Origin of the sequence: Pedobacter sp. Leaf194, from assembly GCF_001423945.1 — a bacterium.
Taxonomy (GTDB): Bacteria; Bacteroidota; Bacteroidia; order Sphingobacteriales; family Sphingobacteriaceae; genus Pedobacter.
Window position 1 is genome coordinate 114,984 of record NZ_LMPU01000010.1, and the last position, 115,343, is coordinate 230,326.

General features: G+C 38.3%; 108 protein-coding genes and 3 tRNA genes (1 of these 111 only partly in view). 51 read left to right on the forward strand and 60 right to left on the reverse strand.

Annotation, left to right across the window (positions count from 1 at the left end):
- The first annotated feature begins 224 nt into the window (after positions 1-224).
- The 3 genes from ASG14_RS15025 (at position 225) to ASG14_RS15035 (ending at position 2,610) form a co-directional block, all read left to right on the forward strand.
- The gene (locus tag ASG14_RS15025) at positions 225-584 is read left to right on the forward strand and encodes a PleD family two-component system response regulator (RefSeq protein WP_056871896.1); all 360 of its coding nucleotides are present in this window, start codon (positions 225-227) and stop codon (positions 582-584) included.
- A gap of 198 nt (positions 585-782) precedes the next feature.
- Entirely contained in the window at positions 783-1,883 is a 1,101-nt protein-coding gene (gene dinB / locus ASG14_RS15030) for a DNA polymerase IV (protein WP_056871897.1), read from the forward strand.
- A gap of 151 nt (positions 1,884-2,034) precedes the next feature.
- On the forward strand, positions 2,035-2,610 hold the full coding sequence (locus ASG14_RS15035) for a hypothetical protein (protein ID WP_056871898.1): 576 nt from the start codon (positions 2,035-2,037) through the stop codon (positions 2,608-2,610).
- Between the two features lie 16 nt (positions 2,611-2,626).
- Here the strand turns inward: ASG14_RS15035 and ASG14_RS15040 are convergent, their stop codons facing one another.
- From ASG14_RS15040 to ASG14_RS15050, 3 genes are all read right to left on the reverse strand, one after another.
- Positions 2,627-3,544: a winged helix-turn-helix domain-containing protein gene (locus ASG14_RS15040; protein WP_235528599.1), complete on the reverse strand. Its 918-nt coding sequence runs from the start codon at positions 3,542-3,544 to the stop codon at positions 2,627-2,629.
- 347 nt (positions 3,545-3,891) lie between these two features.
- A tRNA-Asn gene (locus tag ASG14_RS15045) sits at positions 3,892-3,965 on the reverse strand.
- A gap of 557 nt (positions 3,966-4,522) precedes the next feature.
- A complete protein-coding gene (locus tag ASG14_RS15050; protein WP_056871899.1) occupies positions 4,523-5,050 on the reverse strand; it encodes a hypothetical protein in 528 nt (175 codons plus the stop codon).
- Positions 5,051-5,982: 932 nt separating this feature from the next.
- Between ASG14_RS15050 and ASG14_RS15060 the strand changes: the two genes are divergently transcribed.
- Positions 5,983-6,519: a hypothetical protein gene (locus tag ASG14_RS15060; protein ID WP_056871901.1), complete on the forward strand. Its 537-nt coding sequence runs from the start codon at positions 5,983-5,985 to the stop codon at positions 6,517-6,519.
- Positions 6,520-6,787: 268 nt separating this feature from the next.
- Here ASG14_RS15060 and ASG14_RS15065 read toward each other — a convergent pair whose 3' ends face one another.
- From ASG14_RS15065 to ASG14_RS15075, 3 genes are all read right to left on the reverse strand, one after another.
- Entirely contained in the window at positions 6,788-7,108 is a 321-nt protein-coding gene (locus tag ASG14_RS15065; protein ID WP_082491630.1) for a VOC family protein, read from the reverse strand.
- Between the two features lie 59 nt (positions 7,109-7,167).
- Positions 7,168-7,241: transfer RNA gene (locus ASG14_RS15070), tRNA-Asn, on the reverse strand.
- 86 nt (positions 7,242-7,327) lie between these two features.
- Positions 7,328-7,401: transfer RNA gene (locus ASG14_RS15075), tRNA-Asn, on the reverse strand.
- Between the two features lie 147 nt (positions 7,402-7,548).
- Here ASG14_RS15075 and ASG14_RS15080 point away from each other — a divergent pair.
- Entirely contained in the window at positions 7,549-8,469 is a 921-nt protein-coding gene (locus ASG14_RS15080; protein ID WP_056872081.1) for a PfkB family carbohydrate kinase, read from the forward strand.
- A gap of 85 nt (positions 8,470-8,554) precedes the next feature.
- Here ASG14_RS15080 and ASG14_RS15085 read toward each other — a convergent pair whose 3' ends face one another.
- The 3 genes from ASG14_RS15085 to ASG14_RS15095 all read right to left on the reverse strand — a co-directional run bounded on the left by ASG14_RS15085 (position 8,555) and on the right by ASG14_RS15095 (position 10,190).
- On the reverse strand, positions 8,555-8,788 hold the full coding sequence (locus ASG14_RS15085; protein ID WP_056871902.1) for a cytochrome b5 domain-containing protein: 234 nt from the start codon (positions 8,786-8,788) through the stop codon (positions 8,555-8,557).
- 153 nt (positions 8,789-8,941) lie between these two features.
- Positions 8,942-9,658 carry a lycopene cyclase domain-containing protein gene (locus ASG14_RS15090; protein ID WP_056871903.1) on the reverse strand — a complete coding sequence of 239 codons (717 nt, stop codon included), beginning with the start codon at positions 9,656-9,658 and terminating at the stop codon, positions 8,942-8,944.
- 1 nt (position 9,659) lies between these two features.
- Complete coding sequence (locus ASG14_RS15095) at positions 9,660-10,190, reverse strand: hypothetical protein (protein WP_157274948.1); 531 nt, start codon at positions 10,188-10,190, stop codon at positions 9,660-9,662.
- Positions 10,191-10,426: 236 nt separating this feature from the next.
- Between ASG14_RS15095 and ASG14_RS15100 the strand changes: the two genes are divergently transcribed.
- A complete protein-coding gene (locus tag ASG14_RS15100) occupies positions 10,427-11,908 on the forward strand; it encodes an NAD(P)/FAD-dependent oxidoreductase (protein WP_056871905.1) in 1,482 nt (493 codons plus the stop codon).
- A gap of 426 nt (positions 11,909-12,334) precedes the next feature.
- On the opposite strand, the gene ASG14_RS15105 is transcribed toward ASG14_RS15100, so the two are convergent.
- The 7 genes from ASG14_RS15105 to ASG14_RS15135 form a co-directional block, all read right to left on the reverse strand.
- On the reverse strand, positions 12,335-12,865 hold the full coding sequence (locus ASG14_RS15105; protein ID WP_056871906.1) for an RNA polymerase sigma factor: 531 nt from the start codon (positions 12,863-12,865) through the stop codon (positions 12,335-12,337).
- Between the two features lie 133 nt (positions 12,866-12,998).
- Positions 12,999-14,015, reverse strand: a complete 1,017-nt coding sequence (murB, locus tag ASG14_RS15110; RefSeq protein WP_056871907.1) for a UDP-N-acetylmuramate dehydrogenase — start codon at positions 14,013-14,015, stop codon at positions 12,999-13,001.
- Between the two features lie 168 nt (positions 14,016-14,183).
- Positions 14,184-14,630, reverse strand: coding sequence for a protein-disulfide reductase DsbD domain-containing protein (locus ASG14_RS15115; protein WP_056871908.1), 447 nt, complete (start codon positions 14,628-14,630; stop codon positions 14,184-14,186).
- 22 nt (positions 14,631-14,652) lie between these two features.
- On the reverse strand, positions 14,653-15,819 hold the full coding sequence (locus tag ASG14_RS15120; RefSeq protein ID WP_056871909.1) for a TlpA disulfide reductase family protein: 1,167 nt from the start codon (positions 15,817-15,819) through the stop codon (positions 14,653-14,655).
- Complete coding sequence (locus tag ASG14_RS15125) at positions 15,800-16,489, reverse strand: hypothetical protein (protein ID WP_056871910.1); 690 nt, start codon at positions 16,487-16,489, stop codon at positions 15,800-15,802. Before ASG14_RS15125 ends, ASG14_RS15120 begins: the two co-directional genes overlap by 20 nt.
- A gap of 73 nt (positions 16,490-16,562) precedes the next feature.
- A complete protein-coding gene (locus ASG14_RS15130) occupies positions 16,563-18,092 on the reverse strand; it encodes a TlpA disulfide reductase family protein (RefSeq protein ID WP_162238747.1) in 1,530 nt (509 codons plus the stop codon).
- 116 nt (positions 18,093-18,208) lie between these two features.
- Complete coding sequence (locus tag ASG14_RS15135) at positions 18,209-18,646, reverse strand: sterol desaturase family protein (protein WP_235528600.1); 438 nt, start codon at positions 18,644-18,646, stop codon at positions 18,209-18,211.
- Positions 18,647-18,811: 165 nt separating this feature from the next.
- Here ASG14_RS15135 and ASG14_RS15140 point away from each other — a divergent pair, with 165 nt between their 5' ends.
- From ASG14_RS15140 to ASG14_RS15160, 5 genes are all read left to right on the forward strand, one after another.
- Positions 18,812-19,417, forward strand: a complete 606-nt coding sequence (locus ASG14_RS15140; protein WP_056871913.1) for a TetR/AcrR family transcriptional regulator — start codon at positions 18,812-18,814, stop codon at positions 19,415-19,417.
- Positions 19,418-19,573: 156 nt separating this feature from the next.
- Positions 19,574-20,914, forward strand: coding sequence for a TolC family protein (locus ASG14_RS15145; RefSeq protein WP_056871914.1), 1,341 nt, complete (start codon positions 19,574-19,576; stop codon positions 20,912-20,914).
- A gap of 2 nt (positions 20,915-20,916) precedes the next feature.
- On the forward strand, positions 20,917-21,984 hold the full coding sequence (locus ASG14_RS15150) for an efflux RND transporter periplasmic adaptor subunit (protein WP_056871915.1): 1,068 nt from the start codon (positions 20,917-20,919) through the stop codon (positions 21,982-21,984).
- A gap of 84 nt (positions 21,985-22,068) precedes the next feature.
- Positions 22,069-25,263, forward strand: a complete 3,195-nt coding sequence (locus ASG14_RS15155) for an efflux RND transporter permease subunit (protein WP_056871916.1) — start codon at positions 22,069-22,071, stop codon at positions 25,261-25,263.
- Between the two features lie 142 nt (positions 25,264-25,405).
- Positions 25,406-26,212: a hypothetical protein gene (locus tag ASG14_RS15160; RefSeq protein ID WP_056871917.1), complete on the forward strand. Its 807-nt coding sequence runs from the start codon at positions 25,406-25,408 to the stop codon at positions 26,210-26,212.
- A 6-nt stretch (positions 26,213-26,218) separates the two neighbouring features.
- Here the strand turns inward: ASG14_RS15160 and ASG14_RS15165 are convergent, their stop codons facing one another.
- The 6 genes from ASG14_RS15165 to ASG14_RS15195 form a co-directional block, all read right to left on the reverse strand.
- Positions 26,219-27,418 carry an MFS transporter gene (locus tag ASG14_RS15165; protein WP_056871918.1) on the reverse strand — a complete coding sequence of 400 codons (1,200 nt, stop codon included), beginning with the start codon at positions 27,416-27,418 and terminating at the stop codon, positions 26,219-26,221.
- Positions 27,419-27,540: 122 nt separating this feature from the next.
- On the reverse strand, positions 27,541-29,061 hold the full coding sequence (locus ASG14_RS15170; RefSeq protein WP_056871919.1) for a choice-of-anchor I family protein: 1,521 nt from the start codon (positions 29,059-29,061) through the stop codon (positions 27,541-27,543).
- A 126-nt stretch (positions 29,062-29,187) separates the two neighbouring features.
- Positions 29,188-29,376, reverse strand: coding sequence for a hypothetical protein (locus ASG14_RS15175; protein WP_056871920.1), 189 nt, complete (start codon positions 29,374-29,376; stop codon positions 29,188-29,190).
- A gap of 299 nt (positions 29,377-29,675) precedes the next feature.
- Complete coding sequence (lpdA, locus tag ASG14_RS15185) at positions 29,676-31,082, reverse strand: dihydrolipoyl dehydrogenase (protein ID WP_056871922.1); 1,407 nt, start codon at positions 31,080-31,082, stop codon at positions 29,676-29,678.
- A gap of 124 nt (positions 31,083-31,206) precedes the next feature.
- On the reverse strand, positions 31,207-32,367 hold the full coding sequence (locus tag ASG14_RS15190) for an esterase-like activity of phytase family protein (RefSeq protein WP_056871923.1): 1,161 nt from the start codon (positions 32,365-32,367) through the stop codon (positions 31,207-31,209).
- Between the two features lie 96 nt (positions 32,368-32,463).
- Positions 32,464-33,351, reverse strand: coding sequence for a DUF6515 family protein (locus tag ASG14_RS15195; RefSeq protein ID WP_056871924.1), 888 nt, complete (start codon positions 33,349-33,351; stop codon positions 32,464-32,466).
- 199 nt (positions 33,352-33,550) lie between these two features.
- Here ASG14_RS15195 and ASG14_RS15200 point away from each other — a divergent pair, with 199 nt between their 5' ends.
- The 5 genes from ASG14_RS15200 (at position 33,551) to ASG14_RS15220 (ending at position 40,556) form a co-directional block, all read left to right on the forward strand.
- The gene (locus tag ASG14_RS15200) at positions 33,551-35,419 is read left to right on the forward strand and encodes a CocE/NonD family hydrolase (RefSeq protein ID WP_056871925.1); all 1,869 of its coding nucleotides are present in this window, start codon (positions 33,551-33,553) and stop codon (positions 35,417-35,419) included.
- 6 nt (positions 35,420-35,425) lie between these two features.
- A complete protein-coding gene (locus ASG14_RS15205; protein WP_056871926.1) occupies positions 35,426-37,294 on the forward strand; it encodes a CocE/NonD family hydrolase in 1,869 nt (622 codons plus the stop codon).
- Positions 37,295-37,483: 189 nt separating this feature from the next.
- Positions 37,484-39,142 (forward strand): M1 family metallopeptidase, encoded by a 1,659-nt coding sequence (locus tag ASG14_RS15210; RefSeq protein WP_056871927.1) that lies wholly within the window; start codon positions 37,484-37,486, stop codon positions 39,140-39,142.
- Between the two features lie 116 nt (positions 39,143-39,258).
- Complete coding sequence (locus ASG14_RS15215) at positions 39,259-39,993, forward strand: head GIN domain-containing protein (protein ID WP_235528601.1); 735 nt, start codon at positions 39,259-39,261, stop codon at positions 39,991-39,993.
- A gap of 116 nt (positions 39,994-40,109) precedes the next feature.
- Positions 40,110-40,556: a DUF1572 family protein gene (locus tag ASG14_RS15220; protein WP_056871928.1), complete on the forward strand. Its 447-nt coding sequence runs from the start codon at positions 40,110-40,112 to the stop codon at positions 40,554-40,556.
- Between the two features lie 8 nt (positions 40,557-40,564).
- Here ASG14_RS15220 and ASG14_RS15225 read toward each other — a convergent pair whose 3' ends face one another.
- Positions 40,565-41,455 (reverse strand): hypothetical protein, encoded by an 891-nt coding sequence (locus tag ASG14_RS15225; protein ID WP_235528602.1) that lies wholly within the window; start codon positions 41,453-41,455, stop codon positions 40,565-40,567.
- Between the two features lie 96 nt (positions 41,456-41,551).
- Positions 41,552-42,256, reverse strand: coding sequence for a DUF2490 domain-containing protein (locus tag ASG14_RS15230; RefSeq protein WP_056871930.1), 705 nt, complete (start codon positions 42,254-42,256; stop codon positions 41,552-41,554).
- Positions 42,257-42,513: 257 nt separating this feature from the next.
- Here ASG14_RS15230 and fabV point away from each other — a divergent pair, with 257 nt between their 5' ends.
- The 5 genes from fabV to ASG14_RS15260 all read left to right on the forward strand — a co-directional run bounded on the left by fabV (position 42,514) and on the right by ASG14_RS15260 (position 46,977).
- Entirely contained in the window at positions 42,514-43,707 is a 1,194-nt protein-coding gene (fabV, locus tag ASG14_RS15235) for an enoyl-ACP reductase FabV (protein WP_056871931.1), read from the forward strand.
- Positions 43,708-43,772: 65 nt separating this feature from the next.
- Positions 43,773-44,327 (forward strand): GNAT family N-acetyltransferase, encoded by a 555-nt coding sequence (locus tag ASG14_RS15240; RefSeq protein WP_056871932.1) that lies wholly within the window; start codon positions 43,773-43,775, stop codon positions 44,325-44,327.
- A 569-nt stretch (positions 44,328-44,896) separates the two neighbouring features.
- Complete coding sequence (locus ASG14_RS15250) at positions 44,897-45,349, forward strand: cold-shock protein (protein WP_010601333.1); 453 nt, start codon at positions 44,897-44,899, stop codon at positions 45,347-45,349.
- Positions 45,350-45,877: 528 nt separating this feature from the next.
- Positions 45,878-46,567 (forward strand): SIMPL domain-containing protein, encoded by a 690-nt coding sequence (locus ASG14_RS15255; protein ID WP_056871934.1) that lies wholly within the window; start codon positions 45,878-45,880, stop codon positions 46,565-46,567.
- Between the two features lie 98 nt (positions 46,568-46,665).
- Complete coding sequence (locus ASG14_RS15260; protein ID WP_056871935.1) at positions 46,666-46,977, forward strand: hypothetical protein; 312 nt, start codon at positions 46,666-46,668, stop codon at positions 46,975-46,977.
- Positions 46,978-47,092: 115 nt separating this feature from the next.
- Here the strand turns inward: ASG14_RS15260 and serS are convergent, their stop codons facing one another.
- Positions 47,093-48,364: a serine--tRNA ligase gene (serS, locus tag ASG14_RS15265; protein WP_056871936.1), complete on the reverse strand. Its 1,272-nt coding sequence runs from the start codon at positions 48,362-48,364 to the stop codon at positions 47,093-47,095.
- Positions 48,365-48,468: 104 nt separating this feature from the next.
- Here serS and rsmI point away from each other — a divergent pair, with 104 nt between their 5' ends.
- The 5 genes from rsmI (at position 48,469) to ASG14_RS15290 (ending at position 52,717) form a co-directional block, all read left to right on the forward strand.
- Positions 48,469-49,179, forward strand: coding sequence for a 16S rRNA (cytidine(1402)-2'-O)-methyltransferase (gene rsmI / locus ASG14_RS15270; protein ID WP_056871937.1), 711 nt, complete (start codon positions 48,469-48,471; stop codon positions 49,177-49,179).
- Between the two features lie 94 nt (positions 49,180-49,273).
- Complete coding sequence (locus ASG14_RS15275) at positions 49,274-49,924, forward strand: PH domain-containing protein (RefSeq protein ID WP_056871938.1); 651 nt, start codon at positions 49,274-49,276, stop codon at positions 49,922-49,924.
- A 95-nt stretch (positions 49,925-50,019) separates the two neighbouring features.
- Positions 50,020-51,636 carry an apolipoprotein N-acyltransferase gene (lnt, locus tag ASG14_RS15280; RefSeq protein ID WP_056871939.1) on the forward strand — a complete coding sequence of 539 codons (1,617 nt, stop codon included), beginning with the start codon at positions 50,020-50,022 and terminating at the stop codon, positions 51,634-51,636.
- Between the two features lie 40 nt (positions 51,637-51,676).
- On the forward strand, positions 51,677-52,198 hold the full coding sequence (gene lspA, locus ASG14_RS15285) for a signal peptidase II (RefSeq protein ID WP_056871940.1): 522 nt from the start codon (positions 51,677-51,679) through the stop codon (positions 52,196-52,198).
- Between the two features lie 102 nt (positions 52,199-52,300).
- Positions 52,301-52,717, forward strand: a complete 417-nt coding sequence (locus ASG14_RS15290; RefSeq protein WP_056871941.1) for an OsmC family protein — start codon at positions 52,301-52,303, stop codon at positions 52,715-52,717.
- A 59-nt stretch (positions 52,718-52,776) separates the two neighbouring features.
- On the opposite strand, the gene ASG14_RS15295 is transcribed toward ASG14_RS15290, so the two are convergent.
- The 3 genes from ASG14_RS15295 to ASG14_RS15305 all read right to left on the reverse strand — a co-directional run bounded on the left by ASG14_RS15295 (position 52,777) and on the right by ASG14_RS15305 (position 55,886).
- Positions 52,777-53,454 (reverse strand): response regulator transcription factor, encoded by a 678-nt coding sequence (locus ASG14_RS15295; RefSeq protein ID WP_056871942.1) that lies wholly within the window; start codon positions 53,452-53,454, stop codon positions 52,777-52,779.
- A 78-nt stretch (positions 53,455-53,532) separates the two neighbouring features.
- Positions 53,533-55,173, reverse strand: coding sequence for an NAD+ synthase (locus ASG14_RS15300; protein WP_056871943.1), 1,641 nt, complete (start codon positions 55,171-55,173; stop codon positions 53,533-53,535).
- Positions 55,174-55,211: 38 nt separating this feature from the next.
- On the reverse strand, positions 55,212-55,886 hold the full coding sequence (locus ASG14_RS15305) for a porin family protein (protein ID WP_056871944.1): 675 nt from the start codon (positions 55,884-55,886) through the stop codon (positions 55,212-55,214).
- 27 nt (positions 55,887-55,913) lie between these two features.
- Between ASG14_RS15305 and gldB the strand changes: the two genes are divergently transcribed.
- Both gldB and ASG14_RS15315 read left to right on the forward strand, forming a co-directional pair.
- On the forward strand, positions 55,914-56,948 hold the full coding sequence (gldB, locus tag ASG14_RS15310) for a gliding motility lipoprotein GldB (protein WP_056871945.1): 1,035 nt from the start codon (positions 55,914-55,916) through the stop codon (positions 56,946-56,948).
- 87 nt (positions 56,949-57,035) lie between these two features.
- Complete coding sequence (locus ASG14_RS15315) at positions 57,036-57,806, forward strand: patatin-like phospholipase family protein (RefSeq protein ID WP_056871946.1); 771 nt, start codon at positions 57,036-57,038, stop codon at positions 57,804-57,806.
- A 14-nt stretch (positions 57,807-57,820) separates the two neighbouring features.
- Here ASG14_RS15315 and ASG14_RS15320 read toward each other — a convergent pair whose 3' ends face one another.
- The 4 genes from ASG14_RS15320 to ASG14_RS15335 all read right to left on the reverse strand — a co-directional run bounded on the left by ASG14_RS15320 (position 57,821) and on the right by ASG14_RS15335 (position 61,654).
- On the reverse strand, positions 57,821-58,549 hold the full coding sequence (locus ASG14_RS15320) for a 2-phosphosulfolactate phosphatase (protein ID WP_056871947.1): 729 nt from the start codon (positions 58,547-58,549) through the stop codon (positions 57,821-57,823).
- 82 nt (positions 58,550-58,631) lie between these two features.
- Positions 58,632-59,711 carry a glycine cleavage system aminomethyltransferase GcvT gene (gene gcvT / locus ASG14_RS15325; protein ID WP_056871948.1) on the reverse strand — a complete coding sequence of 360 codons (1,080 nt, stop codon included), beginning with the start codon at positions 59,709-59,711 and terminating at the stop codon, positions 58,632-58,634.
- 110 nt (positions 59,712-59,821) lie between these two features.
- The gene (locus tag ASG14_RS15330; protein WP_056871949.1) at positions 59,822-61,024 is read right to left on the reverse strand and encodes a glycosyltransferase; all 1,203 of its coding nucleotides are present in this window, start codon (positions 61,022-61,024) and stop codon (positions 59,822-59,824) included.
- Positions 61,025-61,045: 21 nt separating this feature from the next.
- Positions 61,046-61,654, reverse strand: a complete 609-nt coding sequence (locus tag ASG14_RS15335) for a ribonuclease HII (protein WP_056871950.1) — start codon at positions 61,652-61,654, stop codon at positions 61,046-61,048.
- Positions 61,655-61,732: 78 nt separating this feature from the next.
- Between ASG14_RS15335 and ASG14_RS15340 the strand changes: the two genes are divergently transcribed.
- Together ASG14_RS15340 and ASG14_RS15345 are read left to right on the forward strand one after the other, a co-directional pair.
- The gene (locus tag ASG14_RS15340; protein ID WP_056871951.1) at positions 61,733-62,080 is read left to right on the forward strand and encodes a TfoX/Sxy family protein; all 348 of its coding nucleotides are present in this window, start codon (positions 61,733-61,735) and stop codon (positions 62,078-62,080) included.
- A gap of 3 nt (positions 62,081-62,083) precedes the next feature.
- Positions 62,084-62,662 carry an isoprenylcysteine carboxylmethyltransferase family protein gene (locus ASG14_RS15345; RefSeq protein WP_056871952.1) on the forward strand — a complete coding sequence of 193 codons (579 nt, stop codon included), beginning with the start codon at positions 62,084-62,086 and terminating at the stop codon, positions 62,660-62,662.
- Here ASG14_RS15345 and ASG14_RS15350 read toward each other — a convergent pair whose 3' ends face one another.
- From ASG14_RS15350 to ASG14_RS15360, 3 genes are read right to left on the reverse strand one after another with little or no spacing between them, the layout of a single operon-like run.
- The gene (locus ASG14_RS15350; RefSeq protein ID WP_056871953.1) at positions 62,663-63,802 is read right to left on the reverse strand and encodes an ABC transporter permease; all 1,140 of its coding nucleotides are present in this window, start codon (positions 63,800-63,802) and stop codon (positions 62,663-62,665) included.
- Complete coding sequence (locus tag ASG14_RS15355) at positions 63,802-64,938, reverse strand: glycosyltransferase (RefSeq protein ID WP_082491632.1); 1,137 nt, start codon at positions 64,936-64,938, stop codon at positions 63,802-63,804. The genes ASG14_RS15350 and ASG14_RS15355 overlap by 1 nt, the downstream gene beginning before the upstream one ends.
- On the reverse strand, positions 64,916-65,893 hold the full coding sequence (locus ASG14_RS15360) for a lysylphosphatidylglycerol synthase domain-containing protein (RefSeq protein ID WP_056871954.1): 978 nt from the start codon (positions 65,891-65,893) through the stop codon (positions 64,916-64,918). Before ASG14_RS15360 ends, ASG14_RS15355 begins: the two co-directional genes overlap by 23 nt.
- 43 nt (positions 65,894-65,936) lie before the next feature.
- Between ASG14_RS15360 and ruvC the strand changes: the two genes are divergently transcribed.
- Positions 65,937-66,524: a crossover junction endodeoxyribonuclease RuvC gene (gene ruvC, locus ASG14_RS15365; protein WP_056872084.1), complete on the forward strand. Its 588-nt coding sequence runs from the start codon at positions 65,937-65,939 to the stop codon at positions 66,522-66,524.
- A gap of 59 nt (positions 66,525-66,583) precedes the next feature.
- On the opposite strand, the gene ASG14_RS15370 is transcribed toward ruvC, so the two are convergent.
- The 3 genes from ASG14_RS15370 to ASG14_RS15380 all read right to left on the reverse strand — a co-directional run bounded on the left by ASG14_RS15370 (position 66,584) and on the right by ASG14_RS15380 (position 68,770).
- Positions 66,584-67,477, reverse strand: a complete 894-nt coding sequence (locus ASG14_RS15370) for a DUF4349 domain-containing protein (RefSeq protein WP_082491634.1) — start codon at positions 67,475-67,477, stop codon at positions 66,584-66,586.
- Positions 67,478-67,729: 252 nt separating this feature from the next.
- On the reverse strand, positions 67,730-67,948 hold the full coding sequence (locus ASG14_RS15375) for a hypothetical protein (protein ID WP_056871955.1): 219 nt from the start codon (positions 67,946-67,948) through the stop codon (positions 67,730-67,732).
- A gap of 57 nt (positions 67,949-68,005) precedes the next feature.
- Positions 68,006-68,770, reverse strand: coding sequence for a 5'-nucleotidase, lipoprotein e(P4) family (locus ASG14_RS15380; RefSeq protein WP_056871956.1), 765 nt, complete (start codon positions 68,768-68,770; stop codon positions 68,006-68,008).
- Between the two features lie 170 nt (positions 68,771-68,940).
- On the opposite strand from ASG14_RS15380, the gene ASG14_RS15385 reads away from it, so the two are divergent.
- Entirely contained in the window at positions 68,941-69,675 is a 735-nt protein-coding gene (locus ASG14_RS15385) for a hypothetical protein (protein WP_056871957.1), read from the forward strand.
- Between the two features lie 42 nt (positions 69,676-69,717).
- On the opposite strand, the gene ASG14_RS15390 is transcribed toward ASG14_RS15385, so the two are convergent.
- The 9 genes from ASG14_RS15390 to ASG14_RS15430 form a co-directional block, all read right to left on the reverse strand.
- Positions 69,718-70,860, reverse strand: a complete 1,143-nt coding sequence (locus tag ASG14_RS15390) for an ATP-binding protein (RefSeq protein WP_056871958.1) — start codon at positions 70,858-70,860, stop codon at positions 69,718-69,720.
- A 188-nt stretch (positions 70,861-71,048) separates the two neighbouring features.
- Positions 71,049-71,939, reverse strand: coding sequence for an ATP synthase F1 subunit gamma (gene atpG, locus ASG14_RS15395; RefSeq protein ID WP_056871959.1), 891 nt, complete (start codon positions 71,937-71,939; stop codon positions 71,049-71,051).
- Between the two features lie 72 nt (positions 71,940-72,011).
- Positions 72,012-73,586 carry a F0F1 ATP synthase subunit alpha gene (gene atpA / locus ASG14_RS15400; RefSeq protein ID WP_056871960.1) on the reverse strand — a complete coding sequence of 525 codons (1,575 nt, stop codon included), beginning with the start codon at positions 73,584-73,586 and terminating at the stop codon, positions 72,012-72,014.
- Positions 73,587-73,799: 213 nt separating this feature from the next.
- Positions 73,800-74,339 carry an ATP synthase F1 subunit delta gene (gene atpH, locus ASG14_RS15405; RefSeq protein WP_056871961.1) on the reverse strand — a complete coding sequence of 180 codons (540 nt, stop codon included), beginning with the start codon at positions 74,337-74,339 and terminating at the stop codon, positions 73,800-73,802.
- Positions 74,340-74,432: 93 nt separating this feature from the next.
- Complete coding sequence (locus tag ASG14_RS15410) at positions 74,433-74,927, reverse strand: F0F1 ATP synthase subunit B (protein WP_056087866.1); 495 nt, start codon at positions 74,925-74,927, stop codon at positions 74,433-74,435.
- A 91-nt stretch (positions 74,928-75,018) separates the two neighbouring features.
- The gene (atpE, locus tag ASG14_RS15415) at positions 75,019-75,234 is read right to left on the reverse strand and encodes an ATP synthase F0 subunit C (protein WP_056087863.1); all 216 of its coding nucleotides are present in this window, start codon (positions 75,232-75,234) and stop codon (positions 75,019-75,021) included.
- A gap of 40 nt (positions 75,235-75,274) precedes the next feature.
- Positions 75,275-76,399 carry a F0F1 ATP synthase subunit A gene (gene atpB, locus ASG14_RS15420; protein ID WP_056871962.1) on the reverse strand — a complete coding sequence of 375 codons (1,125 nt, stop codon included), beginning with the start codon at positions 76,397-76,399 and terminating at the stop codon, positions 75,275-75,277.
- A gap of 14 nt (positions 76,400-76,413) precedes the next feature.
- Positions 76,414-76,857: a hypothetical protein gene (locus ASG14_RS15425; protein WP_235528603.1), complete on the reverse strand. Its 444-nt coding sequence runs from the start codon at positions 76,855-76,857 to the stop codon at positions 76,414-76,416.
- Positions 76,858-77,006: 149 nt separating this feature from the next.
- Positions 77,007-77,228, reverse strand: coding sequence for an AtpZ/AtpI family protein (locus ASG14_RS15430; protein WP_056871963.1), 222 nt, complete (start codon positions 77,226-77,228; stop codon positions 77,007-77,009).
- A 107-nt stretch (positions 77,229-77,335) separates the two neighbouring features.
- Between ASG14_RS15430 and ASG14_RS15435 the strand changes: the two genes are divergently transcribed.
- The 3 genes from ASG14_RS15435 (at position 77,336) to uvrC (ending at position 84,222) form a co-directional block, all read left to right on the forward strand.
- Positions 77,336-80,113 (forward strand): tol-pal system YbgF family protein, encoded by a 2,778-nt coding sequence (locus ASG14_RS15435; RefSeq protein WP_056871964.1) that lies wholly within the window; start codon positions 77,336-77,338, stop codon positions 80,111-80,113.
- A gap of 1 nt (position 80,114) precedes the next feature.
- On the forward strand, positions 80,115-82,337 hold the full coding sequence (locus ASG14_RS15440; RefSeq protein WP_056871965.1) for a transglycosylase domain-containing protein: 2,223 nt from the start codon (positions 80,115-80,117) through the stop codon (positions 82,335-82,337).
- An 82-nt stretch (positions 82,338-82,419) separates the two neighbouring features.
- Entirely contained in the window at positions 82,420-84,222 is a 1,803-nt protein-coding gene (gene uvrC / locus ASG14_RS15445) for an excinuclease ABC subunit UvrC (RefSeq protein WP_056871966.1), read from the forward strand.
- A gap of 84 nt (positions 84,223-84,306) precedes the next feature.
- Here uvrC and gldN read toward each other — a convergent pair whose 3' ends face one another.
- The 6 genes from gldN to ASG14_RS15475 all read right to left on the reverse strand — a co-directional run bounded on the left by gldN (position 84,307) and on the right by ASG14_RS15475 (position 90,961).
- Positions 84,307-85,221 (reverse strand): gliding motility protein GldN, encoded by a 915-nt coding sequence (gldN, locus tag ASG14_RS15450; protein ID WP_056871967.1) that lies wholly within the window; start codon positions 85,219-85,221, stop codon positions 84,307-84,309.
- 6 nt (positions 85,222-85,227) lie between these two features.
- A complete protein-coding gene (gene gldM, locus ASG14_RS15455) occupies positions 85,228-86,763 on the reverse strand; it encodes a gliding motility protein GldM (protein WP_056871968.1) in 1,536 nt (511 codons plus the stop codon).
- Positions 86,764-86,804: 41 nt separating this feature from the next.
- Positions 86,805-87,611, reverse strand: a complete 807-nt coding sequence (gene gldL / locus ASG14_RS15460; protein WP_056871969.1) for a gliding motility protein GldL — start codon at positions 87,609-87,611, stop codon at positions 86,805-86,807.
- Positions 87,612-87,655: 44 nt separating this feature from the next.
- Entirely contained in the window at positions 87,656-88,978 is a 1,323-nt protein-coding gene (locus ASG14_RS15465) for an SUMF1/EgtB/PvdO family nonheme iron enzyme (protein ID WP_056871970.1), read from the reverse strand.
- Positions 88,979-89,199: 221 nt separating this feature from the next.
- Positions 89,200-89,970: a uroporphyrinogen-III synthase gene (locus ASG14_RS15470; RefSeq protein WP_056871971.1), complete on the reverse strand. Its 771-nt coding sequence runs from the start codon at positions 89,968-89,970 to the stop codon at positions 89,200-89,202.
- Positions 89,971-89,983: 13 nt separating this feature from the next.
- Positions 89,984-90,961, reverse strand: coding sequence for a DUF4271 domain-containing protein (locus tag ASG14_RS15475; protein ID WP_056872087.1), 978 nt, complete (start codon positions 90,959-90,961; stop codon positions 89,984-89,986).
- A gap of 93 nt (positions 90,962-91,054) precedes the next feature.
- Here ASG14_RS15475 and hemW point away from each other — a divergent pair, with 93 nt between their 5' ends.
- From hemW to ASG14_RS15505, 7 genes are all read left to right on the forward strand, one after another.
- Positions 91,055-92,185: a radical SAM family heme chaperone HemW gene (hemW, locus tag ASG14_RS15480; RefSeq protein ID WP_082491636.1), complete on the forward strand. Its 1,131-nt coding sequence runs from the start codon at positions 91,055-91,057 to the stop codon at positions 92,183-92,185.
- An 85-nt stretch (positions 92,186-92,270) separates the two neighbouring features.
- Positions 92,271-93,053 carry an SDR family oxidoreductase gene (locus ASG14_RS15485; RefSeq protein WP_056871973.1) on the forward strand — a complete coding sequence of 261 codons (783 nt, stop codon included), beginning with the start codon at positions 92,271-92,273 and terminating at the stop codon, positions 93,051-93,053.
- Between the two features lie 286 nt (positions 93,054-93,339).
- Positions 93,340-93,891, forward strand: a complete 552-nt coding sequence (locus tag ASG14_RS15490; protein WP_082491637.1) for a fasciclin domain-containing protein — start codon at positions 93,340-93,342, stop codon at positions 93,889-93,891.
- A gap of 213 nt (positions 93,892-94,104) precedes the next feature.
- Positions 94,105-94,341 carry a DUF3050 domain-containing protein gene (locus ASG14_RS20620; protein ID WP_255352806.1) on the forward strand — a complete coding sequence of 79 codons (237 nt, stop codon included), beginning with the start codon at positions 94,105-94,107 and terminating at the stop codon, positions 94,339-94,341.
- Positions 94,342-94,387: 46 nt separating this feature from the next.
- Positions 94,388-94,891, forward strand: coding sequence for a DUF3050 domain-containing protein (locus tag ASG14_RS15495; RefSeq protein WP_255352809.1), 504 nt, complete (start codon positions 94,388-94,390; stop codon positions 94,889-94,891).
- Positions 94,892-95,010: 119 nt separating this feature from the next.
- Complete coding sequence (locus ASG14_RS15500) at positions 95,011-95,889, forward strand: cupin-like domain-containing protein (RefSeq protein ID WP_056871974.1); 879 nt, start codon at positions 95,011-95,013, stop codon at positions 95,887-95,889.
- A 163-nt stretch (positions 95,890-96,052) separates the two neighbouring features.
- Positions 96,053-96,667: a sugar O-acetyltransferase gene (locus ASG14_RS15505; RefSeq protein WP_200940357.1), complete on the forward strand. Its 615-nt coding sequence runs from the start codon at positions 96,053-96,055 to the stop codon at positions 96,665-96,667.
- A gap of 99 nt (positions 96,668-96,766) precedes the next feature.
- On the opposite strand, the gene ASG14_RS15510 is transcribed toward ASG14_RS15505, so the two are convergent.
- Positions 96,767-97,192, reverse strand: coding sequence for a DUF4440 domain-containing protein (locus ASG14_RS15510; RefSeq protein ID WP_056871975.1), 426 nt, complete (start codon positions 97,190-97,192; stop codon positions 96,767-96,769).
- Positions 97,193-97,279: 87 nt separating this feature from the next.
- On the opposite strand from ASG14_RS15510, the gene ASG14_RS15515 reads away from it, so the two are divergent.
- The 4 genes from ASG14_RS15515 to ASG14_RS15535 all read left to right on the forward strand — a co-directional run bounded on the left by ASG14_RS15515 (position 97,280) and on the right by ASG14_RS15535 (position 102,585).
- Complete coding sequence (locus ASG14_RS15515) at positions 97,280-98,161, forward strand: carbohydrate kinase (protein ID WP_056871976.1); 882 nt, start codon at positions 97,280-97,282, stop codon at positions 98,159-98,161.
- A gap of 369 nt (positions 98,162-98,530) precedes the next feature.
- Positions 98,531-99,628, forward strand: a complete 1,098-nt coding sequence (locus ASG14_RS15525; RefSeq protein WP_056871978.1) for a VWA domain-containing protein — start codon at positions 98,531-98,533, stop codon at positions 99,626-99,628.
- 146 nt (positions 99,629-99,774) lie between these two features.
- Positions 99,775-101,262: a sigma 54-interacting transcriptional regulator gene (locus ASG14_RS15530; protein ID WP_056871979.1), complete on the forward strand. Its 1,488-nt coding sequence runs from the start codon at positions 99,775-99,777 to the stop codon at positions 101,260-101,262.
- Positions 101,263-101,343: 81 nt separating this feature from the next.
- Positions 101,344-102,585, forward strand: a complete 1,242-nt coding sequence (locus tag ASG14_RS15535; RefSeq protein ID WP_056871980.1) for a metallophosphoesterase — start codon at positions 101,344-101,346, stop codon at positions 102,583-102,585.
- Between the two features lie 153 nt (positions 102,586-102,738).
- Here ASG14_RS15535 and ASG14_RS15540 read toward each other — a convergent pair whose 3' ends face one another.
- From ASG14_RS15540 to ASG14_RS15550, 3 genes are all read right to left on the reverse strand, one after another.
- Positions 102,739-103,428, reverse strand: coding sequence for a response regulator transcription factor (locus ASG14_RS15540; protein ID WP_056871981.1), 690 nt, complete (start codon positions 103,426-103,428; stop codon positions 102,739-102,741).
- Positions 103,429-103,499: 71 nt separating this feature from the next.
- On the reverse strand, positions 103,500-105,167 hold the full coding sequence (locus ASG14_RS15545) for a sensor histidine kinase KdpD (protein WP_056871982.1): 1,668 nt from the start codon (positions 105,165-105,167) through the stop codon (positions 103,500-103,502).
- A gap of 3 nt (positions 105,168-105,170) precedes the next feature.
- Entirely contained in the window at positions 105,171-107,057 is a 1,887-nt protein-coding gene (locus ASG14_RS15550; RefSeq protein ID WP_056871983.1) for a prolyl oligopeptidase family serine peptidase, read from the reverse strand.
- Between the two features lie 228 nt (positions 107,058-107,285).
- On the opposite strand from ASG14_RS15550, the gene ASG14_RS15555 reads away from it, so the two are divergent.
- The 3 genes from ASG14_RS15555 (at position 107,286) to ASG14_RS15565 (ending at position 109,899) form a co-directional block, all read left to right on the forward strand.
- Positions 107,286-109,109 (forward strand): tetratricopeptide repeat protein, encoded by a 1,824-nt coding sequence (locus ASG14_RS15555; protein WP_056871984.1) that lies wholly within the window; start codon positions 107,286-107,288, stop codon positions 109,107-109,109.
- Between the two features lie 66 nt (positions 109,110-109,175).
- On the forward strand, positions 109,176-109,508 hold the full coding sequence (locus tag ASG14_RS20300; RefSeq protein WP_157274952.1) for a hypothetical protein: 333 nt from the start codon (positions 109,176-109,178) through the stop codon (positions 109,506-109,508).
- Between the two features lie 88 nt (positions 109,509-109,596).
- On the forward strand, positions 109,597-109,899 hold the full coding sequence (locus ASG14_RS15565; RefSeq protein WP_056871986.1) for a DUF4286 family protein: 303 nt from the start codon (positions 109,597-109,599) through the stop codon (positions 109,897-109,899).
- 16 nt (positions 109,900-109,915) lie between these two features.
- On the opposite strand, the gene ASG14_RS15570 is transcribed toward ASG14_RS15565, so the two are convergent.
- From ASG14_RS15570 to dtd, 3 genes are read right to left on the reverse strand one after another with little or no spacing between them, the layout of a single operon-like run.
- The gene (locus ASG14_RS15570; protein ID WP_056871987.1) at positions 109,916-110,242 is read right to left on the reverse strand and encodes a nucleotide pyrophosphohydrolase; all 327 of its coding nucleotides are present in this window, start codon (positions 110,240-110,242) and stop codon (positions 109,916-109,918) included.
- On the reverse strand, positions 110,232-111,770 hold the full coding sequence (locus ASG14_RS15575; RefSeq protein ID WP_056871988.1) for a glycosyltransferase family 39 protein: 1,539 nt from the start codon (positions 111,768-111,770) through the stop codon (positions 110,232-110,234). The genes ASG14_RS15570 and ASG14_RS15575 overlap by 11 nt, the downstream gene beginning before the upstream one ends.
- Complete coding sequence (dtd, locus tag ASG14_RS15580; protein WP_056871989.1) at positions 111,770-112,222, reverse strand: D-aminoacyl-tRNA deacylase; 453 nt, start codon at positions 112,220-112,222, stop codon at positions 111,770-111,772. Before dtd ends, ASG14_RS15575 begins: the two co-directional genes overlap by 1 nt.
- Positions 112,223-112,250: 28 nt before the next feature.
- Here dtd and ASG14_RS15585 point away from each other — a divergent pair, with 28 nt between their 5' ends.
- Positions 112,251-113,276: a hypothetical protein gene (locus ASG14_RS15585; RefSeq protein WP_056871990.1), complete on the forward strand. Its 1,026-nt coding sequence runs from the start codon at positions 112,251-112,253 to the stop codon at positions 113,274-113,276.
- A protein-coding gene (locus ASG14_RS15590) for a hypothetical protein (protein ID WP_056871991.1) crosses the window boundary here: on the forward strand, positions 113,242-115,343 show its 5' portion. 358 nt of this gene lie beyond the right edge of the window; 2,102 of the gene's 2,460 nt are visible here — the first part of the coding sequence; the start codon lies at positions 113,242-113,244; its stop codon lies off the right edge, out of view. Before ASG14_RS15585 ends, ASG14_RS15590 begins: the two co-directional genes overlap by 35 nt.

The following is a 115,343-nucleotide window of genomic DNA, read 5'->3' on the forward strand; positions in this document are numbered from 1 at the left end:
AATATAAAATATTAAAGTACTAAATACACTTATGCACAATAAATAACCTATACCAAAAACATAAATGCATTTAGCGAAAAAACATTGTTCGCTGTTTATGCTCGCAAGGATAAAAATAATCTATATTTATAAAAACAAAATACCTGCATAAAGCATTAATACAGTACCGAATTGTTAGCGTAATAATTGTAATTACCCGCAACAACGTTATGAAGAATAAATGAATGGAAAATAAAAGAATACTAATTGCAGATGATGATGAGGGCATAGTTGATGCGGTTACGATGATACTACAGGTTATGGGATATGAGGTAGATTTTACTTATGATGGCGGAGCAGTTATTGATGCAGTGAAGAAAAGACCAGACCTTATTTTATTAGACATTTGGATGAGCGGACATGATGGACGGGACATTTGTAAGCAACTTAAAAATGACCCTGAATTTAAAGAAATTCCAATATTAATGATTTCGGCAAGCCGTGATATAAGACAATCGGCCTTGGATGCCGGTGCAAACGACTTTATGGAAAAACCATTTGAAATGGATTCGTTGTTAAATAAAGTAACCCATTTGCTTAATTAAATTTAACCGCTCTTTATAATAATCGTTAGTTTCCTCTACCAGAGATGAAAAGTGTTACTTTTTCCGCTTAATTAAGCCATCAACTCGAAACCAGGGTAGCTAAGTCCTGATATAACTATCGGGCAAGCCTCTTTATTTTCTATAAGTAAAAATGCAGTTCCAAATTCAGAAGAATAATTCCGAACTTCGACGTGTACAATGTCTGAAGAAAATCCGACGATAGTTAGAAAAATTATTCATGTTGATATGGATGCCTTTTATGCATCTGTTGAGCAGCGTGATTTTCCCGAATACCGTGGTAAACCGTTAGTTGTTGGCGGCAAACCGGATAGTCGTGGCGTTGTTGCGACGGCAAGCTACGAAGCCCGGCAATACGGCATCCGTTCCGCAATGTCTTGCAGTAAAGCTTATCAACTCTGCCCTACAGCGATATTTGTATATCCAAGATTTGATGCCTACAGCTCTGTTTCAAAATCAATCAGAGAAATTTTCAGCAGATATACTGATATAATAGAGCCACTTTCTTTAGATGAAGCCTATCTGGATGTTACCGAAGATAAGCTGGGCATTGGCTCGGCCATTGATATTGCGCAGTCTATTAAAGACGCCATAAAAAGCGAACTGAACTTAACCGCATCGGCGGGCGTTTCTGTAAATAAATTCATCGCAAAAATTGCTTCTGACATGAACAAGCCCGATGGCTTGACTTTCATCGGTCCGTCGAAAATAGAAAGCTTTATGGAAAAATTGCCCGTTGAGAAATTTTTCGGCGTAGGCAAGGTTACCGCCGCCAGAATGAAGGCCATGCAAATTAATACCGGCGCTGATTTGAAAAAACTTACGGAGCAACAACTTATTGCCCAATTCGGAAAAATAGGCAAATTTTACTATCGGGTTGTAAGAGGAATTGATGAACGAGCGGTCCAATCCAATCGTGAAACGAAGTCAGTTGGCGCAGAAGACACCATGAAAGAAGATACCAATGAGGATGCTGTAATGCATGCCTTGTTGCAACAAATTAGTGTAACTGTTGCCAACCGGCTGGAAAAATATCAGTTAAAAGGTAAAACGGTAACCCTTAAAATAAAATTCGAAAATTTTAAGCAAATTACCCGCAGCCGATCATTTTCGAACCCAATTAGCAAAGCAGAAACAATTTATACCGAAGCGATAAAGCTATTGGCTGAAGCAGATATCGGCTTTACAAAAGTAAGGCTTCTTGGCATAACCTTATCTCGCTTTTATGATGATGTTGCACATGAAAAACCAGACGATACGCAGCTGGAATTTGACTTTTAGACAGTTTCACAAAACGTTGAAAATGACCGCAACAAAGAGCTTTGCACAATTTAACTTTCCGTGCAAATAATTAGTTCAATATCAGACAAATAAAAAAATTTAATTCCGAAAAATTAGCTAACTTAACTTGTAAGAACTAAAACAATCTTCGATGAAGGGGATCATAAAAAAAAATGCGCAGGCGATAACCCAGGAGTTAGACTGGCTTGCTGAAGTGATAGACACAAGTCTGAAACTTCATTTTGGCCAGCAAACTAAATACAAAAGTATTTATGATATCCAGGCGCCTGATATGACTTTAGATGAATCCTTTTATGCAGAAGTAATTAAAAGGGACCAAACTTCTATCCCTGAAAGAATTGTTTTACTATTGGCTTTGGCACCACATGTCAGGCCAGAAATGTTAGACGTTTTCCTCATCAAAAATGAAAATTTCGATAAAAATTTTACCGAGTTTGGAGGGGTAAAAGACAGTAAGTGCAATGGTTTTATTCCAACAGGCGAAACCGCGGCATTTATTTTAGCCATGAACGACCTCGAAAAAAGATTTGACCTTTTCAATCTATTTTGCGAAGACCATTACTTTTATAAAAGAAATATTCTAAGCATTTTAAAACCCAAAAGCTTTGAGCCTTATCTTTCAGGGGCGTTAATTATATCTCTGGAATATTTGAGTTACCTCACCGTCGGGCTTTCCAAATTTACAGCGGTACATTCGGATTATTAATCAATCTAGCAAAAACCTAAACAGCCGTTTGCAGCCTATAGCCCTTACCATGGACATTAGTTAGCTGTGTTGTGGGGTCTAGTTCCAGTTTTCTGCGCAACTTAGAGATAAACACATCCAGACTCCGCCCAACAATTACGCCCTCATCTTCCCAAATTTCTTTTTGCAACCTGCTCCGCTCAACAATTAAGTTTGGCGATTTAGCGAAAATTAAAAATAACTTGGTCTCCTTGGCGGTAAGTTCGGTTACTTTCTCACCAGCACTAAGCTGGCGCTTTTTAGCATCGAAAGTTAAGTTCCCAATCGTAAAAATAGTGTCTTCATGCGCATTAACTTGCTTCACTCTTTTTCGGGTATTGAAAGACTTGGAAATCATTAACCCAATAAATGCCAAAAGTGGTAAGCCCCCTATCAGGTATCCTTTCTGAACATTTGTTATACCATTACTTTTCAAAATCAAATTAATGCGGTAGCAATTTACCTCTTGTTTTCTGCCCGAACAGGGCACTAAATTATTTTTGCCGCTTTCAGATATAGAATAGCCAAATATGACCTCCTTGCCCTGGCAATCTAAAACATTCACGACATAATCACCTGCAGATTTATTTTCGGCCAACGCCTGGCTAACAATTTTGACAACAGAATCTGGATGGAAAGTAAATGCTCTTTCAAATCTTATCTGATAACTATTTTCGGCTATTTTTGTTACCGGGAGCACCCGGGAAGTGCTGTCGCCAGATTGTAAAAGGATTTTGTGACCGATTGCCCGAAGCACTATTCCTTCCCTGGCCGAATCAAAATCATCGTGCTCTGTAAAGCTAAAGGCAGAACATAATCCAAGCAAAATAAAAAGCGCTACCGCTAATAAAGATTTCGGGTTCGCATTTAACAGATGTTTTAGCCTTTCCATTTTCTTTTGCTTTTGATTTTCCAAAGTTTACAATTTTATTTACAATAATCACTATAAGTAAGTGCCTGTTGGTGAATAAGTTCGTACGCAATCCGCAAATCATCAATAATCCAGTTTTAGCCGCGGTTAAAACCCATCGTTGGCGCACGCTTGTCGCGTGTGAAAGTTCTAAACCATCATCGTATTTAATTTCTAAAACTCATTTTATTACTCTACGCCATTTTAAACGCCACAGGCGTGCGCTAGCAAGGGCTTAATGAGGAGAAACTAATTTGCAGTAATTGAGGAACTATTCAAATGGGTAGGAGAATTCCTATATGCAAATAAAAAGCCCCACTCGGACGGAGTGGGGCTAACTCAGCAATTGTGAGCTCCCTCTGCTGGGCTCGAACCAGCGACCCTCTGATTAACAGTCAGATGCTCTAACCAGCTGAGCTAAGAAGGAATATTGTTACTACTTTCGATAAAACTTGCCAAAATCATCTGGCAATTATATCATAAAAAATCCCCACATTGCTGTGAGGATTTTTGCTCCCCAGACTGGACATAATTCGAACCACTTGGTGGAACAATTGAAGATCTTAAACACGCTAGAAGTAGCTTAAGGGGTCTGACTCCCTCGGGATTATTAGCCCGTAAAGGAAATTTCGAACCTCTTTTGGCCGACTTAGGATGATTGGCCGCATTATAAAGTTTTGTTAGTTCAATAAGGTAGTTGGTTAACTGCCAGTTCACATGGTGAATACTTCCCGGAGAATCGCTAAATTAAAGGGTGCATCTTATTTCAGCAGTGACAAATATAACTTCATCATTTAATACATTTCGCTCATAATGAAATAAGCACTCGTCAACACACTGAAAGTTTGTGCAATCAACTATTTTAATACCCTAAAAAGAACTACCATTTGGCCATATCATAGCGGAAGGAAGCTTTATCTGGACAGGTGAATATCAGAACTAGGTAGTAAGATAAATCGTATTTAGCTAGTTTATATATGGATCTCAAAAAGATATTAATGGCATGTTGTAATGGATTACGTTATACTGCAAATAGTCTGTTCCAGTAAAGCTTGCTCTCACCTGCTTTTTCATTTTTTCATCAATTTTACTGATATCCTCCAGGCTAATGGATGTCGGCTGGGCGATACTATAACTGATATTTTTAGGCTCTCCCCTCTGATCGAGACTAAACAAAAGACGTAGCGTTTCTGAGCGTTCTTTGAGAACTTGCATTTTATAACGCAAAACACCGATAACAATTGACTTAACTTTATCGTTTTCCATATGAATATCTTTCATTTGCATCGGAAACGGGTGCGGTCCCTTTGGTAGAGGTGGAGCTTTGTAATTATATTCATAATCAGCGTTGAAGACAATTACCCCTGGCTTGCCTTTTCCAATCTGGATCTCAGTGGCTTTAACTTCAAATTTCTTACCATTAACACGTCGAACTCCCAGAGATATGCTTTTCTGGGCATAGCAAGACGAAAGCGAAAACGCAAGTGTACTTAATAGGATGATTTTTTTCATTATTGACAGTCTAACGGAATGTTGTTAATTAAGTTAATTAGTGCAAGTGGTGTTAGACCTGCAAGCTCACTATGATATGGATTACCCTGTAAATTAATAAATTTGATTAGAAAAGTATTATACGTGGTTAAAAAGTTCGTATAAGCTAATTGTTCGGCCGGGGTCCCTGAAGGCTTGAACCTTGGAAAAGCAGTGTGATTGTCCGTAAGCCCACCAATCCACAGGAGGTATGCTTGAACTTCCTGATCCGTTCCATAAGTATCGAAAGCAGTACTATTACAATGCACCATATCTGCCATCACCGCTTGTTCGAATTCAATGTTAGCAAAACCCCGATTGGGTGTTCCACCAACCACTTCAGCTGAAAGTTTGCTGTCACCAATTACAGCAAAGAGAAAAATGTCTCACAAAACGAAGAAATAACAAATATGCAGAATAATAAAAATATGAAATATCTTAAGATGCTTTATATAATCAACGTTTCTTTGTGCTCATTTCAATTATTGTTATTTCTTGTCATGCCATTTGGCGGTCCATTGAGTATTTTTCATCTTATGAAGGATGGTATGTTTTCAGCACAAAGCGGTTTTCGGGTAATACCAACAAACGAAATGTATTACCCAAATAACATTTATGTACAATATCTTGGGTTGTTCAACCGGATTTGTACAACTGGCTATTTCATTTCATAGGTCGGTGCATGTTTATCGCCAGCTTTGATCAAATTTAGACCAAGAAACAAGTACGAAATGGAAATAATATTTTTTATACTAGCTGTCATTTTTGTGTATGTCGGGAAAGCTATCTGGCGTTATTACGTTGGTGTGTATATCGAGAATCGATATAGCGATTTATTTGAGGATATACTAATATTTAGATTATGAATTAAATCTATATTATGCATCATATAAATAAACCTAAATGTTCTGTAAATGAAAATACTTTTTTATGAGCAACTAATTCTTAAGGTGATCCTTTCTATATTATTTGTTTTATTTATTACAAGTCACAATTTTGCTCAAGCAAACAAAAATCATCCAACTGAACATGAGCTGGCAATTAGAGTATTCAAATTTTTAGGCCGGACTAGCGATATCAAATTGTTAAAGGATAAAGAGCCATACTATGCCTTTAATTTGCGAATTAAGGTGACAAACAAGAATAACATACTTACAGTTGATGGAGTGGCGTTTTCAAAATCCATCGGTAATCAAATTTTTTCAAATATAGATGAATTAAAAAAAATTGATTACTACAGCTTAATAAATAAAAACTCTTCTGTCACTATACTTATTCCCATTTTAATTTTGAATAATTCATTTGACGCAAAAAACCAAGATGACAATATATCAGGTTTCACAAAAAAATCACTTCTTAACTTTACTTCGTCGCTCTTTTATTCTGACATCTTGCAAAAAAACATTATTCTTTTTCCAGTTTTTACAATTAATCGTCTAGAAATTCCTTGAAACAATTTTTAATACGCTACAAAATTCGGTAATGTGTACGATTACTTTTGCCTTGAAAGGCGGCACATGAAATCCCTTAGCCTCTTATTAGCTTGTCTCAAAAAACGAAGGCATCGATCCCCTACTGTGTATTTTTCTTTCAGCTGTAAGTTTATATACACCATACGGCAAATAAAAAAATGACTCACGAAGTGAATATTTTGTTGGTTCCAGACCATAATAGTGTTTCGACCCTATTGCATTTTGATAAGGTAGTGGTATATGGGCATTAATTCTTGAATTTTTTAATTGCCTCCGGAGAAACGGGACTGAAAAAATTTACAAGGTTACCATCCGGGTCACGAAATAATAGGGATTTATTTCCCCAGGGCATTATTGTCGGCACTTGCACAATGTAAGGTTGAAGAGAGTCGGCTAGCCTTTGATACTCACTATCTACATCCTCAACCATAAATTCTATGATTGCGGTTCTATTTTGTGCAGCTTTTGCAACTTCGAACTTAATGTCAAGTTGGAAAAAAAATACTTCTACATTATCTTTCAACGAGCCGTCTAAGGTTAAAAATTTAATAAGATTTTTTTTGTGCAAACTTTGCGCAAATAAAAAGCCCCACTCGGACGGAGTGGGGCTAACTGATTGATAATCAGCTCCCTCTGCTGGGCTCGAACCAGCGACCCTCTGATTAACAGTCAGATGCTCTAACCAGCTGAGCTAAGAAGGAATATTATTACTACTTTCTATAAAACATGCCAAAATCATCTGGCAATTATATCATAAAAAATCCCCACATTGCTGTGAGGATTTTTGCTCCCTCTGCTGGGCTCGAACCAGCGACCCTCTGATTAACAGTCAGATGCTCTAACCAGCTGAGCTAAGAAGGAGTGCTGGTTGTTTCCCTTAAAACGAGGCTTTCTGCGCTTTGCAGCACATATACCCTTGTTCGTTTTGGGAATGCAATATTAGGGCTTTTAAATTATTTATGCAATATTTGCAGTGAAAAATTTTTAAAAAAATTCAATTTAAAATATATGAGCCTGATAATCATAGGTACTGTAGCTTTTGATGCTATTGAAACGCCATTCGGAAAAACTGATAAAATTGTTGGTGGTGCCGCAACTTACGCCAGTTTAGCTGCATCTTACTTCTATAACGAAGCAAAAATCGTTGCTGTTGTGGGCGATGATTTTCATAAATCAGATATTGATACGTTTACCGAACATGGAATCGATACAGAAGGCTTACAAATTAAAGCAGGCGAAAAATCTTTCTTTTGGTCGGGCAAATACCACAACGATATGAACAGTCGCGATACTTTGGTTACTGAGCTAAACGTTCTGGAAAATTTCGATCCGATTATTCCTGAAAGCTATCAGGATTGTGAATACTTAATGCTCGGAAATTTAACACCTCAAGTTCAGCAAACAGTAATAAAACGACTTAAAAACCGGCCGAAATTAATTGTAATGGACACCATGAATTTTTGGATGGACATTATGATGGATGATTTGCTGGAAACCATTAAAATGGTTGATGTATTGACCATTAATGATGCAGAAGCCCGCCAACTTTCCGGTGAGTATTCGTTGGTAAAAGCGGCAAAAAAAATCCTTACCATGGGCCCAAAATATTTAATTATTAAAAAAGGCGAACATGGCGCATTGCTTTTCCACGAAGATCAGATTTTCTCTGCCCCAGCGTTACCACTTGCCGAGGTTTTCGATCCAACCGGCGCAGGCGACACATTCGCGGGCGGCTTTATTGGCTATCTGGCAAAGGTGGGTACCATCAATTTTAACAATATGAAAAATGCAATAATTTACGGCTCGGCACTGGCGTCGTTTTGTGTTGAGAAATTTGGAACAGAAAAACTGTTAAACCTAACGGACGAGGAAGTTGCAGCAAGGATTCAGGAGTTTGTTAACTTAAGTGCTTTTACAATTGACGCCTAATCAATAGTTTAGTAACGGATAGGCCAAATCGCAATAATAAGCTGCAGGTGTACACTGATATGAAGTGAATCTGCAGCTTTTTACATTAAATAACCTTCCCTATCGCCACAAATTTCTCAAATACGGCTTCTGTATGTGGCGCATCTGGCAACTCATCAGTTAAATCTTGCCCTGCCCAGTGCTCGTAGTGCTTTCCATTTCTCCACAGGCGACTATTAGTCATATCGTAAATCAAACCTTTATATGCCACCCAAATTTGCGGCTTATCTTGTCCGTTTCTTAGAGCGAGCTGTTGTTTGGTAAAAGCTGGTAAATCCATTTATATTTTTTTCCGGCAGCGCAATTTATCTGCGATTTCGAACCTTTGTTCCCGCTTTTCGCTGTACTTCTCCCGACGAAAAATCGGGATTCGTGCCGCTGCAATCGGGGCTAATTGGCCAGTTAGCTTTACATTTTTGCGGATTTTAAGGGCCTAAAGAATAGTTCCGTTTTCAATCTGTTTATTTGAAATGGCCTGGCTTCTGCCTTTAAAGAACTCGTAAAGGTAAATGTTCATCAGCAAAAGCCCCATTAAATAAAAATGGTCTTCTACCGGAATAGTGCCCACCCGGAAGCCCAAATTTTCGTTGTTGTTGTACATTACAACCGGAATGGCCGTTAAAAAACCATTTACAATATAAAATGGAATTAAGGCCACCAGATAAGCTCTGTAAAACTTATACATAAACCGAAACTCCACATTAGCATACTCTACATACGCCAGTACAACAAAAAGAAAACCAAAATTGATAAGCGTATACCACCTGCTGTAACCAAAAAATAAGATTGCAATACAAAGCCCGAGGAGGAGGTTGCTAAGGGAAAAGCTGTACTTCTGCAAATCATTTTTCGGAAAGTAGGCATTAAGGCATTCGTATATAAATATGCAGGCATAAGGCACTGTCAAAAAGAATAGAATCTCTTCAAGTGGAAGCCCGAGAAGCTTGATGCCGACTATATAATTCGAATTAAACGACCAAACGTTAAGCTTTACAAAAAGTAAATCCCATATTAAGAAAAACCCACCCGTTATCGCTATTGCAGGCAAAACGTATTTCCATTTGCTGAAAAAATATACCTTCTTATCAAAAGATAAAATTAAAGGAAATAATATTACCCCAATGTTTATGAGTAAGTACGTGTAATTCATCTTAACTAAACTTCTTTAAAATTTTAAGCTCCTGATCGGTGCAGCGCTTGCTATCAATCATAAACTTAGCTACGTTTTTAATTAATTCTTTATCAGCAATGCCAAAATTGTTGTTTTGATAGTGCTTTACGATTTCTTTTCTATCAACAACCAAATCTTTACTAAAACCTAAAAAGGATGGCGTAAAATGCTGGATGGAAAACCGCATAAAACGAATTTCCATGTTCTCTTTATCTAAATCGATGGCTTTTTGCATTGTTCTCATCGACACTTTTACATACTTAATTTTATTGTAGGGATTCCAGGTATGTTTGGCTCTTAAAGCCTCCAATGTACCTGTGTAAGCCGTTACGAGCGCCGTCTTATTTTGCAGCTTTTCCAGCTTGCTGGCTAATGAATCTGTAAGCTTAGCATTGTCTACCGCCTTAACTAAATCGGTTTTTAGCCTTGCAATTTCTTTTGGCGAAAGCTGCGCCCTGCAAACATTCGTAAATGCAAAAAGCAAAAAGAGTAAAATAGGTAGTTTATTCATGTGTTTAAGCAAAGGTAATAAAACGAAATTGGTTTTGTCGGCAAAGCATTTTTGCTTCTCGAAGCGATGCAATTTGCTAAAAGCACAACACCGAAGTTAAAATCAAGGCTGAAACCCAGAATTTGTGCAGATGTAAAATACTTGGCACAACTAAACGAAAAAGGCCTGCTTTACAAAAGTTGCAGGGTAAAAAATTTCTTTAAAACAAATAGCTGAAAAATCGCTTTCTTTATGCAATGGATAAAAAACCTATAGTAACCATTATTGGAGCTGGTTTTGCAGGCTTATCTGCGGCAGCATTGCTGGCAAAAGATGGTTTCGATGTTACTGTTTTAGAAAAGAATGAAATGGCCGGTGGCCGGGCAAGGATATGGGAAAAAGATGGTTTTACTTTCGATATGGGACCCAGTTGGTACTGGATGCCCGACGTTTTCGAAAACTATTACAATCTTTTCGGAAAAACCACTGCAGATTTCTATCAGCTTAAAAGGCTAAGTCCTTCATACAGAATTTATTTTGCCGGGAATGAAACCTTAGATGTTCCTTCCACACTCGAAGATTTATATAAACTTTTCGAAGAACTGGAACCGGGCAGCAGCACAAACCTGGAGTCTTTTCTAGCCCAGGCTAAATATAAATATGATGTTGGTATGAACGAGTATGTGTTCAAACCATCGCATAGCGTAATGGAATACTTCGACCCGCGTTTAGCCGCAAGCGGTATAAAGCTTCAGCTTCTTGGAAATATGCGAAAACACGTCCATAATCTTTTTAAAAATGAAAAACTTAGAAAGTTGTTGGAATTTCCTGTATTGTTTTTAGGTGCCACCCCACAAAATACACCAGCACTGTATAGTTTAATGAACTATGCCGACTTGGTTTTAGGAACATGGTATCCAATTGGTGGCATGCACAAAATTGTTGCGGCGATGCAAAATATTGCCGAAACGCAAGGTGTTAGGTTTCACTTTGATACTGAGGTAACAAAAATCGAAGTGAAAGGTAATGTTGCTGAAGAAATTGTTACGAATAAAGGCAACTTTAAAACTGATTTTATTGTTGGCAATGCAGATTACCACCACATTGAACAGGAGCTTTTAAGTAAGCCGCACCGGAAATATGATGAAAAATACTGGAACAGCCGAACCATGGCCCCGTCTTGTTTACTTTTCTACATCGGCTTAAATAAAAAATTAACGAATATTCTGCACCATAACCTTTTCTTCGACGAAAACTTTGATGAGCATGCCGAAGAAATTTACACTAACGCAAAATGGCCGAGCAAACCACTTTTTTATGCTTGTTGTCCTTCCGTAACGGATGATAGTGTTGCCCCGGATGGCTGTGAGAATCTGTTCTTTCTTATACCAATTGCACCGGGTTTACAGGATAGCGAAATAAAAAGAGAAGAATATTTCAGCTTGCTAGTAAAGCGATTTAAAGATTTAACTGGTAACGACATAAGCGAAAGCATTTTATTTAAACGAAGCTATGCAATGGCAGACTTTGTTGAAGATTACCATGCCTTTAAGGGAAACGCATATGGGTTAGCAAACACTTTGAAACAGACCGCTTTCCTTAAACCAAGTATAAAGAGTAACGTAACAAATTTTTTATATACCGGTCAATTAACCGTTCCCGGCCCTGGAGTGCCTCCTGCAATCATATCAGGACAAGTGGTAGCAAAAGAAATAAAAAAAAAGTTAAAAAAAGCTTGACAAACTTAAAATTTCCCTTATCTTTATAACCACAAAACAAAAACACTGTGAAATATCCTCAAAACGCATAATTGTTCGGGGTTTGCATTTGTTTCGAAATTAGAGAGAAGGAATATTGTTGAAATAAAACATAAGAATCAACTAACCAAATATATGATAAGCAAAAAGGCCCGGATTTATTCCAGGCCTTTTGCTTTTACAACATTTTGGGTTGCTAAGCTTTTAAACTTACTGCCGCGATATCTTCCACAATATTTTCCGAACTGATAAATAAGATTTGGTTCGGGTACACAAATTTCAAGAATTAATCTCCGAGCTGCATCCATTCACATTCTCAAACCTATTAATGACGGCATTATCTAACATACGTAAAAACAAAAAGGCCTGGATATGCTCCAGACCTTGAATTTTTGAAAGAAAAATTGCTTAAGCCATTTCAGCTATTGCAATATCTTTTGAATAAGTTTTTAAATATTTTTTTAGTATTCCTCTCGCTACGTGGATGCGGGTTTTAACGGTTCCAATAGGAATGTTTAACATGTCGGCTATTTCATGGTATTTGTAACCTTCGAAGTAACGGATGAAAGGCACATAATATTCTTCAGGTAACTGAGCCAATGCTTTATCGATATCTCCTAAAACAAATTTGCTTTCAGCTTGATTTTTAGTTGCGCTGTAAGAAAGATTTGCAGAAGAAATGTCTTCACTTTGTGTTATTAATGTATTTGTTTTTACTAAGCGACGGTAGTTATTAATGAAAGTGTTTTTCATGATTGTGAATAACCAACCTTTTAAGTTTGTACCTTCTTTAAACTTGTTGTAATAAGTTATTGCTTTCAACATTGTATCCTGAACAAGATCATTTGCATCTTCAGCATCTTTTGTAAAATTTAGAGCATATGATCTTAGTGATACAGAGTGGTGGTTAACTAGATGGTTGAATTCAAATTTTGTCATGATGTGTAGCTTTAGGTAAGATTTAAAAAACAAATGAATTGTATTCTGTTCTGTCTTAACCTAAACAAACTTAGTACCAAAAATTTCTGGCACGCTATCGAAACTCAAAACTTTGATTCAGTGAGCTTTTTGGTCACATGATATTTACTTCACGTTCTAAAGTGACTCCAAAAGTAGACTTTACACTGTCTATGATTTGGGCAGAAAAGTCAAACACCTCTTTGCCAGAAGCGTCTCCATGATTTACGAGCACCAAAGCCTGATTTTTCCATGTACCTGTATTGCCTTGAATTTTTCCTTTCCAGCCACATTGTTCTATCAGCCAGCCAGCCGCCAATTTTATTTTACCATCGGCTGTTGGGTAATGTACCACATCGGGGTGTTTTGCAACAACATCTGCAAACTCAAATTTTTCGATTACCGGGTTTTTGAAAAAGCTACCGGCGTTACCTATCGTAGTTGGGTCGGGCAATTTGCTTACGCGAATGTGTGCAACCGCAGCAGATACGTCGGCAATTCCCGGACTTTCAATACCTCGTTTTTGCAGTTCAGCTTCAATTGCGCCATAGGAAGTGTTTAATCTGGCTTCGGTTTTTAAAGCGAAGGTAACGGAGGTAATAATAAATTGCCCTTTCAATTCGCCCTTAAAAATGCTCTCCCGGTAACCGAAGTGGCAATCAGCGTAGCTAAAAGTTTTAATTTCGCCGGTGTTAATTTCAAAAGCCGTGCAGCTTTCAAACACATCTTTTAATTCTACACCGTAAGCACCAATATTTTGTATAGGTGATGCACCAACCGTACCCGGAATTAATGTGAGGTTTTCGACACCGGCAAAATTGTGGCTTACACAATAGTTCACAAAATCATTCCACACAACACCGGCACCAGCTGTAACTTTTATATCATCGCCATCAACCTTTGAAGTGATGCCCACGATGCTGATTTTAATTACCAAGCCATCATAATCTTGCGTAAACAGTACATTGCTTCCACCGCCAATTATGAGCAGCTTATTTGCTTTTGATAATTCGTTTTTGAATAACGTTCTTAAATCTTCCTCATCAAATATTTCTGCAAAAAAAGCAGCTTTTACATCGATTCCAAAAGTGTTAAAGGTTTTAAGCGAAACGTTTTCCTGAATTTGCAGCATGGTAATTTTGTGTTGTGCACAAAAGTAAAATAAAATTTAGTATGTTTTATTTGAATGGATTTCATTTTATTAGACAGCATATTTTGAAAAGGCCAGCAAAAGCGGCGTAATTCAGGTTAATGCCGAGAGATGTAGCCGATTTAAAGGTTCTTGGAATAATCCTTTTGATTAAGTTATTGGAATACTGAATTCCACTTCTTCAGCGGGCCTGCATTCGGTAGCGTTGCAAACGGTAAATTCCAGTTTTCCTTTAACTTTCACCTGAGCTGCGTTTATTTTTATCTTCTGTTGAAAAATAACCGACTTTTCGTAATAACTAACGTTCGCTTTTAACACCTTTTCATATTTCGTAAGCGATTTCGGTGCAGTTGTTCTTCCTATTAACGCATAGTTTTTTGCGTTTGAAAAAGCGAAACTGGTTTGAAGCGATTTAATTCCGCCATCTTGTGCGTAAATATGCCATCCATCTTCAATCGTCCCTTTCAAAAACAAAACGGCTTCATTATTAGCTGATTTCACGGCCTTATAACTCCATTTTACCGGAGTGGTTATTTTAAATTGGGCCTTCGAGACTGAAGCAATTAAAAGACAAATAAATATTAAACTGATTCTCATGCGATGCTCTAATTTTCGTAATTTACTTTTTAAAATTCTTTTTAAGCTCTTTTTCTAAAGCTTCTCCCCGCAAATTTCTTCCGATTATTATTCCAGCAGGGTTAACAAGATAATTTACCGGTATCGCTTCCACGTTATAAACTTTTTGGGCTGTATTATTAAAATCACTTAGCTGAAGCCAGATGTCAATTTTGTCTTTTTTGATTGCATCAAGCCAGTCCACTTTCCGTAGCGGTTGGTCTCGCGTAATGCCTATTATTTGAAAACCTGAGTTGCTATACTTGTTGAAAATTTTAATTAAATTGGGATGCTCGGCTCTACAAGGCGTGCACCAACTCGCCCAAAAGTCAACCAATAAGTACTTACCTCTAAAGTCGCTTATTTTATAAATCTTTCCAACCGCATTCGGCAGAGCTATATCTTTCATTGCATTACCAACTTTTAGTTCTGCTTCCAAGTTGATGGTACTGAATAGTTTTCTCGCCGACGGTAGCGCTTTAATAGTAGGGTCAAGTGTGTTGAGGAGCGAATCAATCTTCTTCGGTTCGTTAATCGTACGAGCCTTACCATAAGGCCTTTCTGCAAATTTTAACAGCGCATACAAGCCAATTACAGAATTAGGATTTTTATTTACAGCTGAAAGATAAATATTGGAGTCAATTAAATTCTCAAAAGAATCTCTGATTTTCCATATTTTTGTTTCAACATCAGCTATTTTTTGATTTTCGTAGTTGACATCGCCAACAACTCGTTCAGCTTCTTTAGCATATTTTATGTGCTGAGCAATAAGATGCTCAATTCCGACAGTTACCTGTGATATGACGGAATCTGTTATCATGGGCATTAAATTATTTGTAAAGCCTATTTCATAAGTCGCTGGCATCGCCCAAAAGCTGTAAGTGGTAAACTTTCTATCCTTCCAATAAAAATCAACAGATAAATAGCAGGGCTCTTTAAGTTCGGTTTTATATTTAAGTGCAATTCCCTTAACAAGTATTGTATCAGAATTGCCAGAATAGCCACCCAAATCACTTCGCTTAACCACTAACTTCCAAGGCTTTTGACTTGCCAAATTCAAGTCTGATTTTAAAGTCAAACTACCTTTTAATAGCTCTTGAGCAGAGGCGAAACCAAAACAATTGAAGCAGATTAGAAATAATAGGATTTCTTTAAAGTTTTGTCTTTTCATCAATACGTTTCTTTAATGCTACGCCCCTTTTACTATTCTTTAGTTGAATCGAAAGCGCATTGAACAATTCAGATGGAGAGCCCCATAAACTTTCTAGCTTGTCTTTTTTTTCCGCACTGTACATTGACAAAACTTCTGTCACTGCATAAAATGATATTTCAGAATTTGGGTGGCGTTTAACAAATTGTATTAGCGCTCTGTTTCCGGCTCTTACAGCCGCAGTTCTTTCATCGGCTTGTCGGGTAAGCATACCACCCGCGCTGATTACAGCTTCTTTAGTGTCGCCGTATTTGTTAATTGACAAGGTTAAATCCTCCAAAATGACAATTTTCGCGTTCCTTCTTCTTCCACTTATCCAAATCAGTCGTCTGAATTTAGAAAGTGCTTCCTCTTTTGTAATGTTTCCCCGCTCTTCCAGAAAAACGTTAGCAAATTGATATTTCTCACCCTTAAGGTCAAAAACTCCATTAAATTTGAATTCTCCATTAACTACCGGAACAACCATAAAAATTTTATCGCTTGAAATGGGAATTTGCTGAGATAAAGTGGTTAAATAAGCATATTTAACACTATCTGTATTCATGATTACGCCTTTTATATTGAACGTAATCGACTGAGCTCGGATGGTGCATGTAAAAAACATGAATGTATAGAACAGGTACTTTTTCATATTAGGTAATTGAAAAATAAATATATAACTAATTAATTAGTTATCCAAACCAGCCTGATTATTTATGCATTAACTACTTACTGATAGTTGTTAGTATGTCAAGCATTAATTTTAAATCAGCTTCATTAGAGCCGTCAACCCTGAAATCAGAAAAAATTAATTTTCCGCTTTTATCAACCAGAAAGTTGGCGGGAGCGAAACCCATGTTATCGAGATTACCTTTTTCCCTAAAACGTTTCTCCTTAAGAGGGATAAAAGAATATTTTTCAGCCTTCATCATTGGTAACACCAAATCGGCTTCTTTCGGTTCAATGTTTATTGCAACATATTTTACCGACGAAAGATATTTTGATAATACGTTTTCAAAGTGTGGAAACTCTGCCCGGCACGGGCTGCATTTTGGAAACCAGTATGTTAACAGCACCACAGAGCCTTTCATACTGGCCAGCACCAGCGAATCTCTGCTCTGGTAATTGTACAACTTAAATGGCGTAGCCTGTTTGGCATTTTTACTTAAAAATTTGTAAATGTCTTCATTAACATCCGAACTATCTTTCTCCTGCTTAAAACTATACTTTAACAATTCGCTATAAACAGACACAGTAGGATTTTTACAATATAAATCTATCAAATCGTCATAAACATCGTCGGTAGTGGCAGCTGAAGCCTGTGCTTTCAATAGAGGCAAAAAATGCCTTGGATGATTAACAAAATAAGGAAAGTGTAGAGTATTTAGAATAGTTAGTGCCTCTTTACCCTTTTGCTGCTTGATATAATTTTGTGCACATAGAATTTTTTTCGATTCGTCAAGCAGCAAATTCCAATCATAGGGCCTGAACTTCAGTTTTAGCAAATCATTTAAAAGTGGAAGTGTCCTTTCTACATCATACTCAAGCAAAAAAGAATAATAACTGAGCATCGCATCGGTTGCCTGATTAAATTTCTGCGGGAAATAAATCTGCTTTATGCGTTCATAATACATAATCTTATCTTCAGATTTCTTCGAATAATTAGCCAATATATTTAGGGTTTTGACAGCAAATTCAGAATTAGGAAATTTTTCAATTAGCTGCAACAACCCCTGTTCATAATCTTTATCTTGCTCAGAAAAAGACGTTACGTATCTATAAAAAATCTCAGCATTTTCGGGATTTGCATCTACCCCTTTTTTAAGATAGTACTTTTCTGCTTCGCTATCATTATTGAAATAGGCATTTAAACTAAGACTTGCCCAACCCTTAATTAATTTCGGATTAATCTTCACTGCTTGTTTCAAATACAAATCTTGTTTGCCTGACCCTTCAAACAAATAAGAAAAGTTCAAAGGAATTTCTCCTACTTTGGGAAATTTCCTCATCCAGGCTTTGTATTGATTATTCAGCATAATAGTGTCTCCACCGTTCAAAAGATTAAATCGATAAAAAGCCCAGTTATCAGTTGGATTACGATTAATTATTTTTTTTAAGGCAGAGTTTTGCAATTCTTTTGGCAACGTATCTAAATCTTGATGAGTGTTAGCAACATTGGTAATAACCGCATTTGTTTTACACTTTGAGAAAACTAACATCATCAGGATCAAGGCAATCCCCTGTAATAATTTCAAAAATTTAATGCTGGGCTTTTGCCGAAATAATTTAAGCATAGTTTGATATTCTAACGAAATATAAAACTAAAATTTTAGTTTAAAAAATTTTCGAAGGTTTATCATTACTTACCTATTCACTGTATTACCTTCTTCCTCACAAATAACAATCCAAATGCTTTTCCATTTCGCTTGCCCATATTTTTATGATGGATTTTATGTGCCTTACGAACTGCCTGAAGGTAGCTGTTGTTACTTTTAAAAGTTTTAAACCTGCGGTGAACAAACCAATCGTGAACTACAAAATAAATTATCCCGTAAGTAGTGATGCCAACACCAATGAAAAACTTAATACCAAAATTTTTGCCATCGATAAACATCAGGAACAAAGATATTCCGGCAAATAAAATTGCAAACAAGTCATTCCATTCAAAGAACGATTTCGATTGTTCATGGTGGCTTTTGTGCATAAACCAGAGCGGACCATGGAATAAATATTTGTGGATAAACCACGAAAGGCATTCCATAAAAAATATGGTAAGCAACACGGTTAACACGGACAACAATACTGACAAAATATGTGAATTTTAGTTTGTAAATATATATAAACCAATCCGGAAGGAATTGAATGTCATTAAAATGTAACGATGTAATTATTTTTTAATCGATTGATTAACATTTGAAATTTAAGATCTATTTTTGACTAAAATATTAAAAAAGTCAGAAAGTAGAAAAGTAAAATGATTGTAGCCGATAAAAAGCGAGAACAGATTATTGAAGGTGCTATAAAACGCTTTATTCATTTCGGGATTGGTAAAACAACAATGAATGATATTGCTGAAGATTTATCCGTTTCAAAACCCTCTCTTTATTATTATTTCCCTGATAAGAGAAGCCTAATAGTAGGTGTAATAGAGAAAGTTTTTACTGATTATTTCGATTCGTTAAAGAAAAAGTATAATCCCGACGCGACTTTAGAAAATACTTTATTTCAAACTATCGACATTCGCAACTCGTTTTTTATGAAATATTTCATGTTGAGAATATCAGAAGGTTTGCCCGATATTTTTAACGATGCAGCCATGAAAACGAAACTTACAACCTTGAAAGACGCTGAAAAGCGCTTTTACGCACAGATTTTTGAAAGGGCACAGGAAAAAGGAGAAATTAAACATGAAAGCATGGCCCACGTAGCAGAGCTATATCTGGAGAGCCTTATGGGATTGACAAATATGTGCATTATGGAATTAGGAAAAGACTTGCTACCGGATAAAAAGGCGGTTAATAAGATGACACAAAAGCAAAAAGACCTTTCAACAATTTTTACAAAAGGCCTTAAGTGCTGAGAAAAGTAAGGAATATAATTAAGCACATTATCAGCATTTGAATTTTAAAATCGCAAAATAATAAGCACTGATACCTTCCATCGTACAAAAACCTGACACTTAATTAAAGGCTTAACACTACAAAAACAAAGAACCCAAAAACAAAAACAACATATTATGCTTAGAGTAAAACTGGTAAAATTAATGCTCATCCTGATAACCGGCATGGCTTTACCTCAACTGGTAACGGCACAGCAGCAGGTTACCTTAAAGGATGCGCTTACTTATGCGCTCCAAAACAACACTAATGTTCGCAAATCTAAATTGGACATTGAACGGGGAAGATACAAAGTACAGGAAGTTCGTGCGCAGGCATTACCACAGCTTACTGGTAACGCGGGCTTAACCTACAACCCCATCATCGGCCAATTGGTCGCTAACTTCGGTGGACAAACACAGGCCATTAAACTCGGTCAGAACTGGAATTCATCTGCCGGCGTTCAGCTTTCACAGCAACTGTTTAATCAGCAGGTTTTTACCGGCTTACAAGCGGCAAAATCCAGTGAGGAATATTACAACTTAACTTCTCAATTAACTGAAGAACAGATAATTGAACTTGTTGCAAATAATTACTACCAGGTTTTGGTTAACAGACAACAACTAAACGTAATTGATACGAACATCAAAAATGTTAAAGTAGTTGAGAAAATTGTTGGCAATCAATATAAAAACGGCTTAGCCCGTAAAATTGACGTTGACAGGATTAATGTTAACCTGACTAATTTAAATACACAACGGGACCAAACCATCAACGCAATCACCCAGCTTGAAAACCAATTGAAGTTTTCTATGGGTATGCCGGTTTCAAATCAAATTACTTTACCGGCAACAGAGTTGACAGAAGTGACTGTTTTACCTCAGTTTGCAGATTCCGTTGATTTAGCAAACAGAACAGAGGTTAAGCTTTTAAATAATCAGGATAAACTTTTATCGCTCCAGCGAAAAGCTTATGTTGCCGAATATTACCCAACATTGGCCTTAACAGGAAATTACACCTACTCCAGCCAGAGTGATGGTTTCGATTTCTTAAGCTCAAATGCCGCAGCGATTGGTTATGGTGCATCAGCAATTGGTGTAACATTAAGGGTTCCAATTTTCAATGGCTTTTTAACCCGGTCGAAGGTTCGCCAGGCAAACGTGGATATACTTAAAGCTAAAGAGGACAGGAAAGAATCTACAAACTCGCTAAACCTGGCTTATGAAAATGCTAAAATACAGTTGCGCAACAACCTGAACACCATCAATTCGCAACGTAAAAATGCCGAACTGGCACAGGAAATTTACAAGAGCACACAAAATAATTACAATAACGGCTTAGCCTCCTTAACGGATTTACTTGAAACAGAAAACTCGTTAACCAGTGCGCAGAACAGTTATACGCAAGCTTTACTTAACTACAAGGTTGCTGAAATACAATTAATAAAATCAAACGGAAATATTAAATCGCTAGTACAATAGAAATGAAAAGAGTAATTACCATAATTATCGTAGTTGTTGTTGCCCTTGGTGCAATAGCTTATGTTTTAAGCAACAATAAAAAGAAGAACGAAGAAAAAACTGCTTTCATTGCTAAAGGTGGCGGGGCTGTTGCCGTTCGTGTTGCTTCAGTTGAAAAAAAGGTAGTAGATTTAGATTTTGTTGCGAACGGAAATTTTGTTCCAAAACAAGAATTAAACTTCTTATCAGAAAACGCTGGTCGTGTAACGGCAATTTATGTTGATGAAGGTTCCCGCGTGAGCAAAGGCCAGGTTTTGGCCCGCATTGATGCGGAGATTATCAATACAGATAGAGAAACTGCCCAGGCAACTTTCGAAAACGCAAAAAGAGACGAAGCCAGATACCAAAGTTCTTACGAAACAGGTGGCGTAACTCAACAACAGTTAGACCAGGCTAAACTAGCAACCAGAAATGCCAAACTGCGCTTGCAGGCATCTCAGCGTAAATTGAGTGATGCAAACATCAAATCGCCAATTAATGGCATTGTGAACAAAAGATATATTGAAGTTGGTGCTTTTGTTACCGCACAGGGAACTCAATTATTTGAATTGGTTGATGTTTCGAAATTGAAACTAAAAGTAAACGTTAACGAATCGCAGGTGGCAAGTTTAAAAATCGGCGATAACATTGATATCAAATCGACAGTTTTTCCTAACGAAAAGTTCTCTGGCAAAGTGACATTCATTGCCGCTAAGGCCGATGCAACCTTAAACTTCCCTATTGAAATTGAGGTTAGCAACAACACTAAAAACAGTTTGAGAGCAGGTATGTACGGAACGGCAGTATTTAACTTCCCGAAACAGGCGCCGAGCATTTTGATTCCACGTACATCATTTGTGGGTAGTGTGAGCAGCAACCAGGTTTTCGTGCTTGATAAATCGAACAACACCTCGAAAGTGCGTAATGTTGTTACCGGTCGTATTCTGGGCGATAATGTAGAGATCCTTGATGGGTTGAAAGAAGGCGAAACAGTAATTACCAGCGGACAGATTAACCTTGCTGAAGGAACTGCGGTTAGCATCGTTAAATAATTCAGTTTACAAAACTCAGTTTGCAGATTGTAAGCCTGAGCCTGTTGAAAGGACAATATTTTCCAGTCGCAATAAAAAATTAAAATGAAGATAACAGATATATCTATAAAAAGGCCCTCGCTGGTAATCGTGGTTTTTACCGCACTTACACTACTTGGGCTATTAAGTTACTTTTCGTTGGGTTATGAATTACTTCCAAAATTCTCAAACAACGTAGTATCTATTTCTACTATTTACCCCGGCGCATCGCCTGCGGAGGTAGAAAATACGGTTACCAAAAAAATCGAAGATGCGGTATCATCGATGGAAAACATTAAGAAAATAAACTCCGTTTCGTTTGAGAGTTTATCAACTGTAACCATCACCTTAACCGATAAAGCAAACATCGATATTTCATTAAATGATGCGCAACGTAAGGTAAATGCAATACTTGCCGATTTGCCTGAAGATGTGAAAACGCCATCATTAAGTAAATTCTCGCTAGATGATTTACCAGTTATTACCATGACTGCTTCGGCAAACATGGACGACGTTACCTTTTACGATTTAATCGATAAACGTATCGCTCCCGTGGTTTCAAGGGTTAGCGGTATTGCACAAGTTAACTTAGTTGGTGGTTCTGAACGGGAAATTCAGGTTTCTTTAGATGCTGATAAATTGCAGGGTTATAATCTTGCTGTGCCTCAGGTTCAGCAAATGATTTTGAGCTCGAATTTAGATTTCCCTACGGGAAGTGTTAAAACGCTGAATCAGGATGTCCTTATCCGTTTGTCGGGTAAATATAAAAGCATCGAGGAGTTAAGAAATCTTGTGCTAACAACTTCTAAAGATGGTGCTCAAATTCGTTTGGGCGATGTTGCCGATGTTCAGGATGCGCAAAAAGAAACAGAAAAATTAGCCCGCGTAAATCGCCAGGCTTCGATTGCAATCCAAATTATTAAACAAAGTGATGCGAATGCGGTAGAGGTGAGTAAAGGCGTACATGCCATCATCGACAAATTAAATTCGGAATACAAAGCGAATAAACTTGATATTAAGATTGTGAACGATAGTTCGATTTTTACTTTAGAATCGGCTGATGCGGTAATACACGATTTAATTCTTGCGGTTGTTTTAGTAGCGTTTGTAATGCTTTTCTTCCTGCACAGTTTGCGTAATGCGCTAATTGTAATGGTTTCCATTCCTGCATCGTTAATTGCAACATTTATTGGCATTAGCTTATTTGGTTTTACCTTAAACTTAATGTCGCTGCTTGGTCTGTCACTTGTGGTCGGTATCCTTGTGGATGATGCTATCGTGGTATTGGAAAACATCCAGCGGCACATGGAAATGGGCAAAAATAAAGTCAGGGCAGCATCTGATGCGACCCGTGAGATTGGCTTTACGGTTGTATCCATAACGTTTGTAATTGTGGTTGTGTTCTTCCCGATTGCGGTGAGTACAGGTTTAGTTTCGAATATTTTGCGCCAGTTTTGTGTGGTTGTAATTATTGCAACATTACTTTCATTGCTTGCATCGTTTACAATTGTTCCGCTTTTATTCTCGAGGTTTGGTAAACTAGAGCACATAACAGGTAAAAATGTATTTGGCCGTTTTATCCTTTGGTTTGAGAAACAGTTAAAGAAATTCACCATGTGGATTACAGGCATTTTGAACTGGTCGCTTAACCACAAAGCCTTAACGCTAATCATTGTATTTGTAATGTTTTTAGGTTCTTGCGGTTTGTTAGGTGCAGGTTTCATCGGTTCGGAGTTCTTCCCGAAATCGGATAAAGGAGAATTCCTTGTGCAGTTAGAGCTTCCAAAAGATGCATCACTTGAGCAAACCAACTTCTTAACACAAAGAGCGGAAGCGTTTTTGAGTAAGCAACCAGAAATTACGCAGTTAATCACGACCGTTGGTCAATCTACCGGCGATTTTGGTGGTACCCAGGCAACAGCATACAAGTCAGAAATAAATGTAAGGTTAGTTGAGCGTGAAAAACGTGAAGGTGTTTCATCGGATGTTTTTGCGACGAAAATGAGTCGTGCTTTAGCAAAAGAGCTAGTTGGAGCCAAAGTTAAAACAGTGCCAATTAGTATTTTGGGTATTGCAGAAAATGCGCCTATCCAACTTGTGGTAATGGGTTCAGATTTAGATAGCGCTTTGAAATATGCAGAGGGTGCACAAAAATTACTGGCTACAATTCCGGGTGCTACAGAGATTAAATTATCAGTAGAAAAAGGAACGCCGGAAATTAATGTTCAGGTAGACAGGGATAAAATGGCTGCAGTTGGTTTAACGTTATCAACCGTAGGTTCTACCATGCAAACTGCATTTGCCGGAAACACCGATGGCAAGTACAGAAAAGGCGAGTACGAGTATGATATCAATATTCAATACCAGACTTTTAACAGAAAGAATATCGACGACGTTCGAAACCTGATTTTCATTAACACAGCCGGTGCGCCAATTAAGTTATCGCAATTTGCAACCATCACCGAAGGTTCAGGCCCAAGTCAGCTGGAACGTTTAAATAAATCTACTTCGGTTTCGGTAAAAGCGCAATCTATCGGCAGACCAACAGGAACTGTTGTTACAGATTTCCAGGCGAAGTTAGAGGAATATCAAAAAAATGGTAAATTGAAGGCTCCGGTTGGCGTTAGTTATGTTTGGGCCGGCGATCAGGAGAATCAATCGGAAGGTTTTGGAACCTTAGGTATTGCATTGCTTGCAGCGATTATATTGGTTTATTTAATCATGGTAGCACTGTACGATAGCTTTATCTATCCACTGGTTGTAATGTTTTCACTACCGCTAGCTTTAATCGGGGCGCTCCTTGCCTTGGCTTTAACCAATAATTCAATCGGTATTTTTACCATATTAGGTTTAATTATGTTAATGGGATTAGTAGCGAAAAATGCAATTATCCTTGTCGATTTTACCAACCATTTAAAGGCTGAAGGTAAAGAAACCAAAGAAGCGCTCGTTTTGGCTAACCATGCCCGTTTGAGGCCGATTTTAATGACCACCATTGCCATGGTATTCGGTATGCTTCCAATTGCTTTGGCGAGTGGTGCAGGTGCCGAATGGAAGAATGGTTTGGCCTGGGTTATTGTTGGTGGTTTAACCAGTTCATTATTTTTAACCCTTATTGTAGTGCCTGTTGTTTACTTAATTTTCGATAGAATGTTGGATAAACTTGGCCTTAACAAAAAAGGTAAAACCATTGATGAACTGCTTGAAGAGCCGTACGATCACAAAGACGTTTTGGAATACGACGTGGACGCAACGCATTAATATACATCCAGATTAACAATCAACCAAGAGCTGCCTTCCCAAAAAGGCAGCTCTTTTTATTTGACTCGATTTTTAAGTCGAAAAATAGAATAAAATATAGTAGCCGAAACAAATAACACCGATTCCTTGTATATTAGATTGTATGTTTAAAATTATCCCTCAAATAATTCTGGCACTCATCGTTTTCGTTACACATGCCCAGCATCCTCCCGTTTTCGATGCAATGACATCAGATTCTTCTTTTATTACAATTTACGATTTAAATATTAGCCTTGTTAAATACAGTTATAAACCTAACGGAATAAGGTTTCTGGTGGTACACGATAACGAAGATACAGGCGTTAAAGCAGGCTTCGATTATATTCGCTGGAGCGGAGGTGAACTTGTTGACAGCCAATACGGAGGTGTTCGCGACTATAATTTTAGCTACATGGATGATGTTTACCGCATAGACCCAAACGCCATTTACACGGAAAGAGGTATTAACACCAGGCTTAAAAAAGATGAATTTAGCTCTAACGAAGTCGAAAAAACTTTAAATGCCGCGGGTAAACAAATCATCGATTTTTATAACCCAAAATCTCTAGGTTACATTTTGACCCTGCACAACAACGCAGACGGTGGTTTTGGAATCGCCTCTTATTTGCCGGGTTACGACCTTGCAAGTGCTGCAGATTCCGTGTACATAAATTTTGAAATGGATGCAGACGATATGCTGTACGTTACTGATTTGAAACTCTTCAATAGTTTAAAGAAAGCGAATGTTAATGTAATGCTTCAATCGAAATTTGTTGAAAATGATGGATCCTTGTCCGTTTATGCAATGCAGAATAACATCCCCTACATTAATGTTGAGGTGCAACATGGTCATCAGGAAGAGAATTTACGATTGATAGAAATTGCAATAGCTGCTTTGCAGGAACACAACCTGATAAAGAAACCCGGATAAAAGCCCTTACTCGATGACCCTGATTTTCGTGACAAGGAAACTTACGAACAGACCAAAACAACCGATAACAGCATATGAATACCGAAGGCTTGATAGCGCAGAAATATAGCCAATAAGCGGCGGCCCCATTAAAAACCCGAGGTAACTTACACTGGAAACCATTGCAATTGCCATGCCTGGCGCCACCTTTCCGTTTTTACCGGCAACACTATAAACTGTTGGTACGATGCTAGAAACACCTACTCCAACAAGCATAAAACCGAAAGTGGCTGTTAAAATGTAGGGAAAGAAAACGGATAAAAACATACCGCTGGAAATAATTAACCCACTAATTTGTATCGTTTTTTTGCGCCCGAGCCTTGCAATAATTTTATCGCCCACAAAACGCCCGGTTGCCATCATTACCATGAACGATGCGTAACCCAGTATGACTAAAGATGATGGGGCTTTTACGATATCCTTAAAATATACGCCGCTCCAATCGAACATTGCGCCTTCTGTGGCCATACTACAAAAACCAATCATACCCAACTGCAATAGCGCACCTTCGGGCATTCTAAAAAGTTTAGGCTTCCTTTCTGCTTTTGCGCCCTTGCCGGGCACGAGGTGCTTGTAGTTCAAAAAGATATTTATAAAAATTATCCCAACAATTATCCAAAAATGGTGATAGGGAACAATGTGGAGATTTATCATGAGCAGGCCTATTAAAGCCCCGGTGAAACCAGCGATGCTCCAGGCCCCGTGAAAAGAGGTCATAATTGGACGCCCGAACAATTTTTCAGCTTCAGAGCCTTGGGTATTTACGGCAATATTACACATGTTGCCTACAATGCCGAAAATAAGTAAAAAGACAGCTAGATGCCATGGTGCTGTTGCCAAACCCAAGTTGCTAAGCGCTAGCACATAAAGTGGTGCTGTAATGGTTAATATTTTCTTACTTCCATATCTGGTAACAAGCCGCCCGGAAACTGGCATGGTGATTAATTGCCCAAGTGGCAGCGCCAGCAGAATGCTACCCAATTCACCATCTGACAGATTTAAACTATGTTTTATCTCTGGAATCCGGCTTGCCCAGGAGGCAAAAGCAATGCCCTGACCAAAATAAAACAAAGAAACCGCCAGCCGGATGCGGTTTGGAGAGCTTCGCAAAACAGGTTTAATCTCTGCTTGATTTGATGATTCCTGGTTTGTTGTAGACTCTTCCAAAACTTTGTAATTATGATAATAAGCGGTGTTGCAAAGGTCTTTAATTCCTTTGTAAATCCGAAGCGATTTTTATCATTTACATACAATAAAAAAGCCCCGTTTTATTGGCGGGGCTTTAAAATTTATATTTTGTTTGGCTGAAAGAATTTTACCGTTCCATCGCCTTCACTGGCAACTATCAGTAAACTTCGCCCATTCGGACTATCTTTTGGTTTCACAAATAACACGCCTTCCGGAGCATCTCCGGTAGAGAATAGCTGAACAAATTTTGGGGTAGCGGGTGTGGTAACATCGTAAACCGCAACCATATCTACGCGTTCAAGGCCGATAAATGCCAACATCTTACCATTAACCTGTGCAACAGTTACACCTTCAACTTCTACACCCTTATTGTCTGAGCGCTCATCGTCATATTTGCCAGCATCGATAACATGTTGTTCTAAATCTTTACCAATATTTGCAATTAACGCCCCAGTGCCTGCATTTAAAATGCTTAAACTTCTACCACCGGTAGCATATATTTCGTCGTAATCGCCGTCACCGTCTGTATCGCCATAAGCTTTGGTTGCAGTTAACCTGCCAAGATTTCCATCGAGCTGTAACGTTGCCGCTGTTGGAAACTTTGTTGGGTCTAACTTTAAACTTTTAACACGTACTTCTTCATCGTAACCTTTCCAGGCCCTGGTATCACCCTCGTTTGCAAGTGCGAGATAAGACGTACCGCCAGTTGAAAAGAATGAAATTGCGTCGGGAAGGTAAAATGCCTTTATTGGCCAGTTAGATAAAAGAATTTTGTTGTCTTTATCACTAACATCGAAAGGATTTTCAGCAAGGCTGATGTCTCTTGTACCTAAAGGATTGATTTTAGTAATTGAACCTGAAACGATGTCTACTTCAGCTACACCGTTATTTTCCTGCAAGGTTACATAAGCCTTTTTAGAATCAGCACTGATTGCAATATATTCCGGCTCAATGTCTTGTGCAAAACTCGCATTTGGGCCGTAAATCCGGAAACCACCAGCCACCAGGTTAGCCTTTTGCGATTCGAGCGAGGCAAAGTCAAGCGTTTTAACCGAATAATTATCCTTAATATTTATTATCGAAATTGTCCCTTTTGGGTCTACCGTGTAATCATCACTTGGTTCGCCCTCATTGGCAGAAAGGATGTAATTTCCATCAGGACTAAATGTTACCATATCCGGCATTGCCCCGACGGTAATTTTTTTAACCTCAGATAAATCTGAAGTTTTTAAAACAACTACGTCGCCATTTCCCTGCTTACTAGCACCATCCAAAGCAATTGCTAATAAACCGTTTGAAACTGCAACGCTGTTTATGCCTGCATTGGCTGGATAACTTAACGTTTTAAATTTAGTTACCGTTGGATAGTTGGTTAAATCGACAACTTCAACCTTTGCGCCACCTTCGTTACTCACTACAAAGAGTTTTTTCGTGGATGGGTCGTAGGCAGATATTTCCGCAGATGTTTCTCCACCCAGGTCGATTGTGGCAATTTCTTTAAAACTTGCTATGTCTTCGGCAACGATATTTTCGGTTGCTTCAACAGGCTCTGAGATTTTTTTACAGGCAGTTGAAGCCATCATTGCCATTAAAAGGGCAACGAAAAGTTTTTTACAGTTCATGGTTTTATAATATCTGAACCGCAAAAATAAATTTCGCGAACGCCTATTTTTTAACCTTGTTTATTATCATTTTGTTAAGGAATGATGAAGCTGAAACCGCAGCGAAGGAAAGATTAAAGCCGATAATTAAGAACGAAGCGCAATAGCCAGCAGCAAAACCAGAGTTAATTTAGAAAAAGGCAGTAATGATGATTTGGGTTTTGCATGAGGGATAGTAGTGGAAATCCTTTTTTGATTTTTCTTCAAAAAAGATTGTAACGGATAGCCCGACCCTTGCGCAGCTTGGGGCATGCCCAAAAATTTATAAACCAACATCGTCGAAATATTTACGAATGTAAGGAAAGAATTTGCGGAGTGCCATCGAAAACTGGCTGCAGGTGCATTTTGTCATTATCCCGGCTACCGGAAAAAAGTCGCAAATTTTCGTTAAAGACACTTTTCTTAAAATGCCTTTATAAACAGCATGAAAATACTCGTAAGAACTGGTAAAAATGAAGAAAAGTTCAGAATGCAAAAAAGCCGATAAAAATTTACCGGCTTTTTTAAAAGAACTTCAAGTTTTTATGCTAAACCAAAGACTTGATTTTGGAAAACGTTTAGCTTGATGTTGCTTGTTAAATGTGTATCGCCCTGTTATCAGTTGCAGCTAAAGCAGCTTCTTTTAAGGCTTCTGTGTACGTTGGGTGCGCATGACAGGTACGTGCAATATCTTCTGCAGATGCCCGGAATTCCATTGCAATTACAGCTTCAGCAATCATATCTGCAGCCCGCGGACCAATCATGTGCACACCTAAAACTTCATCAGTTGAAGCATCGGCCAACACTTTAATAAACCCGTCGGTATCCATACTTGCTTTCGCACGTCCGCTCGCTTTGAAAGGGAATGAACCGGCCTTGTATTTTGTGCCTTTTTCTTCTAATTGCTCTTCTGTTAAACCAACAGAGGCTACTTCCGGCCATGTATAAACTACACCAGGGATTAAATTATAGTTGATGTGTGGTTTTTGTCCGGCGATAGTTTCAGCAACATAGGTGCCTTCATCTTCGGCTTTGTGTGCCAACATTGCGCCGGTAATTACATCGCCAATAGCGTATACACCAGGAACTGAAGTTTCTAAATGCTCGTTTACAGGGATTTTTTTGCCCCGCTCTTCGATTGTGATTCCAATTTTATCCAGGCCTAATCCTTCTGTGTACGCCGTACGGCCCACCGCAACAATGCAATAATCAGCATCAAGAGTAATAGTTTCGCCTTTTGGAGTTTCAGCAGTTACCGTAACATTTTTACCTTTTGTTGTAGCGTCGGTAACCTTATGACCCATGTAAAATTCCATGCCCAGATTTTTCTTCAACACACGCTGAAGTTCTTTCCCTAAACTGGCATCCATAGTTGCGATAATAGATGGAAGAAATTCTACAACGGAAACTTTAGTGCCTAAACGGGCATAAACAGAACCTAATTCTAAACCAATAACGCCACCACCAATTACGACCATGCTTTTTGGAACTTCGGTAATATTTAAAGCTTCAGTAGAGGTAATAATTCGTTTTTTATCTACTGGCAAAAACGGGAGCACTGTAGGCTTTGAGCCTGTAGCAATAATTACATTTTTAGCCGTTAAAGTTTCGGTAGAACCATCTGCCTTGGTAATTAGCACTGTATTTTTATCAACGAAGGAACCTACGCCTTCATAAGAATCGATTTTATTTTTTTTAAACAGATAAGTGATACCTGCAGTATTTTGAGCCACAACATCGTCTTTGCGGGCGATCATTTGCGGCATATTAACCTTAAGGTTTTTTAAATCGATACCGTGAGTGGTAAAGGTGTGTGCGGCATTATGGAAATGCTCTGAAGAATCCAATAAAGCTTTGGAAGGAATACAACCCACATTTAAGCAAGTGCCTCCAAAAGTTTTGTATTTTTCTATAACCGCAGTTTTTAAACCTAACTGAGCACAACGGATTGCGCCTACATAACCGCCCGGCCCTGAACCGATAACAACGACATCGTATTGCATAATTTCTTGATAATTTTGATTATACAAAGGTAGGGAAAAAAGGCCGAAAGCTGAAAATCAAAAGCTTAAAGCAAAGACACGATGCGGTAAAATTCTGGCTTAAAACCAATAAAACGAACCGTGCTCAGGGCATAACTTCGAAAAGAAAAAATTGCTGCACCTGGGTTTTGCCGAAATTATTATCAACACAAAAAATTAAAGATTTATGGCCATTCGGAAGCTTTGGTCCGAACGTTACGCCTTCAAAATTATCGATATGAATGTTCAGGCTATCAAAATCGAAAAGCAACTTTTTCTTTAGTGGTTTTGGCGGGGTTTTTACAAAAGATTCATTATCAATTTCGTTTTCAGCGCCTTTTAAATCAACAAGGTAAAGTTTTATAAAGGTGTGGTCATCGTGCCCTTTGGCCCAGGCACGCTCCATAACTAAAAGTGTGTGGTGGTTTATGGCCAGAATTTCGGAAATACCATTTAAATTCCAGTCGCTTTCTACGGTTGGGTTTACAGGTAAATCGCCCAGGTTGTAAGCATACTGCGCTGTATTTTTTTTACGCTTTACATCGAATTTCAAGATTCTGGTTAGCGCTCTGTCGTAGCCAAAAGCGGCTTGCCTTCCATCCTGATAAAGTGGTTCTTCCAGACTTGCATAAAGGGTTGTATAATTATCTGCGTAAGTAATGCCTTCGAAAAGGGCATTTTTTCTTGGCCCGTTTTCGCTTTTCGTAAAATGAAAACCCTTCGGCAATGGAATCGTATCAACAAAATTCCCAGTAGAGGTTAAAAATGTAAGTGCAGGCTGAACGAGAATTGAATCACCATTTTTAAATAGTCGCTCGCCTTCGTTGCTCCAAACTAAACTTTGATTTTTCGGGTTAAATCTAACCGATTCACCATCTGCCTTTAAACTTTTAACTGACCCGTATTTTGGGTATTGTTGTCCGTTGCTTTGCAAAATTGGAATAAAGCCTGTAAAATTAATGGTATCAATTTTATTTTCGTTGATGTCAATTTTGGCAGTGTAAATCCTCGCCGGGCTAACCTGCGACGGATCATCACTAATCAAATAATAGTTACCTGTTTTCTCATCATAATCAATACCGGATAAGCCCCCGACTATTGTATTTTGAAAAGTTTGATTTAATGGCACAATGTATTCATCCAAAAATTTTATTGATGAAACTGTGGTTTCTTGCTGCAGCGCTAATTGTTTGGTTGCCGAACATGAGGTAAGCAACAAAACAAATGCAAGGTAACCCAGTATGGTTTTGTGTGATATTTGTTTCAAACCAATTCTTTTTATCTGGCAAAAATATAGAATTTAGGCCAAAAAAAAACCGCTTCAATATTAAATCAAAGCGGTTCGAAATTATATTAATACTTATTAAAATAGCTTTCCGATAACGCGGTAAGTTGTTGTATTGCCGCTAGTTACTTCTTCGTAATAAACATCATCGGGAGAAACAAAATATTTCTCGTTTTTAATGGTTACTTCTCTGCAGCCGTCAGGCAAAACATTAATGATATCACCAATTTGGTGTGTATCAACTGGTCCGTCTGTTGTATTTAAAACACCATCTTTACCGGCAACAATATAAACTTCCTTGCCATCTTTATTGGTGCCCTGGGTGTAGTAAACGCCTTTATACTCGTAATAATCTACACCATCTATCGTAACCAGATTTGCATCAGATGGTAAGGTTGGAACTTCTGCACCCACTGGCGGCACAACCACCTGGTAATTATTTTCGTACTGACGGTAAAATAATCCGCCAGAATAATAATATTGGTTGGGGCCGTAATAAAACGGATAGTAGCCGTAAGGCAACACATTTAACCTGAAACCGATAAATGGCCTGTAGTAATTGTAATAACCAAAATAAGCTCTTCCGCGGTAACCAGAATGATAACCATAGCCCGGACGGTAACCATAACCGGGTCTTACACCAATTCCTGGTCTATAGCCAGAATTTGTGCGATAACCCAGGCGCTCAGGTCGGCCTCCGCTAAGGCGGTTTAGCCCGCCAGAGTTATAGCTTCCACGGTTTGGTGCCTGCGAAATTCGGTTACCCGATGGCGCCTGCATTGAAGGCTGCCTTGAAAAACCACCACGCGAGGGCGCCATAGAGCCAGAACGGCCACCGCCACCCATGCTGCTTCCGCCACCGCCACCTCTGCTTGGTCTCTGAGCAGAAGCAGTATCAATGCTTAATGTTGTTACCATCGCCGCAACAGCGAAAACAACCAACCCTTTATTTAATAACCTTTTCATTTGTTTTTATTTAAATCAATTATCTATATGACGGTGAAAAACCCTAAAAGATTACCCCTTAACTTAATTTAACTAAATTCTGATACTGGAATGACTAACCACTCCGATTAGCTTTCTAACAAACCTTTTACGGGCTGTTTTTTCGATTCGATTCCCAGAAAGACTATATTTAAATTTTATTCTCTAAACCAATCATAAAATGAACCTCAGTAAAATTTTAGGTATCGTAATTTGTTTGTTCGTCTCGCACGAAATGTTTGCTCAGCAACCGGATTCGGCATATGTAAGGGAAAACTACACAAAAATAGAGCGACAAATACCAATGCGTGACGGCGTAAAACTCTTTACATCAATTTATATACCCAAAAATCAATCCAAAAAATACCCTTTTCTCATTAACAGAACACCTTATACGGTTGCACCTTATGGGGAAGATAAGTATAAGCTTAGCCTTGGGAATTTTCCGGCCATGATGCGTGAAGGTTTTATCTTCGTTTATCAGGACGTTCGCGGAAGATGGATGAGTGAGGGGACTTTTGAGGATATTCGTCCACAAACTTTAAAAAAGGGAAAGAAAGATATCGATGAAAGTACAGATACGTACGATACCATTGACTGGCTGGTAAAAAACATAAAGAACAACAATGGTAATGCAGGTATTTATGGAATCTCCTATCCGGGTTTTTATTCGACAACTTCGCTACCCAACGCACACCCCGCTTTGAAAGCCGTTTCGCCACAGGCACCAGTTACCGATTGGTTTATCGGCGACGACTTCCACCACGGCGGCGCCTTATTTTTAATGGATGCATTTAGTTTCATGAGTGGTTTCGGTGTTCCGCGACCAAAACCTATTACACCAGACAAAGGGCCGAAAGGTTTCAATTTTCCAATACAAGATAACTACCGCTTTTACCTCGAATCGGGTTCGGTTAAAAATTTAAAGGATAAATATTTTGCGGATAGCATTAAGTTTTGGAACAATTTGGTTAAACACCCCAATCTTGATACCTTCTGGAAGGCACGATACATCATTCCACATCTTAAAAATGTTAAACCTGCCGTTATGGTTGTAGGTGGCTTTTTTGATGCTGAGGATGCTTACGGAACTTTCGCAACTTATAAAGCCATCGAAAAACAAAATCCTGAAGCCAATAATATTTTGGTAGCCGGACCATGGTTTCACGGAGGCTGGGTTAGAAGCGATGGCGCTTCTTTTGGGGATATTAAATTTGGGAAAACCACCAGTATCGATTACCAGCAACAATTTGAGTTGCCATTTTTTAAACACTATTTAAAAGGCGAAGGCGACTTTAAAGCCGCTGAAGCTAATATTTTCGTAACCGGAAGCAATGAATGGAAAAAATTTGGCAGCTGGCCACCAAAAGAGGTTGAAACTAAAAATCTTTATTTGCAGCCTAACGGAAAACTTGCCTTTGAGAAGGTTGGCAGAACCGATAGCTGGGACGAATACGTAAGCGACCCCAACCATCCGGTTCCATACCAGGATGGTGTGCAAGCTAAACGCACACGAGAATATATGATAGACGACCAGCGCTTTGCTGCCCGAAGGCCTGACGTGAAAACTTACCAAACAGATGCTTTAAAGGACGATATTACTTTAACAGGACCTGTATTGGCAAACCTTGTGGTTTCTACAACAGGCACTGATGCCGATTATGTTGTAAAATTGATTGATGTGTACCCGGAAGATGAACCAAATCCCAGCCCGAATCCAAACAACATAATGATGGGCGGTTACGAAATGCTGGTACGAGGTGAAATTTTACGCGGAAAGTATCGCAACACTTTCGAAAAACCTGAAGCCTTTGTTCCTGGTGCCATTACTAAAGTTAATTATGCCTTGCCAGATGTTGCACATACTTTTAAAAAGGGACACAAAATAATGATTCAGATTCAAAATTCATGGTTTCCATTAGCCGATAGAAACCCTCAGAAATTTATGGACATTTATCAGGCAGAACCCGGTGATTTTCAAAAAGCTACCCATAAGATATACCACGACACTTCAAACAGTTCATACATCAGCGTATCCGTTTTAAAATAAATAAACATGAAATACATCAAACTTATTGTTTTCGCTCTAATCCTGTCGGCTTCTGCAAGTTTTGCTCAAACAGGAAGTTACCCAAAAGAAAATTTTACCAAAAAGGAAATCTACATCACGATGCGTGATGGTGTTAAACTTTTTACAGCCATTTATACACCCAAAGATGCTTCGAAAGATAAAAGATACCCAATGATTATGCAGCGAACCTGCTACAGCATAGCGCCTTATGGCGAAGATAAATTTCCTGCAAAACTTGGCCCATCCGATTTGATGATGAAGGAAGGTTATATTGTGGTAATGCAGGATGTGCGGGGCCGTTATAAAAGCGAAGGTACTTTTACAAATATGACACCGGTTATCGACAATAAAAAAGCGAAAACTGATGTTGATGAAGGTTCTGATACTTATGATACAATCGATTGGCTGGTAAAAAATATTCCAAATAATAATGGCAGAGTTGGCCAGTGGGGCATTTCATATCCAGGTTTTTACACCGCAGCAGGCATATTGAGCAATCATCCAGCGTTGAAAGCATCTTCCCCGCAAGCACCAATTTCAGACTTTTTCTTTGATGATTTTCATCACAACGGTTCATTTTTACAAAGTTATTTTTTCACTTTTCCCGTGTTCGGGGTTCAAAAAGCCGGACCGGAGACCAGCGCATGGTATGGCAAACAAACCATCAAACCAAATACAAAAGATGGTTACCAGTTTGCTTTGGATTTAGGTCCGCTAAGCAATGCCGACAAATATTATAAGGATAACTTTTTCTGGCAGGAAACCGTAAATCATCCTAACTATGATGATTTCTGGCAAAAACGTGGCTTGTTGAAACATTATAGTACAATTAAGCCGGCTGTGATGGTTGTAGGTGGCTGGTATGATGCAGAAGATTTATCCGGACCACTAAACATTTATAAGTCTATTGAAAAGAAAAACCCAAATGCCTATAATACTATCGTGATGGGCCCGTTTGGGCATGGGCGCTGGAGCCGGGAAACTGGCCATACAATGCACAGCAACGTGTATTTTGGCGATAGCATTGCTACATTTTATCAAAAAAATATCGAGGCGAAATTCTTTAATCATTTTTTAAAGGGCAAAGGTGATAAAAACACCGGTTTACCCGAAGCGTATATGTACGATACCGGCAAAAAGAACTGGGAAACTTTTGATAAATGGCCAACGGAAAAAGCTAGCAGGCAAAAGCTATTTTTAGGCGCTGACGGCAAATTGAGCATGAATGCGCCAACAACTGCAGGCGAATCAGCTTACCTGAGCGACCCGCTGAAACCCGTTCCTTACACAGAAGATTTAACCACTACACTGGGCTTTACACCTCACAATTATATGAGTGAAGACCAGCGTTTTGCGGGCCGCAGACCCGACGTATTGGTTTTCCAAACAGAGGTTTTGGAGAATGACATTACGCTTGGCGGCGAGATTGTGTCGCATCTTAAAGTTGCAACAACGGGTACAGATGCAGATTTTATTGTGAAACTGATAGATGTTTACCCTGCAGATGAACCGAATAATCCTTATATGCCAAATAAAAACATTACGCTAAGTAATTACTGGCAAATGGTTCGGTCGGAGATTATGCCGGCCCGTTTCCGCAATAGTTTTGAAAAACCTGAGCCTCTGGTTGCAAACAAAAAAACCGATGTAAATTTCAGATTGCAGGATGTTTTACACACTTTTAAAAAGGGCCACAGAATTATGATTCAGGTTCAAAGCACTGCTTTTCCGCTCTTTGCCCGAAACCCGCAGAAATTTGTCGATAATCCATATAAAGCAACAGAAGCCGATTATATAAAAGCTACGCAGACCATATTTAATGATAGTTTTATCGAGGTTGACCTGATTAAATAGTGCTGCGAGCTACTGCTGTTAAAAAACCAATCGTTATTCGTGAACGAGAGAACTGATTATCTTAATCAAATAAAAATAACTCGTTTTGAAAATTACGAAATGTTCCAGTCACAGAGAGTCTTTTCGCCATTTTTGAACGCGCAACAATAATAAAAAAGATGCATCGCAGCATGGCATAAATTTAAAAAAATGAAAAAAATATTTTTGATTCTCGGTTTAGCCCTTTCTATTTCAGCTTCGAAAGCTCAAATGCTGGGTAAAAACCAAGTTAATTCCAGAGCCGATAGCCTTAGAGGTACATTAACGCCGTTGCGCACCTGTTACGATATCAATTATTACCATTTAGATGTTAAAATAGATTTGGAACAAAGGGCAGTTAACGGAAGCAATGAATTTGCTTTTACAGCAACTCAGGATTTCAAAAAACTTCAATTTGATTTATTCTCGAAATTAAAAATTGAAAAAGTAGTTTACAAGGGAAACGAATTGACCGTTAGCAGAGAATATAATGCTGTTTTCATCACTTTTCCGAAGACAATAAAAAAAGGGACTAAAGATAGATTCACGGTTTTTTATTCAGGGAATCCAACTGTGGCTCGAAATGCACCATGGGATGGCGGCTTAATCTTTAAAAAAGATTCTGCCGGAAATCCGTTCGTATCGGTAGCGTGCCAGGGTTTGGGCGCCAGTGTTTGGTGGCCAAATAAAGATCATCAAAGTGATGAAGTAGACAGCATGCTTATTAGCATCAGCGTACCGAAAGAATTACAGGAGATATCGAATGGTAGATTAAGAAGCATTGTTGATAAACCAGGCGGATATAAACAACACAATTGGTTTGTAAGTAACCCGATTAATAACTACGACGTAACCTTTTACATTGGAAAATATGCACATTGGACAGATAGCTACGGCGGAGAAAATGGAAAGTTAAGCTTAGATTTTTGGGCACTACAGGTGGATAGTGCGAAAGCCCGACCACATTGGGATGCTGACGTAAAACCGATGATTAAGTGTTTCGAGTACTGGTTCGGGCCTTATCCATGGTATAAAGATGGGTATAAGCTTGTGCAGGCACCACATTTGGGCATGGAGCATCAAAGCGCTGTAGCATACGGAAATCAGTTTAAAAAAGGTTACTTAGGAAGGGACTTAAGCGGGACAGGATATGGCTTGAAATGGGATTTTATTACGGTACACGAAAGCGGACATGAGTGGTTTGGAAACAGTATTACGGCAAAAGATATTGCCGATATGTGGATACACGAAGGCTTTACAAATTATTCTGAAGTGTTGTTTACAGAATGTACAGAAAGCAAGGCGGCAGCAAATGAGTATGCAATCGGGCTTCAAAAAACTATTAGAAATGATGTTCCGATAATTGGACCATATGGCGTAAACAAAGAAGGCTCCGGAGATATGTACCCAAAAGGGGCTAATTTAATCCACACCATCCGCCAGTTAATTAATAATGACGAGAGATTTAGAGCAATTCTACGAGGCTTAAGCAAAACTTTTTACCATAAAACGGTAACAACAGATGAGATAGAGCGGTACATTTCGACGAAAAGCGGAATAAAGCTAAATAAGGTTTTTGACCAATATCTGCGTTACACCAAAATTCCGGTTTTGGAATATAAAATCAACAATGGATTGCTAAGTTATCGTTGGGTATGCGATGTAAAAGAATTCGATATGCCTGTTAGGGTTACTTTAAAAGAAGGCGCATATAGTTTAATTAAGCCCACAAACAATTGGAAAACAATTAAACTTGGTTCAACCATTAATGCTGACAATTTTAAAAACGACCCACTATTCTACATCTCCATCAAAAAAAGTTCCGATTAGTCCGTTTCAACAAAAAGTTAACCTACATGCAACTTATTGAGAAAATCGTCGTCTTATATTAAAAATCCCTAATTAACCATGCCTTGGCTGGCAACAGCAAAGGTTTAATTTCTAGAATGATGAAAAAAATATTTTCAATTTTACTTGCGGCCGTTTTATTCAGCTCAAGTTTCAGCGCAATAGCTACTGAACCAATAAAAGTTAGTGCTTCAAAACTTTCAGGTGATGACAGAGATGTTAAAAATTTTTCCGGCGTGGCCGCTGGAGGACCAATTAATGTTGTTATTACGCTTGGAAATACTGAAAGTTGCCGGTTCGAGGGTGATGCGGATGCGATTTCTACCTTGATAACAGAAGTTAAAGGCAATGTGCTGATTATTCGTCCGCAAAACAGCTGGACGAGCTGGGAACACAAATATGAAAACAAAAAAATTACAGCTTACGTTACTGCAAAAACACTAAACAGCTTAACCATGAGTGGTTCTGGTAACATGAGTGTAAAAGGTAGAGTTACTGCAAAAACATTATCATCTGCACTAAGTGGCTCAGGAACTATAACTGTTTCTGCCAATGTAGATGACTTTAATGGCGTAATTAGCGGCTCTGGAAAATTGAATATCGATGGCTCTGCAGACGATGCCAAAGTTGTAATTAGCGGCTCTGGAAATTTTGGAGGAAAAAACTTTACAGTTGAAGATCTTTCGACAACTTTAAGCGGTTCTGGAACGATTGAAATCAAGGCAGATAAAAGCATTAAAGCGGTAATAAGCGGTTCGGGCAATGTAAATTATTCGGGCAACGCGACCGTAGAAAAAACAGTAATTGGTTCTGGAAGAATTAGAAAAATCTAATTGAAGGACAATTTTAGCTTAAAAAAGCCCTGAAAATTTCAGGGCTTTTTTTTAACCTGAATTTTCGAATTGCATTCGAATCGTTATCTTTATTTTAGAACAAAAAAATTTGTTTAATGCTAATACCAATTTTAACATCTCTTTTTACACGAGACCTTAAAAAACTGAAAGGCGAGCTTGAACTATATCACCAGGAATCTAACATCTGGAAGATTGAGCATACCATTGCTAATTCGGCCGGTAATCTGTGCCTTCATTTAATTGGGAATTTAAACCTGTACATTGGCGCTACTATCGGTGGCACAGATTATGTTAGAAACAGGCCCTTAGAATTTTCTTTAAAGGATATTAAACGCGACGAACTCCTTCAACGTATTGACCAAACGATCGTTGTTATTGGCCAATCACTCGGTAATCTAAGCGAAGCAGAACTTATAAACGAATATCCGCTGTTAGTACTTGAAGAAAAAACCTCGACTGAGTTTTTCCTTGTTCACCTAAGCACCCACCTCGCCTATCACCTCGGGCAGATTAACTACCACCGCAGGTTGCTGGATGCTTAACTGAGAAGCTAAAAGTGAACGCCTACAGTCCACATATTTTCGAGGTAGTTTATTTTCTGACTGGCTTTATCATACTCATCCCAACCGGTTGTGTGCACATTTGTTAAGTTAGTTGCGCCAACTTTAGTGGTATTCTGAAGATAAATATTTTTCCAAACATAGAATTTCAACCCGATTTTAGCAGAAACCCCATATCCAGAAATATTCCAATGGTTGTTTCTACCTAAGCCGAAAAGGCGAACATCAGAACGGGGCACCATTAAACCACCACCTAAGCCGGTTTCTAGTGTTAACGAAGTATTTCCCCCCGGGGCAACCCAGATGTCATCATAACGTTCAACCTCAATATTTGCATAATTGAAGCCATCAGTATGTTCATAAGTTAACATACTCTCTTTTACATTTATGGTTTGGCCATTGTAATCTCCTGCCAAGGAACCTGTTGGTACATTTTCTGGTGTAATTTTGGCGCCGATATGGCCGGTAACAGAAACCGATTGTGGTATATCCATTACGTACTTCATATGGTCCCAACCGATTGAAATGCTATAATTATCTTTGATGAAATAGCCGAAACGGATGTTATACTGAGGAACTGTTATTAAGCCCGGGTTTAAGTAATTCCAGCTCAATTTCGATTGCCTGTCGTGTGCTACAACGTCTTTTAAAGTGAAATCGTAATTTGGTCCCTGAAATCTGATATCGCTTTTACCATACCATGAATTGTTGTAACCCCAGTGAAAATAGAAATCACCTTTTCGCGAATCTTTTCTTTTATGTTCGGGATTAAATAAACTTTTTGAAGTTGGTGCAACATTTTTTGATGATGTTTCAACTTCCTGAGCTTGCATCCGCTTGCCGAACAGGAGCGCCAAAAATAATATAGAAAATCTTTTCACGCGGCAAATTGAGCGAAAAGCAACAACTATTACAAGCCCTTTAACACTTTGTAATTAATCTGCTACAAAAAATGACTTTGAGTCATTAAAACCAGATTAAAACCTTGTATAAACAGCTAGTTGAATGATGTTATTATTTGTATGATTGGAGGTGTTTTTTACCGCCTGATTCATATATCCGGCCTCGACATCAAACTTTTTAGAAAAACGATAGCCCGCGGCCAGGTATAACCGATTTTGATCGAATACACTATTGTTGATTTTTTCCTTATTCTGAATATTCAGGAAAACCTCATTCTGGAGTGCCACAAACGGCCCCTTTGTAAAACCTGTTTCAGCTTTGACCAAAGGTTGAATAAACCGGAAAAAATATCGGAAACGCTGGGCGAAAACATCTTCGTTAGGCCGCTCGATGAACCGCTGCTCTACTCGAAATCTGTGGGTTGCAAGTATCGAGCTTAGTTTATGGGTATAAATGTACTGCTCAAAAATACGATGTTCGTGCATAACGTTATTGGAGCTGCCTATTAACTGGTTCTGCGTTGTCTGCCACAAATAGCCCAACGCAACATTGTTTTTATCGTTAATAAAATACTGAACTGCAGGGCGTACCAAAGTGTTTCGAACAGATTTCCAGTCATCAGAAGAACGAACTTGTAGGTCGAATTGCAAGCCCCACTTTTTATTAAACTTCGTGTTGTTTAAAAACATAAACCAACCAGAATTTTGGTATTGGGTTTGTGCAGAAAGTTTCCCTAATGCCATGAAACTAATCATCGCCAAAAATAGTAGTCTTCTCATAATAAAGATAATCCGGTTTACCTTAGCCAGTAGCAGGCGGGCATTTTGCTGCTAAATTAATAGAAATTGGTTAATGCTGAAACACAAAATTAAATTATTGTTAAATATAAAAGAACAGTTTTATCTATCTACGAAATGATAAATTGATTTTCTTTTAGTGGTAAAGAATTAAAAATTTATCTTCGTTGAGGATTTAGCTCAGAAAATGCTTTTTACAACGAGTTGATTTCAAATTGTAAACGTAAAATAAGAACAAAATGATTATTGAACCGAGAATGAGGGGCTTTATTTGTTTAACTGCTCACCCTGATGGCTGCGCTCAGAACGTAAAGAACCAAATTGAATATGTAAAATCTAAAGGCGCTATCAACGGGCCAAAAAAGGTATTGGTTATCGGAGCGTCAACCGGTTTCGGCTTGGCATCTCGTATTGCCGCTGCTTTTGGTTCTGATGCCGCTACAATCGGTGTATTTTTTGAAAAAGCGCCATCGGCTGGTAAAACGGCTTCTCCTGGCTGGTACAATAGTGCAGCTTTCGAAAAAGAGGCTCATGCAGCGGGCCTGTATGCGAAAAGTATTAACGGCGATGCTTTTTCGAAAGAGATTAAGGCAAAAACAATAGAACTTATTAAAGCGGATTTGGGTCAGGTAGATTTGGTGATTTACAGCTTGGCTTCGCCAGTTAGAAAACACCCTGACACTGAAGTTTTGCACCGTTCTACGTTAAAGCCAATTGGCGGAACCTATACAAACAAAACGGTAGACTTCCACACCGGAAATGTTACCGAAATTTCAATTGAACCAGCTACTGAAGATGATATTGCAAACACTGTAGCTGTGATGGGCGGCGAAGATTGGGCAATGTGGATTGATGCTTTACAGGCTGAAAATTTGTTGGCCAAAGGCGCTAAAACCGTTGCTTATTCGTACATCGGCCCTGCACTAACCGAGCCTGTATACCGAAAAGGAACAATTGGTCGTGCAAAAGATGATTTAGAAGCTACCGCCTTTACCATTGCCGATAGCCTTAAAGATATCAAGGGAAGCGCTTATGTTTCCGTAAATAAAGCTTTGGTTACACAAGCCAGTTCTGCAATTCCGGTTATTCCGTTGTACATTTCGTTATTGTACAAAATAATGAAAGAGGAAGGAATCCACGAGGGTACAATTGAGCAAATTCAGCGTTTGTACGCAGAAAGATTGTACACCGGAAACGACGTTCCTGTTGATGAAAAAGGAAGAATAAGAATCGATGATTTAGAGATGCGTGATGATGTGCAGGCAAAAGTTGCAAAGCTTTGGGAGGAGGCAACTACTGAAACTTTACCGGCGATAGGTGATTTACCTGGCTACAGATCTGATTTTCTAAGTCTTTTCGGTTTTGAAGTTGAGAAAGTCGACTATCAGAAAGAGGCGAATGAGGTTGTAGAAATTGAAGGACTAGTAGAATAATATTTTTATTGAATTTGTCGGAATGCTTAAAAACGGTGTTCCGACAATTTCATTATATAACATTTATGAATTTCGATTTACAACCAACTTTATCGAATGATTTGATTAAAGTGGTTCCGTTAAAGGCCGGGGATTTTGAAAAACTTTATGCCGTAGCTTCCGATCCACTAATTTGGGAACAACACCCAAATAAAGATCGTTACAAACGCGAAGTTTTCGAAAATTTCTTCAAAGGCGCCATAGAATCGAAAGGTGCTTTTATTGTTTATGACATTGCAACCGGGAATGTAGTTGGCAGTTCGAGGTATTACGAGGTAGATGAAGAGCATGGTTCGGTAGCAGTGGGCTACACTTTTATTGGCCGTAATTATTGGGGCAAAGGACATAATGCCTCGTTAAAAAAATTAATGTTGGATTATGCTTTCCAGTTTGTAGAGCGTATAATTTTCCACATTGGCGCCACCAATTTTCGTTCGCAAAAAGCAACAGAAAAACTTGGCGCAAAAAAAATTGGCGAGCAAGAAATCGCCTATTATGGTGAATCAGTCAAATGGAATTTTGTCTATCAAATTGATAAATCAGACTGGATGCAACACCTGCAATTATCCACTAACAAATAATCAAAGATTATTATTTGCTTTATAAAAACACACCAAACACGAAACCCAGTTCTGTGTAAATCTGTGCTTCCGCGGCAAAATTAAAAAACCTGCATCAGTTTCAATATCAGCCACAGAAACACAAAAGACACAGAAAACTAAACCCAATTCTGTGTAAATCTGTGGCAAAATTAAAAAACCTGCCAGTTTCAATATCAGCCACAGAAACACAAAAGACACAGAAAAAACGAAACCCAGTTCTGTGTAAATCTGTGCTTCCGTCGCAAAATTAAAAAACCTGCATCAGTTTCAATACCAGCCACAGAAACACAGAAGACACAGAAAAACGAAACCCAATTCTGTGTAAATCGTACTTCCGTGGCAAAATTAAAAAACCTACACCATTTTAATATCAGCCACAGAAACACAAAAACGAATTGAAATCCGTGGGAATGCTTTCTCTGCGGCTAAAAAAACATCAGCCTACAACGCTTGTCGGAATAAAATCGTGTTTTCGTTTTAGTATTGTTATCTTTGGATAATTCTCCATTTCCTCTCATCTTTCTAAAAACAAAAACAATTAAATAAATATGGCTAAATCTCAGGCAACATACAGTAAAAAAGAGAACGAAAAAAAACGATTAAAAAAACAAAAAGACAAACAAGAGAAAAAAGAAGAACGTCAGGCGAATGCTAAAAAAGGCTTAGCGCTTGAAGACATGATGGCTTACGTTGATGAAAACGGGAACATCTCTTCTACTCCACCAGATCCGAAAAAGAAGAAAGTTATCAATACCGAAGACATTCAAATTGGTATCTCCAGACAAGAGGATATTATTGATGAAAATCCTGTTAAAAAAGGAACAGTTACCTTCTTCAACGATAGTAAAGGTTACGGTTTCATAAAAAACACTGAAACTCAGGATAGCATTTTTGTTCACGCTAATGGTTGCGTAACTCAAATTAAAGAAGGCGATAAAGTTACTTTCGAGGTAGAAATGGGTCAAAAAGGACCAACTGCTGTTAAGGTTTCTAAAGTTTAATTCTAATTCTCGGAACCCAGAACTGGGTAAAAAATTCTGCAGAAATTTCTGCTGCGCAAGGTTTTATAATCATTTATATTTCCTTCTATTTAAGCATAAAACCTAGCGCATATTTTTCTTTTCTCGATCAAAAATAGGCTGAAAATCAGGTTTCAGCAATCTTCGGTTATTTTAGTCCCGCCATACGCTTTACTTCGTGCTCGCTTCTGTCGGATTTAAATGGCCAGGATAAAATCTCCTTTAAGCGACTAAATGCGTAATAACCCCCAAAACTGAAATAAAATTATTTTATCTAAATTTATTTCGGTAACAAGCATGCTCTAAAATTCACAGCCATCTCAAAACGCTGTTAATAAACCTCATAGCAATCGTAACCGCTATTTTCTATTTCGTGGATGATTAAATAACCAGGCTTATTTTTCCGGTTACGACTAACCCAAACTTATAAAAAACAATAGATTTCAAAATCCCGGTGTGGAATTTGTATCATTCTTACATCATTAAAGCACACACAAAGAAAATTTGAATATGAAAAAGTTAATCGCAATTGCACTCGTTGCATTTTTAGGCCTCTCATCTGCAATGGCTCAGCAGGCAGATTTACGTAGAAAAATTAACGTTAGCGGCTCTGCCGAAACCGAGGTTACGCCAGATATTATTTACATCAGCATTTCGTTGAAGGAATATTTAAACGGGAAAAAGAAAGTTGAAATCACCGACCTGGAAAAACAACTGTATGCTGCTGTACAAAAAGCAGGAATCTCGAAAGAAAATTTGACAATAAGCAATTTAAGCAGCTGGAATTACGCAACTGAGAAAAAGAAAAATCCCGATTTCTTAGCGAGTAAACAATATCGTTTAAAAGTAAGCGATTTAAATAAATTTAACTCGATAATAGACGAGATTGATGCCAAGGGGATTGCAGGCACAAATATCGAAAGCTACGACTATTCAAAAATTGAAACGTTAAAGAAAGACTTAAAGATTAAAGCGCTATTAAATGCAAAAGAGAAGGCAACGTACATGCTTACCGCTCTAGGCGACAAATTGGGTAACGTAATCGAAATAATGGATGGTGGTGATAACATAATACAACCTGTTTACAGAAACTACATGATGAAAGCAAGCATGGCTGAATCTGCAGATGCAGCGCCTGAAATTGACTTCAAAAAAATAAAGTTAAACTTTACAATTAATGCTGTTTTCGAAATCAAATAAATTATTTAACATTTAATTACCCGCACTTTGAAACCTACCAGAACATTTTGGTAGGTTTTTTGTTACGTACACATCGAAACACTAAAAAAATAAATATTATGAAAAAATTCATTTACACTTTAGCCCTTATTTTCTCTTTAGGAATTAGTTTTAATTCAGTTCAGGCTGCTGAAAAGGCAAAAAACCCAACGGAATTAACTGCTGAACAATCTTTGAAGTTAGAAAAAATTAAAACCCGTGTTGAAGAAATCAGAGACATGGACAAATCTAACCTAACTAAAACTGAACGTAAAGCTTTACGTAATGAATTAAGAGAGTTAAAGGGTCAGGCTCGTGCAGTTTCTGGTGGCGTTTACTTATCAGTTGGTGCAATTATCATCATCATTTTATTATTGATTTTGATCTTATAATCAGACACAATTACATCTATCATATAAAATAAAAAAAGCTTTGCATAACTGCAAAGCTTTTTTTATTTGAATCAATTTATTATCTCAGTGCGGAATTGTAGACCAGCTGCCTATCTTAATCAATAATGTCAAAACCGGTGTATTTTACCAAAGCTTCAGGAATTTTTATTCCGTTTTCAGTTTGATAATTTTCCAGAATTGACGCCACAATTCGAGGTAATGCCAAAGCACTTCCATTTAACGAATGCGCCAATTGTGCTTTACCCTCTTTTCCTTTAAAGCGCAATTTTAACCGGTTCGCCTGATACGTTTCAAAGTTTGAAACTGAAGAAACCTCCAGCCAACGTTCCTGTGCTGCGCTCCAAACTTCCATATCGTATGTCATCGCCGATGTGAAACCCATATCGCCACCGCAAAGTCTCAAAACACGATAATGCAAGCCTAATTCCTGTAGCAAAGATTGAACATAAGTGCTCATTTCTTCCAGCGTTTCGTAAGATTTATCGGGATGCGTAATCTGCACAACCTCTACCTTATCAAACTGATGTAAACGATTTAAACCACGTACATGTGCGCCGTATGAGCCCGCCTCTCTGCGAAAACAAGGTGTGTAAGCCGTGTTTTTAATCGGCAAATCTTCTTCCTTAATAATAACATCGCGGTATAAATTAGTTACCGGAACTTCCGCAGTAGGTATCAGGTACAAATCATCAACAGTAGAATGATACATTTGGCCTTCCTTATCGGGTAGCTGCCCGGTGCCGAAGCCAGAGGCGGCGTTAACCAGGTGCGGAACCTGCATTTCTTTATAGCCTGCGGCAGTAGCATGATCTAAAAAGAAATTTATCAAAGCACGTTGTAATCTGGCACCTTTTCCTTTATAAACAGGAAAACCTGCGCCAGTTATCTTAACACCCAACTCAAAATCGATAATGTCATATTTCGCCGCCAGTTCCCAATGTGGCAAGGCTTTATCTGGCAATTCTGCAGGAGCACCGTGGAGGTAAACCACCTCGTTCTCTTCAGCAGTTGAGCCTTTTGCCACTAAATTATTCGGAAGGTTTGGCAACTGAACAACAGCATTAAACTGCGCCGTTTCAAGTTCATTTAATTTTTCAGTAAGCATTTTAATACTTTCTTTATGTGTTGCCGTTTTAACTTTAATTGCCTCAGCTTCATCCTTTTTACCGGTGCGCATCAAATCGCCAATCTGTTTGGCTGCTGCATTTGCCTCTGCGGAAACGTTGTCTAAAGAAGTTTGGGTAGAACGACGCTCTTCATCTATCTTGATGATTTCATCTACCAACTCTGGTTGTTTAAAGTTGCGTACACTTAAACGTTCTAAAACTTTCTCTCTATTTTCGCGGATATAATTAACTTGCAGCATTATTTAATTTTTTTCAAAGATAAGATTGAATTACGAATTACGGGTTACGATTTTAGATTTTATTGAAATGCTCAAATCGTAGTTGCTAAATCTAAAAAAAACAAATGAGCAAACTATTTCTCGTACCTACGCCTATAGGCAATTTAGAAGACATGACTTTTCGGGCTATCCGGATTTTGAAGGAATGCGATTTAATTCTTGCTGAAGATACCCGTACGAGTGCTCCGATGCTAAAACATTTTGGTATCGATAAACGCGTTTTCTCACATCACCAGCACAACGAACACAAAGCCACATCAGAAATTATTAGATTTTTACAGGAAGGGCAAAAAATTGCTTTGATTTCTGATGCCGGAACACCCGCAATTTCCGACCCCGGCTTTTTTCTGGTTCGCGAAGCGATAAAAAATAATATACCTGTAGAGTGTTTGCCCGGCGCAACAGCATTTGTTCCGGCGCTGGTTAATTCGGGTTTACCTGCAGAATCCTTTTGTTTCGAAGGTTTTCTACCAGTTAAAAAAGGGCGGCAAACTAAATTTAAAAAACTTGCCGAAGAAGAGCGTACCATTATACTTTACGAAAGTCCGCACCGTTTATTGAAGACATTGGAGGAATTTGCGCAATATTTAGGCGCAGACAGGCAAGCTTCGGTGAGCCGCGAACTCACAAAAATGTTCGAAGAAACCGTCCGGGGAACGCTGGTAGAAATAAAATCACATTTCGAAAACAATACTTTAAAAGGAGAATTTGTAATTTGCATTGCAGGGAAACCAGCAATTAAAAGTAAAAGCAAGTATAATGATGTTGATGAGTAGCCATTCTTAATAACATCGTTATACAGAAATAATAAACGATATACCAGTTTACCAAAGGAGGTAGCAAGCTATCTCAAAGAAAAAATTAAACATTATGATTAGTATAGATAGATTTTTAAGTGATGAGCAAGACCCAAAGGCTGTTGAAAAGGTTATTGGAAAATTAAACGACCTTTTAACCAGCGGCGAGGAAATTTTGTACCTCGGTGTACAGAAAAAACCCGCCGTAAACTTATTGCCGGATAGCATTGCCATTACCAACAAACGCATTTTTTACTGCGAGCCTGGCAACCTTGGCCTAACCATGAATTTCAAAGATATTTCATGGAAAAGTGTAAAAGAAGTTTCTTTTAAAGAAGAATTTTTTGGCTCTAAATTTATCTGCGTGCCGCAGCATGGAGAAAACATTGTAACAGAATTTATTCCAAAAATTCAGGCAAGGAAGTTACATCAGGCCGCAAACCAGCAGCTGGAAGCTTACAAGGAGTTACTACACCAACAAAAGCTTGAAGAAAACAGGGCAATGGCATCAACTCTAAATCCTTCACCACAGCCCGTTGCCGATTTCCCTATTGTAGAAAAAGAAATTGCTGAACCTGAGCCAATTCAAATTGCAGAGGTTGTGGAAGAGCCTGAAGATGAGACGACATTGAAATTGCGCAAACTAAAAACTTTGTACGATAAGCATTTGATTACCCAGGAAGAATATGAGGCAAAAAAAGCTGCAATTTTAGATAGTTTTTAATATCGACTTGCTGTGTTGAGCCAGCCGAAGCGACAAAATTATTTACAATTCGCTGCTAAATCAATACTACAGTATTTGCCGATTCAGCATAACAAATGAACTCCAGACAAACCTACCTGCTCGCTTTTTTAAGCGCATTTCTTCTTTGGCTCGCATGGCCACCAATGCCATTTACCACACCACTGTTGCTGATTGCGTTGGTGCCGCTTTTTATTACGCTGGAAAGCATCGGGAAAAGCGGGCAAAGAAAAACAGGCAAAAAAATATTTTTAACCGCCGGCTTAACCTTTTTAATCTGGAATACAGCATCAACTTACTGGGTTTATAATGCCATAAGTGCTTACAACGGTACGTTGGTAGCCATTCCCGTTTCGCTAATCCCCTATGGTTTAGGTGCCCTTTTAATGACATTTGCCTTCTGGCTATTTTATAGATTAGAGAAGTATACCAGCAAGAAAGTCGCCTACCTGGGTTTAGTTTCATTTTACATTGCATTAGAATATTTACAGCAAAGCTGGGACCTTGCCTTCCCCTGGATGACACTCGGAAATGGCCTGGCTGGCATGCATCAACTGGCTCAGTGGTATGATTATACCGGCATTTATGGTGGCTCACTTTGGATTTTGGCAAGTAACATTCTGGCTTTTGAAGCTTACAAAAAATTAAGATCTCAAACTGGTTATTTAAAGTTCAGGTTGGCAGGAATCTGGGCCCTATTGGTGCTAATTCCGGTGGGCATATCGCTCACAAAATACTTTAGCGCAAGCCAGAAAGGTACGCCCAGCAATGTAGTCGTGGTTCAGCCAAATATAGATCCATACCAAAAGCTTGAATCCATCCCGTCGGCAGAACAAATTAAAATACTAACTCATTTATCCGATTCTATCGGACAAACAAATACTGAATATTTTATCTGGCCGGAAACGGCAATCCCAAATTATGCTGATGAAGATCGAATTCGCACTAACCCCGATTTTTTAACGCTGCAAGATTTCTTAAGCAAGTACAAAAACGGAACGCTGATTACGGGCATAGAAAGCGTAAAATTTTATCCAGATAAAAGAACTGTTTCTGCGAAGTACAGCCAGGATTTAGGCCTTTATTACGATAATTTTAATTCGGCCATGCAGGTTGAGAATTCTGCGAACGTTCAGTTTTACCACAAATCCAAATTAGTTCCCGGTGCAGAAAAAATGCCGTTTCCAAAGGTTTTTTCGTTTATGGATGGCGTATTTTCCGAGTTAGGTGGAAGCGTTGGTGGCTGGGGCTGGCAAGATAAGCCGAGCGTTTTGTATGCTCAAAGCGGCATCGGAGCAGCACCTGTTGTTTGTTACGAAAGTTTGTGGGGCGATTGGATTGGGCAGCAGGTTAAAGATGGAGCCCAGTTTATTGCCATTATAACGAACGATGGCTGGTGGGGCAATACCTCCGGGAAATCGCAACACGAAATGTATGCTAAGCTCAGGGCTATAGAAACGCATCGCGATATTGCCCGCTCTGCAAATACAGGAATTTCCTGTTTCATTAATCAACGGGGAGATGTTACACAAAGCACTAAATGGTGGACAAGAACTGCCATAAAGGCCAACATAAATCTTAATGATGAGATTACTTTCTACGTTAAAAGCGGCGATATAATTGCCAAATTATTATCTGCCGCCGCAGTTATCCTGGCATTGATTATCCCGTATAAAAAATGGATAAAAAAGTAGAAATGCGCTGATGTTATAATCTGGCATTCGTTAAATCGTTATGAAATTGAAACATACCACAAAACTTATTTTACTAACCTTCTTTTTACTCTTAAATGTAGGTTGCGACCAGGTTTCGAAAAATATAGTGCGCCGCAAAATAAGCGAGTACGAATACATCACTATAATAAAAGATAGATTTAGCCTTACAAAAGTTGAAAACACGGGCGCTTTCTTAAGTTTGGGCGATCAAATGCCATACCTTTTCAGATTGATTATTCTATCGGGCTTACCACTTTTGTTCCTCAGTTATGGCTTGTATTTTCTTTTTACAAAACGGAATTTACAAACCAGCGTACAAATTGCACTTTGTTTGTTAATTGGTGGCGGCATAGGAAACCTCTACGATAGGATTGTTCACGGTTCGGTAACTGATTTTATGCACATGAATTTCTATTTCTTTGAAACCGGCATTTTCAATTTTGCGGATATATCAATTATGATTGGTATTGGAATTTTACTGATGCAATCTCTACGAGCGAATATTAAACAGAAAGACACCCAGGTAAGTGATGCTGAATAATTGCTTACAATGGCTTAACATTTAATAGCATTCTTTAAACAAACTTATAATTATCTTTAGTTGTTTAGAAGGCAAAAAAATCAACCATAAAATAAAAATCTAATGAAAAGAAATGCAACAGCCGTATGGCAAGGTTCTGGTAAAGAAGGTAAAGGCAATTTAACTACCCAAAGTACCACTCTAAACAATACACAATATTCATTTGGCTCTCGCTTCGCCGAAGGCGTAGGTACAAACCCAGAGGAGTTAGTTGCCGCAGCACATGCCGGTTGTTTTACTATGGCGCTGTCTTTTAAAATTGATGAAGCAGGTTTCACAGCAGAAAATCTGGAAACGAAATGTGTTATCAACTTAGATCCGGCTCAGGGAAAAATCACAGAATCTCACTTAACGCTAACCGCAACAATTCCGGGTATCTCGAAAGAAAAATTTGATGAACTTGTGGCTGATGCAGAGAAAAATTGCCCAATATCCAAACTGTTAGATACAACAATTTCTGTTGATGCAACATTAGCTTAGAAATATTTAACCCTGAGCTGGTTGTACAACGGGCAGGCTCAGGGTTAATCACTTGCCGGCTAAATTAAATCGAAAGCCCTTGCATATTGCGAAATCTCGAACGAAGATTTTGTGCCTAGTTTATCCCTCACATTTCTTCGGTGGGTATCAACTGTAGTTGGCGAAATGTGCAGTTCATCTGCAATTTCATTGGAAGTTTTTCCTAAGGCCATTTCCTTCAGAATAGTCTTCTCCCGTTTGCTTAACTTCGAAAAATTATTGAAGTTTTTCCTTAAGAAATCATTCTCTTTTAAAAGACGATCGGCTTTAGCAGCCATATGGTGCATAGCATCAATAGGGATTGAGATGGTTATTGACAAAATCGGTTTTGCAGCATTATCGCGTGCAAATATTTTAGTGCTTGATAAATGCCACTGCCAATTATCTTTAGCCGGAAACTTTAATTGCTGGTAATAGCTTAATGTATCTTCCTGGTTATTGCTGTGCATAAAAGCAGCAATTTTCGGCACATAGTCTTTGGCATCTTCAGCGTTAAAGAACCTGCCGTAGTATTCAGCATTTGTCATCGAACAAACCTCTTCCAATGATAGTCCGAGTTGTTTGAGGCCTTTTTGGTTCATGTAAACGACTGTCCAGTTTATCGTTTCGTGAATAATTACAACGCCAGGAATCTGGCTAAATGAATTAACATGTTTGCCTATCAAACTTTGCATTGCTGCAGTTACATTTTTTACCATGAGAGCGTTTGGTTTAATGATATCTGCTAAAATACTTAAAGTTAAATAGATAGCAGCAGTCCGAACGCGTTTAATGATTTATGTCATATACTTCCCAACAATAGGCATTCTTCTACCCATGCCGAAAGCTTTTGGCGAAACCCTTAAAATAGGCGGTGTTTGATAGCGTTTAAATTCGGCAATATTTACCATCTTCAAAATTCTTTTCACTAAAGTTTCGTCGAAACCTTTTGCCGTTAAAGCGGCAGAGCCTTGTTTTAATTCAATATGCTCATATAATATTTTGTCCAAAACGTCGTATTCCGGTAGCGAATCAGAATCTTTCTGGTCTGGCCTTAGCTCAGCAGATGGCGGCTTTACAATTGTATTGACCGGAATAATTTCGCGTTCTTTATTGATGTATTTCGCCAGCGCAAAAACCTGCGTTTTGTAAACGTCGCCGATTACGCCAATTGCGCCACACATATCGCCGTAGAGCGTACCGTAACCAACTGCACACTCGCTTTTGTTTGATGTGTTAAGTAAAATGTATCCAAACTTATTGCTCATTGCCATAACAACTGTACCGCGTATTCTGGCTTGGATGTTTTCTTCGGTAAGGTTAAACGGAATGCCTTTAAAAGCCGGAGCAAGCATACTGTCGAAAGCCTCAGCGGCGTCCTTGATGGGAACAATTTCATGCATACAGCCTATGTTTTTCACTAAATCCAAAGCATCCTGAATGGAGTGGTCAGACGAAAACTTAGAGGGCATTAAAACTGCCATAACGTTTTCTGCGCCTAAAGCGCTGCAGGCAAGAGCGCAAACAACGGCAGAATCTATTCCTCCAGACAAGCCAAGAACGGCTTTAGTAAATCCAGATTTCTGGAAATAATCACGAATGCCGAGAATTAAAGCATCGTGAATTTGTTCGATATCGGTTAATCGCTCGGCTTGCGGATATTTATTTTTAACATTCTCTACCTCTGTCAGGTCGAAAACCTGCAAGTCTTCCTCGAAATATTTCATTTCAGCTTTCAAAGCTCCCTCTGCATCAAAAACCAGGCTGCCACCATCAAAAATTATTTCCGTTTGCGCACCTATTTGGTTTACATAAAAAACAGGCAGGTTATACTTTTTTGCATTATCAGAAAGCACTTTTATCCGTTCATCATCATGCGTATAAGAAAAAGGCGACGCTGCAATATTTATCATTAAATCCGGCTGTTCCTTAATCAAAACATCCATCGGGTTTGAAACATATAATGGATTATCATTGATGTTCCAAAGGTCTTCGCAAATGGTTAAAGCAATTTTTTTCCCTTTGAAATCTATGCAACTGAATGTTGTAGAAGGTTCGAAATACCGGTATTCATCAAACACATCATAGGTGGGCAGCAGCGCTTTCTTTGTTATCGCCTTAACCTCGCCATCTTCGATAAAATATGCTGCATTAAACAAATCCTTGCCTTGTAAAATATCGTTTTTAACAGGCAAACCGATAATACAGGCGATGCCTTTACAGTTCTTCGCAATCTCCAGGGCTGCAAGTTCGCAGAGCGAAATAAACTCATCAAACTCTAAAAAATCGCGGGGCGGATAGCCACATACCGCAAGTTCGGCAAAAACGACAAGTTCGGCACCTTTGCTTTTAGCCAATTGGATGTTGTTAATTATCTTCTTTGTATTGGCTTCGAAATTACCAATATGATAGTTGAGTTGTGCCAGCGCTATTTTCATTATTGCGTTTGTATAAGTTAAGGTACCAGATTATCCGACTAAAAAAACAAGCCGAAATTGAGTGCCAGGTAATGATTTTTGGTATCCCTCGAAGAGTCTTTTACGATATTGGTAAAACCATTGTTAAACGTGATGCCCGCGAGGATACTCGTATTGCCTGAAATGTCAAATTCGCCCCCACCACCGATGATTAGTCCGGCCCGGTAGAACCTTGTCCAGTCTGAAATATTTTGGTTGTCACCTACTTGAGAACCATTTCTGGAAGCATTTTGTTTTGCGCTAATGTTAAATCCGTTGGATAATCCAAACTGCCCATACCAACGCCTGCCATCATTTTTGAGGGTTTTAAGTTTTATGGTTAACGGCAACTCAATGTACTGTAATTTATATCTCAAATCGTAAGCAACTGGTGTTCCTGTACCGCTCAAAGAATGATAAGGCATTACATTTAGCTCGGTACTTTTGCCGTTAATTGTAGTAATGGTTAAGGCGGTAGAAAAACTATAGTTGGGCGCAAAATTAAAGTCACCCATCAAACCATAAGAAAATCCTAAGCCAAGGCCTTCAGTTTTACCTTGCTCGGGCTTTATCCAACCAACCGTTGGTGTAGCCGTTAAACCCAATCTAAATCCAAAACCCTGACCAGCGAAATTTTGCGCAAAAACTGCCGTGGCTAAAAAGGAGAAAATTAAAATTGCTGTTATTTTTTTCATAGGTATGTCTTATTATATTTGTTATAAATGAAGTATAACGTAAAACACAAGCAAATCTATCTAATTTTTCTGTTTGCATTGATATTTATTTCTTGTAAACGCAGCAGCAGACCCGACGTAAGTGATGTTAAGGTCGACATTAAAATAGAACGATTTGATACCGAACTGCTTGCCCGAAAAGGTAAAAACATTGAGCAAACCAGCAATTTACTTGCAAAAAAATATGGCGTGTTTTACGATGATTACATTCACAAAATGGTTGGAACGCCAGAATACACAAATGATGAAATCATTAACACCTTATATAAAGACCAGGCTTACAATGATTTAATGAAGGAAGTTGATAGTATTTACCCAAACCTGAAAGTGCAGGAAAGGGATTTAACAGAAACTTTTAAATACATTAAATATTATTATCCGAAGGCTTCCATCCCTCGTTTTATTACGTTTGTTTCGGGGTTTTCCTATCCAACGCCTATCGGAGATGGCTATCTCGGCATTGGTTTAGATACTTTTTTGGGTAAGGATAGCAAATTTTATCGCGGCATTGTGGAAAGTGTTCCACTGTATATGTCGAGGCGCTTTACGCCAGAAAATATTGTTCCGAGAGTGGCAGAAACTTTTGCACATGAGGAACTTTTTCCAGAGCCTGATGCAAACCGCACATTGCTGTCTAAAATGATTTTTCAGGGAAAAATTCTTTATTTTCTGGACCAGGTATTGCCCGAAAATGTTGCAGATTCTACGAAAATTGGATACACAACAGATCAATTAGGCTGGGCGCAAAATTTCGAACCCGATATTTGGGCTTATTTTCTTGAAAACAACAATCTTTATGAAACAGATTACCAGAAAATACAGGTTTACCTTTCTGATGGTCCATTTACACCTGGCCTTGGTGATAACCGGGAATCTGCACCGAAGCTTGGCGTTTGGACAGGCTGGCAGATTGTGAGAAAATACATGAAAGAAAACCCAAAAGTAACACTGCAGCACCTGATGGCGGATAATGACGCCCAAAAAATTTTGAACGAATCTAAATACAAGCCTAAAAGAAAGTAATTTTAACTGCCAGCTTCCGATTGTAAATTATCGGTAAAAAGAACTATTAATTGAGGAATTTTGGAATAAAGTAATCAACCTTTACACATGAAAGTTGGCATTGTATTATCTGGAGGAGGAATAAGAGGAATTGCACACCTGGGCGTTTTAAAGGCATTCAGCAATTTAGGCATTACGTTTAGTCACATCAGTGGTACGAGCGCAGGTGCAATAGCAGGCGCTTTTTTTGCGGCAGGTATCGACCCGGAGGAAGGTTTAAGCATCTTTTTGAAAACAAAACTTTGGCGTTTTGTCCGCCCTGCAGTTGGTTCGCTGGGGTTAATTAATATCGAAAACACTTCCGTGATTTTAAAGGAGTACTTTCCAGAAAATACGATTGAGAAATTAAAGATTCCCCTCACCATTGCGGCGGTTAATTTTAGCGAAGGCAGATTGGTTTATTTTACAAAAGGACCGTTAATTCGTGCTATTCACGCGTCTAGTTGCATACCTGGTATTTTTAAACCTATAATGATTGATGGCCAAATGTATGTTGATGGCGGAATTCTGAATAATTTCCCGGTAGAGCCTTTGATGAAAGAATGCGATTTTATAATTGGTTCATCTTGCAACCACTTAAAACCTGTTGATAAAATAACAGGAATAACCAACCTGATGGGTCGTGCCGGGATTATGTCGATCAATCATGATATGGAACGGAAAGCAAAATTTTGCGACGTAATGATTGAGCCGAAAGGCTTAGGCGCCATAAGTACCTTTGATATGAAACGGGCCGAAGATATTTACTGGCTGGCACACGAGGAAGCGCTGCTCACCATAAGAAATAACCCTACGATTTCAGAGTTGATAACCAGGTAAGGCTTTTTATCAGGCTAGAGATAAAGCCATGATTTAAGTGCAACCAATCGTTCACCCTCTAAAACCGGAATTGCCGTACAGACATTTAATTGAAGGCAGAAAACTACGTCTTCTTCAATGTTTAGCTGTGCCAAACGATGACTGTGTGAAGATTTATGCAAATACTGTCGCAAATCGCTTTTTGCAATGGCATACAAATCTTCAGCAGCCACGCTGGAATCATCGAAATGTTCGAAGTTTTTACGCAGCTTATTTACAACAGCTCCGGCAAACAAGGTATCTTCCAAATTAAACTGATCTTTCCAGCCGGCACACAAAAGCAAAACATTTTTGTTCTGCAGGGAAAGGTAATCGCAAAGCGAATCAAGATTTAAAAAAGAACCGATTACAACCTGGAATGCTCTTTTATTGGCTAAATGTAAAGCCTTGGTACCATTGGTTGTGGTTAACACAACAGTTTTTCCGTTTACTTTCTCTTTGGTATAAGAGAACGGGGAGTTACCAAAATCATATCCGGCAACAACTTCACCATTCCTTTCTGCGGCAAGTAAATAACCTTTATCTGCGTAGTTGAGGCAATCTTCTACATTAGCAACAGGTATTATCGCTTCTGCGCCATTATCTATACCATACGTTATTGATGAAGTTGCCCTTAAAATATCTATTACAACAACAATACTTTCTTCAATATCGTATAAATCAATCAGCGCCGGGGTTAAACAAACTTCTATTTTTTTTGACACGAGGAAACGGTTAACGGTTAAAACTCAAAAGCAAAAAGCATTAGTTATACTAAAGAAGCTAAAAGCCAAAGCATTAACATTATTATTTGTAAAAAGGAAACTTAACTACTTTAGCTTTTATTGGCGTATTACGGATATTGATGAAAATTTCCGTGCCTTCTTTAGAAAATTCTTTTGCAACATAGCCCATTCCTATCGCTTTCTGCAAGGATGGTGCCTGTGTACCCGATGTAACTTTGCCGATTATGCTTCCTTCCGCATCAGCAATTTCGTAATCGTGGCGTGGAATACCTCTGTCAATCATTTCAAAACCAACAAGTTTTTTTTGAATACCAGCTTCCTTTTCCGCCAATAGGTTTTCTGAGTTTGTAAATGGCTTCGAAAACTTTGTAATCCATCCCAATCCGGCTTCAATTGGCGAAGTGCTATCATCGATATCATTTCCATATAAGCAGAAACCCATTTCTAAACGTAAAGTATCGCGGGCACCCAAACCAATCGGTTTTATGTTGAAAGGTTTTCCGGCTTCAAAAATCGCATCCCAAATTTTATCAGCATGTTCATTGTCGAAGTAAATTTCAAACCCGCCGGCGCCGGTATAACCAGTCGCAGAAATTACCACATTATCAACTCCGGCAAAGGTACCTTTAACGAAGGTGTAATATTCCATCGACGCTAAGTCAACATCAGTTAAGGTTTGCAACGCATCGGCCGCTTTTGGGCCCTGAATAGCCAGTAAAGAAGTTCTGTCAGAGATGTTGTGCATCTCAACGCCTTTATCATTAAATTGTGTAATCCAGTTCCAATCCTTATCAATGTTCGATGCATTTACAACCAGCATGTAGCTTTTCTCATCGATGCGATAAACTAAGAGGTCATCCACAATGCCGCCATCTTTATTTGGAAGGCAAGAATACTGAACCTTTCCATCATAAAGCTTCGAGGCATCGTTGCTGGTAACGCGTTGAATTAGATCAAGCGCATTTTCGCCCTTTAAAATAAATTCACCCATATGACTAACGTCAAAAACACCAACTCCATTGCGAACAGTTGCGTGTTCGGCATTTATACCTTCGTAAGTTACGGGCATATTATAGCCTGCAAATGGAACCATTTTGGCGCCTAAAGCGATGTGTTTTTCTGTTAATGCGGTGTTTTTCATACAATCTAATTCTTGCGGGCAAAACTACTAAGAAAAAGGCTGAATATGTAAGAACTGCGAAATTTTGGCAGATAATTTGGCTTATTGTATTTTAAGCCCGGTTTGGAAGACTATACTTTTATCAATTCATTATAAATATTTAACATCTTCGAGGATATTAAATTAACACCGTGATCATTTTCGACGGTTTTCCTGGCATTTTCGCCAATTTCCATCCAGCGCTTCGGGTTAATTATACATTGAAGGATGGAACGGTAAAATTCATCAGCAGAATCTGCAATTAAAATATCGTAACCATGCCTGCAATTAATGCCTTCTGCGGCTGTAGTTGTTGCAATGATACATTTTTGCATGGCCATTCCCTCAATAATTTTCACCCGCATACCAGTTCCTGAAATCAAGGGAACAATCATAATCGCCTTAGAATTCATGAATTCAACAGCATCAAAAACCTCTCCTTCAACAATTAAATTATCAGAATCGTATTCAAAAAAATGTTTTTGCATGTTTTTACCGGCGATGTAAAAACGTAAATCCTTGTTTAGCTTCTCGATATCCGGCCATATATCGTCAAGAAACCACTCCAATCCCTCCTGGTTTGGCCGCCAATCCATAGCGCCCAAATGAAATAAGGTTGGAAAGCTTGTTTTACTTTTATCAACCTTGTATTTCGATATGTCAATCGCCACCGGAAAAACGCTCATCGGAATTTCACAGCCGAACTTTATTATGCTCTGCCTATCTGGCTCGCTGATTGCAAAAATATGATGAAAGCGATTGATTTGTTCAGTTTCGTAAGCCTTTAAGCGTTGGGCCAAAAAGGCCAAATATTTTCTTCTGATAAGGAAACGTTCCGAGTAAGAGCGTCGTTCCCACATGGTAAACTCGATGTTATGGGCCCTGTAAATTAACTTCGCATTACTATTTGCCTTAACCACATCTATATATGGCACAACAAAAAGCCCTTCAAACTGAATAATGTCAAAAGTGCGCTCACGCAAAATATTTTCCAACTGCCTGGCCGCATCTTCTGTATAGTATCTGGAAACGTTGTAAGATTCGTTGGTGAAAATATTGAAAAATGCGGACCACATGTTAACTTCAGTATCAATATCTTCAGTAAAGGTTTTCACTTTTTCAAACACCGGATCAGAGATTTCCTCCAAATCAAGGCGGGCATTTACAGGGTTTAAACTGAACAAAGTGATGTCTGCGCCAAGTTGCAGCAAGCCTTTCATGGTGTTGTAAACCACAATCGGGTAACCACTATTTGGCGGGAAGGGAATCCGCTTAGTAATTAACAGAATTTTCACAATGTTGTGAAAATACAAAATTTAGACTGCTTTCGAAAACAATTCGAGCTGCGGATCGGTAACATTAAAAGTTTTTCTGTGAAAGGGCGACAAGCCAATTTCTATTACCGCTTTGCGGTGTGCAATAGTTGGGTAACCTTTATTTTGCTGCCAGTTATAATGTGGATAATCGTTGTGAAGGTTTGCCATGTACTCATCGCGATGTGTTTTCGCTAATATCGAAGCCGCAGCAATATTTAAGTATTTCCCATCACCCTTAATAATGCAACTGTGTGGAATTTGAGGATAAGCTTTGAAACGATTGCCATCAATAACAAGATATTGAGGTTGGGTGTGAAGTTTCTCAATTGCCCTATGCATGGCAAGGAATGACGCATTGAGGATGTTTATTTCATCTATTTCTTCGTGATCACATGACGCAACCGCCCAGGCCAATGCTTCCCTTTCAATTACCGGCCGCAGTAAATCTCTTTGCTCATGCGATAACTGCTTGGAATCATTTAAGCCCTCTAGAAAAAAACCTTTTGGCAAAATTACCGCAGCGGCAAAAACAGGGCCGGCCAGGCAGCCTCGTCCAGCTTCATCACAGCCAGCTTCTAAAAAATCTTCCTGATAACAGTTTAACAACATCGATGCAAATTTAATTATAAACGGCTAAATTTTGGTAAACGGATGCGGATTAAGTAAATTAGTTTTAAACAATTAACCATGCCTTTTAACAGCCAACTGGCCAATCGAATTGCCGAAAAACTAATAGATCTACCAGATGTTGAAGAAAAAATCATGTTCAGCGGATTGGTTTTTATGGTTGCTGGCAAAATGTGTATCGGCGTTATGAAAGATAAGATTATGCTGAGGGTTGACCCCGAATGCCTTAATTTATTGAATGATAAAGATGGTTGGGAACAAATGAAAATGGGTACTAAGCAAATGAATGGCTATATTTTGGTTTCGGAAGACGTTGTTAACCAAAATAAAGAGTTAGATTACTGGCTAAACCTCGCTTTGGCATTTAATCCTTTCGCTAAAGCCGCTAAAAAGAAAATTAAAAAATAGAAGATGCAAATAGTAACAAGATATTTCCAAATTATTTTTGGCTTGCTGTTTCTGCTAACAGAAATCCATCGAAATTACAAACTGCGAAATAAAGCCGAAAGGAAAAGTAATGGAGCAGACAAAAACAGCCTGACTATTTTATGGGTAACCATTTGTGTAAGTATGTTTCTAGGTGGTTTTTCATCGCAGTTTACGAGTTTCGAAATTTTTAACTTACAACCATACCTCCGTTACACTGGGATGCTCGTGGCAATTACAGGGTTTATTTTGCGTTTTATTGCGATACAACAATTAGGAAAGGCATTTACAGTTGATGTGCAGATAGCAAGAAATCAAGACTTAAAACAAGATGGACTGTATTCAATTGTCCGTCATCCATCTTATACCGGTGTTTTGCTTGCATTTTTAGGACTTGCAATTACGTTTTCGAACTGGTTAAGTTTAATAATAATTTGTGTGCCGATTTTTACAGCCTTTATTTACAGAATTTCTGTTGAAGAAAATGCTTTGCAGGGCGAGTTTGGAGACGATTATTTAAAATATATGGAGCGGACGAAGCGTTTAATTCCGTTTATCTATTAGCTAAACCGTAACATTCTGCCCCTTTACATCGAAAGCATCCCTTAAACCGATAGCCAAAACATTAAATGCATAAACAGTTAACATAATTGCCAATCCGGGCAAAACAGCCAGGTAGGCAGCATCCATGATGATGTACCCGAAATGTTCTTTTATCATGCTACCCCAGCTTGGCATAGGTGGTTGCGCTCCGAAACCTAAAAAACTTAAGCCTGTTTCCAGCAAAATTGCTGACGCAAAATTCGCTGACGCTACAACCAAAATTGGTCCGGCGATATTTGGTAAAATATGTTTAATTATTGTTCTCGAAGTGCTGTATCCCAAAGCTCTCGCGGCCTCGACAAATTCTACCTCTTTTAAGGCCATAACCTGTCCACGCACCAACCGGGCCACATCTACCCAGGTGGATAATCCGACAGCAATGAATATTTGCCAGAAACCTTTTCCTAAAGCAAATGAAATGGCAATAACAAGTAATAAAGAGGGCAGCGACCAAACCACGTTCATAAACCAGCTAATCGCAGCATCAACCCTACCGCCGAAATAGCCCGCAATAGCGCCCAAACTTACGCCGATAAATAATGAAATTAGTACCGCAATTAAACCCACCGAAAGCGATACTCTAATGCCTAAAATAAGTCGGCTTAATAAATCACGGCCGTAGATGTCGGTTCCGAGAAGGAAAGTTTTTTGATAGATATTGTTATTTTTAAAAAGCGCTTCGCGTGTTTGCGTATTAGATGATATTGTGCAAGGCCTGCACAACTCTTTTAAGTCGTACCTGGTTTCTGTTGCCTTTTCTTCGCCAATAAATTCCGTTGCAAAAACACTATTTCCCACAATTCTGTATGATGTTATCGGGATACTTTTGAAATTGGGCTTCTGTCCGTTAAGCATCCGTTCGAAGATGCCTGCGCTCCCGATATGCTCATAGCGTTCAACAATCATAAAAGTAAATTTGGCGCCGGGTTTCTCTTTCGCAATCTGTACCTTTTGATTGTTGGCATTTGGAGAATCGTCTGGCATAATTAGGTAGCCTAAAACCCCCATCAACATCAATAAAAGAATAAAAATAAGACCACTTAGTGCAAGCTTGTTGCGCCTAAATTTTAACCATACTTTTTTCGACGGACTATTATCCATTACCTAACCATTCTCCCTTTCCAATTGTATTTTCCGCTGTTGCCGGCAATGCCGATGTATATGATGTAAAGAATATGCAAAACATTTAAAACAGGGATTAAAACTAAAAGGCTTCGTCTCTTTGCAAAGCCCGTAACGTTCCATAAAAATAAGCTTTCTAAAATCATTTTAACTAACAACTGATAAAATGTAATCGCCAAATAGCCTTCAAAAAATAATCCTGTTACAAAATTTGCCAGAATACTTATGTTAAAAACCCACACAAAAACGCCGAGAACAATAATTGCTTTGTTTTTGTAACGCGTGCTTTTTGATGCCCAGCGTTTACGTTGCTGGATGAAAGAACTTAAGTTTTCTTTTGCGTGCGTGTAAACGATTGCATCTCTGTTTTTCAAAAACCCTATTTTATCGGGGTATTTTGCGGCGATTTTATGCAGCAGTAATTCATCATCTCCGGAAGCGAGATCGTCTATCCCCTGGAAACCGCCAACTTCATAAAAAATATTTTTTTCATACGCAAGATTAGCACCGTTACAGGTAGAGGGCGATTTATTTCCAATCGTTGAAGCGCCCAAACCAATCAGGTATAAAAATTCTAACGACTGCAATCGTTCAAATAATGTTCGCTCCTGAAAGTAGGCCACGGGTGATGAGATCATTTTGAAATCCTTCTCTTCGTATAAGGCAACAACAGTAGTAAGCCAGTTTTCACCCATCCGGCAATCTGCGTCGGTGGTAATTATCAGATCGCCTGTACAGGTTCCGATAGCAGTTTGTATAGCCTTTTTTTTATAAGAATTTAGCGCTCTGTCTTCATTTAATTTTATAAGCCTAACGTTAGTTGCCTGGTAACTTAAAACTATTTCCGCAGTTCTATCGGTCGAATGGTCATCAATGATGATGATTTCCGTTAAGGCCCGTGGGTATTTTTGAGCGATTAAATCATCGATGGTTTTGGCAATGTTCAGTTCCTCATCCCGGGCAGCAACAATAATGGAGACTTTTGTTTTCGGAGCTTTATTGTTAAAGATAAAATAAGGCAGTTTAGACCAGCCTTTAATAAAAGTGAATACTAAAAAACCGTAAACGATGGTCAACGCGGCAGATAAAAGGCTAGTTAGTTTTAGAATTTCCAAAAAAGTTGAGTTTAAAAACGAAATATGTGCCTAATATAGCAGGAATAATAATATTTATAAGCCAAATACTTGCTGTGCATGCGATAACAGCAACATCGTGCTGGGTTATGTAGCTGAAAAAGTATGAGGAAGTAACGCTTCTTATACCAACATCGAACAAATCAAGCGAAGGCAATGTCGACTGCACGAAGAACAAAATGCTAATCATCATAATGATATCCGCATAATGCAAGCCAGGTATTAACCAAATGAAAAGTATAAAATATTGCGAACTGAAAACAACGTAACGGGCAAGGCAAAACAATAAAATGCTGAATAATTCGGCCTTTCTGTATCGGCCCAAAATGCTGTAGAACTTCTTGTATTTACGGGTAAATTTGAATGATAGCAAGATGCCATTGAGCCATTGGATGTTAAAATAGAAGACGATAAAAAACAGGCAAAAAACGACAACGAGAATCTGGATGGCAAAAAAGAGACGATAATCTAAATCGATGAAGCGATAAATAAATGCACTCAAAGCAATGGCACCAAAAATATTGGTTAAAACCAGCTGGCCAATGTTACCAACGGCCATAGCTACTACACCTACAATTCTTCTTTTCGGCGATAGAAAAAAAACCCGGCCGCCATATTCACCAAGACGGTTTGGAGTAAAAATTGCCAGCGTTAAACCACAAAAAACAGACTCCACCGCACGATAAAAGCTTATCCTTTCTATATGACTCATCAAATGCTTCCACTTTGCAGCTTCCAGAAACCAGTTTACAAACATGAGCAAAAAGACGATACCAATAACGCTTACAATTTCGGCTGTTGGCAAACCAGTTAAAAGTGATTCGAAATTTTGTAGATTTTTATTGGCAACAATTTTATGGTAAACAAACCAAAAAGCGAATACAACAATTACTGCTTTGATTATTAACGAAAATATTTTTTTGTTACCAGCCGTCAAGTTTTATCTTTTTTAGTTTGCAAATATGCTTAATATTGCTGTAATGTTGAACGAAAAAAAGGAACGGATAATTATGGGCATAGACCCCGGTACTGCGGTGATGGGCTATGGCGTAATTTTAGAGAAGGGAAATAAAACAGAACTCATCAGTTTAGGCGTTGTAAAAATGACACATCTTGATGATCCTTTTTTAAAGCTTCAGCGCATTTTCGAGAAAACAGTTGTGCTCATAGACCAATATAAACCAGATGTTTTAGCCATTGAGGCGCCTTTTTACGGAAAGAACATTCAGGTGCTTTTGAAATTGGGCCGGGCCCAGGGTATTGCAATTGCCGCTGCGCTTTCGCGAAGCATTTCTGTTACAGAATATTCGCCGCGTAAGATTAAACAATCTATTACGGGCAACGGAAATGCCACTAAAGAACAAGTAGCTGCCATGTTACAGCGATTACTAAACTTTAAGGAAACGCCTGAGTTTTTAGATGCAACCGATGGGTTAGCGGTAGCTGTTTGCCATTCTTTCCAAAAAATAACATCCGGTGGAAAATCAAAAACCTATTCGGGCTGGGAATCTTTTGTGAGCGATAACAAAACTAAAGTAAAGGGATTGGCTGTAAAGGCTAAGAAATAATTGCCGCCGGCGAAATACCAGGCGGCAATTAAGTGCAAATCTTTAATTCGGCTTTGAGCCTACTGATGATGATCCACTAATTTTCTTGTGGCCAGTTCCATCGCCAATTTGTTCTTCCTTAAAAAATACCTTATGGTAAAGAATGCTGTGGCGCCCACAAGAATGACCATCCAGAGGTTGGCAAGGGCGAGAATTATTTCCACAAAAATTGTCCAGCCATTTACAATGCTCAGCCAAAACCTGTTCGCAAAAGCGGGACGGTAATCTTTTAACCTGTCGTTCGCAACTACCATCGATTTTATTGTGTTGTCCTGGTAAAAACTAAGTGTAATTGTGCTGTATTTCACCCTCGAATCAATACTCATGTTATCAAGCTTTCGGTCTACATAATCATCTTTCAAAGTTAACGACGTCTGGATATTTGAAGCCTTTTTTCTTGAAATGTCGCCAATTTGTGTGGAGGCTGCAACCCTATTTTGCGCCTTCATTTTATTGGCAAGGTAAGCAAGACTTTGGTCGTCCATTTTCATTGATTGATTATCTACAAACACCGCCATCTTTGCGATGGTGTTGGTAAAATCATCGAGGTTTTCCGAAGGCACTTTTGCCACCAGATATCCGTCTGTACGGTACGATGTAATTTCCTTAAGGGAATCAGCAGATTGCTTAATTTTGTCTGTTTCAAGAACAGAACTCTGGATGGAAAATTCGGTAACACTTCCGCCCTGCGCTTTTATCGCTGTACTAAGCTGCTCTTTTGTGTTTTGAACATCTTTTACGCGGAAGCGCATATCGGCTGTCTTTATGATCTTCGTTGTTGCAGCGGTGTCTGCAGCAGGCGATAGTGCAATCTCCTGAGCTTCGGCAGCATTGTCACTTTCGTTATTTGTTTTAGCATTCTGGCAGCCAAACAGGCCTGCGATTATGGCGATAGCAATAATATTCCTTTTCATGATTTTGTGGTTCTAAAAAATTCATCATTTTAAAATATTGCTTCAAATGGCCATTAGAAGTTAGACGGTTACGGTTTGTTTACCACGTCTTATTTCCCCTTTATACAGAAAATACGTTAAGGTAACCCAACCGTATAAGCGTTTGTATTTAGATGTGATTAGGCATTGTTTTCCATAAACGATTGAGCAGAAAACAAAAAAGCCAATTATGTTGCTCACATAATTGGCTCTTATATTCCGAAAGAAAATATTTTATGCGTCTAAAATCTTGAATACGCCTTTAATGCTTATGATTGCTCCGATGAAAAGGATAATCCATGATACAAGAGATAGTATCCAGGAATCGAACGCGAAACGTGCGTAAGTACCAACCATACAAACCAGTACCCCAAAAATCATCATTTTATAAATTCCTGGCTGGTTAGCCGTTTTCATACTTTCTGTATTGTGCTTTAATTCGCTGTTCTCCATAATGTTATTTTTATGATGCAGCAAAAGTAATACTTATTGCTGAATTATTATAAATGTTTAGTAACTTTTTAATCGTTCTAAACGCTGTTTAGCTTTATCTTTATCACTAAGGTTTTCTCCTTGATACAAAGGCTTTTCCCAATCGCCATACATTGGGTTTGGTACCACAATATATTTTGTACCAAATAAGGTTTGATTTGAATTTACTTGTTCAATAGTATTCTTATTTTCGCGATAAAAAACATTCGAAAAATCGCTTAGGTTATCGCCGCAAAGCAAAAGAATATTGTGTGTTTCTGCAATTTTTTGTCTGCGTGGTTCTTTATTGGAACTACCTTTAGAAACCAACAAATGCGTATCATCTGCGTATGGAAACCCGAACTTTTGTAGATTTTTTAATGTTGCCGAATAGTCTTTTTCATCACGATTGCTTAGGTAAAAAGTTTCTATATTTTTTGATGCTGCGAATTTTAAGAAAGCCAAAGCACCAGGAACGGTATCGGCTTGCGATAAATTAGTCCATTCGGTCCAATCTGTAGGATTATAACTCAAACCTTTCTTAATTTCATGTCCCTGAAATGGCGAATTATCTAAAACGGTTTCATCTATATCAACGATAACACAATTAGGTTTTCGACTTGTATCTGCCCATAGTGATTCTTTTAATGATAAGCGAGCAAAATTATAAGCCTGAAAACATAAAGCCTTGTATTCCCCAGATGTTTGCTGCCAAAGCACGGCATTGGTGTAATCTCTGGCAGGAGATTGGGCATTAACAAATAATGGAACCAGTGTTAAAATGAGAAAGATGTATTTTTTCATAATTGCTTATTACCGGAGCAAAGATATTAAACTGCCTATGAATGTAAGGTGGATTCTAATTGAATAATTTTCAGACTGTTTTTCTTAAAACGACATACAACCATGCATCTATTAGCTTCTTAGTTATAGAATTTTATTACTTTTAACCACACACAAATAAAATAATGAATATGAAAAACAAAAGTTTAATCGGGCTCGCCATAGCCCTGATTTTCCTTGCTGCCTGCAAAAAGGAAAGTCAAATCATTGAGCCGCCTACCGTTGAAAAAACTGATCCATTGGAGCTGTTAAGAGATTCAATTTCGTACATCATTGATGGAAAGCAAATGGTACAAAAAAAATCAAAAAATAGGAGTAACTCATTAAGAAATGCTGTAGCTAATGTCAAACTTGATTCGTTAGTGAAGCAGAAAGAGTATACCTCGGGAGATAAAGATTCTGTGATGTTTGGAGTCGGCTTCCTTTTTGAAGATGAGGATAGAAATGGAATTGAGGTATCGTTAATAAAAAAATATAACAAAAATCAAGCTCAGCAACAAACCAACCAAACCATATTATTTGTACCTAAAAACAAATTAGATTTATTTTCTATGGGCGAACGTAAATTCGCCATGGATTTTACTAGAAATAATTCACAAGACGGCGTTGTTTTCGAATTATTTGGGGATAATTATGGTCTGCAAACATATGGCTACGCTAGTCTTGCATATCATGCGCTGTTAAAGCCTGAATTACAAAGCCAATCTAAATTTGAAGTCACAAACTTGCAGAAACTTAAATCAGGAAAATATTTGTTAGAAGCAAAATTCAATGCATCAGTCTATTGGGGCGATGGCACAAATATTAAAAAAATTGAGAATGGATATTTACGGTTGATAATTAATCCAGAGAATACTTATTTTTAAAATAAAGAAACCCATTTTTTAATTGAAATGGGTTTCTTTATTTTAAAAACTGGAAACTTCGCCATTCAAAAAACTTCCTCTATCGGCTCTCGATAAAATAAATGTTTCTGCATCTGGATACGCCTTTGTAAACGTTATTGGAATTTTATCTTTTGCTTTTTCATTCCACTTAAACTCAACAGCCAAAAGTTTATCAGCTCTTTTTTCAATATAATCTATTTCTTGTTGTTGCGTGGTTCGCCAAAAAAACAATTCTGCTTCTATTTGATTTTGTTGCAGGTACTTTTTACGCTCGCTGATCATATAATTTTCCCACAATGCGCCAACATCATTGCGATTGCTTAAAGGATTGAAATTCCTGGTTATTGCATTTATAATACCAGTATCGTAAAAATATACTTTTTTATTCTTCTTAATCTCGTTACGAACATTACCCGAAAATGCTGGTAAAACAAAAATCACGAAAGCCTTTTCTAATAAATCTATATACTTTTCAACGGTTTTTTGATCGGCTTTTACCAGTTGCGCCAATTCTGAAAAGTTTACTTCACTCCCAACTTGTAATGCTAAAGCTTTTACAATTTTTTCAAAGAGCAAAGGTTTCTTTACTTCTTCAAGTGCAAATAGATCTTTGTATAGATAACTATCGGTTAATAGTTTTAAATGTTCCTCTGCATGGTTTGGCTGATTAATTACTTCGGGATAAGAACCATAAATTAGACGTTGCGTTAAACAACGTTCTTCGGTAACAAAATCTGTTGCTTGTACCAACTCGATATAAGAAAAAGGCAAAAGCATCATTTCATATTTTCTACCTGTTAATGGTTCGTTAATCTTTCCTGACAATTCGAATGCTGATGAGCCTGTTGCAATAACTTGCACATTTTTAAATCTATCGACAATGATTTTGATAAATAACCCTACATCCTTAATACGCTGTGCTTCATCAAGAAAAAAAATTTCATAATCGCCAAGCATTTGTGCAATTTGTGTGGCATTCGGTTTAGCTAAATTTTCCCTTACATCTGCATCATCACCATTTAAGTATAAAGTCTTTTTATCAACCTTTGCTAGCAATTGTTCTACAAATGTGGTTTTACCAGATTGCCTAGGACCAAAAACAATAAATGCTTTACCTTTAAATAGTTTTGCCAATGCATAATCAATTTGTTTTCTTACTATCATAACAAGTAATTATAAAACAAATGTATAATAATTATGGATTACAATCCAATAATATAATAATAATTTCGCATTCTAATCCGATAAAAACATAATGATTATGGATTGTAAAAAATCTTAATGAAAAAAAATCCCGTTTCAATTAAGAAACGGGATTAATATTTTAAATTATACCGATAAGACTTTAATGGTTATCCGTTCAATGCTGCTGCACCACTCACAATCTCCGTTAACTCAGTTGTAATTGCTGCCTGACGAGCTTGGTTATAAGAAAGTTTTAATGCTTTTAATAACTCACCGGCATTTTCAGTTGCCTTGTCCATTGATGTCATACGTGCGCCATGCTCGGATGCGTGTGAATCAAGTACTGCTTTATACAGCTGAATTTTTATCGACTTTGGAATTAACTGTTCAACGATTTCTTCCTGAGAAGGTTCTAAAATATAATCTACATTTGTAGATTTCTTGTCAGTGTTAACTTCAGCTTCTTCAGCCTTTGGCAAAGGCAACAATTGCTCCGTTGTAATAAACTGTACAGCGGCATTTCTAAAACGATTGTAAACCACTTCTACTTTATCAAAGTCACCTTTAATAAAACCAGCCATAATAACATCGGTAATTTTAGTTACGTTTTCAAAAGTAAGTGCAGAATATACTTCATTATTGTTGCCAATAACATTGTATTTACGTTTCTCGTAAAAGTCCTGAGTTTTCTTACCGATAGAAATGATGCTAACGTTACCGTTTTTCAACTGTTCGCTATATTTTTCAGCTATTAAATTGTTAGCCGCTTTAATTACGTTCATGTTAAAAGCACCGGCCAAACCACGGTTTGATGATACTGTTATAATTAAAACCTTATTAGGTTCACGCTCTTGAATAAAAGGCGATGAAGAACCCTCTAAACTCGCCGAAAGGTTTCCTAAAATCTCTTTCAGTTTAGTTGCATAAGGACGTAAAGCGATAATTGCATTGGTAGCACGTTTCAACTTAGCAGCCGAAACCATTTTCATAGCTTTGGTAATTTGCTGTGTTGATTGTACCGATGCAATCCGGTTTCTTACTTCTTTTAAATTAGCCATTCTTTAATAAGTGTAAAGTAAAAAGTTAAAAGTGTAAAGTTTGAACTTTCTACTTTTAACTTTGAACTCTATTTAGTATTTACTTGAAATCTCTTTTGCCACCGTGTCTAAAACACCAGTAATGGTATCATCAAACTTACCAGCTTTTAATGCTGCTAAAGTTTCAGGATGACGCATTTCCAGTTGAGTTAAAAATTCTGTTTCAAATTCTTTAACCTTGTTAACCGGAACATTACGCATTAAGTTCTTAGTACCAGCATAAACAATTGCAACTTGTTTCTCTACAGTAAATGGCGAGAATTGCGCTTGTTTTAGCATTTCAACGTTACGTGCACCTTTATCTAAAACCGATTTCGTTGCAGCATCTAGGTCAGAACCGAATTTAGAGAAAGCCTCTAACTCGCGGTATTGAGCCTGATCTAACTTTAAAGTACCTGATACTTTTTTCATCGATTTAATTTGAGCGTTACCACCCACACGCGATACCGAAATACCTACGTTAATTGCCGGACGAATACCTGAGTTGAACAAGTTCGACTCTAAGAAAATCTGACCATCAGTAATCGAGATTACGTTTGTTGGAATATAAGCAGAAACGTCTCCCGCTTGTGTTTCAATAATTGGTAAAGCTGTTAATGAACCACCACCTTTAACGATATGTCTAATCGATTCTGGCAAATCATTCATGTTTTTCGCGATATCATCATTGGCGTTGATTTTCGCAGCTCTTTCTAACAAACGACTGTGCAAGTAGAAAACATCACCTGGATATGCCTCACGGCCCGGTGGACGACGAAGTAATAACGATACCTCACGGTAAGCAACAGCTTGTTTAGATAAATCATCATAAACAATCAAAGCTGGTCTACCCGTATCACGGAAAAACTCACCAATTGCAGCACCGGCAAACGGAGCGTAAAACTGCATTGGAGCAGGGTCAGCAGCCGAAGCAGCAACAACAACTGTATATGGTAAAGCGCCGTTTTCTTCAAGTGTACGTACAATGTTTGCAACGGTAGAGTTTTTCTGACCGATAGCTACATAAATACAGAACACAGGCTGGCCTGCTTCATAAAATTCTTTCTGGTTAATAATGGTATCGATACAAACAGCAGTTTTACCAATCTGACGGTCGCCAATAACCAACTCACGCTGACCACGACCGATTGGAATCATTGCATCAATTGCTTTAATACCAGTTTGTAAAGGCTCATTTACCGGCTGACGATAAATTACACCTGGTGCTTTACGCTCTAAAGGCATTTCGTAAGTTTCACCAAGAATCGGACCTTTACCATCCAAAGGCTCTCCTAAAGTGTTAACCACGCGGCCAAGCATACCTTCACCAACTTTAATAGAGGCAATTTTTTTGGTACGTTTAATTGTATCACCTTCTTTAATCTCGTCAAAAGCACCCAAAAGTACCACACCAACGTTATCTTCTTCAAGGTTTAATACAATTCCTTGCAGGCCGTTTGCAAATTCAACCAATTCTCCCGATTGAACTTTAGTTAAACCGTAAACGCGGGCAATACCGTCGCCCACTTGCAATACGGTACCAACTTCTTCCAGTTCGGTTTCTGATTTGAAGCCCGCCAATTGCTGTCTAATAATTGCCGATACTTCGTCTGGTCTTACCTCTACCATAGTTTTAATTATATCTTTTTGTAAATGTAAATCTTGTAGTTCTTTTGTTATTTTGGTCCCGCTTTTTGCTTAATTTTTGTCCGTCCATTATACTCAGGATGACAAAAATACCGCTGTCAATCGGGTTTATATGTTATTGTGCTGTAGCTCTTCTGTTATTTCAGTATCCCTCAAAGTTCAAAAACCTTTCTTGATACCAACTATTTTATGCTCCTAAGCCGCAAATTCTTTTTTCAGTTTACTTAAGCTACTGGCAATACTTGCATCAAATTGCTTATCTCCAACCTTAAGTATAAATCCGCCAATCAAATTCGCATTAACTTTTTCGTTTAACACAACCTGATTTGCACCTAATTCTTTTTTCACAATGGAAACAATTTCGTCTTTAGCTGAAGCACTTAACGGAGTTGCTGTTGTAACATCAGCAGTAACGATACCCTTAAGCACATTATATTGATGTATGAATTGTTTAGCCGTAGCAAATAACACAACCGAACGGCCTTTATTAACGACAGTTTTGAAGAATGTTAGGGTTAACTTTCCTACTTTATCACCAAAAATGCCATTCAAAATGCCAGCTTTTTTATCAAGTGGCATAATCGGATTTTTCAGTATAGCCTCAAGTTCCGGGGTCGCATCAACCACTTTTTTAAATAATACCATATCATTGTAAGCAGCCTCCAAAGTATTACCTTCAATGGCTAAGTCTAATAATGATTTGGCGTATCTGCCTGCAACTTTAATTTCTGACATATATTTGAGTTGAAAGTTGAAAGTTTAATGTTGAAAGTCTAAATCCGAGATTGAAACTTTGAACTTTGAACTTTGTACTTTGTACTTTGAAACTTAATTTAATTCAACGTCTTTTAACAAGTTAGCAACTAAAGCTTCTTGTTTAGTTTTATCATCTAGCTGCGTACGTAAAACACGTTCAGCAATTTCTAATGATAAAGTAGAAACCTGGTCTTTAACCTCAGCTAGCGCCGCTTTCTTTTGGTTTTCGATTTCGATTTTAGCTTTCTCAATTAATTTAGCACCTTCTACCTGAGCTTGTTTTTTAGCTTCGTTTAAGATACCGTCTTTTAAGGTTTTAGCTTCCTTTAAAATTTCATCGCGTTCAGCACGGGCTTGTTGCATCAAATCTTGATTCTGACTTGTTAAACGAGCCATTTCTTGTTTTGCCAATTCAGCCTTGTTTAGCGCCTCATCAATACTTTGCTCACGTTCGTGAATAGCACCTAAAATAGGTTTCCATGCAAACTTTCTAAGTAAAATCAATAAGCAAATAAACGCTAATGATGTCCAAAAAACCAATCCTATGCTTGGGGTTACTAAATCCATTTTATCTAATTTTTTTAATCTTAATCTTGTTAATTAAGATAGAGTAAATAACCAATCGTTAGATACTCTATCTAATTTTTTCCAGTTTGAATTACTGAGGATTGTTACCTAATAATGCAACTACCACACCGAATAAAGCAGCACCCTCAATAAGGGCAGCAGCGATAATCATTGCAGTCTGAATTTTTGATGCAGCTTCTGGTTGACGAGCAATACCTTCCATTGCTTTACCACCTACTTGACCGATACCGATACCTGCACCGATTACTGCTAAACCGGCACCAATTGCCGCGATTGAACCTACCATAACTAATTTATTTATATTGATTTGTAAAAAATAGTTTCTATTAATGATGTTCTTCTACTGCCATACCAATAAATAAGGCAGTAAGTAATGTGAAAATAAAGGCCTGTAAAAATGCTACTAACAATTCCAACACATCCATAAATAAAACGAATGCAACTGAAACCGGAGCAATAGCCAATGTTTCGAAAATAAATATTAACGATATTAAACTTAATACAATGATGTGACCGGCTGTAATGTTAGCAAACAAACGAATCATTAAAGCGAACGGCTTAGAAATGATACCAATGAGCTCTACAGGAATCATAATCGGGTACAACCAAAATGGAACATCTGGCTTAAAAATGTGTTTCCAATAATACTTATTGCCGTTAATGTTGACGATTATCATCGTTCCTAGCGCCATAACAAAAGTTAAAGCAATGTTACCAGTAACGTTTGCACCACCCGGAAAAATCGGGATTAAACCAAATATGTTATTAAACAGAATGAAGAAAAACGTAGTTAATAAATACGGCATAAACTTGGCGTATTTATGACCAATATTTGGTTTAGCAATATCATCTCTAACAAAAATGATGATTGGCTCAATGAAAGACTGCAAACCTTTTGGAGATTTACCAACACGCCTCTTGTAAGCACCGGCTACCGAAATAAAAACGATTAGGATAACAAATATAGCAACAAACATTGCCGCAACGTTCTTGGTGATAGAGAAATCTAAAACAGATGCTTCTTCATCAATTTTGCCATCGGCACCAACCACCTTTACATGGTCTTCTTCTAAACGGTATTTGTTGTATTTACCCTGATAATCTTCTTCACCATGATGGAAATGCGCCGAAGAGAATACTTCCAATCCACCGTTAGTATATAAAATTACAGGAAGAGGCAAGGAAGTGTGACCCCAAAGATGCCACATGTGCGAATCTGCAATGTGCTCCATAATCACTTTTGTCGGCTCGAATTTTTCTTTGCCATGCGCTACAGCAGCATGCTCACCAGAAACTTCTTCTGCAGTTTTAGCAACAGCACTATCAACAGGAACAACAGCACTATCAGCTTGAGCGAAAGTATCAATTTTGATAGATAGAAACGCGATTAAAAGCGTAAAAACAACAATTACCTTCTTAACTTTAGATACTAAAACTTGGTTACAATCCATTTATTGGCAGATTTTTACTTTAAATTTTGGTGGCGCAAGTTACGCAACAAACAGTATATTTCAAAGGCAGAAAACAATAAATATAAAGAAAAAAAATTTACGAGAAACACAACACCTAATCCCTTCTCTTTTATACTGTAAATCAACACAAAAGCCATACAAAAAATCATCTTCACAGCAATCGATCCCATAATGGCCATAATTCCTACTTCCGGGTCTTTTTTTATTCCAATATCGACAAGCAAATAAGCTATAAAAGTGATGCCTGCTAAGAAGCCAAACAGAAGCCAAAAGTTTTTAACGAAAAGCTCCGTGCCAGGAAAAATCGTCGGCAGAATCGCAATAATGCCTATTAAAACCCCAACAAATATTAAATAGAAACTGGTAAATTTGGCTAGATTCAACGGAATAACGTTTGCAAATAAAAACTCCCGCAAAGATAAGGTTTTTAGTATCAACTAAGTAGTGACAAAATAATTATTGTTAGATTGCTGAAGCAGTTAAACCCGTTAATTGGTTAGCTGAGGTAAATATCCTAATGCTGAATTCACTTAATTAACTGTTTGCCCCATCTTTTTAAACAGGCTAGCAATATAACCTTTAGCAATTATTTAGTTGCCTGCCTAATTGCCTGGTATAGGGCAATTCCAACACCAACCAGCGCAAAAACTGCGGTAATAATGTTGGTTTTGCTGTGCCGGTGTTCGTCTATTTTGTAACCGATAAAAGTGAACAGCCCGATAGTCGCTATCATTTGGAAGCCTATTGCAGAATATTTCGCAGCGGCATTAACCTTTTTTTTGCTGTCTTCGAGGTTTGGCTTTTCCATTTTATAATACAATAATTAAGTTAACTTTGGATAATTAAATTTTTGCCAGGTAAAATATTTTTACCTATATTTTGTTTATTGTATATAACTAACGCGATTTTTTATAATTGAAAAAATACACCGACAAAACCCTATCTCCCTTCATTTTACTTTTCAGTGCATTCTTTATTTACGGCTGTGTAGCCAATAAAGATACTGCCGTAGACCGAAAGATGCAAAACTTAACGGCCCGGTATAACTATATCTATAACTCAAATGTTTTATTAACAGAATACAATGAAGGTTTGTTGCAAACCTATGCTGATAATTACGAAAAAATATTGCCGGTTTATTTAGACCCCGAACCGCAAATCACTTTGACCCTAACACCTTCTGTAGCCAACAAGCCGTTAGACGATGTTATTTTTAAAGGTCAGGCGATTATTAACGAAAAAAGCTTTAGCAATTATATCGATGATGCATATATGCTTTTGGGTAAGGCCAATTATTTGAAAGGGAATTATTTTATCGCTTCTGAATACTTTGATTACACCGCTAAAACCTATAAAAACAATTTAAAAACTTTCATCATGGCGATGAACTGGAAAGCGAGAAGCCAGATGGAGTTGAACAATATGGTTTATGCAGATAAGATTCTTGACACCATGCTACGTGCTCAGGATGAATTGAAGAGAGATTTGCCTGAGCCCCTGGCTACAACTGCGCAGATGCGTATTTATCAGAAACGAAACAAGGAAGCGATTTTATTATTGGAAACCGCCATAAGAACAGCTGATGAAAAGCAATTAAGAATTCGCTGGCAATATATTCTTGCACAGCTACAGGAGAAGGAAAACGACCTTCAAAATGCCTTTATTAATTATACCAAGGTTGAAAACAGTAATGCGCCTTTTGAGATGTATTTCCATGCAAATCTGCAGCGAATTAAACTGCGGGCCTTAATTAGTGGCTACAAAATAAATGAAGATAAGGCATTGCTAGCATTGCTTAAAGATGACAAAAATTTCGATTATACTGACCAGATTTATTATCAGGTTGGCGAATTATTCGCAAAAGAAAATAACTTTTCAAAAGCGGAAGACGCCTACATAAAATCAGTTAAAAACAGCACGAGAAATCAAAATCAAAAAGCCTTATCTTATTTAAAAATTGCTGATTTGAATTTCAGTGAATTTAAAAACTACATCAAGGCAAAAAGGTACTACGACAGCACAGTTTTAATTCTCCCAAAAAATTTCCCGGATTACGATAACATTGTAAAAAAAGCCGAAAACCTCCAGTATCTGTCATATCGATACACCTTAATTTCGAAGGAAGACACTTTGCAGGCAATTGCAAAACTGCCCGAGAGCGAAAGAGCAGCAAAAATTAAAGATTATTTAAGGCCGAAAGTTGAAGTGTCTACCGTTGTAAATAATAATGCGCAAGCGCTGAACAGTTCCTCATTCCCGGGTGAAAATGTGACCGTTTCTGCAAGCAGTGTTGGCAGCGGCAATACATTTTACTTTAATAACAATGCTGCAATCAGTAACGGCTTCGCCGATTTCAAAAAGCGTTGGGGAAACCGGCAACTCGAAGATAACTGGCGCCAGAGTGTGCGTTCATCCGCCCAGGAAACAAGCCAGATTTTGGCGGGTGGAAATGTTGCAAACGGAATTACGCCTTTAAACACCGGTACGGCCTCAACGGAAGCAGACCAAACATCGTTAGAAAAACAATTTGCTGATGCACTTCCATTAACCCCTGCTTTGGTTGCCACATCAAACCAAAAAATAATCGATGCTTATTTCGAAATTGCAAGCTTCTATCAGCAGGAGCTTAACGATAAAGCTGAAGCAAATAAGGTTTACCTCGAATTGTTAAAAAGGTTTCCTGATAACAACCATCTTGCTGCAATTTATTACAGTCTTTATCTGAATTATAAAGGCAACGAAGAAGGCAAATCGAACGAATATCGCCAGGCGGTTTTAACAAAGTTTCCTGAATCTAACTTCGCAAAAACGATCTTAGACCCATCTTATTCTGTAAAACAAGATGCGCTCGAAAATGCAATTAACCAAGGTTACAATAATGCATTTGATGCATACGCTCAAAAAAATTATCCGGGAGTAATTAAACAAGCTTCAGATAATATAACTGCTTACCCAAACAGTGGCTTGGCACCTCAATATGCTTATTTAAAAGCGATTTCCGTTGGCAGAACTGCAAAAGTTGATGCACTTTTAACGGAATTTAATTCGATTACAGCAAATTATCCAAATGATTTAATCATCACACCGTTGGTGAGAGACCATCTAAAGTACATCGAGGCAAACATGGAAGAATTTAAACGTCGTCCTGTTGCTTTAATAGATTTTGATGCAAAAGAACCGAGATTTGTAAGCCAGGCCGCACCTGCTAATGCGAAACCAAAGCCTATCGAAAACATGAATGCCGCAGTTACGCCAGAGCTTACGCCAAAAACTACCGAAAAACCAACAGCAAAACCAGTTGACGCCAATACAGATTTAGCTAAGCCAGCTAGCATATTTAGCACGGCAACATCAAATACTTACTATTATGTGATAGATGTTGCAGATGCTTCCTTAACTTTGAGCTCTTCGAGATTTGGGATTGGGCAGTTTAACCGCGGTAACTATCCTGATAATGATTTGGCCCATAAATTGGTAGAGTTAGATGATGACCAACTAATTTATGTAACCAGTTTTGTGGATTTGGAAGATGCAAAAATTTATGAAGAGAGCATTAAAAGTTCCTTGAAAAACATAATGAAGGTGCCAGCCAATAAATACAAGAGTTTCATCATCAGTAAAGAGAATTTCGAAAAACTAACAGATAGAAATCGTGTTAACGATTATCTGGAGTTTTACAAAAACAATTATTAAAATGAACAAACCACTTTCTGCAGCCGACGAAAAAAGATACAACCTTCGAATATGGAAAATTGTAATCGGCGGAATTGCACTATTTGCCATTTTCATTTCTATGATGGGTTTTGGCCTCTTTGGAACTTTGCCTTCTTTCAGAGATATTGAACATCCAAAAAGCAATCAGGCATCAGAAATTATTGCCGACGACGGTAGAACGATTGGAACATATTTCGTACAAAACCGTTCGAACGTTACCTATAAAGAAATTTCACCAAATGTAATAAACGGCTTAATTGCCACGGAAGATACGCGTTTTAAAGAACATTCCGGAATAGACTTTCAACGTACATTTACCATCATAGGTTATAATTTAATCGGAAAAAAACAAGGCGGCAGTACCATTACGCAGCAGTTGGCGCTTAATCTATTTTCGGAAGAAGGCAGACAACGGAATTTTTTTAAACGGGTTATGCAGAAGTTTAAAGAATGGGTTGTGGCAGTTAAGCTTGAAAGAAATTACACAAAGGAAGAGATTATCACCATGTACCTCAACACGGTCGATTTTGGAAATCAGGCCTATGGAATAAAATCGGCGGCAAGGGTTTACTTTAACACTACACCAGATAAATTAACAGTTCCACAGGCAGCAACTTTGGTCGGCATGCAGAAAGGCATAACCATGTATTCTCCAACACGCAATCCTGAGCGTTCAAAAGCGAGAAGAAATACGGTAATGGCCATGATGGTTAAATCCGATTTTTTAACTCAACAACAATTCGACGAAGAGAAAGAAACACCACTTAACCTCCATTTTAATGCGGCAACTGTAAATGATGGCATTGCACCTTATTTCCGCTCGGTGTTAAAAGCCGACATAAAAAATATTTTTGAGGAGCAGGGAATAACTAAACCAGATGGAACGCCTTACGACTTAGATCGCGATGGTTTAAAGGTTTATACAACCCTTAACTATGATATGCAGCAATATGCAGAAGAGGCTCAAAAAGAATACATGAAAGTATTGCAGGCACAGTTTATCAATAGCTGGAAAGGAAGAAATCCTTTCAGGGATAAGGCCTTGCAAATTGAACAGGGTATCAAACGTTCTGACAGATATAAATCGCTAAAGCTGGAAGGCAAAACTGATGAGGAGATAAAGGCCGATTTTAACACGCCTACAGACTTAACAATTTTTACCTGGAAAGGAAATGTTGATACCACAATGAAACCGATTGATTCGGTACGGTACTACAAGATGTTGCTAAGAAATGCCATGATGAGCATGGACCCGACTACAGGGTATGTTAAAGCCTGGGTTGGAGGCATAAATTATGAACATTTTAAGTACGACCAGGTTAAAATGGGAACCCGCCAGGTGGGTTCTACAGCAAAACCTTTTACCTATACGGTTGCTGTAGAAAACGGCTTTTCGCCATGCTTAACAGTGCCAAATGTTCCTGTAACGATTGATGGATATGGCGAACCCTGGACACCGAAATCTTCAGGTGCACCGTTACCTGGTTCAATTACATTACAAAAAGCCCTGGCTTATTCACAAAACTATGTAACCGCATACCTGATGAAACAAGTTGGCCCGGTTGCGGTTTCTGCGCTTGCAACAAAAATGGGTATACCAAACGTACCGCCTTACCCTTCTATTGCGCTCGGTACTTTCGATGCGTCAATCTACAATATGGTTGGTGCTTACGGTACTTTTGCTAATAAAGGTGTTTACACGAAACCAGTTTACCTGCTTAGGGTTGAAGATAAAAATGGTGTTGTACTATTCTCTCAAAAAGCAATTCCGAAGCCTGTGGTGAGTGAGGAAGTTGCGTACGTTATGACCAGAATGCTTAAGGGTGTAGTAACGGGGGGAACAGGATACCGGCTTATCAATAAATATAAAGTAAATGCACCAATAGGCGGCAAAACTGGTACCACGCAGAACAATTCTGACGGATGGTTCATGGCGATTACACCTCAGCTGGTAACAGGAATCTGGACGGGTTGTGAGGATAGGGCATTCCACTTTTTAAGTACCAGCCAGGGGGAAGGTGCCAATACAGCGCTCCCAATATTTGCAGGTTTTATAAAGCGGGTTTATGCAAATCCAGGTTTAAAGATCAGTCATGCAGATTTTGAAGCACCAAAGTCTGGCGTTTCCATTGTATTTGATTGTAACCTTTATCAAAAGCAAGAGGAAGGCACAACCGAATTGGATGAAAAGCTTGGTTTCTAAAGGCTGATGCCACAAATATCTTCACAAATAATATCCCTTGAGAAATAGATTTTCGTTTCCGAAATTCTATTTTTGTATTTAAATGAGCAGTTTCGACCATAAAACAGCATTAACGGCAATTCCGCATAAACCAGGCGTATATCAATATTGGGATGCGGATGGAAAGTTAATGTATATCGGAAAAGCGAAGGATTTGCGTAACCGTGTTGGCTCCTATTTCAACACCGATAAAAATCAGTTTAACGGAAAAACACGGGTACTTGTTTCGAAAATAAGAAAGATAACCTTTACCATTGTTGATACTGAAATTGACGCCTGGTTACTCGAAAACAGCCTGATAAAAAAGCATCAGCCTAAATTTAACATCAACTTAAAGGATGATAAAACCTATCCCTGGATTATTGTTAAAAACGAAAATTATCCCCGAATTTACTGGACTAGAAAAGTTATAAAGGATGGTTCGACATATTTTGGCCCTTATGGTTCGATAGGAATGATGCACACTATTCTCGATTTGATAAAAGAAACTTATCCGCTTAGAACCTGCTCGCTACCATTAAACGAACAAAACATTGCAGAAGGAAAGTTTAAGGTTTGCCTGGAATATCAGATTGGAAATTGCAAAGGGCCATGCCAGGCTTACCAGACAGAAAGCGATTACGATAAGAATATTGCGGAAATAAAAGAGATTTTAAATGGCAAAATCGGCAACGTTATCCGCGATGTTAAAAGCGTTATTAAAACAGCATCTGAAGATCTTAATTTCGAATTGGCGCATCAATATTCGAGGAGGTTACAGGTTTTGGAGAAATACCAAAGTAAATCAACAGTGGTAAACAGCGCAATTACAAATGTCGACGTGGTGAGCATTGCCTCCGATGAACGTTATGCATTTGTAAACTACCTGAAGGTGATGAATGGAACGATTATCCAAACACAGACCATTGAGGTAAAAAAGCAGTTAGATGAAAGCGACGATGAAATATTAACGCTTGCTTTGCTCGAGTTCAGAACAAAATTTAGCAGTACTTCAAGAGAAATTATTGTTCCTTTTGAACCTTCGCTGGAAGACGAAAGTTTACGTTTTACTGTACCAAAACTAGGAGAGAAAAAGAAACTTCTGGAGCTTTCTCAAAAAAACGTTTTGTTTTTTAAAAAAGAAAAACTGAATCAATACGAGAAACTGAATCCAGATTTACGCACCGACAGGATTTTAACTACCATGCAAAAGGACTTGCGTTTAACGCAACTTCCCAAGCATATAGAATGTTTTGATAACTCAAATTTCCAGGGAAAATATCCGGTTTCGGCAATTGTTGTATTTAAAGATGCGAAGCCGTCGAAAAAAGATTATCGCCACTTTAATGTGAAAACTGTTGAAGGACCGAATGATTTCGCGACCATGGAGGAGGCAGTTTTTAGGCGTTACAGGAGAATGTTAGATGAAGACCAGCCACTGCCGCAGCTGATAATTATTGATGGTGGTAAAGGGCAATTATCATCGGCCGTAAAAAGCTTGAAACTGCTTGGTATCGAAAATAAAGTTACAATAATAGGTATAGCAAAACGTTTGGAAGAATTATTTTATCCCGGCGATTCTTACCCGCTGTACCTTGATAAAAAGTCTGAAACGTTAAAGGTTATTCAACAACTGCGTGATGAAGCCCACCGTTTTGGAATCACATTTCACCGGAAGAAAAGAGATCAGGGTACCTTGAAAACCGAACTGGAACAAATTCCGGCTATTGGAAAAACAACAGCTGACAGGTTGCTTACTCATTTCAAATCTGTTAAAAAAATTAAAGAAGCAACAGAAAAAGAGTTAAGTGAAGTGCTCAACAAAAAGCAAATTATTACCCTATTGGAATACTTTAAACAAGCCTAGAATTCTATCGTAAGGCGGTATTATTTCCGGGGAACTAAAGTAAGTTATATAAAAAAAGCTTCGATAAAAATCGAAGCTTTTTGTTTAGTATTCCCAAAGTCCCTGTTCGTAATCAAGAACCGATTTCTTAATTTTTTCAGATTCCATTAACCTTTCCCTTGGGTCGGTAATGATGTCTCTTAACTTGTTATCTCCCGGGTTGGATTCCTTAACAATATAACTACTGAATAAGCGGCGGATGAAGAAATCATCAAAGCTCAGCGTAGAGGCATCATTGTTGGTATTAATCAACCTTTTATGCGCTATTATTGGCCTAAGTTCATCGTAACTTACCCAAAAAACCGGCTGCCATTGTTTCGAAGATTCAATAAATTTCATTGGCGCAATGCCAACAATACGAGGTTCGAATATCGAACGTTTAACGTCAAAAATCCAGTCTTCTTTAATTCTAAATTTCAAAAATGATTCAGGATTCAGGTCGTTTGCAACCGTTTTTACAGTTCCTGCTTTTGAATCGGTAACCTCTACAGTACCTGCAGCCTGCATTAAAGCAGTATCGGCAGTTAGTGGATTTGTAAAAGCATCATCTTCGTTATTTAACGTATCAAATGGCGAATAGGCTGTAAGTTCTTCTGATTTTACAGCAGAGATCAAAACATCAATCAGTCTGGATTTTGGAGACTTGAGCGATGAATTTACCGTATCACGAAGATCGATTTCACGCCAGATTCTCTTAGCATAGAACACATCCTCCTCACGTACATCCGCCAAAGGAACCATCTCCGTACTGTCGATATCTTTGCGGGCGTAAAAACCATCTTTTGGCGGCACCTTTAGCTTCTTCTTAACGGTTAACTTTTTAGTGCTGTCAACCGGTGCAACTGTATTACCAGCAGTTTTACTTGTAGTTGTTGCCACACCCTTCTTTTTTAAAGGCGTTTGTGCAAATACAAAGCCGGTAGATAAAACCAATACAGCGATGCTTAAAATCCTTTTCATCTTCTTCTATTTAACTGTAAACGCCAATGAAGGCAAAACATTCTGGCGACCATCTGGCCCTACAGAAACAATATCTTCAAAAAACACCCTTGTACCTGGCGTAATCGAATTTATAGCAGTTCTAACAGCACCTGCGAAACCACCGCCGCTACCCGAAATCGTAATAGCATCAGAACGGGGCTTTATAATTGTTAGCTTATAGCGCTGAATTTTAAATCTTACATCGAACGGAAAATCATCTAAATCCGCTTCAATTTCCGATTCGCTTTTCAATTGTACTGATGCAATATCACCACCAGACCTGCCACCAACCTTAGCAGTAGGTTTTGGAATAGCCTTAACCCTAAATTTTTGTGAACCAAGACTAATGCTTTTGCCTGCATTTGATGCTGTAACATTGATTGATACTTCCGAACCAACCTGAGAACCACTTGCAAGTACGTTGTATTTGCCTGCGCCTGTTTTACTCATCGAAGCTCCAGAGGCACTCGCATTAACACTTTCCAAAGGAAAACCAGCCGCTGATACAGAGAACGGATTAGGAATACCTGCATAAATTACATTCATCTTATCTGATGAAACGTTAGCCGAAGGTTTCGCAACCTGATAGCTTTGTTCTGGCGTTTTGTACTCTTTAATCTGCCCATCGGTTTGACGAACGCGAATCGTTCCTACCCACTTAAACACGCCTACGCTTCCTGTACTGCCGGTATAAGTTCCTTTACCTTCCTTTACTGACAGCTTACCGCCACCAACAGTGATATCAGGATTTGACCGGGAATCACTAGCTGTTAAAAAAACCTCAGCAGTGTATGGCTGCCCCTGGATAACGTAAGAAGTTGGCGCTACAGCAACTGCGGCGAACTTATCAATATTAACAACGGCTTTATCCATGTTTCCGAACAATTTTTTAACTACTTCGGCCTCTGCATTTTTTGTATCGGTTTGAAGTTTGGTTAAAATTGTCATTGCCGCGGTTAATGGAGTGCCCTCACCGAATAATGTTTCCTGCCAGTTACCTTTTCTTTTTCTAACCGGATCTTTCGCTTCTAAAGAAAAAGTTACGCCTGCCCTATCTTCAGGGTTTAGCAAAGCAATCAGCTTTTCGCGGGTTGCGTTAATTTTAGCCTTCAACTTTTCGCCCTCTTTCTGATTAATCATCAAATTTGGGGCAATATCCTGATTATCACGATTGGTCAAATCACCAGTTTCCGGGTTAATTCCGTCACCAGCTGTGGTAAACTGCTTCTTAATGCCCTCAATGTAATTGTTCAGGTCATCAGCTGCAGCTTTTGCTTGCTTCGCTTTTTCGTAAATTGGTTGAGCCCGAGCTGGTTCTTCCTTTAATTTAGAATTCTCGAAAGAAGAAAAAAGCTGCTCTATACCTGTATTTACGTTGTTTTTTGACGTATCCAAACTATCATTGATATTTTTGAATGCATCTAATATTGTATCTGATACGTTTAAGGCTAGCATGGCCAACAATACCAAATACATGATATTGATCATCCGCTGCCTTGTTGTTTCTTTTCCGCCTGCCATTTTTTATGTAGCTTTCTATTTAAAATTAAAAACTAGATAAATTATACGCGAGGGCTGTTCATAGCCGAAAGCATATTTCCGTAAATCGCATTAAGAGATGATAGGTTTTTAGCCAACTTATTCACTTCTTCTTTAAACTGTTTAGAATCTTCCATCGATTCGTTAAAGTTTTGCATGGTGAGCGATAAGTTTGAATAAAATTTATTCATCGATTTTAAATGTGCGCTCGAATCTTGTAATTCTAACTCATAAACTGCGTTTAATGCCGACAGGTTTTTCGCTAAGTTATTTACCTGATCATGATAAGCCTGAGAATCTACATTGCTTTCACCCATTGCTTTCAAGTTAGCGGTCGCTTTTTCAAAAGATGCACTCAAATTATCGAAACCAGCTGAAGCCGTTTTTACTTTACCTGTAAATTCATTTGTTGCCAGTGATGCATCTGCAACGCTCGATATTGAGGCTACTTTATCACCAAAGGTGCGTAAACCATTGCCTAAACTTTCAATTAATTCTGGTCCCACTTTGGCATCAGATAACATTTTATCTAAAGCTGCAGATGTTGGCGCAGAAACTGCAGCAACCGGTCTGGCTGATGCTGTTGGCAACTCACCTTTAAAATCCTCTCTTAATTCAGGATAAACCCGCTCCCATGCTGGTTCTGGTTCTGGTGGAAAAAATCCGGTTAAGAAGAATAAGATTGCCTCAACGCCAAGACCGATACCTATCATATAGTTACCCAATATCCCGCCGATGTGCAAAATCTTAAATAATGCCCCAACAATTACAATACTTGCTCCCCATGAAATCGCTACGTGTAACCAGCTTGGTTGTTTTTTTGCTGCCATAAAATTTTAATGTTTTTCTTTAGTTTTTAGTTGTTTTGGTTTATTTAGTTTCTTAAATCAGTTCCAGGGTAAGCCGAAACGCATCTGAAACCGATGTAAGATCTTTGTTGGTCTTGATACTCATAAGTTGATACAGCATTTTGTAAAAAATAGCCAGTATCTTTCCACGAACCACCTTTTACCACTTTACGTTTTAAATATTTGCTGTCATCTTTACCTGCAACGTAGGTAAAGTTAGGGTTTAAATCATGCAATAACGGACCTGATGATTTATTATAGGCCGTTTTTGTCCACTCGGCTACGTTACCAGACATGTTGTACAAGCCATAATCATTTGGGAAGTACGAACGAACACCAACGGTGTAAATTCCACCATCACTTGAGTAATCACCACGGCCCGGCTTGAAGTTAGCTTGTAAGCAACCTTTAGTATTTCTGATGTAAGGACCGCCCCATGGATATTTTGTTTTGGTATTGCCACCTCTTGCGGCATATTCAAATTCAGTTTCTGCAGGCAAATCATAATCCATCCGTGCATTCATAGGCATTTTTCTTGCAGATGCAACGCCCTGGTAAAGCTGCGTACGCCAGTGTGAAAAAGCTTTCGCCTGTTCCCAGCTTACGCCTACAACGGGATAATCATCATAAGACGGGTGATTATAATAACCGCGAACCATCGGGTCATTTTGAGAATATGAATAATCTGTCTTCCAAACCATTGTATCCGGATAAACAGCAATACTATATCTATCTATATAATCCTGGCGCTTGCTGTTTGGATCTTTGTGTCCAAGCGCAGCTTTATCAAGATTTAAAATTCCATAAGAGTACTCCAACTTACGAACATCAATCTCCTTACGTCCTGGCAAAGCATCTAAACCAGAATAATACATATTATCCAATTGACTTGCGTTTGCAGCAGCGGCACCTTTTCCTTTGCCGCTCCAAATCCCGGAGCCATTTCCAACCTTTTTCCAGTCGATATATTTTTCACCACCAAGTGCGCCAGCGGCGGCACCTTTTTGTGTCATCATATATTGTTGCGGATAGCCCATCATTACAATGGCAATTGAATCTCTCACCCATTTCGTAAACTGACGATACTCAGCATTAGAAATTTCGGTTTGATCCATGAAAAAAGCACTGATTGTAGTCATTCTGCTTGGGCCGGCCTGTGAAAATGTAATATCTTCATCAGAGCCTCCAAGTGGTGTATGACCTGGCGGAATGTAAACCATGCCCAGGGGAATACGCTGGTTCTTAAATTTTCGGTTGTATGAACCCACAAGTTCGCCCTGACCACCGTGGCCGCAGCTCTCAATAAGTACCGTTAAACCAATTATAGCTAGTAAGTAGATTTTCTTCATATATCCTTTATAGTGTACTAAACACAATTAGCAATTGTATCAAAAATGATTTAATTAAGCAACAATATATAAAATTTTACACGAAAGTACCTTTATTAGGGTATAAGTATGTTTTTTTAAGAACCTATACCTAACATTTTCGTTAAATTTTGCCACATTATTCTGCTATAACTCCGAATGCTGTAGTTTATTGTTACTCAGGAAAAAAATAGAGGGAATCTTTATTTGTTAGAAACTTTGATGTAGTTTTCAATAGCCATAGTCATTGATGGAACGCCTGGTGTTGGCGCAGCAATATCAACAACTAAGCCCATATCCGTTACAGCCTTACTTGTATTAACTCCAAACGCTGCAATTCTAGTATTATTTTGTTGGAAGTTGGGAAAATTTTTAAAAAGCGATTGAATGCTCGAAGGACTAAAAAATGCGATGACATCGTAGAACACTTCCGCCAAATCGGAAAGATCACTAACTACAGTTTTAAAAAGCACGGCAGGCGTGAAATTGTAACCACTTTTTTCGAGAAATTTCATCGTGTCTTCTGTCGCAACATCCGAGCATGGATATAAAAATTTCTCATTGGCATGCTTTTTCAAAACTTCAGCCAGGTCTGCAGCCGTTTGCTTTCCGAAGAAAATTTTTCTTTTTCTGTATTGTATGTATTTTTGAAGATACAAAGCAATCGTTTCAGAAAGACAGAAATATTTCAGTTCTGCAGGTACGTCGTAACGCATTTCCTCGCATATTCTAAAAAAGTGATCAGCTGCATTTCTACTGGTAAAAATCACAGCGGTGAAATCTGCCAAATTGATCTTATCTTTTCTGAAATCCCTTGCAGGCACACCTTCCACGTGAATAAAAGATCTAAAATCGACTTTAAGGTTATGCTTTTTAGCTAAATCGTAGTAGGGAGATTTTTCTGTTTCAGGCTTCGGTAAAGTAACTAAAACACTTTTCACTTTACGGATTCTAGAGTCGTTCTTTTCTTGCATTTTCCTTTTTCTGCTACAATCCTATCGTTTTAATTAGTATTAAGACAGGACATATTTCGAGGGCGCAAAAGTACAGAATTAAATGCATTTTCGAAAACTTATTATTAGAAAGTATTGTAATCCCGGCTCTTAGCAACTGGAACGCAAAAATTATTACTAAAAGTAAGATAGCCAGGCTGATGTATATTAAGCCGTATTTTAGTGGAGATAAGGCAAAAGCGACAACAAGGGGAATAAATAGCAATGAAGCGTTAAAGTAACTCAAATACAGAATGGAAATGTACTCATTAACAGGCTTTTGCATGTTAAACAGATAACCTAAAAACCTGAGTATGATAAGCTTTAAAGCATAAAAAACGATGATTATAATCGAAATGCTGAAGAAAAATTTAAAGCCATCTTTTGCCTGATACATATCGTAATACTGTGCAACAAGGAAAAAAAACATTCCTAAAATGAATCCGAATTGTATAAAAAGCAACAAAAAAGGCCAGGAACTGAAGAGGTTATCTTCTTTATTAATGTTGTTTAGAATTCGGTTACTGAAAAAAGATTGAACAATTGCAGACAGCTGCTTGCTAAAGGCGTTTTTCAGTATAGCGAAAATGACAAGCATGGCAAAAATAAATCCGAGAAGACCCACATTTCCTTTCGGTATACGCCTGCCAAGCTGGTAGGGATTAACCTTTTTCTTGGCATACTGATACGTTTTTTGCCAGGCCAGTAAATCGAGCTTTGGGAACAAATACTCTTTCTGCACACTATCCAGCAGCGCCGTCCGGTTAATTAAACGTTCTGGCAAAACCCAGGTATTGCGAATTATGGAATCGGTGACGTATTTCTGTCTGGCCAGTGTGGCCGAATCAGGCCGGTATCGCCGGTATTGATACTTAACCACCGAGATTGAATCTACCTTAGCCGGAATCTGTTGTGCAGCAACAAAGTTTGCAAAAAACAGAAACGCGAATAAAAATAAAATGACCTTCGGCATATTATAAAAAAATAACATCGCAAAAGTAGTCGAATATTCATTGTTTACCTAAAGAAAATAAATGGATTTAGATAATGCTGTATCTTTGTAGCAATGTCCGGTATCTATATTCATATTCCTTTTTGCAAAAAAGCGTGTCACTATTGCGACTTCCATTTCAGTACATCACTGCAATATGCTGATGAGATGGTGGAAGCCATCTGCAAGGAAATTTCGATGAAAAGAGATAGGATTGCCGGCAACGTGGGTTCAATATATCTTGGCGGTGGAACACCTTCAATCTTACCTCAAGCTGCCTTGCAGAGAATTTTCGATGCAATAACTCACAACTTTTCAGTCGCTGGAGATGCAGAAATTACAATTGAGGCAAATCCGGATGATTTGACTCCACAAAAATTGAAAGAATTAAAAGCCCTGCCGGTTAATCGCTTCAGCGTTGGTGTTCAATCTTTCTTTAACGAGGACCTGATTTGGATGAACCGGGCGCACAATGCACAGGAGGCAGAAACCTGCATTAAGAGAAGTCAGGATGCTGGCTTCGAAAACCTAACACTCGATTTAATTTATGGCTACCCGATGTTAACCGATGAAAAATGGTTGAACAACATCGCGAAAGCAATTGATTTAAAAGTGCCTCACATTTCTGCCTATGCGCTAACGGTTGAGCCGAGAACAGCACTGGCACACGCAATAAAGACCAAAAAACAAACTCCGGTAAATGATAGCCAAAGTGCAGAACAGTTTATTATTTTGATGAAAGCGTTAACCGAAGTAGGTTTTGAGCACTATGAAATTTCGAATTTTGCAAGTCCGGGTTGTTATGCTGTTCATAATACAAATTATTGGAAAGGCGTTAATTACATTGGCATCGGGCCATCGGCACATGGTTTCGATGGACAAAACCGTTACATGAACCCCGCTAATAACACACTTTACATCGAAAAGCTAGCGGGCAACAAGTTGCCTGAAATTGTTGAAGAACTTAGTTTAAACGATCGCTTTAATGAATACCTGATGACCTCTCTCAGAACGATGTGGGGAACCGATTTGCAAAAAATTAAGACCGCTTTTGGCAATGATTTCCTGGAAGAAACACTGCACAACCTTCGTAACTTTCAAGATAAGGATTGGCTGTTAATTGACGAGAATAAAATCAGGCTGAGCCAGAATGGAAAACTTTTTGCCGACCATATTGCAGCTGAGTTGTTTATTGTAAATGATTAAATCGATCTGGGATTAACGCTTTCAGCAAAACAATAGAGAAATTATACTTTATCATTAAGAATTTATCATTCCATAATAATTTTATATGTCGAAAATAGTTTGGATTACAGGTGCCTCTTCCGGAATTGGGGAAGCCTTGGCTTACGAGTATTTTAAGGCTGGAGATAAGTTAATTATTTCAGGCCGCAACCGTGATGAGTTGTTCAGGGTGAAAGGGAATTGCCAAAATTCATTTAACGTACATGTTTTGGCCTTCGATTTAAGTGAAACTGAAACATTATTGAATAAAGCCGAAGATGCAATCAAAATTTTTGGAAAGATTGATATATTGATAAATAGCGGTGGTGTTAGTCAGAGAGCCCTGGCTTTGGAAACCAGTTTAACAACAGAGCAGAAAATTATGGACACCAATTTCTGGGGAACAACAGTTTTAAGCAAAGCGGTATTGCCATTAATGATTAAGAGCGGTGGCGGACAAATTGTTGTAGTAAGCAGTTTGGTAGGTAAATTCGGAACTAAATTTCGGTCGGCATATTCGGCTTCGAAACATGCTTTACATGGTTATTTCGATTCATTACGGTCTGAGGTTTACGATAAGAATATCGATATCACCATTGTTTGCCCTGGTTTTATTAAAACAAATGTTTCAATAAATGCACTAACGGCCTCAGGAAAGAAACAGGAAACGATGGACGATGCGCAAGCTAATGGGATGAGTGCCAAAGAATGTGCAGGAGAAATTATTAAGGCAATTAGCGCAAAAAAAGAAGAAGTATATATTGGAGGGGGCGAAACAAAAGCAGTTTTACTCAAACGATTTTTCCCAAAGTTATTTTCAAAAAAAATAAGAGAAGCCAAGGTAATATAGTAGCTGTAAAACTTTTGAGTTCCTGATACCGCTTCGCTAAGAAGTTTAAGTGGCTTGCACAGCCTTATCTATCTAAACCGTATTGAAGCGGTATCCCCCGGTTTTTCTCCGGGGATTTAGCAAAAAGACGGACTGATTTCCCCGAAGAACTATTGGAGAACCTTTCCAATAAAAAATTAAAATCCTTATTTACAGCCAGTTAATTAAAAAGTTAATTTCTAAAAAACCAAGTATCTGTTACCTGTCGTAAATGAACACAAATAACAGAACTTAAAAATTAGAAATAATGAAAAAATTAATCTTATCAGCATTTGCTGTTTTCACAATGGCAATTTCAACACAAGTTTACGCTCAAAAAAACCCAATGGTAGGTGGAGCAGCAATGTACGCTACTAAAGATATTGTAGATAACGCAGTAAATTCTAAAGACCACACTACACTTGTTGAAGCAGTAAAAGCTGCCGGTTTAGTAGAAACCCTAAAAAGTGCTGGCCCGTTCACGGTTTTCGCTCCAACTAATGCTGCTTTCGCTAAATTGCCTGCAGGAACAGTTGAGACTTTAGTAAAACCAGAAAACAAAGCTTTGCTTACAAAAATTTTAACTTACCATGTAGTTGCTGGCAAAATGGACAGCAAAGCAATCGCAAAAGCTATTAAAGCTGGTGGTGGTAAAGCAGAATTTACAACTGTACAAGGCGAAAAATTATCAGCGCACATGATGGGCAAAAAATTAATGCTTACTGACGCTAAAGGCGGAATGAGTACAGTAACAATTGCAGATGTAAATCAAAAAAATGGTGTTATCCATGTGATTGACACTGTTTTGATGCCAAAATAATATTCACATCCCTATAATTTAAGATGAAACGTTTCTGCAAATTGCAGAGACGTTTTTTTTGCTTAAAATTAATCGGCAGGCATGTATTTTGTCAGCCGCTTTTCAGGTTTTAGAATTCGTAGCAATTGATGATGATAAGTGTTTAATTTTGAGCCATTATAAGCGAATCAAAAAACAAACGGGTTTTAAACCCCAATTTAACAATCAGGATAGATGCATCCCAACCTAAAAAGAATTCAGCAAAATATTGAGCCACTAAGGCAACAAATAATTAACCATCAGATTTATTCGGAGATAAATGAGTTGGAAGATCTTCGTGTATTTATGGAGCACCACGTTTTTGCAGTTTGGGATTTCATGTCGTTATTGAAGGCCTTACAAATTAACCTTACTTGTACTACGCTACCATGGTTTCCTGTTGGCGATGCGGTTACGAGGCAATTAATTTAACGAAATTGTTGCCGGAGAAGAAAGTGACCTTGATGCAGAAGGCAATATTAAAAGTCATTTCGAAATTTATCTGGATGCAATGGTTCAATGTGGAGCGAACGTTGGGCCGATTAACAACTTCTTAATTTCGTTGCAAAAAGGCCGCGATTTTGAAATGGCATTCGAGTTGGCACAGGTACCGCAATCTGCCAGAAATTTTATCAATGCTACTTTCGCAACAATAAACAGTGGCAAAAAGCATTTACAGGCCGCGAGTTTTACTTTCGGGCGTGAAGATTTAATTCCAAACATGTTTATGGGCATGGTAAACGATTTGAATACCACAAATCCAGAGCGTGTTTCTACTTTTAAATATTACCTGGAACGCCACATTGAGGTTGATGGCGATCACCACAGTCATTTGGCATTAGCGATGACTGAAAAATTATGTGAAAACGATGAGGCATTTTGGCTTGAAGCTGATCAAACAGCAAAGTCGGCCCTACAAAAACGCATCGATTTATGGGATGCTGCCTACGCGGAAATCGCTGCCAGAAAAATTTTAGCCTAGGTTAAGAAAACGTAAATTTTGAATTAAGTAATTTACGTCACATTTGTTTTTGTTTTTCTATTTTGTAAAATAAAATTTACATTTTTGTTGTTCGGCACAAATAACAGATTTTAAAGCGCATGAGTTTCATTCTAAAACCAGTTGATATCGTTGAGCATATTACTCCGGAAGATTTCAAAAAAAACTATTTAAAAACCAAAAAACCATTAGTTATCAGGGGCCTAACAAAAGATTGGCCTGCAAGAGAAAAATGGACAACGGAATATTTAAAAGAAATTGGTGGCGATTTGGAAGTGCCATTGTATGATAATTCTAAAGCCGATCCGTCTAAGCCGATTAATGCGGCAACAGCACATATGAAATTTGGCGATTACCTTGATTTAATTAAGCGTGAACCCACAGAGCTTAGAATATTTTTCTTCAACTTATTTAAAAAAGTTCCAAGCCTGATTAACGATGTAAAAATTCCTAAAGATTTGATGGGCGGTTTCATTGAAAGCATGCCAGCAATGTTTTTCGGTGGTTCCAACTCGGTAACTTTCCTTCATTACGATATCGATTTGCCACACATTTTTCACACACATTTTGGTGGAAGGAAACACATTGTGCTTTTCGATAACAAATGGAAAGATAGATTGTATTGTTTACCAAATGCGACTTATGCTTTGGAAGATTATGATGTAGCAAACCCGGATTTTGAAAAATTCCCAGCCTTAAATGGTGTTGAGGGGTACGAAGTTTTCTTAGAGCATGGTGATACTTTATTTATGCCGACCGGAATGTGGCATTGGATGAAGTATTTGGATGGTTCGTTCTCATTAAGCCTGCGTGCATGGGACCAATCGATTAGTCGCAAGGTAGCCAGCGTTTGGAGTTTGTTTACCCATGGCGCTATCGACAGCCTTATAAAAATGACCTTTAAAGAGAAGTATGCAAACTGGAGAGAGAAGAAAGCAGTTAAAATTGCAGAAAAAGCATTAGCAAAAGGAAGACCTTAAAATAAAATATCCCGAACCACGTTTAATCGGTTTGGGGAAAGCAATTTCAACGGGGAATCGATGTATCGGTAGCCCCGTTTTTTGTTTCAGTAATGGTTATACAAAGCCTGTTTGAGCAGAAGCAATGAAAAATTTAACCGCTCCGAAAAACTCAATCTAAATAATGCAAAACGAAATACTTAGCGAAAAACAAAAAATGCTTGCCGGAAAAGCCTACCAGGCAGGCGATGCAGAATTATCAAAAGAACGGTTAAAGGCCCGTGAGCTTGTTTTTGAATTTAATAACCTTGCACCGAAATTTATTAAACAACGTAAAGAATTAATAAAAAGATTGTTTGGCAAAACAGAAAGAATGTTTTACATCGAGCCACCTTTTCGTTGCGATTATGGCTATAATATTGAGATTGGCGAAAACTTCTACGCAAACTTTAACCTCGTGATTTTGGATTGTGCTAAAGTGAGTATTGGAAACAGCGTTTTTATTGCGCCAAATGTTGCAATTTATACCGCCGGGCATCCTATTCACGCCCATCTTCGAGATCAAGAGCATGAATGGGCACAGGAAATTACAATCGGCAACAGCGTTTGGATTGGCGGAAACGTAGTGATAAACCCAGGTGTAAAAATTGGCTCGAACGTGGTAATTGGTTCAGGAAGCGTGGTAACCAGATCCATACCGGATAACGTTTTTGCTGCGGGAAATCCGTGCAGGGTTATCCGTCACTTAACCGACGACGACAAAGATTTTTATTATAAGGATTTTAAACTAGGAGAATAAAATTCAGTAAAATAAATAGTGCATTGCAATGAGAAATTTTTCTTGCTCGCACAACAGAAAGATTTTCCGTTTTACCTTCTACCTTAAGCTTAATTATTTCTAGCTAGAGTGGTCTACAAATATTTTCCAGTCGCCATTAAGCTTTTTAAAAAGCAATGTAAAATAGCCTTGTGGTTCATCTTGCTGGCGTTTTAAGTGCCAGCTTCCCAAAACAAAAGCCACATCTTTATTTAAAAAGTTAACTTTTTTAATACCGAAAGTTAGCTGGCCCATACCTGCCTTACCACTATAAGTTTTCTTATAATTATCTAACGTTTGCTGCCAGCCATAAGTTGGCCCTTTGCTGCCAACAAATAGCAGGCTGTCGCTTTTTACATAGCCTTGCATAAAGGCCTCGAGGTCTCCTTTGTTCCAGTTAAGACGCTGGTTTTCGAGTACGCTTAAAATGGCCTGTTTGTCTTTTGCAGTTTGTGCAAAGCTTTCTAGTGAAAATATAAGAAAAGCAAGGATTAAAATTGTCTTCATATTTATTGGCTCTTGTTGTAAAGATATAAAACAAATTATTCCGTTCGATGCAGAAAAATTGTTTCTTTACAGTTTCAACCCAACCATATGCAAAATAAAGTTATCACAATCGGCGAAATACTATGGGATGTTTTTCCTGATGGGAAAAAGGCTGGCGGCTCTAGTATGAATGTTGCGTTAAACCTCCATAAACAAAGTATAGAAAGTAATTTCGTAAGCGCTGTTGGCGATGACGATAATGGAAAAGAATTATTAGCTTTTCTTGCGGCAAATGGTTTCCCTACCGATTTAGTTCAGGTAAACAAGAAACTGCCTACCAGCACGGTGGTTGTGCAACTAGATGAAACACACCAGGCTACTTACACCATAAAAGAGCCGGTTGCGTGGGATGATATTCAACTTACTGAAGCTAACATCGAGGCGGTTAAGCAGGCAGATGCTTTAGTTTATTGCAGCTTAACCTGCCGCAATGAACATTCAAAGCAAACTGTGACTTCACTTTTAGAAAAGGCCAAGACTAAAATTTTTGATATTAATTTGCGTGCGCCTTTTTATAACAAAGAACTTATTGCCGGGCTTTTAGCGCATGCCGATATCTTAAAAATAAACGAAGATGAGTTACTTTGGGTAAAAGACACTTTTGGCTTAACCGGAAACACGGATGAGCAGCTATTGAAACAGCTTTCATCAACCCATAACATAGAGATTATATGTTTAACGCTTGGAGAGAAAGGCGCATGCGTGTTAAAAGATGGAAAATTATTTAAACACCCTGGTTACAAAGTTCAGGTTGCAGATACCGTTGGTGCTGGCGATGCCTTCTTAGCCACTTTTGTTGCCTGCTATTTGCAGGGCTACCCGATGGAAACCATTCTGGATAACGCGTGCAAGGTGGGTGCTTTCGTGGCCTCGCAGACTGGAGCAAACCCGGAGTATAACAGAAAAATTTATCACATGGCGTTGGGTTAATTGCTCGCAATATTTGTTTTACTTCTTCTGTTTTGATGTGTTTTCCATAGGATTACAGGATTTAATTCGCCTGGGGCTAACAAGGCTTTAGATGATACACAGTTTGGCTTTTTAATGCCTTGGGTTTTGCGTTAGGGATTGTAAGGGTTCAGTACCGATTTTTCATCGGTACCGTAGCGAAGCGGAGCCCTGAAAAGCCCGACCCTTGCGTAGCTTGGCGAACGCCGAAATCCAATTTAATTGGAGGTTCAGCTTTAGCGGCTCATTCAGCTTTAGCTTTTACGCCCAGCCAGCCAACTAAATATGACACCCCGCTTAAATTAATCCAAATCGAAACTTTTACCTTTAGTAATCCGTTTATACACTTACATGAGAGGTTTTCGTTTTTCTGATTATAAGCCTGGCGATACGCCAAAAGGTGGGTTTGATGAGTTGCTGAAATTATTTAGCGAATTGCTAAATTATACAGCTGGTGATGCTGCAGAGGCTTTGAGCTGGCTGAACGAACTCGATAAACAATACAAATTAACCAACAACGATTATGGAATCGGCAATTTTATTGATGACCTGAAAGATAAAGGTTACCTGACTGAGGATAACCAATCGGGAGAATTTAAGATTACGGCCAAAACTGAACAAACAATTCGGAAATCTGCGTTGGATGAGATTTTTGGAAAGCTTAAAAAATCCGGTCGCGGTAACCATAACAGCAATCAATCTGGCATTGGAGAGGAGAAAAATGCAGACAGACGTGAGTATAGTTTCGGCGATAGCCTGGACCAGATTGACATGACTGCCTCGATTCAAAATGCCCAGATTAACCATGGCATAGGTGATTTTACGCTAACAGATCGGGATTTAGAGGTTGAGGAAAAGGATTTTAAAACCCTAACCTCTACTGTGCTGATGATTGATATTTCGCACTCGATGATTTTGTACGGCGAAGACAGAATTACGCCCGCAAAAAAAGTTGCAATGGCACTTGCCGAACTGATTAAAACAAAATATCCGAAAGATACTTTAGACATTGTTGTTTTTGGAAATGATGCCTGGCCAATTACGGTGAAGGATTTACCCTACCTGCAGGTTGGCCCTTACCATACCAATACCTTTGCCGGATTAGAATTGGCTACAGATTTACTGCGCCGGCGCAAAACGCACAACAAGCAGATTTTTATGATTACTGACGGCAAACCCACCTGCTTAAAAGAGAATGGCAAGTATTATAAAAATAGCATGGGTTTGGATAGAAAAGTGATTAACAAAACTTTGAACATGGCGGCCCAATGCAAACGTTTAAAGATTCCCATTACCACATTTATGATAGCCAAAGACCCCTACCTGCAACAATTTGTGCGGCAGTTTACCGAAATTAATGGCGGAAGGGCTTTTTACAGTTCATTAAACGGATTGGGTGAATACATTTTTGAGGATTACATTAAGAATAGAAGAAAGACTGTAAAGTAAGGTTGAAGCCAAGCGATTAACGGTTAAACAGAACCACAACAATAACAAACACATAAAGACATTAACAAGGAGAGATTTGAGTTTAAGTTAAGCGATGGCCGAACCTTAAACCTGGAAACTCATACCTTAAACCCTTTTTAAAAAAGATGCAAGAAAAAACATTAGGCGCATTAAAAACCACAGGATATAAATCGAGGTCGGTTAAGGAAGAATTAAGAGAAAACCTGATTAAAGTTCTCAGAGATAGGAAAACAGAATTCGAAGGCATTATTGGTTATGACGAAACCGTTATTCCTGAATTGCAGACGGCCATTTTGTCTCGTCATAATATTTTGCTTTTAGGTTTACGCGGACAGGCAAAAACCCGCATTGCCCGCCTAATGGTTAACTTGTTAGATGAGTATGTGCCTTACGTTGCAGGAAGCGAGATTTTTGATGATCCTTTAAACCCAATTTCCTGGTTCGCCAGAAATGAAATTGCCACAAAAGGCGACGAAACTGAAATTGCTTGGTTACATCGTAGCGAACGTTATACCGAAAAGTTGGCTACTCCGGATGTTACCGTTGCCGATTTAATTGGCGACGTTGACCCTATAAAGGCTGCTACCTTGAAATTAACTTACAACGATGAACGTGTGATTCACTTTGGATTAATACCAAGGGCGCACCGCAGCATTTTTGTTATAAACGAATTACCCGATTTACAGGCACGTATTCAAGTGGCTTTGTTCAACATGTTGCAGGAAAAAGACATACAAATTCGCGGTTTTAAATTGCGTTTGCCTTTGGATATACAGTTTGTGTTTACCGCGAACCCTGAAGATTATACCAATCGCGGAAGTATTGTTACCCCATTAAAGGATAGAATTGAAAGTCAGATTTTAACCCATTATCCAAAAAGTATTGAGGTATCACGCAAAATTACCTTTCAGGAAGCCAAACTGACCGAAGAACAAAAATTGAACATTGAGGCAGATGGTTTGGTGAAAGACCTTGTAGAACAAATTGCGTTTGAAGCCCGTAAAAGCGAATATATCGATCAGAAATCTGGTGTTTCTGCAAGGTTAACCATTTCTGCTTACGAAAATTTAATCAGCACTGCCGAGAGGAGAATGCTAATTGCCGGCGAGAAGAACACTTTTGTTCGTTTGTCTGACTTAGCGGGAATTATTCCTGCCATTACCGGTAAAATAGAATTGGTTTACGAAGGTGAACTGGAAGGACCTGCTCACGTTGCAACAACATTAATTGGAAAAGCTGTAAAAACCTTGTTTGCCCGTTATTTCCCGGATCCTGAAAAAGCGAAGAAAACGAAAACGGCAAATCCATATACCGAAATTACAGAATGGTTTACAGAGGGAAACAATGTTGATGTTACCGATACGTTAACCAATGCACAATACAAAAAAGCGTTGATGTTGGTGCCAAGCTTATACGATACCGTTAAGAAATTCCATCCTAAGCTTAGCGAAAATCAAACGTTGCTTTTAATGGAATTTGTGCTTCATGGCCTTGCGGAATATTCTCAGTTAAGCAAAAACTTTTTAAATGGCGGCTTCGGATTCTCGGATATGTTTGGCAGTTTGTTTAATGCCGAATTTGATGAAGAGGAAGATGAAGATGATTTCCGGTAAGTTTAAATATTATTTTTCTTTAATTTAGGCAGGTTATTTTAACCTGCCTTATTTTTTAATTTAAATTGAATCACCCGTTTTATGGGAAGACTACCCTTTATTATTGCTGCCTGTATACTCATTACCGCATTTGATCTTTACTTTTTCAAAGCCATTGTTTCGGTTTTCAAATGGAAACCAAAAACTAAAAAAATCTTCGGTATTTTATACTGGAGTTATAGCATTTTACTCATCATTGGTGTATTTGCGGGTATTTATCTCAATCTTTTTCTTACGCTAAGGGCCATAATTCTGGTGGCATTCTTTTTAACCGTTGCCTGTAAATTGGCCATGTTGCCTTTTTTAATTTTGGATGATTTGCGAAGACTTTTCATCAAACTCTTCAGAAAAAAACAGGTTAACACAAATCAACCAGTTGCTGAAACTGAAGCAATTTCGCGGTCCGAGTTTTTGGTTAAAGCAGGCTTGGTTGCAGCGGCAGTTCCGCTAACTTCATTAAGTTGGGGTATTATTTCTGGCGCATACGATTACCAGGTGAGAAGGGTCAATCTGATTCTTCCAAATCTTCCTAAAGCGTTTGACGGCGTTAGATTAGGGCAAATATCAGACATCCATTCTGGCAGCTTTTACAATAAAACGGCTGTAAAAGGAGGCGTGGAAATGTTATTAGGCGAGAAACCAGACTTTATCTTTTTCACGGGCGATTTAGTGAATAACCTTACCAGAGAGGTAAGCGCATATCAGGATATTTTTTCAAAAGTAAAAGCACCGTTGGGCGTTTTCTCTTCGCTGGGAAATCATGACTACGGCGATTATTATTTCGGTAAGGAGTCATCACCAGCTAAAGTAAAAAACCTTAAGGATATGGTTGATGTACATAAAGTTATGGGCTACGATTTGCTGATGAATGAAAATCGGCGACTTAAAGTTGACGGAGAGGAAATTGGAATTCTAGGCATAGAAAACTGGGGAATGGGCCGCTTTCCAAAATATGGAAAAATGGAGCTTGCAGTTCAAAATACTAATGATTTACCCGTTAAACTGTTGTTAAGTCACGATCCATCGCATTGGCGTGGCGAGGTTTTGCAGAAATACCCACAAATTGATGCCATGTTTAGCGGGCACACGCACGGCATGCAATTTGGCGTTCGGCTAAAAGAATATCAATGGAGCCCCGTGCAGTACATCTATAAAGAATGGGCCGGCCTTTATAAGGAACAGAAACAACAGTTGTATGTTAACGTTGGCTACGGTTTCCTGGGCTATCCTGGACGAGTTGGTATTTTGCCCGAGATAACGATTTTTACATTAAAACGGGCTTAGAAGCTAATCAATTCTGAATGAGTGAATTTTGATTGAATGAATGATAGAATTGTTTGCATAATCAATCGACCAAGCAATCTATCACTCAACCCTTCTATCATTCCAAAAAATCTCCTTCTAAAACGCAATCATTGCTCAGCAGGATATTAAGTTTTATCCTGCGTTAAAGCGGTAACCTACGCCACGAACGGTTTGCAACAGTTGCGGGTTATCAGGATTTAATTCGATCTTTTTACGCAACCGAACAATGTGCATATCTAACGTACGTGTGTTCACATCAGAATTGTAACCCCAAACCACCAGCATTAGTTCATCGCGGTTAATTACTTTACCAGGATTGCGCAGGAAATAAAGCAGAATGCGGTTTTCTAAAATCGTAAGCTCAATTTTCTTTCCATCTCTAAATAAGGTATGGATATTTGGGTGATGCTCCATATTTCCAAAACGATGAATTTCGGCAGTATCCTTATTTACGATAAATTTAACTTTACTCTCCAGCATTGCGACCAAAACATCCATATTGAAAGGCTTCGTAATGTAATCTGATGCGCCGAAATTGTAAGCGTCGATTTTGTCTACATCCTGCGCCTTGGCGGTCATCATAATGATTAGGTTTTCAAAGCCTTGTTTCCGAACACTTTCACAAACCTCAGCGCCTTGTTTTCCAGGCATCATCCAATCTAATAAAACGATGTCGGGCTGGTCTGCAACAATCATTCTTTCACCTGCTTCGCCATCATTCGCTTCAAGCACATTGTAGCCTTCGGTTTTTAATCTGTGAGCTACTAAAAAGCGGAGATTTTCATCATCCTCTACAATTAAAATTTTTACTTCTTTAGACATTTATGTGTTATTATTAGGATGAAAAATTTAAGGTCGGCAAAAAATTAAATTTTCCACTGTTTCATTTCATTTTAGCTATTATACGGAAGAACGATTTTAAACTCTGTGCCAACGCCTACCTTGCTTTTTACAGTAATTTCGCCCTGCATAAAGTTAACCAGTTCTTTGCAAAAAGCCAAACCAAGTCCAACGCTACCCATTTGATTATATTCGTTCTGAATTCTGAAAAACTTCTTAAATATATTATTTAATTCTGAAGATGGGATACCAATTCCTTTATCTGTAAACCTAAACACCAGAACGCCCTTTATCAGCTTAGCACTAATATTTAACTTCTTGTTACCGGGATTTGAATATTTATAAGCGTTTTCTGCCAGGTTATCAAACAAGCTCCCCAACAAAACCGGATCGGTTATAAAAGTTTTAAAGCCCGAAACCTCGTATGTAATTGCAAAATCCGGGTGCTTTAGCGTATGCGATTCTATGGTACTTTCAATAAAGTCTTTAATATTTACCTCTTCCTGATTCAGCTTTATTGCCTTATTTTCAATCTGCGTAAAAGCCAGCAGCTTATTCATTAACCCATTCAATTTATCGGCTTCTTCATCTAAAATTTTGCCATAAAGCTGCTGTTCCTTCTGGCTGAGTGCGGTAGCGCTCTTAATGTTATTGCCTGCAATCTTAATTACGCTAACCGGCGTTTTAAATTCGTGTGTTAAGTTATTTACAAAATCGTATTGGAGTTTAAACATTTTACTATTGATGTTTAAATTTCTGTAAATTAAAAATGCAACCAGTAACAGTACACCATAAACCAATAAAAGCACTAAGGCAATTGGCATAAAGTAGATAAAAATCTCTTTCTTGATGTAAGATTTTGACGAAGTAAAATATAATTTAAAATCGGAAAACGCTCCGGGCAAAGCAATTTCCGTTGTAATGTTTTCATCTGATGTATCAATAGGATCGTAGGTTAAGGGCTCTACTCTAATATTCTGATAAAGCAGCGGACGGGTATTGATGATTTTGATTTTATGCGGGTCGAGCTGAAAAACGAGCATATCCTGCTGATAAACTGGCGCCGGGTTTAACTTACTTTGCAGCATTTCTTTGTAAACCTTCAAATCTTCCCGCCTTGGAATATTTAGGTAGGTAATTTTGTTTGAAAGTACAACCGAAAAGTTAGTAAATAATTCTTCCTGACTAGGTACTGAAGCAGTATCTAACTTATCTATAAAACGAACAAGCTTAAGCGCCATGCCGTTAAAATCGTCATCAACTTTAAAAGAACGCGTATCAGATTCTGAAAACAGCTTAACTGAATCTGGTTTAACGGTTTTTCCAAACTGAAATATTGATTTCGGGCCTATTGAAAAATGTCCGGCATTCATGCCATCCTTTACAGGCGTATTTCGAACTTCAGAATCGTAAAATTTAACTTTAGATATGAAAGGGAACTTAAGCGCAATTGTATCTACAAATTTAGATGCAGTGGCCGAATCTAAAAAGCCATTATAGTAAGAAACTTCGGGCATTTTATTCTGAAAGAACTCGTTGTAAGGTTTAATGCTTTCTTCCAAAACGTTAACCTTTTCGGAAACGAACTCATTTTCGATCGACTTTTTGCTGTAGTTGAAAGCGAGAAAAAGTGAGAGAATAAAAAGTATAGAAATGAGCGCTATGAACGTAACACTCAAAGAAAAATTCTTACGATAACCACTCTTCTTCTCCAGAGCCATAGCTTACTTCTTATTCAGGTTTTCCTGTAAAAAACCTTCCAACGCTTTATACAACGCGGTTCTGCCTTGTTGGCGTAAAACCGGGTTGGGTCCCTCCTCTTTTTCGATGTAAGTTACAGGAACATTTCTCTTTTTAAGTTCTTTTACAAACTGAACACCCTGAGCAACGTTAACACGCGGATCTTTAGGATTTTGAGCAATAAAAACCGGTGCTTTAAATCTATCTGCATGAAAAACCGGCGATGCGAAACGAGTATAATCAGTATCGGTTTCCGGGTTGCCAAAAATTTCGTAATACATCTGTAAGTTAGATTTCAAGAACGGAGGTATGGTTGTTAAATAACTAAATAAACTTATCACACCAGAATTTGAGCCGCCGCAGCTATAAATATCAGGATTTTTATACAAACAGTTTAAGGCGATAAAACCACCTAAACCGTTACCGTATATGGCTACCTTTTTCGGATTGGCTATTTTTTGTGCAATTAACCACTTTACGCCATCATTTACATCGGCCTGAATTTTATCGCTCCATTCTTTAAAGCCAGCAGCGTAAAAAGATTTGCCATATCCGGTAGAACCGCGATAATTAACCTGCAAAACCGCATAACCACGGTTGGCAAAAAACTGTACGTCGGCATTGTACCCCCATGAATTTCTACCACCGGGTCCGTTATGAGGTAAAACAACTACAGGCAAATTCACCGGCTTTTTACCATTGGGCAAAGTCAAATAACCGTTAATGGTAAGGCCGTCGCTACTTTTATAGCTTATTGGCTTCATCTCACTCATATCCTTTTCATCAATTGAAGGATTAATATCAGCGAGCTTCTTCAGTTTATTCTGGTCGGCAACGTAAAGGAAATAAGACCCAGGATTTTTATCGGTATAAGTTCTCACAACAAAAACGTTATCACCCTTATCCTTATCCATTATACGCCATTCGGTATTTGGCAAAAGCTTATCAATTTTCGAATACCTAACTTTTGTACTGTCATCAAGATAAAATTTTTCTTTTTTCCAGGTTTCACAAGTCACAAAAATCATTTTCTGCTTGGTTTTGGAATACTTTGCATCAACAACATTTAAAGTGTCGTTTCCAAACAGCACCTGCTTTTCCTTCCCGGTTTTTAAATCGAGGGCAACCAGTGCATTTTTATCCCTGTTTACGTTTGAAATGGCGAATAGAACATCTGCCTCATTCTCTGCAAAGGCAACAGGCTGTAAGGTAGTTTGGAAGTTGTTGGTGGTAACGGGCTTAAAAGGCAGACTTTCATTTTCGCGGTACAGCAGCGTCTCATTAACGCCATCACTCGCAACCGCAATTTTAAGTATACCTTTATTATCCGTAACCCATTCAGTTATGTTTCCCGGGTTCTTGGCTGCAATATCCATCTTACCAGTTCTCACATTTAAACGATACACATCGAAAACGGTAGAATCTCGCTTGTTTGAAGCGACAATTATATACTTATCATCAATTAACTGATCCTCTATAACCCTAAGCCGGTTCTTCTCATTTGCACTGAGCTGTTTCTGGCTTTTCCCATCCTTACTCACCACAAAAAGGTCCGACTTCCGTTCTTTCGACTCATCTTCGGTATAATAAATAAGCTCGTTGTTGCTCGTCCAAAAGTAAAAGCTGATACTTTTTTCGTTTAAATGGGTAAGTTGTTTTACTGTTCCGGTTGCAATATCTTCTATAAAAAGATCGAGTTTTTTATCCTGAAGTTTTAAGTAGGAAAGGGATTTTCCATCCGGAGAAACATGATAATAGGCTTTATCCTGCGTACGAAAAAAGTTATCTACAGGTATAGTTTGCTCTTGTTTATCGCCCTTACAGGCCCAAATAAAAGCAACTAAAATCAATAGAATAATTCTTTTCAACATAAATATTTTCCTAACTGGAAGACAAAAATATAATAACCTAACGGCTTAACGGGCAAATACAGTAACAATGTTACTAACAGTTTTAAGCAACGCTCCGGTTCCAATTTAGTATTAATAATAAACACAGAAAATAAAATACAGGTAACATTTAAAATACGTTTTATATCTGTTTACACTTCTAAGAAAGATGTATTAAAATGTTACATTTAAATCTTATAATTTAGTTTTATGACCCGCTTCATTGTAATTGTTTTCTTTTTTATCTGGGCTCAGTCCGGGGCACAAAACTTTCGGCAGAACAGGCAACTCGCACCCGATGAAAGTGATTTAGCCATTCAGTTTTACCAGGATGGGGATTACGAAAAAGCAGCGGTTATTTTCGAAAAGCTTTTCGCCAACCCGAATAATGAGGGCTATTTCGACATTTATTTCAATACATTATTAAAGTTAAAACGGTACGATGTTGCCGAAAAAATTGTTAAAAAACAAATTAAACAGTCGCCACAGGCAGAAATCTACGAAATCGCGTTAGGAAAACTTTACCAGGAAAAAGGCGACGCCCAAACAGCAAATAAAATTTTTAACGATGTTATTGCTAAACTTCCGAAGGATGAATTTAAAATAAGAATGCTTGCCAATAATTTTTATCGCTTTGAAAATTATGATTTCGCGGTGCAGACATTTAAACAAGGACGAAAAATACTAAGCGACGATAAAGCCTTTGCTTTTGAACTTGTAAACATTTATCGTTTTAAAAAAGATAAGCCAATGTTGATGCAGGAGTATCTGGATATTCTGCCTTCAACACCTCAACTGTTGCCGCAGGCGGAAGCTGTGTTGGCAATGGTTTTTGAGGATAAGAGCGATTACCAGGCGTTTCAAACCGGTATTTTAAAGAAAATCCAAAAGGATCCGGATGCAGAAATTTACATTCAGCTACTTACCTGGAATTACATACAGCAACAGGAATATGATATGGCATTACGGCAGCTCATTGCTTTTGATAAGCGCACAAAAGCCGATGGAGCTACACTTTTTAATGTAATTTATACTTTTGTAGATAACGGTGCATACGAAACTGCTATAAAAGCCTACGAATATTTATTAAGCAAAGGGAAAGACAATCAATACTATTTACCAGCCAAAATTGAAATGCTTAACACAAAATACAGCATTCAAACCAAAGGCAAATACAACACAGCAGATTTGGATTTGCTTGCTAAAGATTATCAGGTTTTGATGGATGAAAATGGCAAAAACAAAAATACACTGTTTGCGATAAAAAAGTGGGCCACTCTGCAGGCATATTACCTTAACGCTCCTAAAAAAGCGGAACTTGCGCTCGAGGAAGCCATAAAAATGCCCGGGGTAAGTTTGTCTGATGTCGGCCAGATTAAGCTCGATTTAGGCGATATATACATCCTGACAAAGCAACCCTGGGAAGCATTTTTAGTTTACGAACAGGTAAGCAAACAGTTCGAAGGGCAGCCCATTGGTAATGAAGCCCGTTTTAAAAGTGCAAAACTATCTTTCTACCAGGGAAATTTTGAATACAGCAACGGACAATGCCTTATTTTAAAAGCTGCAACTTCGCAGCTCATTGCAAATGATGCGCTGAATTTAAGTTTATTGATTTCTGACAATACGCAAAACCCAACCGATAGCAGTGCACTGAAAATGTACGCAGATGCGGAGATGTTGCTCTTTCGCAATTTACCAACGCAATCCGTTCAAAAACTCGACAGCATTTCGATTGCTTACCCGCAAAACTCGTTAAGTGATGCAATTTTAATGAGCAAAGCAAAAATTTTCATCAAATCTGACGACTTTCAAAAAGCCACGGCTGTCCTAAAAAAAATTACCGAAGATTTTAAAGATGGAATCTGGACGGACGATGCATTATTTACCCTGGCAGACCTCTACGAAAAGAAGTTAAATGATTTGCCACAGGCAAAGATTTATTTTCAGAAATTAATAACAGACTATCCGGGCAGCATGTTTAGTGCAGAAGCAAGGAAGAGATTTAGAAACTTACGCGGTGATGGCGTTTAGCCTGCGTTTTCCTTTTTGTGTTTATTTTCTCGGTATGTTGCCTCTGTGGAAAGCCCAAATTCGATAATGAACGCAAACATTGCAGCATTAAATACTAAGGTTAAAAAGTATAACCAGAGGTGTGCACCTAAAAACCTGCCGAAAAATGTATGTGTTGGAAATTGGAAAACAGAATATAGATCTGCAAGCGTTCTTAAAAATAAATTACTGGCAAAAACATGTCTGTCTTCTGATGCAAAAGCAAAAAAACATACCATGGTTAAAAAACCAATTATTATAAAGGCTTTAAAAAATCTATACGGGCGAAAATTTTTCATTTTAGGGATGAAGGGATTAATTTGCTCTCAATCCACTAAGTTCGAAAAATTTATGACTATCCGAAAAATTAATACAATTTAACAATTTCAGGTTGTGATTTCAGACTAAATTTAATTCAGTAATCTTATCAATTTCTGCAACACAATGCCATAATTACTATCTTTGCCTTATGTTATTATACAATGTTACTTTAATTTTAGATGACGCAGCTGCCGAAGAATGGTTGCAATGGATGACAGAAATTCATATACCTGAAGTGATGGCTACGGGCATGTTTGTATCGCACAGGTTGCTTAAAGTTTTGGATTCGCCGAATGAAGGCGTTACTTATTGCGCACAGTACGTTGCAGAAAATCTTGAAAATTATAACCAATACCATCAAGTTTACGCACCGGCTTTACAACAGGATTTAAATGAGAAATTCAAAAATCGTTTTGTGGCCTATAGAACTTTGATGGAGTTTGTAGGTTAGTCTACTCAGCATAGCATTATTTCAGCTTATCATTATTTTTATGCCTGTCAGCATCCCGAATGGCCTTTTTTTGAAGATTTTCTTTAAGGGCATCGGTTAGGTTAATGCCAGTCTGATTAGCCAGGCAGATTAAAACGAAAAGCACATCGGCCATTTCATCAGCCAAATTAACATCTTCATCGCTTTTTTTGAAAGACTGTTCCCCATATTTTCTGGCCATGATACGGGCAACCTCGCCAACTTCTTCCATTAAAATAGCCGTATTAGTAAGTTCATTAAAATACCTTACTCCAGTTGTTTTAATCCAGTTATCTACAGTTTCCTGTGCTTCGTTAATTGTCATTTTTCTCTTCTTCTATTTCTAACTTTAATCTCCTGTTGATGTCTATTTTGGCGCCTTCCAGTAAAAAAACCGTTGCACCTTTTTCTCTTGCAAAAGGACTTTTTAGTTCTCCTATTTTCGAAATTTTTTCAAAAAATGGCTGTTCTTTCTTCCTTTCCGGATCTTCCTCTCCTGCTTCTCTGATAAGGATTAAGTCCTTAACGGGCCTGTCCAGTTTAAACCAGTAGAGGTAATCTGCATTGTAAGAAACTGCATTGATGTTCCTGTATTTCGAGTAGTAATTAATTGCGCCTGCCTGCCCATAATTATCCGTACGGACCACCACGGCAGCTTTATCTTTAACTTTCGAATAAGCAACGTCGACAATTGCAGCCAGGGCCTTCCAACCCTGCATATCTGCAAAATCCTGTGGTAAATCATGATTTTTTCCATCTTCCCAACGCAAAGCGCCAACGCGTTCAAATCGCTTATGGTTTGCGATTATCTTCTCGGGGGTATAAACAGGCATCATAATCGGAATGATGTACGCAAATGAGCCAACAATAAAGAGCACCAGAACTGTTCGAAGAATGTACCGTTTACAAATCACTTCAGTTATGTATACACTGCCAAAGGCTAACAATACCGGGTAGAGCCCCAATGCATAGTAACTTTTCCCATTAAAATAGCTAAAAATTAATAAGGTGAAAATGTAACTCAATATTACCCAGCTGTATTTTCTAAAAGGCTTATAGATAGCGAAACCAACAAAAGCCGCCAATAGCAGAAAAATATCACTGATAAAAGAAAGCAACTGCTCCTTAAAAAAATCAATCCGTTTTATATTTACTAATTGTGTTTCGGCAAGTTCTTTCATATGGCTTATAACCGGGAAGTTGTGTTTTATCTGCCAGATTACATTTGGAGAAATAATTAACAAGGCCAGTCCTATAGCGAAATATAAATGCTTATTGGTAAAAATGCTTCTTCTTGGGGTGATTAGAATTGCGGGTAAAATGCCAAGCACCAAAAAAAGCACATTGTATTTATTTAAAAAGCCTAAGGCTGTCCATATTGCAAATTTGTAAAGCATGCCAGGTTTGTTGGTTTCAAAATAACCAATCAGGTAATAAAACATAGCTGTCCATGCAAGAACATCGAACGAATTTGGTTGATAAAGAATGTTAAGCCTGATGTAAACCGAGCAAATAAAAGCAATGGCAACCAGGCATTTCGCAAAAAGGTTACCCTTCAGTTTGCCTACAATTTGCCAGGCAAAAACCATCGTTAGCGCACCAAAAAAGGCAGGAAAAAACTTTACCCAAAACACGCCATTTCCTAAAAACTGAATTATTAATGAAAAGAGCGACATTAGCGGCGGAACCGAAGTAAAACCTGCGGCAAGATGATTGGCCTGATCTAAATGTAAAAACTCATCGCGGTGAAGTTCATACACATTGTTGACTAAAACGTAACTTAAAACGATTTTAAGCAGGAAAAAAAATACAAGCAAACCGAACTCGATGAAATGGGGATACCTGTTCTTCATTATTCTTTATTTTTTGTGTCGATAAAAATGGTCGTCGGGCCATCATTTACCAAAGAAATCTTCATGTCTGCCCCAAAAATTCCGGTTTCCACCTTCTTCCCAAGCAACGAAGAAAGCTTGTCAATCATTTGCTCGTAAAGCGGAATAGCAACATCGGGTTTGGCAGCTTTGGTAAAGCCAGGCCGGTTTCCTTTTTTTGTTGATGCAAATAAGGTGAACTGACTGATTAAAAGGATGCTGCCTCCAATATCTGCCAAAGCTTTATTCATCAGGTCATTCTCATCAGCAAAAACACGCATATTTACAACCTTCTGAGCAAGCCAGTCAACATCTTCATTGCTGTCTGCATCTTCAATGCCAAGCAAAACCAAAAACCCGCTTTCTATCTGACCAGTTATTTTTCCTTCGACTACACAACTGGCTTCAGTAACTCTTTGTAAAACTGCACGCATTTTATACTACTTTTGGGAATCAAAATATATGCGCAAGATAGGTATTTTACTAATTACTGCACTTTTGTTTGCCGCCTGTAAACCTAAATTTGCAGTGCATCCAACATTTTATTTCTGGCGAACGGTTTATACGAACCAGAAAGCAGAAACAAAATACCTAAACGATTTTAAATCCAAATCGCTTTATGTCCGCATTATGGATGTAGATATCAATCCGGATACGCAAGAACCCGTGCCTGTTTCGCCTGTAAGTTTTGAGGACTCTTTACCAAAACAAACCACCATTGTTCCGGTTGTTTACCTGGTTAATAACATTTTCAATAATTTATCAGAAGGCGATAGCAAACTGCTCGCAACCCGCATTTCTAAATTTGTAAATTCGAAAGTAAATCAGGCAGGTAAGAAAACTTTTAGCGAACTGCAGATAGATTGCGACTGGACAAAAACCACCAGAGATAAGTACTTCATATTCCTGAATCAACTCAAATTAACGCCTTTACTTAAGCGGAAACAGATTTCGGTAACCTTGCGACTACATCAGGTAAAAAACCTGGCATCAAGCGGAATTCCTCCGGTTACAAAAGTGATGCTCATGTGCTACAACATGGGCAACCTTCGAAAATATGGAGAACAGAACTCAATTTTGGACATGAAGGAAATGGAGACTTACCTCAGCGACAAGCTGGAGACCTACCCTCTTAAAATCGATGTCGCGTTGCCATTATTTAATTGGGCCGTTGTGTTTAGGAAAGAGAAATATGCGGGCATTTCAAAACGGATATCAAAAGCCCAGATAAACGATAAAAAACTTTTTAAGCGACGGGGAAAATCGACATTTTTTGATTTGATGATTGATTATCCACAAGCTGGGCTAAGAACCGGAGACGTTATAAGGTGGGAAGAAGTTACGCCGGATGACTTGCTTACCGCATCCCGGTTTTTATCACGACATTTAAAGCCAGAAGAACGTAATGTGGTGTTTTACCACCTGGACAACGACCTTTTAAATACATTTAAACATGACGAACTTCAGAAAGTTATCGATAATTTTTAGCGCCTTTCTTGTTGCCTACTTTGGGGAAATAGCGGTTAACCTGGCCTGTGGCGGTGAAGTAGATCCCTATGATTATTATGTTTCATATTTCCATAATAATACGGAAGGCGATGAGTATGTACCATTCGCGTTTACCGAAATGGCTTACCTCTACAGCGAAGAAGCGGTTGTGGACGAAGCAGAAATTAACAGTAAAGAATGGGCAACTTACCTGGATGTAAAAGCAGCCGATGTACACAAAGTGATGTATGGTTTAGACAGCGCAGCAAGTGTAAAACTTGCGGGCTACGATGGAAACTCGTTGGACGAATTGCCAGACAGCTTAAAGAACAATACTTTTATTGCAGCGTTGACGAGAAAAAAACAGGCGTTAAACTACTACACATTTGCTAAAAGCTGCGAGCCATTAGCCAATGCACGATGGAATGAATGGGACCCGGAACCAAGAGATTCTACGGCGATGGAAGCCAAAGCAAAGGAAGCCTTAAAATTGACAACAGCAGAGCGGGATGACTTCCTGAAACTGCGTTACGCCTACCAATCTGCCCGGATGTTTCATTATTCGGGGAATTATAAAGATTGCAAAATCGTTTACGAGAAGTACATCAAGCCCATCAAAAGTAACAGCGCAGTTAAGGGCTGGAGCCAGGCTTTGTATGCTGGTTCTATCCGGAAACTCGGAAGCCCGGACCAGGCTGCGTATATCTTTTCTAAAGTGTTTGCATCAAATCCAGAGCGCAGAATACAGGCTTACAAAAATTATTACTACACCGATTCGCCGATAAATGGCGCCTTAAAATATGCTAAAAACGATGAGGAGAAAACCAACATTTGGGCGATTAATGGCTTCGGAAACTCCGAATTCGACCTGGCAAGTTTACAAAAGGTATATCAATACAATCCAAAAAGCCCACTAAACGGAGCACTTCTGGTGCGAGAAATAAACAAGCTTGAACAAGCTTTAATTAAAGATAATGATATCGCGAAAATTGGTTACAACTATTATTTTCTAGATAATGGGAGTAGTAAGAAGTATCGCGACAGCGTTCAAAACCTTAATCTTAAAAACCTAAGTCAGATAAAAGATTTTGCAGTAAAGCTTGCGTCAGAAAAGAAATATCCGCAGCCAGCATTAGGAACTTTAACAGCCGCTTACCTTTCGTGGATGGAAAATAAGGATTTACTTGCTTCAAATTACCTTAAAACCTTAAATCCGGAGAAACTGCCGGAAAAGCTGCTTAGCCAATACCGAATTGTAGACTTGTTGATTAAGTCGAAACATATTCAAAAAGGAAACTCATTTAACGAAAATGATTTGCTGCCAGCACTTAAATGGCTCGACGAAAAACGCTTCGAGGAAAATAAGCAACAAACAAGAAATGAAAACTACAACTATAACCAGTCAGAAAGTGGAAACAGCCGTTTTACCATAACGACTAGGAATTTTTACCAACAGATTTTAGCGCCCGCATACATGAAAATGGGCGATACAGCCAAAGCTGCACTCGCAATGGTAAAAGGTGATTTGAAATATAAATCCTTAAATGAAAATTCACTATTTAAAAACATCAGCTACCAAACCACCTCCTTTTGGCAAAAATATCTTACTCCGCTGAGTATGCAACATCTGGCAGATTTTAAAAGTGCCAAGCCAAAAGATAACCTTGTTGGCTTACTTTCTAAAGCCTTAAACCAGTTAAATAATGATGACTTTTATGAGCTTTATGGCACAGCTTACCTGCGCACCCATCAGTACGCTAAAGCCTTGCAGATGTTCGGCAAGGTATCGCCAAAATACAACTATTTTAATCCCGAAAACTGGTATGCCAGCGAAGGCGAGACCAAGCTTTACGCCAATCCGTTTATCGAAACCATTAATGATTTTCCAAAAAGGTATGTTTCTGCCAAAACATCAATAACAAAGAAAACTTTTGCAGCAGAAATGTTGAGGTTGCAAAAATTAACGCTCAGCGATAAAAAGAATGCGGCATTATACTACTATAAAATGGCAAATGCAGTTTATCAAACAGGTTATTACGGAAACAGCTGGTTTTTGATAAGCTACGA

Bases quoted from the DNA above. Each gene is read 5' to 3' on its own strand.
- ASG14_RS15160 (WP_056871917.1), top strand. From the start codon at position 25,406: ATGTTTAAAATTATCCCTCAAATAATTCTGGCACTCATCGTTTTCGTT.
- ASG14_RS15375 (WP_056871955.1), bottom strand. From the start codon at position 67,948: ATGGAGAACAGCGAATTAAAGCACAATACAGAAAGTATGAAAACGGCT.
- ASG14_RS15575 (WP_056871988.1), bottom strand. From the start codon at position 111,770: ATGAAGAACAGGTATCCCCATTTCATCGAGTTCGGTTTGCTTGTATTT.
- ASG14_RS15385 (WP_056871957.1), top strand. From the start codon at position 68,941: ATGAAAAACAAAAGTTTAATCGGGCTCGCCATAGCCCTGATTTTCCTT.
- ASG14_RS15220 (WP_056871928.1), top strand. From the start codon at position 40,110: ATGCTAATACCAATTTTAACATCTCTTTTTACACGAGACCTTAAAAAA.
- ASG14_RS15305 (WP_056871944.1), bottom strand. From the start codon at position 55,886: ATGAAAAAAATAACAGCAATTTTAATTTTCTCCTTTTTAGCCACGGCA.
- ASG14_RS15475 (WP_056872087.1), bottom strand. From the start codon at position 90,961: ATGCCGAAGGTCATTTTATTTTTATTCGCGTTTCTGTTTTTTGCAAAC.
- ASG14_RS20620 (WP_255352806.1), top strand. From the start codon at position 94,105: ATGCATCCCAACCTAAAAAGAATTCAGCAAAATATTGAGCCACTAAGG.
- murB (WP_056871907.1), bottom strand. From the start codon at position 14,015: ATGCTGCAAATTCAGGAAAACGTTTCGCTTAAAACCTTTAACACTTTT.
- ASG14_RS15465 (WP_056871970.1), bottom strand. From the start codon at position 88,978: ATGAAGAAAATCTACTTACTAGCTATAATTGGTTTAACGGTACTTATT.
- ASG14_RS15510 (WP_056871975.1), bottom strand. From the start codon at position 97,192: ATGAAGACAATTTTAATCCTTGCTTTTCTTATATTTTCACTAGAAAGC.
- lnt (WP_056871939.1), top strand. From the start codon at position 50,020: ATGAACTCCAGACAAACCTACCTGCTCGCTTTTTTAAGCGCATTTCTT.
- gldN (WP_056871967.1), bottom strand. From the start codon at position 85,221: ATGAAAAGGATTTTAAGCATCGCTGTATTGGTTTTATCTACCGGCTTT.
- ASG14_RS15535 (WP_056871980.1), top strand. From the start codon at position 101,344: ATGGGAAGACTACCCTTTATTATTGCTGCCTGTATACTCATTACCGCA.
- ASG14_RS15105 (WP_056871906.1), bottom strand. From the start codon at position 12,865: ATGACAAAATTTGAATTCAACCATCTAGTTAACCACCACTCTGTATCA.
- ASG14_RS15200 (WP_056871925.1), top strand. From the start codon at position 33,551: ATGAACCTCAGTAAAATTTTAGGTATCGTAATTTGTTTGTTCGTCTCG.
- rsmI (WP_056871937.1), top strand. From the start codon at position 48,469: ATGAGCAAACTATTTCTCGTACCTACGCCTATAGGCAATTTAGAAGAC.
- ASG14_RS15545 (WP_056871982.1), bottom strand. From the start codon at position 105,167: ATGGCTCTGGAGAAGAAGAGTGGTTATCGTAAGAATTTTTCTTTGAGT.
- ASG14_RS15230 (WP_056871930.1), bottom strand. From the start codon at position 42,256: ATGAGAAGACTACTATTTTTGGCGATGATTAGTTTCATGGCATTAGGG.
- ASG14_RS15260 (WP_056871935.1), top strand. From the start codon at position 46,666: ATGAAAAAATTCATTTACACTTTAGCCCTTATTTTCTCTTTAGGAATT.
- gldL (WP_056871969.1), bottom strand. From the start codon at position 87,611: ATGGCAGCAAAAAAACAACCAAGCTGGTTACACGTAGCGATTTCATGG.
- ASG14_RS15555 (WP_056871984.1), top strand. From the start codon at position 107,286: ATGACCCGCTTCATTGTAATTGTTTTCTTTTTTATCTGGGCTCAGTCC.
- ASG14_RS15315 (WP_056871946.1), top strand. From the start codon at position 57,036: ATGAAAGTTGGCATTGTATTATCTGGAGGAGGAATAAGAGGAATTGCA.
- ASG14_RS15145 (WP_056871914.1), top strand. From the start codon at position 19,574: ATGCTTAGAGTAAAACTGGTAAAATTAATGCTCATCCTGATAACCGGC.
- ASG14_RS15300 (WP_056871943.1), bottom strand. From the start codon at position 55,173: ATGAAAATAGCGCTGGCACAACTCAACTATCATATTGGTAATTTCGAA.
- atpB (WP_056871962.1), bottom strand. From the start codon at position 76,399: ATGGATTGTAACCAAGTTTTAGTATCTAAAGTTAAGAAGGTAATTGTT.
- ASG14_RS15140 (WP_056871913.1), top strand. From the start codon at position 18,812: ATGATTGTAGCCGATAAAAAGCGAGAACAGATTATTGAAGGTGCTATA.
- ASG14_RS15410 (WP_056087866.1), bottom strand. From the start codon at position 74,927: ATGGATTTAGTAACCCCAAGCATAGGATTGGTTTTTTGGACATCATTA.
- ASG14_RS15565 (WP_056871986.1), top strand. From the start codon at position 109,597: ATGTTATTATACAATGTTACTTTAATTTTAGATGACGCAGCTGCCGAA.
- ASG14_RS15125 (WP_056871910.1), bottom strand. From the start codon at position 16,489: ATGAAAAAGTACCTGTTCTATACATTCATGTTTTTTACATGCACCATC.
- atpH (WP_056871961.1), bottom strand. From the start codon at position 74,339: ATGTCAGAAATTAAAGTTGCAGGCAGATACGCCAAATCATTATTAGAC.
- ASG14_RS15490 (WP_082491637.1), top strand. From the start codon at position 93,340: ATGAAAAAATTAATCTTATCAGCATTTGCTGTTTTCACAATGGCAATT.
- ASG14_RS15085 (WP_056871902.1), bottom strand. From the start codon at position 8,788: ATGGATTTACCAGCTTTTACCAAACAACAGCTCGCTCTAAGAAACGGA.
- ASG14_RS15470 (WP_056871971.1), bottom strand. From the start codon at position 89,970: ATGCAAGAAAAGAACGACTCTAGAATCCGTAAAGTGAAAAGTGTTTTA.
- ASG14_RS15500 (WP_056871974.1), top strand. From the start codon at position 95,011: ATGAGTTTCATTCTAAAACCAGTTGATATCGTTGAGCATATTACTCCG.
- ASG14_RS15155 (WP_056871916.1), top strand. From the start codon at position 22,069: ATGAAGATAACAGATATATCTATAAAAAGGCCCTCGCTGGTAATCGTG.
- dtd (WP_056871989.1), bottom strand. From the start codon at position 112,222: ATGCGTGCAGTTTTACAAAGAGTTACTGAAGCCAGTTGTGTAGTCGAA.
- ASG14_RS15115 (WP_056871908.1), bottom strand. From the start codon at position 14,630: ATGAGAATCAGTTTAATATTTATTTGTCTTTTAATTGCTTCAGTCTCG.
- ASG14_RS15390 (WP_056871958.1), bottom strand. From the start codon at position 70,860: ATGATAGTAAGAAAACAAATTGATTATGCATTGGCAAAACTATTTAAA.
- ASG14_RS20300 (WP_157274952.1), top strand. From the start codon at position 109,176: ATGAACGCAAACATTGCAGCATTAAATACTAAGGTTAAAAAGTATAAC.
- gldB (WP_056871945.1), top strand. From the start codon at position 55,914: ATGAAGTATAACGTAAAACACAAGCAAATCTATCTAATTTTTCTGTTT.
- ASG14_RS15505 (WP_200940357.1), top strand. From the start codon at position 96,053: ATGCAAAACGAAATACTTAGCGAAAAACAAAAAATGCTTGCCGGAAAA.
- ASG14_RS15485 (WP_056871973.1), top strand. From the start codon at position 92,271: ATGTCGAAAATAGTTTGGATTACAGGTGCCTCTTCCGGAATTGGGGAA.
- serS (WP_056871936.1), bottom strand. From the start codon at position 48,364: ATGCTGCAAGTTAATTATATCCGCGAAAATAGAGAGAAAGTTTTAGAA.
- hemW (WP_082491636.1), top strand. From the start codon at position 91,055: ATGTCCGGTATCTATATTCATATTCCTTTTTGCAAAAAAGCGTGTCAC.
- ASG14_RS15340 (WP_056871951.1), top strand. From the start codon at position 61,733: ATGCCTTTTAACAGCCAACTGGCCAATCGAATTGCCGAAAAACTAATA.
- ASG14_RS15240 (WP_056871932.1), top strand. From the start codon at position 43,773: ATGAATTTCGATTTACAACCAACTTTATCGAATGATTTGATTAAAGTG.
- ASG14_RS15205 (WP_056871926.1), top strand. From the start codon at position 35,426: ATGAAATACATCAAACTTATTGTTTTCGCTCTAATCCTGTCGGCTTCT.
- ASG14_RS15210 (WP_056871927.1), top strand. From the start codon at position 37,484: ATGAAAAAAATATTTTTGATTCTCGGTTTAGCCCTTTCTATTTCAGCT.
- ASG14_RS15275 (WP_056871938.1), top strand. From the start codon at position 49,274: ATGATTAGTATAGATAGATTTTTAAGTGATGAGCAAGACCCAAAGGCT.
- ASG14_RS15250 (WP_010601333.1), top strand. From the start codon at position 44,897: ATGGCTAAATCTCAGGCAACATACAGTAAAAAAGAGAACGAAAAAAAA.
- ASG14_RS15430 (WP_056871963.1), bottom strand. From the start codon at position 77,228: ATGGAAAAGCCAAACCTCGAAGACAGCAAAAAAAAGGTTAATGCCGCT.
- ASG14_RS15060 (WP_056871901.1), top strand. From the start codon at position 5,983: ATGAAAATACTTTTTTATGAGCAACTAATTCTTAAGGTGATCCTTTCT.
- ASG14_RS15540 (WP_056871981.1), bottom strand. From the start codon at position 103,428: ATGTCTAAAGAAGTAAAAATTTTAATTGTAGAGGATGATGAAAATCTC.
- ASG14_RS15175 (WP_056871920.1), bottom strand. From the start codon at position 29,376: ATGTTGGTTTATAAATTTTTGGGCATGCCCCAAGCTGCGCAAGGGTCG.
- ASG14_RS15350 (WP_056871953.1), bottom strand. From the start codon at position 63,802: ATGGATAATAGTCCGTCGAAAAAAGTATGGTTAAAATTTAGGCGCAAC.
- ASG14_RS15170 (WP_056871919.1), bottom strand. From the start codon at position 29,061: ATGAACTGTAAAAAACTTTTCGTTGCCCTTTTAATGGCAATGATGGCT.
- atpE (WP_056087863.1), bottom strand. From the start codon at position 75,234: ATGGTAGGTTCAATCGCGGCAATTGGTGCCGGTTTAGCAGTAATCGGT.
- ASG14_RS15090 (WP_056871903.1), bottom strand. From the start codon at position 9,658: ATGAATTACACGTACTTACTCATAAACATTGGGGTAATATTATTTCCT.
- ASG14_RS15095 (WP_157274948.1), bottom strand. From the start codon at position 10,190: ATGAATAAACTACCTATTTTACTCTTTTTGCTTTTTGCATTTACGAAT.
- ASG14_RS15515 (WP_056871976.1), top strand. From the start codon at position 97,280: ATGCAAAATAAAGTTATCACAATCGGCGAAATACTATGGGATGTTTTT.
- ASG14_RS15150 (WP_056871915.1), top strand. From the start codon at position 20,917: ATGAAAAGAGTAATTACCATAATTATCGTAGTTGTTGTTGCCCTTGGT.
- ASG14_RS15530 (WP_056871979.1), top strand. From the start codon at position 99,775: ATGCAAGAAAAAACATTAGGCGCATTAAAAACCACAGGATATAAATCG.
- ASG14_RS15035 (WP_056871898.1), top strand. From the start codon at position 2,035: ATGAAGGGGATCATAAAAAAAAATGCGCAGGCGATAACCCAGGAGTTA.
- ASG14_RS15585 (WP_056871990.1), top strand. From the start codon at position 112,251: ATGCGCAAGATAGGTATTTTACTAATTACTGCACTTTTGTTTGCCGCC.
- ASG14_RS15050 (WP_056871899.1), bottom strand. From the start codon at position 5,050: ATGAAAAAAATCATCCTATTAAGTACACTTGCGTTTTCGCTTTCGTCT.
- lpdA (WP_056871922.1), bottom strand. From the start codon at position 31,082: ATGCAATACGATGTCGTTGTTATCGGTTCAGGGCCGGGCGGTTATGTA.
- ASG14_RS15080 (WP_056872081.1), top strand. From the start codon at position 7,549: ATGAGCCTGATAATCATAGGTACTGTAGCTTTTGATGCTATTGAAACG.
- ASG14_RS15335 (WP_056871950.1), bottom strand. From the start codon at position 61,654: ATGTTGTTAAACTGTTATCAGGAAGATTTTTTAGAAGCTGGCTGTGAT.
- ASG14_RS15255 (WP_056871934.1), top strand. From the start codon at position 45,878: ATGAAAAAGTTAATCGCAATTGCACTCGTTGCATTTTTAGGCCTCTCA.
- ASG14_RS15380 (WP_056871956.1), bottom strand. From the start codon at position 68,770: ATGAAAAAATACATCTTTCTCATTTTAACACTGGTTCCATTATTTGTT.
- ASG14_RS15195 (WP_056871924.1), bottom strand. From the start codon at position 33,351: ATGAAAAGGTTATTAAATAAAGGGTTGGTTGTTTTCGCTGTTGCGGCG.
- ASG14_RS15120 (WP_056871909.1), bottom strand. From the start codon at position 15,819: ATGAAAAGACAAAACTTTAAAGAAATCCTATTATTTCTAATCTGCTTC.
- gcvT (WP_056871948.1), bottom strand. From the start codon at position 59,711: ATGAAAAACACCGCATTAACAGAAAAACACATCGCTTTAGGCGCCAAA.
- ASG14_RS15025 (WP_056871896.1), top strand. From the start codon at position 225: ATGGAAAATAAAAGAATACTAATTGCAGATGATGATGAGGGCATAGTT.
- ASG14_RS15440 (WP_056871965.1), top strand. From the start codon at position 80,115: ATGAACAAACCACTTTCTGCAGCCGACGAAAAAAGATACAACCTTCGA.
- fabV (WP_056871931.1), top strand. From the start codon at position 42,514: ATGATTATTGAACCGAGAATGAGGGGCTTTATTTGTTTAACTGCTCAC.
- ASG14_RS15525 (WP_056871978.1), top strand. From the start codon at position 98,531: ATGAGAGGTTTTCGTTTTTCTGATTATAAGCCTGGCGATACGCCAAAA.
- uvrC (WP_056871966.1), top strand. From the start codon at position 82,420: ATGAGCAGTTTCGACCATAAAACAGCATTAACGGCAATTCCGCATAAA.
- ASG14_RS15570 (WP_056871987.1), bottom strand. From the start codon at position 110,242: ATGACAATTAACGAAGCACAGGAAACTGTAGATAACTGGATTAAAACA.
- ASG14_RS15290 (WP_056871941.1), top strand. From the start codon at position 52,301: ATGAAAAGAAATGCAACAGCCGTATGGCAAGGTTCTGGTAAAGAAGGT.
- ASG14_RS15550 (WP_056871983.1), bottom strand. From the start codon at position 107,057: ATGTTGAAAAGAATTATTCTATTGATTTTAGTTGCTTTTATTTGGGCC.
- gldM (WP_056871968.1), bottom strand. From the start codon at position 86,763: ATGGCAGGCGGAAAAGAAACAACAAGGCAGCGGATGATCAATATCATG.
- ASG14_RS15100 (WP_056871905.1), top strand. From the start codon at position 10,427: ATGGATAAAAAACCTATAGTAACCATTATTGGAGCTGGTTTTGCAGGC.
- ASG14_RS15215 (WP_235528601.1), top strand. From the start codon at position 39,259: ATGATGAAAAAAATATTTTCAATTTTACTTGCGGCCGTTTTATTCAGC.
- lspA (WP_056871940.1), top strand. From the start codon at position 51,677: ATGAAATTGAAACATACCACAAAACTTATTTTACTAACCTTCTTTTTA.
- ASG14_RS15295 (WP_056871942.1), bottom strand. From the start codon at position 53,454: ATGGTAAAAAATGTAACTGCAGCAATGCAAAGTTTGATAGGCAAACAT.
- atpG (WP_056871959.1), bottom strand. From the start codon at position 71,939: ATGGCTAATTTAAAAGAAGTAAGAAACCGGATTGCATCGGTACAATCA.
- atpA (WP_056871960.1), bottom strand. From the start codon at position 73,586: ATGGTAGAGGTAAGACCAGACGAAGTATCGGCAATTATTAGACAGCAA.
- ASG14_RS15345 (WP_056871952.1), top strand. From the start codon at position 62,084: ATGCAAATAGTAACAAGATATTTCCAAATTATTTTTGGCTTGCTGTTT.
- ruvC (WP_056872084.1), top strand. From the start codon at position 65,937: ATGTTGAACGAAAAAAAGGAACGGATAATTATGGGCATAGACCCCGGT.
- ASG14_RS15370 (WP_082491634.1), bottom strand. From the start codon at position 67,477: ATGAAAAGGAATATTATTGCTATCGCCATAATCGCAGGCCTGTTTGGC.
- dinB (WP_056871897.1), top strand. From the start codon at position 783: ATGTCTGAAGAAAATCCGACGATAGTTAGAAAAATTATTCATGTTGAT.